Below are 110,923 nucleotides of genomic sequence, written 5' to 3' on the forward strand. Positions count from 1 at the left end.
TCGGCCAGCACGGTCGGCGTGAAGGCAAGCTGCACGCCATATTGTTTGAACTCGATGCTGTTGCCCTGCGTGCCGTTGCTGACCGTGTAGGGATATTCACCACCCGCCAGGAAGCTCGCCGTCTCACCCGACAGCGCGGTCAGGTTCGGCTGGGCCAGCGCGGTGGCAAGGCCGCTCGATTCGGCAAGGTCCAGCGCGCCCGCGACATCCATGCCGAGCAATTTGGCTACGAAGCCGAGCGACGTGGTGCCATCGATCGGGCTGTTGAACGTCCATTGACGAGTGATATCGCCATTGGGAAGGCCCGGCACGAAACTACCTGAAGTCGCGAAGCCACGATCGGACCGGTTCATGTAGCCGCTGAAGTTGCCTGATCCCGTCCCAAGACCCCTCAGATTCACGCCGATCTGATGCCCTATGTCGCGGCTGACTTCCGCGATCTTGACCTGAAGATTGACCTGAAGCGGCGTCGCGGTGCGCAGGCGGCTGACCACGGTCACTTCCTTGCCCACAAAGGCCTGCGTCAGCCGTTCGGCCTCCGCTGCATCTTCTGGCGCGGCGACGGTGCCGGTCAGCAGGACCATGCCGTTCATCTTATTGACGGCGATGGCGGCCTCGGGCATCGCGAGCTTCAGCATTTCGTCGATATTCGACAGGTTGTTGCCGACCCGGACGGTGCCGGAAAACAGCACCTTGCCGTTGGTCGCGGTGGCGAAGACGGTGGTTTCACCGGCTGCCTTCGCGATCAAATAGAGCTGGTTCTGGGCACGGACATGGACGTCGACCACATTGGGGTCGCCGATCACCACGTCCGACATCTTCGCGCCCAGGTTGATGACCTTGCTGCCGCCCACCGACATCAGGATCGCATTGTCCTGCATCGATGAAGGCGCGGCGTTGAGTGCGGTGGTCGGCGTGGCGGCCATGGCGGCGGCGAGGCCGAGAGCGATCGCGGGGCCGATGAGCGGTTTCACCGCCTTCTTGCCCGCATCAATGTTGATACGCTTCATCTTATTTCCCCCCGACCGGAACGACGGTCACATTGGTGCCGCGAGCGATGCGGATCACAGGTCCGCTGATGCCGCCCGCGCTGGCCGGTGCGCCGCCCCCTGCGGGCACTTCGACACCGGCGGTCTGCACTGGCTTGGCGGGGACGGAACTGCGCTGGTAGCGAGACACGTCGGCGCCGGTGGAATAGGTGCCGCCCTTGTCGACCGGACGGGCCGCAAGCTTGGCTATGATCTTCTTTTCCGCGTTCGGATTGGCACCATCGGGCAGATCGACGTCGGCGCCAGCTATGGCGGCGTCGAGGTCCGACGCATTGTCGGCGATCGAACGGAGTGTCAGCGACAGCGAACCGATGGTTTGCGCCACCGCGATCTTTTCCGCGATCTTGGGCGTCACTTCGATGGTGACGTTGGAATAGGTTTGTACGACCGGCTTGCCGTCCGCGCCCAGCGCATCCATGCGCTGATCGGTGGCGAGTACGCGGAGGTTACGCAGGATAGTCTCGGAAACCTTCAGCGGGTCACCGTCGCCGCCGCCCGCCACGCTCTGCGTCAGCATCAGGTCGACGCGGTCGCCCGGAAAGACGAAGCCCGCGACCGAATTCTGCGCCGACACCGGCACGGTGACAGCACGCATGCCCGGCCCGAGCGCTGCGGCAAGGAAACCGCGCTCACCCGGCTTGATCACCGAACCCACGGTCATCGGCTGACCGGCCGAGATGGCGGTGCGCACGACGCTGCCTGCCAGCTTGGCGGGATCGGTCTGGCCCTGAATGTAATAGGCCTGCTCGACCAGATCTTTCGGCCATGGCTGGAAGCGGAAGCTTTCCGCGTCGAGGATGGTGCCCACTGGGAGCGCCTTGGTCGCGACCAGCACATGAGGCTGATCCGCTTCCACCGGCATGGATGAAGCACTAGCCTGGGGCGCGCTAGACGAACTCAGCATGTTGCGCGCGAGAAGAGCTGTTGTGACCGCTATGATAAGCGCCCCCGCCAGCAGCACGATTTTCTTGCCGTCCATGATGAAATTCGCCTCCCTCAGTCAGGCAAGTGTCGCCCGAGCCCCGAATTTTACGCAAAATGGTTAAGATATCGTTCGCCAATCAACCAAAGGGCTGCGACCGATATTGCGATACCGTAAGGAATCTGGGGCTGGCCCAGCCGTCGGGTCGTCCGGTGGTGGACCACGGTGACGATCGTCACCACGCCCCCGACCATGGCCATGACCATCAACATCGACAGCACGGCTTCCCACGGGAACCACAGCGCCAGCGCGCCCAGCAGTTTGACATCGCCCCCGCCCATGCATCCCATGGCGAAGAGCGCGGCGAAAAGCGCGAACACGGTCAGTGCCAGTGCGACCTGCAACAGCATGCCCGGCCAGACCGGCATGCCATTGGCGATCCACCACAGCGGAGCGAGCGCAGCGATGACCAGGTTCAGCCGGTTGGATATGATCCGGGACCGCAAATCCGTCACCGATGCGATGACCAGCAGCACGCCAAGGGCGCACAGCAGCGCCGTCGTGAAATATTCCCCCGTCATGAATCTAAACCCTAGACCGAATGGCTTACCAAACCGTAACCATGCGCCCCATGGATTCGCCCGTGTCTGTTCCCCCGGCCTTTGACCGTCGCGCATGGCCGATGGATGGGCGGCTCGATTACTGGACCGCGCCCGATGGCTGGCCGTTGCGCCGCTATCGGCTGGGCGAGGGACAGCGCGGTCGATTGCTGATGCTCGGCGGGCGCGGCGACATGATCGAGAAATATCTCGAAGTCATCCACCACTGGGCGGACCGGGGCTGGGCGGTCACCGCCTTCGACTGGCGCGGGCAGGGCGGCTCGGGCAGGCTGAGCAGCGACCCGCTCTGCGGCCATATCGACGATTTCGCGCTATGGGTTGCGGACCTGGAGGCTTTCGTCGCCGATTGGCGGGCGCAGGGGACAGGGCCATGCGTGATCGTAGCGCACAGCATGGGCGGGCATCTGCTGCTGCGCGCGCTGGCCGAGGGCATGGCCCCGCCCGACGCTGCGGTCGCCGTCGCGCCAATGATGGGCGTCCATACCGCCCCGCTCCCACGCTGGCTGGCGGTGCTCATCGCCCGGACCATGTGCGCGCTCGGCTTTTCCCATCGGCAGGCCTGGACCCAGAAGGAAGATTCGGAGCGGCAGCGGGCAATGCGGCAGAAGCGGCTGACGCATGATCCCGAACGCTATGCCGATGAACTCTGGTGGCGCGATCATAGCCGGGACGTGGCGCTTGGCGCGCCCAGTTGGCGCTGGGTGGTGGAGGCGCTGCAATCGACCTTCGCGCTGGAGAAGGGCGGGAAGCTGGAGCGCATCGCCGTGCCGTTGCTGATCCTTGCCACCAGTGCCGACCGGCTGGTGTCCACGCCCGCCATCCGCCGCATCGCCGCGCGCATTCGCCGCGCGCGCATGCATGTCTATGGGCCAGAGGCGGCGCATGAGATCTTGCGCGAAATCGACCCGGTACGGCTGGATGCCCTGCGGCGGATCGATGCCTTTCTGGATGAGAACGCGCCAGCATGAGCCGTTTCGACATCGTGATCGTCGGCGGCGGCATAGCAGGTGCCAGTCTGGGCGCGGAACTGGCGGGTCAGGCATCCGTGCTGATTCTGGAACAGGAGGAAAGCGCTGGCTATCACGCCACCGGCCGCTCCGTCGCTTTCTGGGAGGAAACCTATGGCGGGCGGCAGGTGCAGCCGCTCACCACGGCTTCCGGGCCGCTGTTGCAATCGCCCGATCCGGCCTTCGCAAGCCGATCCTTCCTAACGCCCCGGCAGACGCTGTTCGTCGGGCGGGAGTCCGATAGGGCAGAGCGCGACCAATTGATGCGGGAATTTTCGGGCTGTGTCGAACTGCGCCCTGTTGATCCCGCCGCGCTGGTAACGGGGCTGCGACCCCATTGGACGATCGGCCTGCTGGAACCGGGCGTGTGCGACATCGACGTCGCCGCGCTGCACCAGGCGTATCTGCGGCGCTTCCACGCGAAGGGTGGCAAATTGCGGCTGGGCACTGTTTTCGAGCAGGCGACCGCAACGCCGGGCGGCTGGCGCATTCAGACGAACGGCGGCGTCATCGATTGCGGCATCATCGTGAACGCCGCTGGCGCATGGGCCGATGATGTCGCACGGCGCAGCGGCGTCGCGCCCATCGGCATAGCCCCGCTTCGCCGCACCGTCGTGCAATTGCGCGTGGCCGCCATGCCGTCACCCGACCTGCCACTGGTCATGGACCTTGGCTCCAGCTTCTATTTCAAGCCGGAGGGGGAGGGGCGCATCTGGCTGACCCCGCATGATGAAGAACCTTCGCCACCCTGTGACGCCGCGCCCGAAGAACTCGCGGTGGCGCAGGCGATCGCCCGTTTCGAAGATGTCGTGGCCTGGCCGGTCGAGGCGGTGGAACGCAAATGGGCTGGGCTGCGCAGCTTCGCGCCGGATCGCGCGCCTGTCTATGGCTTTGACATCGATGCACCGGCTTTCTTCTGGTTCGCGGGGCAGGGCGGTTTCGGCATCCAGACCGCACCCGCAGCAGCGTTGCTGGGATCGGCGCTGGTGACCGGCGGATCGATGTCCGAAGCGGTGAGCGGGATCGATCCCGCCGCTTATTCTCCCGCCCGTTTCAAGTAAACTAAGGCCGGGGTACGGCTATTCGGAACGAAGAGGCGGCCATCACGTTGGGTCAATGGCCGCGCCCATATAGATGGGATACAATAAAGATGCGGCCGATCCTAAAGCATTTTCGAAGCGGATGGGATCATCTGCTGGGTAAGAAAATGCGGAAAACAAAAGACAATTAGAGCATGATCCAATTCAGTCTGATCGGCTCATGCTCTAGGAGTAGGAGAATGCCGTGATGAGAAAGTCGATATTATCAGGGTCGGTCCTGATCCTGTCAGGACTGTTTATGGCAAGTAGCAGCACCAGCTTTGCTCAGCCAACAGAGGAAATTATCGTGACGGGTCGCTATAGCGACGCCCGATCCCTTTCACAGAATGTCAGTTATGCCGATCTCGACCTCAGCACAAAGGCCGGGAAGGACGAACTGCGCCACCGTGTCGCGCTGACCGCCCGCTATCTGTGCGACAAGCTGGGCGAATCGGGTTCCTCGTCAGCCGTCGTGCCCAGTTGTCGGGATGCCGCGGTGAAGGACGCGATGGGACGGGTCGGCACGGTCGAAGAGGGCTTTGCGCCGCGTGGGACGACATGGGTCGCCGGTACGCGCTGGCAACCGCCTTATCCTGCGGACTGGACAGCAAAATATCCCTGAGCCCTGTCGGGGGAGCGGCGTTTCGCTCCCCCGTTCAGATGCGGAAGAGTTCGGCGGCCGCGCAGGCGAGTTGATCGGCGCGCTCATTTTCAGGGTGACCGGCATGGCCCTTCACCCACTGCCAACTGACCTTGTGCGGCGCGGCTGCTGCCAGCAGCGCCTGCCATAGCTCGGCATTCTTGACCGGCTTGCGATCGGCGGTCTTCCAACCGTTCTTCTGCCAGCCGAACACCCATTTGGTGATGCCGTCCATCACATATTTGCTGTCGGTGTAGAGCGTCACCTGACAGGGCCGCTTGAGCGCATTCAGCGCTTCGATGGCGGCCGTCATTTCCATGCGGTTATTGGTCGTTTGCGCCTCTCCGCCGGAAATTTCCTTTTCCGTGGCCCCAGAGCGCATCACCGCGCCCCAGCCGCCTGGGCCGGGATTGCCCTTGCACGCGCCGTCGGTGAAGATTTCGACCTGCGACAGCGCGTTCACGCTCGCAGCAACTCGGCCGGGGCGGTCTGCGCATAGAAATCCAGCCGCCGCAGATAGGCCAGCGGGTCCTTGCGCGTCACCAGCGCGTCGGCGGGCGTGTTGATCCAGTCATAGGCTCGCGTCAGCAGGAAGCGGAGCGCCGCGCCCCGGCACAGGATCGGGAAGGCGGCCTGCTCGGCATCCGAAAGTCCATGCGCCGCCTGATAGCCAGCGAGCATTGCGGCCGACCGATCGGCAAAGAAGTGCGCGCCATCATTGCTGAAAACCCATGCGCTGTGCGTGACGGCCAGGTCATAGGCGCGGATATCGGTGCAGCTGAAGTAGAAGTCGATGAGGCCCGTCACCTCATCGCCCAGCATCAGCACATTGTCGGGGAAAAGGTCCGCATGAATGACGGCGCGTGGCAGCTCGGCGGGCCAGTGCGCGTCGAGATAGGCAAGTTCATCCGTGACCCGCTGGCCAAGGCCGGGCGCGATATCATCGAAATGATCGCCGCACTTTGCCGCCAGATCGTGCCAGCCAGCGATGTCGAGCGCATTGCGGCGTTCGCCCGCAAAGCCTTCCGCCGCGCGATGCAACTGGCCCAGCGCCGCGCCTGCGGCTTTCGCCTGTCCGGCGGTAGGCTCGGTGACGGATATGCCGGTCAGGAACTCGATCAGGCAGGCGGGTCGTCCGCCGAGCTGTTGCAGGCGCTTGCCCTCTCGGTCCGCGATAAAGCGCGGCACCAGACAGCCGCGCGCGCCGAGATGATCGAGCAGGTCCATGAAGAAGGGCAGATCCGCTTCATCCACCCGCTTCTCGTAGAGAGTTAGGATATAGCGGTGGCCATTGCCGTCCGCGCCGGTGGTTTCCAGCAGATAGTTGCTGTTTTCCACCCCCTCGGCGATCCCCTTGGCGGAGACCAGCCGTCCCGCGTCATAGCGAGTCAGGAAGGCGTCGATTTCCTCGGCCGGGACATGGGTATAGACCGCCATAGTCTTATGCCGCTCCCAATTCGCGGGGAAGTTTGAACGAGATGGTTTCGCGTGCCGTCTCCACCTGCTCCTCCGTCACGTCGAATCGGGCGGCGAGCCGGTCCACGACTTCGCGCACCAATATTTCGGGGGCGGAGGCGCCTGCGGTCAGGCCGAGGGTCGCTACATTCTCCAACCATGCAAAATCGATGTCGTCCGCGCGCTGGATCAGCCGGGCCGGCGTGCCCTCGCGTTCGGCCACCTCGACCAGGCGCAGCGAGTTGGAGCTGTTGGGCGCGCCGATCACATAGACCGCGTCGCAGGCCGCGGCGATGGCCTTCACGGCCGCCTGTCGGTTCGACGTCGCGTAGCAGATGTCCTCGCCCTTGGGCGCGTGGATCGACGGGAATCGGCGCTGAAGCGCTTCGACGATCGCCGCCGTGTCGTCCACCGACAGGGTGGTCTGGGTCAGGAAAGCAAGATTGTCGGGATTTTCGGGCGTAAAGCTCTCCGCATCCTCGACCGTTTCGATCAATGTCATGTTGCCTGCATCGACCTGCCCGAAGGTGCCGACGACTTCGGGATGTCCCTTGTGACCAATGAACAGGATATGGCGCCCTGCCTCGACCTGCCGTTCGGCCTGCCGGTGCACCTTGCTGACCAATGGGCAGGTGGCGTCGAGATAATCAAGGCCGCGTTCTTCCGCCTTTGCGGGCACCGCCTTGGGCACGCCGTGGGCGGAAAAAACCACGGGCACGCCGTCGGGCACCTGATCCAGTTCCTCGACGAAAATCGCGCCCTGTGCCCGCAGATTGTCCACGACATATTTATTATGGACGATCTCATGCCGGACATAGACGGGCGCGCCATATTTCTCGATCGCCTTTTCGACGATGATGATGGCGCGGTCCACGCCAGCGCAAAAGCCGCGAGGGGCGGCGATCAATAGCTTTAAGGGAAGACGGGCGGTCATGGCTGCCGCTTAGGCCAATGTCGCGCCGGAAGGAAGGGGTGAGGGGAGGCGCGTTCCTTTCGGTTGCGTGAGCGGCGGGGTGCGGATAAGAAGCCCCAGCCTGTTCCCAAGGGATTGCCTCGTGACCTTTTCTCGACTTGCGCTGACCGGAATGCTCGCCCTTGCCCTTGCGGGCTGCTCGCGCCGGGGAGAAATCGATGCCACGGGTGGCGTCGTCGCCGTCCGATCGGCCTGCCCGACCGCCGCGATCCCCGCCTATACGGGTGACGTGACGCTGTTCAATCCTGCTGGCAGCACCGACGCCCGCGCGATCGACGTGGTGGCGAACATCACCGACCTGCGCGCGACTTGTGCGGAAGGCGCGCAATTCTACAGCGAGGCGACCTTCACGGTGAACGCTCGCCGTTCCGATGCCACCGCCGCGCGGCAGGTGACGCTGCCCTTCTTCTCCGCCGTGGTGCGTGGCGGCAACGCCGTCGTCGCCAAGCGCGTCGGTCAGGTCGTGCTGGACTTCCCCGCGGGCCAGTATCGCGCCACCGCGACCGCGAAGGCAGGCTCCTATGTCGATAAGGCCGCAGCGACGCTGCCCGCCGACATTCAGGCGAAGATCACGCAGAAGCGCAAGGCGGGCGATGCCGACGCGGCCATCGATCCCTTCGCCCAGCCCGACGTCAAGGCGGCGCTGCAACGAACCAGTTTCGAGCTGCTCGTGGGCTTCAACCTGACCCAGGACCAGCTCCGATATAACGCGACACGTTAAGAGCGAACCCAATCTTCCGTTCGCCCTGAGCTTGTCGAAGGGCTCTACTTCTTGCAGGGAAGGATGAGGCTTCGATTTTAGCCCAGCCCGGACGGGTCTTGTGCTTTTCGAGGAAACACCCTTGTCTCTCTACATTCGTTTCACTGCCCATTTGAATGCCGTGCTGGACGCGCTGGAGGCGGACGGCACATTGCCCGCTGGCCTCAATCGCAAGCCGGTCACGGTCGAGCCGCCCCGCGATCCCAGCCATGGCGACCTCGCCACCAATGCGGCCATGGTCCTCGCCAAGCCCGCAGGCACCAACCCGCGCGCACTGGCGGAAAAGATCGTCGCTGGCCTTGAAAAGCTGGACGAGGTGGAAAGCGCCACCATCGCTGGCCCCGGCTTCATCAACCTGACGCTGACCGACGCCACCTGGCGCGCCGAACTGACGGCGATTCATGCCGAGGCTGCGGAATACGGCCGATCCGACACGGGCAAGGGCGTCACCGTCAACGTCGAATATGTTTCCGCCAACCCCACCGGCCCCATGCATATGGGCCATTGCCGGGGCGCGGTCGTCGGCGATGCGCTCGCGACCTTGCTCGAATATGCCGGGCACAAGGTCATCCGCGAATATTATATCAATGACGCAGGCGGCCAGGTCGATGTGCTCGCCCGCTCGGCCCATGTCCGCTATCGCGAAGCGCTGGGCGAAGATGTGGGCGCGATCCCGGAAGGCCTCTACCCCGGCGACTATCTCGTCCCAGTCGGCCAGGCGCTCGCCGCCGAATATGGCGACAAGTTCGTAGGCGCACCCGAAAGCGAATGGCTCGTCCCCTTCCGCACCAAAGCCGTCGCCGCAATGATGGTGATGATCCGCAGCGACCTCGCATTGCTTGGCATCCACCACGACATCTTCGCGTCCGAAGCCGAACTGCAAGCCGCCGGAAAGCCCGAAGCCGCCGAAAAATGGCTGCGCGACCACGACCTCGTTTATGATGGCGTCCTCGAAGCGCCCAAGGGCGAAACGCCTGAGGATTGGGAGCCGGTCGAGCTCCCGCTGTTCCGCTCCACCAAATTCGGCGACGATCAGGACCGCCCGATCAAGAAGTCGAACGGCGCCTGGACCTATTTCGGCGCGGACATGGCCTATCATTTCCAGAAGGCGCAGACTGCCGACCAGCTGATCGACATCTGGGGTGCCGACCATGCCGGAACCGTCAAGCGTATCCAGGCCGCCGTCGCCGCGCTGACCGAGGGCAAGGCGCGCTTCGACGTCAAGCTCATCCAGATGGTCCGCCTGCTGCGCGAGGGCGAGCCGGTGAAGATGTCCAAGCGCGCGGGCAATTTCGTGACGCTGGCCGATGTGGTTCGCGAAGTCGGCAAGGACGTCGTCCGCTTCACCATGCTGACGCGCAAGGCCGATGCCCAGATGGACTTCGACTTCGCCAAGGTGGTGGAGGCGTCGAAGGACAATCCTGTCTTCTACGTCCAATATGCCCACGCCCGCATTTCCTCGCTCGGTCGCCGCGCCGAAGAGGCACAAATCGCACTTCCCGCGCCCGACCTGTCCCGCCTTGGGACTGAAGAACTTAACCTTGTTAAGTTAGCGGCGCAGTTCCCACGGGTGGTCGAAGGGGCTGCATCGGCTCGCGAACCGCATAGAATCGCTTTTTATCTCAACGACTTGGCTTCTCAATTCCACAGCTGGTGGAATTTGGGGAACGACAATCCGCGCGCCCGCGTCATCCTGACGGACGATCCGGACGTAACTTCTGCGCGCCTTTTCTTAAGCCGTGGAATCGGGCAAATCATCCGTAATGGCCTTGCCCTGATGGGCGTGGCCGCGTTGACGGAAATGCAATAGCCAGGCGGAGGCACGGATAAATGGGCGACTTTGCGAGGGGGCGGCTCGATCTGGACGACGACGAGCGTCTGCCCTGGCTGGAGCCTGGTATCGAGGATGAGGAGGATGAGGGCCTGTCCCCCGTCCGCCTGCTCGGCTTCATCCTGGCTGCGCTCGTCCTGCTGGGTGGCGTGGTTGCGGGCGTCTGGCTGCTGAAGAACCGCTCGACCGGCGGCGGCGAAGGCAAGCTGATCGCCGCGCCTGCTGGCGACTACAAGGTTCCCGCGCGCGAGGCCGATGCGAAGAAGTTCGAGGGCGAGGGCGATGCCAGCTTCGCCGCCAGCGAAGGCGTCTTGCGCGACGGCCGGATCGATCCCAGCCGCGTGCCCGAAGCGCCGGTCACCGCCACGGGTCCTGCAAAGACACGGCAGGCCGTCCCCGGCAAGCCATCGCAGAGCGTGACCGCGCGCGTCGCCGACGAAACCAACGTCCGCCCCGCCGCCGCGCAGCCCGTGCACAAGGGCGGGGCCGTGATCCAGCTCGGCGCCTATGGCAGCCAGTCCGGCGCGCGCGATGCCTGGACCCGCCTCTCCAAACGCTTCGCCTATCTCGCCCCGCTCACCATGTCGGTCGAGCCTACGGAAGTCGGCGGCAGCACCCTCTACCGCCTCCGTGCGACGGCGGGCGCTCAGGCGAACACGCTGTGCGGCAAGCTGAAGGTTGCTGGTGAGAGTTGCATAGTTGTGAACTAAGCTGCCCCTAACTCCCTCTCCCCTTCAGGGGAGAGGGTGCCGAGCGTAGCGAAGGCGGGAGAGGGGAACGCCGTTGCGCGACCGAAAATCGCTAGGTTTTGCAAAGCAACTGCGATCCAGCTTAACGCCCGCCGAAGCTTGCCTCTGGTATCACCTGCGCGCGAAGCGCTTCGCTGGTGTCAAGTTCCGCCGCCAAAGTGTGATTGGGCCATTCATCGCCGATTTCACCTGTCGGGCGGCGATGCTGATCATCGAGATTGACGGCGATACGCACGGTTCAACTACTGAGTACGACGCAGATCGCACTGCCTATCTAAGCGAGCAAGGCTGGAGCGTCATTCGCTTCACCAACACAGACGTTATGCAGAATATCGAGGCCGTCCTGTCCATGATAGCGCAGCGCCTTCCCCTCTCCCCGACCCTCTCCCCTAAAGGGGAGAGGGAGTAAGTTCTCACTCTCTCTCGCTCTCTACTACTCCCACCCCCAACAACCCCTTCGACACGACGCTCCTTCGCCGCTACCATCCGCCCTCATGAAACCGGTAATTTTCGGCCTCTCCGGCGAGACGCTCACCTCTGACGAACGCGCCTTCTTCGCCGATGCGCAGCCTGCGGGCTACATCCTCTTCCGCCGCAACATCGCCGACCGCGCCCAATTACGCGCGCTGACGGACGACCTGCGCGCTCTCCACGGCCGCGACGACCTGCTGATCATGATCGATCAGGAAGGCGGCCGCGTCGCCCGCATGCAGGCGCCCGTCTGGCCCAGCTTCCCGCCCGGCGCTGTGTTCGATCGCCTCTATGACATCGCTCCGTCCAGCGCGATCGCAGCCGCCCGCGCCAATGCCCATGCCATCGCGGTGACGCTGGCCGAAGTGGGCATCACCGTCGATGCACTCCCCCTGCTCGACGTGCGGCAGGACGGGGCCAGCGACATCATGGGCGACCGCACCTTGGGCGCCGAGCCGATGCGGGTCGCCGCGCTTGGGCGCGCCACTCTCGAAGGATTGGCTAAGGGCGGGGTCGTCGGCATCATCAAACATATGCCAGGCCATGGCCGCGCGATGGTGGACAGCCATCATGAATTGCCGATCGTGACCGCGAGCGAGGAAGAACTCGCCACCGACCTCGCGCCCTTCCAGACATTGAAGGCCGCACCGATCGGCATGACCGCCCATGTCATCTATACCAATTGGGACCCGAACCTGCCCGCCAGCCTTTCCGCCTGGGTGATCGAAACGATCATTCGTCAGCGGATCGGCTTTGACGGCCTTCTCATGTCGGACGACCTCGACATGAAGGCTCTGAACGGCAGCATCCCCGAATTGGCGGCGGGCGTCGTCGCGGCGGGGTGTGACCTCGCGCTCAACTGCTGGGCGCGGATGGACGACATGATCGGCATCGCCAATAGTCTTCCCGATATCAGCACGCAGTCGAAGGCCCGGCTCGACCGCGCCATGGCGTCGGCGCAACTCGATCAGGCCAGCCCGCCCCTCGAGCAGCTTCTCGCCACGCGCGACAGCCTGCTCTCCGTAGTGGCTGCATGAGGGCGAGCGCCATCCGCCATCTTTCCGCGCCTCGGCGTGAAAAATCACTCTTCGCGCAGCCCACGCGCCAGAGAGCCGCCTGAACCATGGAAGACCTCTTCATACCTCCGCAGCAGCCGCGCGAAGACATGCTGAACGTCAGCTTCGAAAGCTGGGAAGGACCGCTCGATCTTCTTCTCGCGCTGGCCCGGTCGCAAAAGGTCGATCTGCGGGAAATCTCCATCCTCGCGCTGGTCGAACAATATCTGGCCCATATTGAGGGCGCGCGGAAGCTGAAGCTCGAGCTGGCGGCCGATTATCTGGTGATGGCGGCGTGGCTCGCCTACCTCAAATCCTCGCTGCTGCTGCCCAAGCAGGCCCAGCCTGATCCCAACCCCGACGAACTGGCGCTGCGCCTGCAATTGCGGCTCCAGCGGTTACAGGCCATGCGGGAAGCTGGTGCCCGCCTGATGGCGCGCGACCGCGTTGGCCGGGACGTTTTCGTTCGCCCCCGTCCGGAGGGACTACGCCTGGTGCGCAAGGCGAAATGGGCCGCCAGCCTCTACGATCTTCTGCAATGCTATGGGCAAGTGCGCGCGCGGACGCAGCCCGTCGTTCACATGGTCGTCGCCCGGCCGGTAATGACCCTGGACGAAGCCATTCAGCGTGTCGGCGCGCTGGTCGGGTCGGCGATCGACTGGACCGTGCTGGAATCCTTCCTGCCCGATGGTCAGGACGGGCCAATGGCGCGTTCGGCGCTCGCCAGCAGCTTTGTCGCGGCGCTGGAACTGGCGCGGCAGGGGCGGCTGGAAATCCAGCAGGACGGCATTTTCGAGCCCATTTACCTGCGCGCCGCGCTACCGGAACAAAGTGGGGGACGTTTGTTGTAATGCAGGAACCGGACGATTTCATGCGCGCGGTGGAGGCCGCCCTGTTCGTTGCTGAACATCCGTTGACCACCGTCGAATTGCGGCAGCATGTGGGGGATGTCGGGGACATCGCCGCCGTGCTTGCCGCGCTGTCGGATCATTATGCCGGGCGTGGCATCAATCTGGTCGAACGGGGCGGGCGCTGGCATTTTCAGACGGCGGCGGATCTTGCCCATATATTGCGGCGGGAAAAGGATGAGACTCGCAAACTGTCCCGCGCCGCGATGGAGACGCTGGCCATCATCGCCTATCATGAACCCGTCAGCCGCGCGGAGGTCGAGGCCATTCGCGGCGTGCAGGTGGCCAAGGGAACGTTGGACGTGCTGATGGAAGCAGGCTGGGTCCGGCCAGCGGGCAGGCGGGAAGTGCCGGGCCGTCCACTGATTTACGCCACCACGCACGAATTTCTGTCACATTTCGGGCTTAGCAGCCGCCGGGATCTGCCGGGCATGGATGATCTGCGCGCTGCCGGATTGCTCGATCCCGTCGATCTCGCGCTGGAGGGCCTGGGGGCTCAATCCGTTCTGGAAAATGATGAGGAAGAAGCCTAGAAAGGGCTTACTGTCAGGAGAAAGTTAAAATGGGTTCCTTTTCGTTGATGCACTGGGTCATCGTTCTCCTGGTGGTCATGCTGTTGTTTGGCGGCGGCCGTATCTCCGGGTTGATGGGTGACGTTGCCAAGGGCATCAAGAGCTTCAAGAAGGGTATGGCCGACGATGACGACGACATCGCGCCCGCCAAGCCCGCTACGCGGATCGAAGGACATCGTGTTCCTGAACAGGACGCACCGACCGCCACGTCCGAAGAAAAGACCAAGGCCTGATTTTCATTTCACGCCCAAGCGGTAGGCGCGCATGTTCGATATCGGTTCGACCGAACTTCTGCTGATCGTGATCGTCGCGGTGGTCGTGATCGGTCCAAAGGATTTGCCGCGTGCCCTGTACAAGGTGGGCCAGATCGTCGGCAAGGCGCGCGGAATGGCGCGCCATTTCCGCACCGGCATCGATGCCATGGTGCGGGAAGTCGAGATGGAAGAACTGGAAAAGAAGTGGGCCGATCAGAACCGGCGGATCATGCAGGAACATCCGGCCGACGCTTCAGCAGTTCCCGCGATCGAGCCATTGCCGGGCTCTGTGGACAATCCCGCACCCGCCGCCACCACGCCTCCGCCGCCCTTCGTGGCGCAATCGGCGCCCGTTGTTCCGGCTCCTGCTGCCGACGGCCCACCCTATATCGCGGCGCAGTCCGCTCCGGCCGGTAAGGGCGACGCGCAGGCATGAAGGACATCGATGATTCCAAGGCGCCGCTGCTCGACCATCTGATCGAACTACGCGGGCGCCTGCTGAAATGCGTATGGGCGTTGTTCATCACCGGCGCGGTCTGCTTCTATTTTTCAGACAAGCTATTCGCCTTTCTGGTGCATCCTTTGAAGGAAGCCTTTGGCGACGCGGGCGGGCGACTGGTCTATACCAAGCTGTACGAGGCCTTTTTCGTGCAGGTGAAGGTGGCGATCTTCGGGGCTTTCTGCATCTCCTTCCCGATCATCGCGAACCAGCTCTGGGCCTTCATCGCTCCGGGCCTTTATGCCAAGGAAAAGAAGGCGTTACTGCCATTCCTGGTGATGACCCCGGTCCTGTTCCTGATGGGCGCCAGCCTCGCTTATTATATCGTCATGCCGACCGCGTTCCATTTTTTCCTTGGATTCCAAGGAAAAAGCAGCGGTCTCCAGGTAGAGGCGCTCCCCAGCGCCGATGCCTACCTTACGTTAGTTATGCAGTTCATCCTTGCATTCGGCATCAGCTTCCTGATGCCCGTCCTGCTGATGCTGCTCAATCGCGCCGGTTTCGTCACCCGCGCCCAATTGATCGGCCTGCGCCGCTACATGATCGTCGGCGCCTTCATCCTCGCCGCCGTACTGACCCCACCCGACGTCGTGTCGCAGCTGATGCTCGCCATTCCCCTATTGCTGCTTTACGAAATCACGATCGTGGCGATCTGGTTCACCGATCGCAAGCAGGCCCGCGAAGCCGCAGCCGCAGCCACGGACGGAGCCGACGCTTCCACCAGCTAAAAAAAAGGCCCGCCATTGGGCGGGCCGCAAGGGTGGGAGCCTGTTTACGCTGCTTACTTCGCCGCGTCTTCCACGGCCGCGCCAGCGCTCTGCACGTCTTTGCCAGCGCCTTCGACGGTGTTGCATGCAGCCACCATCAGCGAACCGGTAAGCAGCAGAGCGGCAAGGATCTTCTTGGTCATGGTCGTCTCCTAGGAAAAACTCGAGCCGGACAGCCTCGCTATCCAGCGGCTGAGGAGGAGAACCCACGGCCGCGAAATACGTTCCGCATCCGGAAATATCTGATTTTGAACGGAAAAGGCCCAAAAAATCAGAGCCCGGAACGCGTCGGGGGGGGGGAGATGCGTTCCGGGCTCATGTTTTTTTGGATAGCAAGAGCGGGGGGCAAAAGATTTGCTATCCGGTATGCAGAACCCTCCATCGCGAGATTTGGTTCCGCTGTTTTTTCATTCTCGGAATATTTTTATTGTCCAGCAAAATCAGGTAATTGGAGAATGCGTGGAAAATTTTCTGACGCTGGCTCCTTCAGATGAGCGGCCGTCCGCTATTTCTATATTCGGGCCGGATGGTGGACGGCGGAAGTGTGTCCTGAGGCGCTGGGGGCGGAACGATAATAGGTGCTGTCACATGGGCACCGACGGGCTCGGCGTAACGCTCAGCGATGCGTGGACTTGTCGGCCAAGCGCGAACAGAAGGGCCGGACTGCCATTCCCGGCCGGGATAGGGGGTGCGAAACGCCGCCTCCGTACCGTGAAACCCAGGCATCTGATAGAAGATGTGCGCGCCGATCACAGCAACGGCGCGCTTCGACGCAGCCCATCCTGGGCGGACTGCCAGCGTGTGGTAGAAGGTCGCGAGCCCCACCGGGGCATAGACACGACCCGCAAGCGCCTGTTCCGCTATGCGGCGGGCGCGCGTCCAGCTTTGCACATGGTTGGCCCGGCCCATGGATCCGTCGCAGCTGAAAGTGAATTGGCACAGGGAGTCGGTGCGTTCGGACCCCTGATAGACGACGCCGCAGACGCTATGGGGCCAGAGCGGATTGCGAACGCGGTTGAGAACAACCTGAGCGACGGCGCGCTGGCCTTCTTCGGGTTCGTTGCCAGCCTCATAATAGATGGCGGAAGTCAGGCAGTTGATTGCCCGGTAGCTGTCCAGCGGCGTTTGACCGCGAAAGGCAGCGGCGGGAGCGGCATCGACCGTGTCGAGCTTGAGGACATGCTGGCTGTTGCCAGGAGAAGCGGGCAGATCCTGAAAGACGCCGTCAACGAAGAAGTAGGCGGAACCGGGGAAATTTTCGCCCGGCCTCTCCGCGACAGCATCGCGCGCCGCCGCGTCGGCAAGCATATCGAGCGGAGCGGCCGTGATCAGGCGCGGCAAGGCAAGCGCGATCAGCGCCAAGGCGGCCAATGCCATATGCCATAATCGCGCGCGCGCCATGTCTGAAGCCGTCTGCTTTCACAAATTCATCGCGGCGGAGTGCCGCATGACCTGTCATTAGTGCAAAAGCCTTGCCACTTTCTTCCCGCCCGATGCGATCTTTGCGTGGCAATGAAAACGGCTCTTTGGGTGGATGAGCATTCCCTTGCTTGGCAAGCGTGCATCCGCTCCGCTATGCGGGGAACATGCTGGTTCAGAATGATAGCCTCGCCCTGATTGGCAACACGCCGCTGGTACGCCTTACCGGTCCATCGGAAGAGACGGGCTGCGACATCTTCGCCAAGTGCGAATTCGCCAACCCCGGCGCGTCGGTAAAGGACCGCGCAGCGCTCTTCATCGTCAATGATGCGGAGGAAAAGGGGCTGTTGCAGCCGGGCGGCACGATCGTCGAGGGGACGGCGGGCAATACCGGCATCGGGCTTGCGCTGGTAGCCAATGCGAAGGGCTATAAGACGATCATCGTCATGCCCGAGACCCAGAGCCGGGAGAAGATGGACACGCTGCGCGCACTGGGCGCGGAACTGGTGACCGTGCCTGCGGCGGCCTATTCCAACCCCGGCCATTTCGTCCACACGTCGCGCCGGATCGCCGAGGAGACGGAGAATGCGGTCTGGGCCAATCAGTTCGACAATATCGCGAATCGCAAGGCGCATATCGTCGGTACGGCCGAGGAAATCTGGCAACAGCTGGAGGGGCAGATCGACGGCTTCACTTGTGCAGCGGGCACTGGTGGCACGATCGCTGGTGTCGGGCTCGGCCTCAAGGCGCATGACGAGAATATCACCATCGCGCTGACCGACCCCTATGGCGCGGCGCTCTATAATTATTATGCCCATGGCGAGTTGAAGGCGGAAGGGTCGTCGGTGGCCGAGGGCATCGGGCAGGGCCGTATTACCGCCAATCTGGAAGGCGCGCCGATCGACACGCAGTTCCGCATTTCCGATGAGGAAGGGCTGCACTGGGTCGAGCGATTGCTGGCGGAGGAAGGGCTTTGTCTTGGCCTGTCCTCAGGGATCAACGTCGCAGGCGCGGTGGCGCTGGCGAAAGAGCTGGGGCCGGGCAAGCGGATCGTCACCATCCTGTGCGACACAGGCTTCCGTTATCTGTCCACCCTCTACAATCGTGAGTGGCTGGAAGCGAAGGGCTTGACGGTCTTCCCCTGGCTCGCGCACAATCGCTGATCGCCGACAAGGGTCGCGGCGACAAGATAAAGAGCGCTTAATGGCTGAACATCCCCGCCGACAGGAAGGGTTGCAGCGTGTCCAGATCGGCCTGACGGGGCTGGCGGGCGTGGTGCTCCTCGTGGGTCTGGCGAATATCGTGATCGACAAGGCGCGGATCGATGATCCGGCAGTGCCGCCGCCGACCGTGCCGACCCTGGACGTCAATGCAGTCGCGCCCAAGGAACCTTTGGCGGAGCTGGGCGTGCAGCCCGCGCCGGAACAGCAGCCGATCGTCCCGGATCTTCAGCCGGACCCCAATCTGAGCAAGCCGATGGATCGCGACCCACAGCCATCCGGCCGTTGAAGGTCCGGGCTGCGCCGCGCATTGCTTGAAGGCGGCGCTCCGCACATTCGTGATGCTTTGGCTGGGATCGGCGCTGGTCCTGGCCGTTGGCCTGTCGCCATTGCTGCGGACGGGCAGCTTGATGCGCGAAACTGGATGTGGCTAGCGTCGAATCTTATTTCCTTCGCTCTTTCACTCAGCGCCGATCGCTTCCGTCATTGGGGAGGGATTTTCTGGGCAATGTCGGGATGTGTCGCTTTGTAGCGGCATGCGGCGTCGGCTGAGCTGCGTAAGTCCGGTTCAAAACGCCGTCTGGTGGTCTAAATCAACCTTAGAACCAGAACAAAACGGGATTTCCCAAAATCTCCCGACTTTTCCCTTTTCTTGTGGCCTGGCCCTTGGTATCTAATTCGCATAGGGGTTTGTCAGGCTTTGCTAGTCCTGCGCACCGGGCCGCAATGACGCGGGTTGGTGAGCGGCTGCCTGCGCCCTTGCGAACAGAGGGGCAGCAGTCCGCACGTGCCGGAAATCATTCTCTTTACAGGCAACGCGTTCAGCGTAGCGGACGGCAAGGGCCGTTTCGTGCTGCCTCTGGAGATGCGTCGGCAGGTCAAGCTGTCCAGCGCTGGGGAAACGCGACTTTATCTTTCCGTCCATGGCGACAACCCCTGCGCCACGGGCTTTGGAGAATCGCATCGCCGTTTCCTGTTCACCGAAGTCGAGGAACTGGCCCGCGAGGCACGGGCGCACGGCCGCGACTATAATGCCGACCTGGAGCTGGAACGCCGACTCGGCACGATCGAGGAAGTGAATTTCGACGACGGCGGCCGCTTCGCCATGCATCCGGACATCAAGGATGAATATGGCATCACCGATGCTGTCTTCTTCTATGGCGTGGGCCGTTACATCCAGATCTGGAAGCCGGAAACGCTGGTCGACAGCAAGGATCGTCCGGAATTGATCCGCAACAAGGTGCGCCGCTGGCTGGACCAGCGGACGGCGGGGGACGGCAAGTGACCGCTCCTGCCGATCTGGATCGTCACATCCCGGTTCTGCTTAATGAAGTGCTGCATGCCCTCGCCATCAACCCCGGCGAGATTCATGTTGATGGCACGTTCGGCGCGGGCGGATATTCCAGTGCGATGGCGGCGCAGGGCGCGAAGGTTTTTGCCTTCGACCGCGATCCCGATGCCATCCGGGAAGGCGAGGCACTGGCGGCGGAGAAGGGTATCACCCTGATCGCCGGAGAATTTTCCCGCATGGAGCAGTTGCTGGGCGATCGTGGCATCAGTTCGGTATCGGGCGTGACGCTCGACATCGGCGTGTCTTCGATGCAGCTCGACCGCCCGGAGCGCGGCTTTTCCTTTCAGGCGGACGGCCCCCTCACCATGACGATGAGCCAGGATGGGATGAGCGCCGCCGATTTCCTGAACAATGCCCCTGAGCAGGAGATTGCCGACGTCCTCTATCGCTATGGCGAAGAGCCGCGCTCGCGCCGGGTGGCCCGCGCGATCGTGGAGGCCCGCCCGTTGGAGCGCACCGGTCAACTCGCAAGCGTTGTTCGCCGGGCGCTGGGCCACAAGCCACACGACAAGAAGGACCCGGCAACCCGCACCTTCCAGGCGATCCGCATCCATGTGAATCGCGAGCTGGAAGAATTGGAGCGTGGGCTGGAAGCGGCGGAAGCGATGCTGGAAGAGGGGGGTCGATTGGCCGTGGTGACTTTCCACAGCTTGGAAGACCGTATCGTCAAGCAGTTCTTGCGCCAGCGCAGTGGCGGAGAAGGCGCGGGATCGCGCCACCTGCCGGAACGCAAGGCCGCAGCTGAGCCTACCTTCCATAAGCCAGCCAAAGCGATACGTCCCGGCGAGGCGGAGTTAGCCCGCAACCCGCGCGCGCGCTCCGCGACCCTGCGCAGCGCCGTTCGTACATCAGCGTCCGTTTCTCAGCCAAGTTCTTCCAGGAGCGCCCGCCCATGATCGCGGTGAAGAGGTTGCAGAGCCTGATCTGGATCCTGCTAGTCGCGCTGGGTGCGCTTGGCGCCTATCTGGTATCGCTGAAAGTCGCGACCGAGCGTAATGAACTGATGAAGGTGCAGACGCAGATCGCGCGGGCGCGGGCGGACATCCGTTATCTGGAAACGGAATTCAGCGCGCGAGCGAGCATGCGGCAGCTGGAGCGCTGGAATCAGGATGATTTCATGTACGCGACGCCGACCGCGCAGCAATATCTGGGCGGTGAGCGGGCGCTGGCGAACCTGGATGGCATCCAGCCCAACGGCCCCGACTATGTCGCGCCGCCTGTGATGGTGGCGATGGTCGAAAGCCCTGCCGACCTGCCATCTGCGCCGCAGGCCGCCCCGGCGAGTCCCGCAGCCACCCAAATCCGCAGCGATATCGCCGTGATCCGTGAAGCGCATGCGGCTGACAATGTCGAAAAGATTGCTAAGCCCGCCGCCAAGACCGCTGCCGAAAAGGCGAAGGACGATGCGGACGTGTCGAAGCCCAATCCGGTGGCTCGCCATGCGGAACGGATGGCGATGCTGGATGCCAAGCTGCTTGACGACAGCACCATCGGCGACATCAGCGCCAAGGCGGCGCGCGAACGCAAGAAAGGCGCGCGCTGATGGCAACAATCATCGTTCAGCCGGGCGGCGCCAGGGCAGGCAAGCAGCGGGTTGATCTGACGGCGGTTGCCCACAACCGGCTGATGTTGCTGCTGATCCTGTTCATGGCGATCACGGCGGTGGTGATTCTACGGCTCACCTGGGTGGGCATCTTCGCGCATGGCGCAAGCGGCGATGGCGCCGTTTCGGGCCTGCTTCCCGCCCGCGCTGACATTGTCGATCGCAATGGCGTGCCACTCGCCCGCACGATGGACGCCTATTCCATTGCGGTGCGCCCGTCGAAGCTGATCGGCGAGCCCGCCGAACTTGCGCGCAAGCTGCACGAGATTTTTCCCGATGAGCCTGAGGCGGCGTTCTACAAGAAGCTGACCGGCAAGGGTTGGGCCTATCTGCGCCGCCGTGCGCTGCCCGAGGAAGTGGCGGCGGTGAATGCGCTGGGCGAGATCGGCATCGAATTTCCCCGTGAGAAGGAACGCCTGTATCCCCAGCGCAGCCTGGCGGCGCATGTCCTCGGCTTTGCGCCCAATGCCGACGGGCAGGGTGGCATGGGGGTCGAGGCGGCGTTCAATGACCGGCTGACCGATCCGGCGCTGCGTGGTCAGCCTTTTGCCATTTCGATCGACAGCCGGGTGCAGGGCGCGCTGGAGAGCGAGCTTTACGCGCAGATGGTGGCGCAAAATGCCAAGGGCGCAGGCGGCATCATCATGGACGCGAACACCGGGGAAGTGATTGCGATGGCGTCGATCCCCGTGTTCGACCCCAACAAGCTTCAGAATTACGCGGGCAAGAAATGCAGCGAATCGCCACTCTGCAACCATATGGTTCAGGCGCGCTACGAACTCGGTTCGACGTTCAAGCCATTGTCGATCGGCGAGGCGATGGATCGCGGTGTCGTCACTTCGATGGCGAAGCGCTACGACGCGACCGCCCCGCTCGCGGTGGCCGGGTTCAAGATCAAGGACGACCATGCGCTCGGCCGTTGGATCAATGTGCCGGAAATACTGGTACACAGCTCCAACATCGGAACGGCACGGATCGCCGATGAAATGGGCGCCGCGCCCATGCAGCAGTTGTTCCGCAACCTGCAGTTCGACCAGCGCGCGCCGATCGAGCTGAAAGAACGCGCCAAGAGCATTTGGCCCTATAATTGGGGCCGCATAACGACGATGACTGTGTCCTATGGTCATGGCATCGCCGTGACGCCGCTGCACCTTGCCGCCGCCTATGCGGCATTGGTCAATGGCGGCATCTGGCGGCCTGCCACCTTGCGCAAGCTGCACGCCAATGAAGTGCCTGAAGGCCACCGCGTCTTTTCGGCCGCTACCAGCGCGCGGATGCGGCAGCTGTTGCGGATGATCGTTGCGGCAGGTACAGGTCGCAGCGCCGACGCCAAGGGATTCCGGGTGGGCGGCAAGACGGGTTCCGCCGAGAAGCCTGAAGAAGGCCGGTACAACAAGAGTTCACTGGTGACGACTTTCGCGTCCGCATTTCCGATGGATAATCCCCGCTACGTCGTGCTGACGATGATGGACGAGCCCAAGGGCAACGCGCAGACTTTCGGCCTGCGCACGGCTGCCTGGACGGCCGCGCCGGTGGTCAAGCGCGTGATCGAACGTACCGCCCCGATGCTGGGTGTGTTGCCCGACGAACGGCGGGACGTCGATATTTCCGACCTCATGCCCCTGCTTGGGCAGGACAAGGACAAGGATTGAGATGCGCCTCGGGTCGCTTATCGAGGGGCTGGATGTGAAGCTCGACACTGGGGCGCCGCTGGACGCTTCGGTGTCGGGCTTCGCGATCGATAACCGGAAGGTTGCGCCGGGCACGGTCTTTGGCGCCTTCCAGGGACTGCGGGTGAATGGCGAGGATTTTATTGCCGACGCCGTGCGCGCGGGCGCTGTTGCGGTCGTCGCGCGGCCGGAGGCGAAGGTGGAGGGGGCGGTCCATATCGCCCATGACAATCCCCGCCGTCTTTTCGCCTTGCTCGCCGCCCGATATTTCGCGCCGTTCCCCGAAGTGACCGTTGCTGTCACCGGCACCAACGGAAAGACGTCGACCGTTGAGCTGGCCCGCCAGCTATGGCGGATGCTGGGCCATCATTCCGCTTCGATCGGCACACTGGGCGTCACCACTTCCGTCGATCAGGTGTCGACGGGGCTGACGACGCCGGACATCGTCACCTTTCTATCCAACATGTCGGGCCTGAAGCGCGAGGGCATTACCCACGCAGCGTTCGAAGCGTCGAGCCATGGTCTTGCGCAATATCGGACGGAAGGACTGCCGGTGTCCGCGGCCGCCTTCACCAACCTGTCGCGCGACCATCTCGATTATCATGGCGACATGGACAGCTATTTCGACGCCAAGATGCGGCTGTTCGATGAGGTGGTCGCGCCCGACGGCGCGGCCGTCGTCTGGGCCGATGACGCATGGTCCGACAAGGTCATCCAGCGAGCTACGAAGCGGGGGCTTCGTGTGCTGAGCGTCGGGGTGCAGGGGCAGGCTTTGCGCCTTGCCAACCGCACCCCGACCCAGTTGGGCCAGACGCTGGAGGTCGAGGCTGGGGGCAATCTCTACAAGGTCAATCTGCCGCTGATCGGTGCCTATCAAGCGGCGAATGCACTTACCGCCGCCGGGCTCGTCATTGCAGGCGGGGAGGATGTGGCCAAGGTTTTGGAGCTGTTGAGCCGGGTCCAGCCGGTGCGCGGCCGTCTGGAACGGGCAGTGATCACCAAGGCGGGCGCGCCCGTCTATGTCGATTATGCGCATACGCCCGATGGACTGCGCGCCGCGATCGAAGCGCTGCGCCCCCATACGCGCGGTAAACTGATCGCGCTGTTCGGCGCTGGCGGCGACCGGGACGCTGGCAAGCGCCCGCAAATGGGCAAAGTTGCCGCAGAGTTGGCTGATCATGTCATCGTCACCGATGATAATCCCCGTTCGGAAGATCCTTCCGCCATTCGCGCCGCCGTCATGGCGGGGGCGTCGGGCGCGGAGGAAATCGGTGGTCGCCGCGCCGCGATCGCCGCAGCCATTGCGCGGGCCGGTGGGGATGATATCGTGCTGCTCGCGGGCAAGGGGCATGAACAGGGGCAGATCATCGGCGATCGGGTGTTGCCGTTCGACGATGTCACTGTTGCCCGGGAGTGCGCTGGGTGAGCGAGCTTTGGACTTCCGAGGAAATAGCGCAGGCTACAGGGGGTGCCGCTTCGGCACCCTTCGCCGTTTCGGGCGTCGCCTTCGATAGCCGTGAAGTGACCCATGGTGACCTGTTTGTCGCGATGAAGGGCGAGACGACGGACGGCCATCATTTCATCGACAAGGCTTTCGGTCAGGGCGCGGCTGGGGCGATCGTCAGCGAACCTGTTCCTCAACCTCATATATTGGTCCCCGACAGTGCCGCTGCGCTGGAGGCGCTGGGCCGCGCTTCCCGCGCGCGCATGCAGGGCAAGGTGATCGGGGTCACGGGGTCAGTCGGCAAGACGGGCACCAAGGAAGCCTTGTTCCAGGCGCTGGACCGCATCTGCCCGGGTCAGGTGCATCGGTCGGTCAAGAGTTACAATAATCATGTCGGCGTGCCGCTCAGCCTGTCGCGCATGCCCCGTGCGTCGGCCTTTGGCGTGTTCGAAATGGGCATGAACCATGCCGGTGAACTGGCGCAGCTGACGCGGCAGGTGCGGCCGCATGTCGCCATCGTGACCGCAATCGCCCCGGCGCACATCGAATTTTTCGGTACCGAAGAGAAGATTGCGCAGGCCAAGGCGGAGATATTCGAAGGGCTTGAGCCCGACGGCACGGCGGTCATCCCCTACGACAGCCCGCATGTCGCGACGCTCTACGCAAAGGCAGAGCAGCATGCCTCCCGCATCCTGACCTTCGGTTTTGACGAAGAGGCCGATGTACGCGCGCGTGACATGGTTCCGGCGGCGAGCGGCGGCACATTGGTAACGGCCACGCTGCCCAGCGCCGAACTCTGCTTCACCGTGGGTGCGCCCGGCGAACATTGGGTGTCGAACGCGCTGGCCGTGCTGGCGGCGGTCGAAGCCTTGGGCGGCGATTTGGCGGCTGCGGGTCTGGCGCTCGCCGAAATGCCGGGTCTGCCGGGCCGTGGCGAGCGGCGGTCTGTCGCGGTCGCTGGCGGCGAAGCGCTGCTGATCGATGAAAGCTACAATGCCAATCCGCTAAGCATGGCCGCTACGCTCAAGCAGTTGGGCAGGGAAAATGCGAGCCGCCGCATCGCCGTGTTGGGCGGCATGCGGGAATTGGGCGATCGCAGCCACGAACTCCATGCCGGACTTGCCGAGCCGCTTGCCGCCGGTCAGGTCGACTACGCCATTCTGGTGGGCGATGAAATGAAACCGCTGGCCGAGGCGCTGCACGGTCAGCAGTTGGCCTTTGATCATGTGCCGGATACGGCGGCGGCCACCAATCTCATTCGGACGGAAATGCGCGCTGGCGACGCCATATTGGTCAAGGGCTCGAACGGCATCGGCCTGTCGCGCCTGGTCGCCGCGCTTGGGGAACATAAGAACTGATGCTCTACTGGCTCGCCCAGACCATGGATTTCGCGGGGGTTTTCAACCTCGTCCGCTATCTTAGCTTCCGCGCGGGCGCGACGATCGCGACGGCCTTCGTCATCGGTCTTGTGCTGGGTCCGCGCTTCATCGGCTGGTTGCGGGTGCGGCAGGGCAAGGGGCAGCCGATCCGTGATGATGGTCCGCAGACCCATCTGGCAAAGCGCGGCACGCCGACCATGGGCGGCCTCATGATCCTCACCTCCATGATCACATCGGTGCTGCTCTGGATGGATCTGTCGTCCATCTATGTCTGGGCATGCCTGTTCGTAACGCTGGGTTTTGGCGCGATCGGTTTTCTGGACGATTATGACAAGGTGACGAAGGCCAGCCACAAGGGGCTGTCGGGCAAGATGCGTCTGGCGTTCGAATTCCTGATTGCGGGCATAGCGGCCTGGTTGATCGTCAACCAGCACGGGAATACGGCGCTCTACCTGCCCTTCTACAATGGCCCGGCGATCGAGCTTGGCCCCTTCTACTTCCTCTTCGCCGCCTTCGTGATCGTGGCGTTCGGCAACGCTGTGAACCTGACCGATGGTCTCGATGGCCTGGCGACCATGCCGGTGATCATCGCCTGCATGGCGTTCATGGCGATCGTCTATCTGGTCGGCCGCGCGGACTTTGCGGCCTATCTTGGCATCCCGCATGTGCCGGGCGCGGGCAATCTCACCATATTATGCGGTGCGATCATTGGGGCAGGCCTGGCCTTCCTCTGGTTCAACGCTCCTCCAGCCGCCGTATTCATGGGTGATACGGGCAGCCTGGCGCTTGGCGGCACGATCGGCGTCATCGCTGTGACGGCGCATCATGAAATCGTGCTGGGCGTGATTGGCGGCCTGTTTGTGGTCGAGGCGATGAGCGTGATCATCCAGGTCTTCTTCTACAAGCGCACCGGCAAACGTGTGTTCAAGATGGCGCCGATCCACCATCATTTCGAGCAGTTGGGCTGGGCCGAACCGACGGTCGTGATCCGCTTCTGGATCATCTCCTTCGTGCTGGCACTTGCTGGTCTCGCTACGCTGAAGCTGCGGTGAGCGCGATGACCCTTACCTCCTCCGCCTTTGCTGGCAAAACCTATGCGGTTCTTGGCCTAGCCCGGTCTGGACTGGCAACTGTAGAGGCGCTTGTGGCCAGCGGTGCGCGCGTCGTCGCCTGGGACAATCGGGACGAAGCGCGCGCGGCCGTCGCGGACAAGGCCGAACTGGCCGACCCGCTGGAAATTGATCTGGCTGGCTTTGACGGCGTTGTCGTTTCTCCCGGCGTGCCTCTCAACAAGCATCCGATTGCCATGCATGCCAAGCTCGCGGGCGTCCCCGTCATCGGCGACATCGAGCTGTTTGCGCTCGCCCGTCCAACACTTCCCGCACATCGGGTGGTCGGTATTACTGGCACCAACGGCAAGTCGACCACAACGGCGCTGGTTCACCACATCATAGAGACAGCAGGCATCTCGACCCGCATGGGCGGCAATATAGGCCTGCCGATTTTAGGGCAGGAGCCGTTGCCGGAGGGCGGCATCTATGTGTTGGAACTGTCGAGCTATCAGATTGACCTGACGCAGAGCCTGGACTGCGATGTTGCCGTGCTGCTCAATATCACGCCGGATCATCTCGATCGCTATAATGGCTTTGAAGGCTATGTCGCGTCCAAGGCGCGATTGTTCGCGATGCAGTCGCCCGACCATGTCGCGGTGATCGCGACGGAGGATGAACCGAGCCGATCCATCGCGGCTCAGCCGGGCGCTCGGCGGGTAGAGGTGAAGGCTGGGGACATCGATCCCGCCGCGCAGGCGAACTGGCCGTCGCTCCAGGGGCCGCACAACGCGCAGAACGCAGCGATAGCCCTCGCCGTCGCGCGCGCGCTGGGCATCGATGAAGCGACGATCGAGGCTGCCCTCACCAGCTATGCCAGCCTGCCCCACCGGATGCAGCGCGTGAAGGAACTGAACGGCGTACTCTACGTCAACGACAGCAAGGCGACCAACCCCGCCTCGACGGCGCCCGCGCTCGCAGCCTATCCGCCCCTCGATGGCCGCCCGCGGCTGCACTGGATTGTCGGAGGTCTGGCAAAGACAGACAATCTGGACGAATGCGCGCCATGGTTCGGCAATGTCGCTGCCGCTTACACGATCGGCGAAGCGGGTCATATGTTCGCCGATCTGCTCAAAGATCATATGGCGGTGGATGATAGCGAGATGCTATCGGCCGCCGTTCGCCGCGCGGCGCGTGTAGCACAGCCGGGCGACGTCGTGCTGCTTTCGCCAGCCTGTGCCAGTTTCGACCAATTCCGGGATTTCGAGGCGAGAGGCGATGCCTTCGTCGCGGCCGTCGCGGCGCTGGAAGAAGGGGGCCTGGACGGCTAAGGGCGGCGCAGGGGCGCAGAAGGGGCGATTACAATGTTCAGGGCAGGCGAACTGGTGAAGGGGTTCAAGAACCGCACCGTTCCGCGCGAGCGCACGGCCCTGGCCATCTGGTTCTGGGAGATCGATCGCGTTCTCCTCTCGCTGATCGTCGCGTTGATGGCGATCGGTCTGGTTGCCGTCGCGGCCGCGTCGCCCGTGGCGGCGATCGACCGTTCGACCAGCAGCGTATCCGTCACGCCGCTCATCTATTTCTATCGGCAGCTTATGTGGGTCTTCATCGGCCTGCCGATCATGCTCGTCATATCGATGCTGCCCCGTCAGCAGGCCCGGCGGTTGGCCATGTTCATGACGGCCTTCTTCATCGTGATGTTGCTGTGCGTGCCGATCCTGGGGTCGAGCGTAAACGGCGCGCGGCGCTGGATCGACCTGCCCGGATTTCGCTTTCAGCCCTCGGAATTCCTGAAGCCTGTCTATGTCGTCTCCATGGCCTGGTTGCTTTCGCTGCGGGGCAAGGACATGTCCTTGCCGGTCATTCCGCTGACCGGCGTGTTGACGCTGTTGATCGCGGCGATCCTGATGAAGCAGCCCGACTTCGGCCAGACGGTCATTTTCCTTGCCTGCTGGGGATGCCTGTTGCTGCTGTCCGGTGTGTCGATGCGGTTCATCGGCATGATGGTTGGCGTGGCGCTGGCTGGCCTGATCGCCATGTACATGTTCTACGAAAATGGCCGTCAGCGCATCAATGACTTCCTTGGCATCGGCGTCGCGCAGGATACGGGGCCGGACCAGACGGAGTTGGCGTTCCGCACGATCACCCATGGTGGATTCACGGGAGTGGGACCGGGAGGCGGCCAGGAGAAATTCCGCCTGCCCGAAGCGCACACCGACTATATCTTTTCCGTGATCGGTGAAGAGTTCGGGCTGCTCGCCTGCATCGGCATCGCCTGCGTCTATCTGGCGATCGTTGTCCGTGTGCTGCTGCGCATGCTGGACGAGGATGATAATTTCACGATCCTGGCGGCAGCGGGCCTTACCACGCAGTTCGGGTTGCAGGCGATCATCAACATGGGCGTCAATGCCCAGATATTTCCTTCGAAGGGCATGACGCTGCCCTTTATCAGCTATGGCGGCTCCTCTATGCTGGCCCTTTGTATCGGGGTCGGCCTGCTGCTTGCGTTCACACGGCGCAATCCCTTCATGGGGCGGCATACCGTCGTCAAATGGAGTGGTCGATGAGCATTTCCCGTCACTTCGTCCTCGCCGCGGGTGGGACGGGCGGTCACATGATTCCGGCGCATGCTGTGGCCGAAGAGTTGATGGCGCGCGGCCACCATGTCGCTTTGGTCACGGATGAGCGCGGCGCCAAGATCCCGGGCATCTTCGATCGCGCGCAGGTCCATGTCCTGCCTGCTGGCCGCATGACGAAGAACCCGAAAAGCTGGATGGGCGCGCTTAAGGCCATCCTTGCAGGCCGCGCCATGGCCCGCCGGCTCAACGAGACCTTCCGCCCCACCGCTGTCGTCGGGTTTGGCGGCTATCCCGCCATGCCTGCGCTGTTGGGCGCGCTGGCGGATGGCATCCCGACCGCCATCCACGAACAGAATGCCGTGCTAGGCCGCGTAAACCGTTTCCTCGCCCGCCGCGTCGATGCGATTGCTACGGCTTACCCGAAGGTGGAGCGCCTGCGCGACAAATATGCGGGCAAGGTCCATTTGGTCGGAAATCCGGTTCGCGAGGAAGTGAAGGCGCTGCGGGACGAGGAGTTTCCGGCGCTGACGGACGAGAGCGTATTCCGCGTGCTCGTGATTGGCGGCAGTCAGGGCGCCAGCATCCTTTCGTCGGTCGTCCCGGACGGCCTTGGCATGTTGCCGCTCAGCCTGCGCCGCCGATTGCAGGTGACGCAGCAATGCCGGGCCGAGGATATCGAGCGGGTCCGCCGCTTCTACGCCGACCTGGAAATTCCCGCTGACCTGGCGACCTATTTCAACGATGTGCCGGAAAAGCTCAGCTGGTCGCATCTGGTGATCGCTCGCGCGGGAGCATCGACGCTGGCGGAACTTACCTGCGCGGGGCGCCCGGCGATCCTTGTCCCGCTGCCGAGCGCGATGGATGATCATCAGACGGTCAACGCGCGCGAGATGACCGAGGCGGGCGGTGCGCGGACTATCCCGCAGTCGCGCTTCACCGCCGTGGAGCTCGCCAAGCAGATGCAAAAGATGGCGATGGAGCCCGGCGCGCTTCAGAACGCAGCCAAGCGCGCTCGTGCCTGCGGCCGTCCCCATGCGGCGCGTGACATGGCCGACCTGCTGGAAAGCATCGGCCCCGCGCCGATCATGAACGATCCTTTGAAGGTCGGGCCGATCCCGACCAGCCTGAATTTGCAGGGCGTCCCTGCATGAATATGAACCCCCTTTGTCATCCCGGCTCGCGCGGGAATGACGGAGTTTTCCCGGAGATTAAGGCATGAAGGGTGTCGGCACCGACATCGGCACGATCCATTTCATCGGCATTGGCGGCATCGGCATGTCCGGTATCGCCGAGGTGATGCACAATCTGGGTTACAAGGTTCAAGGGTCCGACGTGGCCGAGGGCTATGTCGTCGAAGGTTTGCGCAAGAAGGGCATCGACGTGATGATCGGCCACAAGGCTGAAAATCTGGGCGATGCCGCCGTGGTCGTGACTTCGACCGCGATCAAGAAGGGCAATCCCGAAGTTGATCTGGCGCTGGAAAAGCGTGTCCCCGTCATTCGCCGTGCAGAAATGCTGGCGGAGCTGATGCGGCTCAAATCCACCGTCGCGGTCGCGGGCACGCATGGCAAGACCACGACCACCTCAATGGTCGCGGCACTGCTCGACGCTGGCGGGGTGGACCCGACCGTCATCAACGGGGGCATCATCAACAGCTATGGCTCCAACGCTCGCCTCGGCAAGAGCGACTGGATGGTTGTCGAGGCCGACGAAAGCGACGGCAGCTTCCTGCGCCTCGACGGCACGCTGGCAGTCGTCACCAACATCGATCCCGAGCATCTCGACCATTATGGCAGCTTCGACAAGGTGAAGGACGCCTTCGTCGAGTTCGTCGAAAATGTGCCCTTCTATGGTGCCGCGATGCTCTGCCTCGATCATCCAGAGGTGCAAGCGATCCTGCCGCGCGTGCAGGACCGTCGCATCGTCACCTATGGTTTCTCGGCGCAGGCCGATATTCGCGGCGAGAATGTGCAGCCGATCCCCGGCGGCAACCGCTTCGATGTGCAAATCCGCGAGCGCGACGGTTCGCTCCGCCGGATCGAAGGGATCGAAATGCCGATGCCCGGCCGCCACAACGTGCTGAACGCCATGGCGGCGATCGGTGTGGCGCTGCAAATGGGCATTGATGATGCGACGATCCAGACGGGCTTTGCGAAGTTTGGCGGGGTGAAGCGTCGTTTCACTAAGGTCGGAGAGATTCCGACGGGACAGGGGGTCGCGACCGTCATCGACGATTATGGCCACCACCCGGTCGAGATAAAGGCCGTGCTGGCGGCCGCGCGCGAGGGTGCCAAGGGCCGCGTTATCGCGGTGGTACAGCCGCACCGCTATACCCGCCTTCGCGACCTGATGGATGAATTTCAGCAGGCGTTCAACGACGCCGACATCGTCTATGCGGCCCCGGTCTATCCGGCGGGCGAGCAGCCGATCGAAGGCGTGGATAGCGCTGAGTTGGTCGCGGGTCTGAAGCGTCGGGGGCATCGCCACGCTGCGACGGTCGAGGGCGCGGACGATCTGGCCCGCGTAATCGCTGACGATCTTCAGGCTGACGACATGATCATCTGCCTTGGCGCGGGTGACATCACCAAATGGGCCGCAGGTCTGGCACCGGCCGTCGCGGCGAAAGAAGCCGCCTGATGCGAGTTCAAACCGTCCTTCTGGGGGCATTGGGTTGACCACGACAGTGGCGCCCCTTCCTCCGGTTCGCGGGTCGCTGAAGGCTGACGCCCCGCTGGCTCCGCTCGTCTGGTTCAAGGCGGGCGGCGTCGCGCAGTGGCTGTTCGAGCCCAAGGATGCTGAGGATTTGGCGGACTTTCTCGCCCATCTCGATCCAGCCGTCCCGGTGATGGCGCTTGGCCTTGGCTCCAACCTGATCGTGCGTGACGGAGGCGTTCCGGGCGTCGTCGTGCGTCTGGGCAAACCCTTCGCGAAGGTTGAGCAGATCGACGCCACCTCGCTCCGCTGTGGGGGAGGGGCGTCCGGTATCCTCGTATCCTCGACCGCGCGGGATGCGGGCATTGCGGGGCTTGAGTTTCTGCGTTCGATCCCCGGCACGGTGGGCGGTTTCGTGCGAATGAATGGCGGCGCATACGGCCGTGAAACCTGCGACATTCTGGTCGAGTGCGACGTAGTTCTGCGCTCCGGCGATCGTGTGACGCTGCCGCTTGACGCCTTGGGCTATACCTATCGTCACAGTAACCTGCCTGAAGGCGCGGTGGTGGTAAGCGCCGTGTTCCGGGGTGTTCCTGGCGAACCCGCCGCGATCCAGACCGAAATGGACCGCATCGCCGCAGCGCGCGAAGAAAGCCAGCCGCTCCGCAGCAAGACCGGCGGATCAACCTTCAAGAATCCGGACGGTCACAAGGCCTGGGCTCTGGTCGATGAGGCGGGCTGCCGAGGACTGCAATTGGGTGGCGCTCAGGTTTCGGATAAGCATACCAACTTCCTCCTCAACCTTGGCGATGCCACCAGCGCGGACATCGAGGCGCTGGGGGAGGAAGTGCGCCGCCGGGTGAAGGCAAAGAGCGGCGTCGAGCTTGAATGGGAAATCCAGCGCGTGGGAGTGAAGAAGTGATCCGCCCCACCCGCCCGTCATCCCAGCGAAAGCTGGGATCTCCTTCCTCCTTCCCAGCTTTCGCTGAGATGACGAATATTTCTGTTCTGGAGTTCTACAAATGACCCGTGGCCCCTGGCACATCGCCGTCCTCATGGGAGGCTGGTCCGCCGAGCGCCCAGTGTCGCTGATGAGCGGCGAGGGCGTCGCAAAGGCGCTGGAATCGCGCGGGCATAAGGTCACGCGGATCGACATGGACCACAATGTCGCCGCCCGTCTCGCCGAAGCCAAAGCAGATGTCGTGTTCAACGCGCTTCACGGCGTGCCGGGCGAGGATGGCACGGTGCAAGGCATGATGGACCTGATGGGCCTCACCTACACCCATTCGGGCCTCGCCACCTCTGTGATCGCCATCGACAAGCAACTGACCAAGCAGGCGCTGGTCCCTCAGGGCATCCCAATGCCCGGCGGCCACATCGTCGACAGCGTCAGCCTGTTCGAAGCCGATCCCCTGCCGCGCCCCTATGTGGTGAAGCCGGTCAACGAAGGCAGCTCCGTCGGTGTCGCCATCGTAACGCAGGACGGCAATTACGGGTCGCCCATCGGCCGCGATGTGGAAGGCCCCTGGCAGCATTTCGACCAGCTGCTCGCGGAACCCTATATCCGGGGCCGGGAACTGACCACCGCCGTCCTGGGCGATGAGGCGCTGCTCGTGACCGAACTGCGTCCCAAGAGCGGCTTTTATGATTTCGACGCCAAATATACCGATGGCATGACCGAACATGTCTGCCCGGCCGAAATTCCGAACGACATCGGCGAAGCGTGCAAGGCCATCGCCCTGCGCGCGCATCAACTGCTGGGCTGCAAGGGCGCTTCGCGATCCGATTTCCGCTGGGACGATACGCAAGGGGTAGAGGGGCTCTACCTTCTGGAGGTGAACACCCAGCCCGGCATGACGCCGCTCAGCCTTGTGCCAGAACAGGCGGCGAAACTGGGCATTGACTATGCCGAGCTGGTCGAGCGTATTGTCGAGGATGCGCTGATGCAGAAACAGGGCGCTAAGGGGGCAGGGCATGGCTGAAGCACGCATCCGGCGGGGAGGCACGGCGCGTCTGACGGGTGCGGGTGGACCTCGCGGCCGTAATGGATCGGGCCGGGGCAAGCCGGGCAAACGCCGTTCCTGGTTTGGTCGCATGCTTCATGCACTTCCAGTCAGCGAAGACACGCTGCAACGCATAGCGAGCTGGACCATAGTTGGCATCGTCGTCGCCGCCGTCGGTGGCATCGCCATGCTGCTGGGCGTGCCAGCGATGGCCGGACAGAAGGCGGCGGAGGTTGCAGCCAATGCCGGTTTCGAGGTTCAGAAGGTCGAAGTGCGCGGCGTCGAACGAATGGACGAGCTGCCGGTCTATAATATCGCGCTGGGCCAGGTGGACCGCTCCATGCTGTCGCTCGACCTGCCCAAGGTCCGTGACGAAATGCTGAAGCTCGGCTGGGTCAAGGACGCGCGCATTTCGCGGCGCCTGCCGGACACGCTGGTGGTCGATATCGTGGAGCGCGATCCGGTCGCTGTGTGGCAGCATGATGGGCAGTTGCACCTGATCGACGTCCAGGGCGTGGTGCTTCAATCGGTGTCTACGGATGCGATGCCCGATTTGCCGCTGGTTGTCGGCCCCGATGCCAATCGCCAGACTGCGGGCCTCAACAAGCTTATGGAAAATGCGCCTGCGCTCAAGCCCATGCTGGCCGGTGCGACCTGGGTCGGGAACCGCCGCTGGGATTTGCGTTTTCAGTCCGGCGAAACCCTTTCGCTGCCGGAAGGAGACAGGGCCTCTGCGACCGCGCTCGTCAATTTCGCGCGCATGGACGGCGTCAACCGCCTGCTGGGTCGAGGCATCGTGAAGTTCGACATGCGCGACCCGGATCGCTTCATCCTGCGTCTGCCGCAGAACCAGGTGAGCGATAAAGCCGAAGTCAATGCTCCCGCCGCGCCTCAGGGCGAGGAAGGCTGACGCGCATGGCCCAGCCCAAGGTCGATAAACTCGTCACCGCGATCGACATCGGATCGTGGAAAGTTTCCGCGCTTATTGCTGGCCGGACCGAAACGGGTGAACTCGCGATATTGGGCACGGGCCAACGGGAAAGCCGTGGCGTCCGCCGGGGCTTCATCGCCGACATGGAGCGCACCGAACTGGCAGTGCGCGAAACGGTCGAGCAGGCGGAGCGCGTCGCTGGCACCAATATCGAGGATGTGTGGGTCAGCTTCTCTGGCGGGAGCCTCGTTAGCGACGTTGTGACGGTCGAGCGCGACATGGGCGGTTATCGCGTCGAGCAGCCCGACATCGACGATCTGCTTGCGACAGGCCAGCAGGGCATCGATCCCGATGGGCGCGTGGTGCTTCATGCCCAGCCCACCTGCTTCACCATCAATGGCAAGGTGCCGGTGAAAAAGCCGCTCGGCATGCATGCCGACCTGCTGGGCGTCGATATCCACGTCGTGCTGGCGGACGGCGCGCCGCTCGCCAATCTCGACCTGTGCGTGCGCGGGGCCTATCTCAACGTCAATTCGATTGTCGCTTCGCCAATCGCGACAGGCCTTGCCTGCCTTTCCGAGGAGGAAAGGGACTTGGGCGTCGCGCTGGTGGAACTGGGCGCGGGCGTGACCAATGTCTCGCTCTATGCAGGCGGCATGCTGGTGGGCCTGCACAGCATCCCGATCGGCGCTTCGGACATTACCGATGATATCGCCTCCGCCTTCGGCATTCGCCGCAGCCAGGCCGAGCGGATCAAATGTTTCTACGGTTCGGCGATGCAGAACCGCCGTGATTTCCGCGAGATGATTGAGATCGCGGCGCCCCACGGTGATGTCGCCGTGCCGGGGCAGAGCGCTGGTCCCAATGCGGACGGCGGTAAGATCACGCGGGCCGCGCTGGTCGCCGTCATCTGCGAACGGCTGAACCAGTTGATGACGGAGGTCAACGCGGGGCTCGCGGGCATGGGCTTCAATACGCCGACGGGACGCCAGGTCGTGCTGACCGGCGGCGGCGCGGAAATGAAGGGCATTGCCGACTATGCTCAAGGTGCGCTGGGCCGGGCCGTCCGGATCGGCAGGCCTCGTGGATTGGCTGCGTTGCCGGAGGCGCATAGCGGCCCTGCCTTCGCTACGCTCGCCGGTCTGGCGCTTTACGGCGCATCAAACCCGGTTGATCTTAGAACGATAGCGCCTGCGCCCCAGACCGTTCATCGTATCAATGCGCCGCAATGGTGGCAGCGGATGGTGCGGGCGATGAAGACAAACTATTGAATAAATCTAAAGCCAGACGAACTTTGCTAGTGAAATACGCTGTTTTCTGTTGCATTAACTTTCGATGACAGTTTCGCTCATGTCGCCGAAGCTGGAGGGAGCTAGAATTTATGAGCATTGAGATCAGCCCACCGCATGTGGACGAGTTGAAGCCTCGCATCGCGGTGATCGGCGTAGGCGGCGCGGGCGGTAATGCCATCGCGAACATGATCGCCGCGTCGGTTGAGGGCGTGGATTTCATCGTCGCCAACACCGACGCGCAGGCGCTGAACGCCTCGCCCGCCGAGCGCCGCATTCAGCTTGGCCCGCAGATCACCGAGGGTCTGGGCGCAGGTTCGCGTCCGGAAATCGGCAAAGCGGCTGCTGAGGAAACCATCGTCTCGGTCGAAGAGGCGCTGAACGGCGCGCATATGTGCTTTATCGCCGCTGGCATGGGCGGCGGCACCGGAACCGGCGCTGCGCCCGTCATCGCCAAGGCGGCGCGCGACAAGGGCATCCTGACCGTCGGCGTGGTGACCAAGCCCTTCACCTTCGAGGGCAATCGCCGCATGAAGTCGGCCGAGAGCGGCATCGAGGAACTGCAAAAGCATGTCGATACCCTCATCGTCATTCCGAACCAGAATCTGTTCCTGATCGCGAACCCGAACACCACCTTCAAGGAAGCCTTCCAGATGGCTGACGAGGTGTTGCAGCAGGGCGTTCGCGGCATCACCGACCTCATGGTCATGCCGGGCCTCATCAACCTCGACTTTGCCGACGTCCGTTCGGTGATGGGCGAGATGGGCAAGGCGATGATGGGTACTGGCGAAGCCGAAGGCGACGGCCGTGCACTTCAGGCGGCGGAGAAGGCGATCGCCAACCCGCTGCTCGACGGCGTGTCGATGCGGGGCGCGAAGGGCGTCATTGTTTCCATCGTGGGTGGCGACGACATGCGCCTGATGGAAGTCGACGAAGCCGCCAACCACATTCGCGAACTGGTTGATCCCGACGCAAACATCATCTGGGGCTCGGCCTTCAATGACGGCCTCAACGGCAAGATTCGCGTTTCGGTTGTCGCCACCGGCATCGATAGCGAGGCTACTGGTGGCGCGGCGCCGCTGACCCAGCCGTTCAGCTTTGCCAGCCGCCCCGCCGTTGCGGTTCCCGCCGCAGCATCGCGTCCGGCCCCGCAGCCTGCTCCGGCTTCAGCCCCCGAATCCGAGCCCGAAACGCTCGAACTCGATGTGCCTGCCGCCCCCGAACCCGCGCCGATTGTAGCCCCGGTCGAGGAACGGGCCGCCGCAGCGCCCCGGCCCACCCCGGCGGCTGCCTCCGCGCGTCCTGCTGCCGTGTTTTCGGATGAGGACCCGACGCAGGATGAACTGCTGCTCGGCGCAGAGGAAGTTGAAGCACAGCCTGCACCGGCTCCCGCTCCCGCGCCTCAGGCTGCGCCGCGCGCCGCTTCTGGTGGGACCCTGTTTGAACGTATGGCCGGTCTCACGCGAGGTTCCGACAAGAATGCCGGAGTGAGCGACGATGCCGGATCGACGCCCGACATACCGCGGTTCCTCAACCGTCAAAGCAATCAATAAGACGGCGATCCACAGGCTGTTTTATGTTTTAGAGCGCGCCATCGACTGCATCGGGCGGCCGGGCGCGCTTTATCTTGCGGTAAATTTCCCATTCACGCATCGATCCGGTAAAGGGCTAGTGTGAAACGCTCAGCTTTATGGATCCTTGGTGGCCTGCTCCTGACAGGAACCGCCCAGGCACAGCCCGCTCAGATCCAGTCGATCAGGCCGTCAGGCGCTGAAAATCTCAGCCGGAACCTGTCTCGCCTCGCGTCCAATCCGCGCGACGTCGATGCGCTGGTCGGAGCGGGTGATGCTGCGATCGAGATGGATGACATGCGGGCGGCGGCTGGCTTCTTCTCGCGTGCCGATGCGATCCAGCCCAACAATGGGCGAGTGAAGGCCGGGCTTGGCCGGGTCGCGCTCAAGGCGCAAAATCCTGCCGAGGCCTTGCGCTTGTTCGATCAGGCTACCCGTCTCGGCTACGGCGAGGCAACGCTGTTGGCGGACCGTGGCCTTGCGCGGGACATGACCGGAGATCAGGCCGGTGCGCAGCGGGATTATCAAGCGGCCCTCAAGCGCGCGCCGGATGATGCCGAACTAACCTATCGCTATGCCGCGTCGCTGGGGATTTCGGGTCAGGTCGATGCGGCCGAAAAGGCGCTCCAGCCCCTCCTGTACAAGAGTGATCGCGCCGCTTGGCGATACCGCGCGTTCATTCTGGCGATGAACAACAAGCAGGCCGAGGCGCGAAAGATCGCCAGCCAAACCTTGCCCGCGCAACTTGCCGCAGCCTTGGCGCCCTATATGGAGAAAATGCCCTATCTCACCCCGGCGCAGAAAGCGGCGGCGGTGCATTTCGGTCACTTCCCGACCAATGTGGGGACGTCGCTGGCGGCTGCGACGCCCAGGCCTTCAGCGCCGACGGTGGCCTCGGCTCCAGTTCAGGCAGCACCCCCGGCCCCCGCGCAGCCCGCCATTCCGGCGGCGCGCGCGCAACTGCCACAGCCAAGCCGACCTTCGCCAGCGCCCACGCCAACGCCGCCCGCTCGTCCAGTTCTTGCCAGCCCCGCGCCCTCTACGTTCGCGCAGACGTCGACTGAAACGCGCCCTGCACAGGTACAGGGGCCGCCCGCTTCAATTCAGGATCCCGCCCCGCGTCCGGCCGCTCCGCTACCCGCGTCTCACGGCCAGCCCAGCGCCCCAGCACCAGCAGCTGTTCCAGCGTCGCAGCAGCCCGCTGCCGCTCCCATCCAGCGCCAGCAGCCCGATCCGCAAGCGACCCGGACATTGGCCGACATCATACACGCCATCGACGTCCCGGACTCCGAACGCCAGGCGAGCGTAGCCGCTGTCGACCTGTCCGAGATCGAAGCGCTTCAGGCCGCCCGCCGCGCCGAACGGCAGGCAGCCGCCGACAAGGCGAAGAAGGCAGCCACGACGGCCAAGGAAAAGGCCGACGCAGCAGCCAAGGTCAAAGCGAAAGCCGAAGCTGACGCCAAGGCGAAGAAAGCCGCCGAGGAAAAGGCGCGGCTCGCCGCCAATCCGTCGCGCAACTGGGTGCAGATCGGCACGGGTGCCAACCGCAATGCACTGGGCTTCACGCTCAAAGCTCTTCGCCGGAAATATGATGCTGTTGCGCCGCAGGACGGATGGGTCGCCAGCTGGGGCCGTACCAACCGCCTGCTGATCGGTCCCTTCGCCAGCTTCACGCGCGCCAAGACGGTGGAAGCGAAGCTGAAGTCCGCCGGTGCCGATGCCTTCGCCTGGCAAAGCGACGCGGGCGAGGTGGTCGAACAGCTCGGAGGCAAGTAAGAGCGTTCGGATGACGACGCTCGCCCCCTACGCCTCGCACCCCGCCCGAAGCCGTGGCCGCCTGCATCCCGAAGCGGGAGGCGAGACGCGTGGTCCCCGTGACATCTTCCAGCGCGACCGCGATCGCATCATCCATTCCATCGCCTTCCGCAGGTTGCGGCACAAGACCCAGGTATTTGTGTCCCCCGATGGCGATCATTTCCGCGTTCGCCTGACCCACAGTCTGGAGGTGGCGCAGATCGGCCGCACCACGGCACGCACCCTGGGCCTTAATGAAGATCTGACCGAGGCACTCTGTCTCGCTCACGACATCGGCCACCCACCCTTCGGCCATGCTGGCGAAGACGCGCTGGAAGCGGCGCTGGATGATCATGGTGGATTCGATCACAACGCGCACACCCTGCGCACGCTCATGCTGCTTGAATCGCCCTATCCCTGTTTCCAGGGGCTTAATCTCAGCTGGGAGATGCTGGAGGGCCTTGCCAAGCATAATGGTCCCGTCGACCATCCAGGCTGGGCAATGCGGGAAGTCGATGCGCTCTTCCCGCTGGAGCTGTCCTCTCATGCCTCGCTGGAGGCGCAACTGGCGGCGATCGCCGACGATATCGCTTATGACAATCACGACATTGACGATGGCCTGCGCGCTGGGTTGCTGACGCTGGATCAGCTGCTTGCCGTGCCCGTCGTCAAACATTGCTGGGACCGGGTGCGCGCCCGTTATCCGGACATCCCGCAGGATCGCCTGCTTCGCGAACTGGTGCGGGAACAGATTGGCCTCATGGCGAACGATCTCATCGCTTCCACCCGGCGGAACATCGCTGAGACCCGCGTAGAAACGGTTGAGGATGTGCGATCCGCCGGACGCCCTCTGGTCTGCTTCTCGCCTGAACTCGCGGCGCAGGAACGCGACCTGAAGCGCTTCATGTATGCGTCGCTCTATCACCATCCATCGCAACTCGCCGCGGCGAACCGTGCGCGGATCATCGTGCGCGACCTGTTCCGGGCCTATCAGCAGCAGCCGGAACTCATGCCGTCCGAATGGCAGGACGATCGCCTGCTGAATGAGCCGGGCCGCAGCAGGCATATCGGCGACTTCATCGCGGGCATGACCGATCGCTATGCGGAAAAGCGCCACGCGGAAATCTTCGGAGAGATGGCTCTCGCCTGAAGCGACGGTTGCGCTCGCCCTGAACGCGCCCTAGCCTTCGCCCAACATGGCCCTTCACCCACAAATCGCCGCGCTAGCCGCCGGGTTGGAAGACCTCGCCGTATTCCTGCGCGGCCGGGGTGATCGCAAATGGTCGGGCCGGGTGGAGCTATGCGCCCATCTCGTGGCTGATTCCAACTTCACCGGGGTCGAGCATTTCCTGCGCCTGTTCGAGGGGGAGGAGAGTCTTGGCCAGCTCATTCTGGGGGATCCTGCGGCCGATGCCCGGCTGGATGAACTGCGCAAGATGACGCGCACCCTCGCCGATCGGTTGGTGAGGGAAGAACGGGCAACCGATTGAGCAATTGACGCCGCCTCCCATTTCCCGCAATGCGAGAGGGTCACCGGCGCCCGATAGATTCGGGTCCGGACATGATGCGGGAGAGCATGGGAAGCCTTTCAGGCCACCCCGTCGCCGAAGGAGCAACCGCCCCGGAATCTCTCAGGCCAAAGGACCGCATCATGGGCAGGCACTCTGGAAAGCGGACGGGTCATTCCGTCCCACCGAAGGGGTAAGCCATCCGGTCGCTGGACCGGTGGTCAAAGCTCTCAGGTTCCGTGACAGAGGGGGTGGCAGACGCCGGGATTCCGACTCCGGATCATTATGTCTGTCGCCATGAACCCTGCCACGAAAGGCCGCTCTCATGTCCGGCAATGACGACATCGCCCATATCGAAGAAGAACTGCCGCTGCAGGACTTGCCGCTCGACGCCTGGCATCGTGCCAAGGGCGCGCGCATGGTCGGCTTTGCGGGCTACCATATGCCCATCCAATATGAAGGCATCATGGCCGAACATGCCTGGACCCGCGAGCATGCCGGGCTGTTCGATGTCAGCCATATGGGGCAGCTCACCTTTTCCGGTGAAGGCGTTGATGAGGCGCTGGAGCATTTGCTGCCAAGCGACATCAAGGGGCTGAAGCCCTTTTGCCAGCGTTACTCGATGCTGCTTGATCAAGAGGGCGGCATCCTCGACGATCTCATGGTCTCGCGCCTTGGTGCGGGGGCGTTTGACGGCGCGGACATCTATATGGTCGTCAATGGCGCGACCAAATATGACGATATGGGCTGGATGATCGAACATCTGCCTGATGAGGTCGTCATGAACCATATGGACGAGCAGGCGCTGCTCGCCCTGCAAGGTCCTGAAGCGGGCGAGGCGCTGGCCAGCCTGATCCCTGACACCGCCGACCTCCTTTTCATGCAGTCGGGCCTTTTCACCTGGCGCGGCGTTCCGCTGTGGGTGAGCCGTTCCGGTTATACCGGCGAAGACGGGTTCGAAATCAGCATATCCGCCGCTGACGTTGCGCTGCTGGCCGATGCGCTATGCGCCTTGCCCCAGGTAAAGCCGATCGGGCTGGGCGCGCGCGATTCGCTTCGGCTTGAGGCTGGACTTCCTCTTTACGGCCACGACCTGACGCCCGCTGTCAGCACCATCGGCGCGGATCTTGGCTTTGCCATCCAGAAGCGCCGTCGGGAGGAGGGCGGCTTCATCGGTCATGCGCGGGTTATGAAGGAACTGGCCGACGGGCCGGGGGCCAAGCGCGTGGGCCTGAAGATCGAAGGCCGCCTGCCCGCCCGCGAAGGGGCGCCCACCTTCGCCGATGGTATCAAGGTGGGAGAGGTGACATCGGGCGGCTTTGCGCCAACCGTGGGCGCTCCCATCGCCATGGGCTGGGTCAGCTTGCCGCACAGCGCCATCGACACCGCGCTGGAAATTGAAGTGCGCGGCAAGCGCATCGCCGCCACCGTCGCGCCCATGCCGTTCGTGCCGCACCGTTACCGCCGCAAGGCCTGAATTTCCTGATTTTTTGTTGGTCGTGATTTTCAACTAAATCACTCCGAGGGGAGCAGTAAAATGAGCCGTTATTTCACCGACGAACATGAATGGATCGACGTAGAGGGCGAGATCGCCACTGTCGGCATCACCGATTATGCGCAGGAGCAGTTGGGCGACATCGTGTTCGTCGAATTGCCTGCCGAGGGCGTTAGCTTCGAAAAGGGGGATGACGCCGCCGTCGTTGAATCCGTCAAGGCGGCTTCGGACGTCTATGCGCCGATTTCCGGCGAGGTCGTCGAAGCAAATGGCGCGCTGGAGGAAGAGCCCGCCCTTGTGAACAGCGATGCCGAAGAGGATGGCTGGTTCTTCAAGCTGCGCATCGCCGACGCGAGCGAGCTGGAAGGGCTGATGAACGAAGCCGCTTACAAGAAGTTCGTGGCCTCGCTTTAAAATTAAGCCCCTCCCTTTCAAGGGAGGGGGAAGGGGTGGGTCGCGACCGAAGGGAGCGTCCGCCCTCACGTCACGGAGCAGCGCTCGCTGCGCTCGCGACCCACCCCCGACCCCTCCCGCCTGCGGGAGGGGGGAGATAAGTGAAATGCGCTACCTACCCCTTACCGACACCGACCGGCAGGACATGCTGTCCGTCATCGGCGCGTCGTCGGTGGACGACCTGTTCGTCGACGTCCCCGCCGAAGCCCGTCTTTCCGACAAGATCGCCGGTTTGCCCGATCATGCCAGCGAACTGGCGGTGGAGCGCCACATGGCGGCTCTCGCGCGGAAGAATCTGTCGGCAGGGGAGGCGCCTTTCTTCCTCGGCGCGGGCGCTTACCGCCACCATGTGCCTGCCAGCGTCGATCATCTGATCCAGCGCGGTGAGTTCCTGACCGCCTACACGCCATACCAGCCCGAAATCGCGCAGGGCACATTGCAGGTGCTGTTCGAATTCCAGACGCAGGTCGCGCGTCTGCTGGGTTGCGACGTTGCCAACGCGTCCATGTATGACGGCTCGACCGCCTGCTGGGAGGCGATCGGCATGGCCCGCCGCATCACCAAGCGTGGCAAGGCGATCCTGTCCTCCGGTCTGCACCCGCATTATGTTTCCGTCGCCAACACAATGGCGAAGTTCACCGGCGACGCGCTGGCGCATGAAGCGCCGACCCTAAACGCTGCCACCGATATCGATGCGCTGATCGCCGGGATTGACAAGGATACGAGCTGCGTCGTCGTCCAGTATCCCGACATTCTCGGCCGCATCACTGACCTGACCCCGCTCGCCGATGCCGCTCATGAAGCAGGCGCGCTGCTGGTCGCGGTCGTGACCGAACCGGTCGCGCTGGGCGCGATCAAGGCGCCGGGTCATATGGGCGCGGACATCGTCGTGGGCGAAGGCCAGTCGATCGGCGTCGGCCTCCAGTTCGGCGGTCCTTATCTCGGCCTCTTCGCGTGCAAGCAGAAATATGTCCGCCAGATGCCCGGCCGCCTCTGTGGCGAGACGGTGGATGCGGCGGGCAAGCGCGGCTTCGTGCTGACCCTCTCCACCCGCGAGCAGCATATCCGCCGTGAGAAGGCGACGTCGAACATCTGCACCAATTCGGGCCTCTGCGCGCTGGCGTTCAGCATCCACATGACGTTGCTGGGTGAAAAGGGCCTGCGGGACCTCGCGACGCTGAACCATGGTCTCGCCGTTCAGGCAGCCGAGCGTCTGGCCCAGGTGCCGGGCGTCAAGCTGCTCAACGACAGCTTCTTCAATGAGTTCACGCTGGTCCTGTCGAAGGATGCCCGTGATGTCGTCCGCAACCTCGCCGACAAGGGCGTTCTTGGCGGCGTGTCGCTTGGCCGCCTGTTCCCGGATGCGGCGGAGATCGGCAACGGCCTGGTTGTCGCCGTCACAGAGACCGTGACCTCGGAGGATATCGAAGCCTTTGCGAAGGCGCTTGAGGAGGAACTGGCATGACCATGCTCAAGGAAGGCCGCCCCACCGCGCCGCAAGCCATCACCGGAGCTGATAGCGCCCCCGTAACCGCCACGGGCAACCGCGCGCTGATGCTGGAAGAAGCGCTGATCTTCGAGATCGGCTCGACCCAAACCACCGGCGTTGACTTCGCCGAGGCGCCCAAGGTCGCCAGCCGCCTCGGGAATCTCGCTCGCACCGAAAGCATCGGTCTGCCCGGCCTGTCCGAGCAGGAGACGGTGCGCCACTATACCCGCCTCAGCCGCCAGAATTACGCCATCGACCTTGGCCTGTTCCCGCTCGGCAGCTGCACGATGAAGCACAACCCGCGTCTCAACGAGAAAGTCGCGCGGATGCCGGGTTTCGCGGACCTCCACCCGCTTAGCCCCCAATCGACGGTTCAGGGCGCGCTGGCGGTGATCCATGAACTTGCCGAATGGTTGATCAAGCTGACCGGCATGCACTCGGTAGCGATGAGCCCCAAGGCGGGCGCGCATGGCGAACTGTGCGGCCTGCTGGCAATCCGCGCCGCGCTCGAAGCCCGTGGCGACGCGCGCAGTGTCATCCTCGTCCCGGAAAGCGCCCACGGCACCAACCCGGCGACCGCGGCCTTCTGCGGTTACAAGGTCGAGGATATTCCCGCGACCCCCGATGGCCGCGTCGATCTGGCGGCTCTCAAGGCGCGCCTCGGCACGGACGTCGCGGCCGTGATGATTACCAACCCCAACACCTGCGGCCTGTTCGAGCGCGAGATGAAAACCATCTCTGACGCGGTTCACGCCGCCGGGGCCTTTGTCTATTGCGATGGCGCGAACTTCAACGCCATCGTCGGCCGGGTCCGCCCCGGCGACCTGGGCGTCGATGCGATGCACATCAACCTGCACAAGACTTTCTCCACCCCCCATGGCGGCGGCGGTCCCGGCTCCGGCCCGGTGGTGCTCAGCCAGGCGCTCACCCCCTTCGCGCCGCTGCCCTTCGTCGAAAAGCAGGGCGACAAGTTCATACTGATCGAGGAAGAGACGGCGGACGAACATCACGCCAGCAGCTTCGGCCGCATGGTCGCCTTCCATGGCCAGATGGGCATGTTCACCCGCGCGCTGACCTATATCCTCAGCCACGGCGCCGATGGCCTGCGTCAGGTCGCGAGTGACGCGGTGCTGAACGCCAACTACATCCTGCGCAGCCTGGACGATGTGCTGGACGCACCCTTCGGGCAGAGTGGCCCCTGCATGCATGAGGCGCTGTTCAGCGACAAGGGGCTCGCCGAAGGCTTCACCACGCTCGACATCGCCAAGGGCCTGATCGACGAAGGCTTCCACCCGATGACCATGTATTTCCCGTTGGTCGTCCACGGTGCGATGCTGGTCGAACCCACCGAAACGGAAAGCAAGGCAGCGCTCGACCAGTTCATCATGGCGCTGCGTAGCCTGGCTGAACGTGCCAAAACCGGTGACGAAGCGCTGAAGGGCGCGCCCTATTTCGCGCCCCGCCGCCGCCTCGACGAAACGCTCGCCGCGCGCAAGCCTGTCCTTAGCTGGAGCGATCCAGCTCTAGCGGAAGCGGCCGAATGACGGACAGACCGGAGCCGTGGGAACCCGGCTCCGGTCCCGTGGCGTCGGGCAAGCGCCATGCGCCCGCGACGCAGCGCAACCGCGACGCCATCCTCGCGATATTGCGTGAGGCGCTCCCGCCTGTCGGCCTGGTTCTGGAGGTGGCGAGCGGCAGCGGCGAACATGTCCGCTATTTCGCGGCGGCGCTGCCCACCCTCGAATGGCAGCCGAGCGACCCCGATCCCGTTGCGCTGGCATCAATTGAGGCATGGCGCGCCGAGGCACTGCTACCGAATCTTCGCGTGCCCATCAGACTTGATGCCGCCGCCGCATGGCCGGTCACAAAAGCTGACGCGATCCTTTGCATCAACATGACCCATATTAGCCCATGGGCGGCGACCCTTGGCCTGATGGCGGGGGCGGGGAGGGCGCTGCCGCCGGGTGGATTGCTCTACCTCTATGGGCCATTCATCCGCGATGATGTCGAAACCGCGCCCAGCAATCTTGCCTTCGACGCTTCGCTAAAGGCGCGCGATCCGCAATGGGGATTGCGCCGCGTCGAGGATGTTGTCGCCGCCGCAGCGGCGAGCGGGCTGGCGTTGGACCGGCTTGTGGAGATGCCCGCCAACAATCTGTCGCTGCTGTTCCGAATGGCTTCTTCCTGAAAGCCGACCCGCGCTGACCCTTCGACAAGTTCAGGGTGAATGCGTATGGGAAGCGCAATGCCCAATCAATTACTGCCCCTTGTGACCGCCGAACTCACCGCGCCCGCCGATCCGCGCGCGGCGGCGATGGGGGGTGCGTTGGCGGCGCAATATCCGCATGCCGCCCGCGCTGTGCTCTTTTACGGCTCCTGTCTGCGGGAGCAGAATCTCGACGGGCTGATGCTCGATTTTTACCTCATCGTGTCGGATTATCGCACGGCCTATGGAAAGCGCTGGCTCGCTACGGCTAACCGCCTGATCCCGCCCAATGTCTTTCCGTTCGAACATAATGGCCTGATGGCGAAATATGCCGTGCTGTCGGAAGCGGACTTCGCGCGCCTCAACAGCCCAGCCGCTGACAATGTCTCTGTGTGGGCGCGCTTTGCCCAACCTTCCCGGCTGTTGTGGGCAGCGGACGACCTCGCCCGTCAGCGAGCGATCAGCGCAGTTGCGGGCGCCGCGCCCACCTTGTTGTCGCTCGCCCTTCCCATGACGGATGCGCAGGACGCGCTATCGCTCTGGAAAACTGGCTTCACGCTTACTTATAATGCCGAATTGCGGGCGGAGAAGAAGGGGCGTTCGGTTTCGATCGTCGATGCCGACCCCGATCGCTATCGCCGCTTCGGAGAAGCGGCCCTGGCACAGGGCTTGCCGCCATCGCCGCCGGAACCCGCCAAGCATTGGCGCGCGCTGCAACGACGCGGCAAATATCTGTCCGTCATCCGCCTTGCCAAGGCCAGCTTCACCTATGCGGGCGGCATCGATTATCTGGCGTGGAAGATAAACCGCCATGCCGGAACCGCCATCCAGATAAAGCCCTGGCAGCGTCGTTGGCCCCTGATCGGCGCGCTTACTCTGCTGCCGCGGCTGTTCCGGAGTGGTGCGATCCGCTAAGCGCGTTGGACAGTGCGTGTGACAGGCCCTTCAGTGTGTAAGGCTTGCGCAGCACCTCATGCCCGCCAAAGTCAGCGCCCTCCGCAATGTCCCCCGCATACCCGGTGACGAACAACACCGGCAGGCTGGCATAGGCGGCGGGTAGGGTGCGGACCATTTCCGGGCCGGTCATTTCCGGCATCAGCACGTCGCTTATGATCAGGCCGATATCGCGATGACTGGTCAGCAGCTTCGCCGCTTTCGACGGATGATCGCAGGCGACGGGCAAATGGCCCAGTTCCGCGAGCGCCGCCATCGTCTGGTTCAGCACGCGGGGATCATCTTCCACCACCAATATGCGTGTCGGCGGATGCAGTACCGGCTCGCGTTCGGGCTGCGACGGGTCCGTTTGTAGCGCGCCGTCCGCCACTGCCTTGCGCGGCAGATATATGGAAACGCAGGTGCCTTCACCGACCTGGGATTCGATACGGATTTCACCCTGGCTCTGCCGAACGAAGCCGAAAATCTGGCTGAGCCCCAGGCCTGTTCCCTTGCCGACCGGCTTGGTGGTGAAGAAAGGCTCGAACACCCGGGCCAGCACATCAGGCGTCATGCCACAGCCATCGTCCTTGACGCTCAGCGTGACATAATCTCCCTCGGCACATTCGCCGATCTCGTGGTCCGCCAGATGCACCTGGCCCGTACCGATCACCAGCCGCCCGCGTCCATCCATTGCGTCTCGCGCATTGACGCACAGGTTCAGAATGGCATTTTCCATCTGATGCTGATCGACGAAGATGCGCCAGCCCTTCGCCTGGTTCTCGATCGCGACGGTAATCTGATCGCCGATCGACCGGTCGATCAACTCTACCATGCCGCTGACCAGAGCGTCGGGGTCCACGGCGCTGGGCAGCAGCGGTTCGGACCGCGCAAAAGCGAGCAGACGGCGGGTCAGGGCGGCGGCCCGATTGGCGCCTTCCATCGCATTGTCCAGGTGCCGCGCAGCCTCCTGCGGCTTCAGCCGCAGTCTGCGCTTGGCCAGTTCCAGCCCGCCGACGACCACCGCCAGCATATTGTTGAAGTCATGGGCAATGCCGCCGGTCAGCTGGCCGACGGCATCCATCTTCTGCATCTGGCGCAGCGTTTCTTCGGCCGCCGCGCGCTCGGACGTTTCCTTCTTCAATTGTTCATAGGCATCGGACAGTTCGGCCGTGCGCGCCGTTACCGCTTCCTCCAGCCGATCGGCGCGTTCAGCCTCCATCTCGGCCATGCGCCGCGCGTTTCGCCGCTCTGTATAGGCAGCGTTGGCGACCCACAGGGCGAACAGGACGCATACGAACAGCACCAACCCGAACAGCCGCGACGTGCGGTCCACAAATTGCGTGCGGTTGCCTGCCAGACTCACCGCAAGGCTACGCTCGCGCAGGCGGGCATTTTCCGCCTGTATGACGCGGTCGAGCAACGCGGTGATGTGTTTCAGGTCTTCCGACCGCCCCGCTTTGTGGAATTGAGCGAGCGCTGCCATCTTCTGGTCATAGGTCGTGCGCAGCCCTATTTCGTTTAGCGTCTTGCCGCGTTGGATGAATGCTTCCTGCAACTCCCGGACATTGGCGCGCTGCCATCCTGATCGACGGGTGGCGTAGTTCAACAGCTTGAGCTGGCTGGACGCGGTGCGCCACTGATCCTGGAAAAGACGGCCGACATCGGGGTCTAGGCTGATCACATATCGCGCCAGCGTAACTTCCGCGCGCGCCGTCTTGGCTTCGAAAGCTCTTGCAAGGGCGATGATTTCGAAACTGCGGCGTTGTTCCTGCAACGCCCGTTCATGGTCGCGGGATGCATTGCTGGCGCTGTAAAGCAGGGTGCCCAGCGCCCCCACCAGCAGTATCACGAGGACCAGCGGAAGAAAGCGCCGTACCGCAGCCCGCCAGCCAGAATCCTGGTCGTCCATGTAATAGCTGTCTGCCATCAACCCCAGATCTTAGTCGAACAGCATTACAGGCGGAATATCAAGGAATAAAAGGTTCCAAGGGGCACTAACGCCTCATCTGCTCCTTATCTCCCCGTATCGCGGCGATGGTGAGCCGCGCGATCAACCGATTGCGCCGGTTGCCTTCCCCGCCGCCTCGAACATGCCGATAATCTGGCCAACCTGTTCGTCGCTATGCTCGGCGCAAAGCGAGCAACGCAGGAGGAAAGTCCCCGCCGGTGTGGCGGGCGGGCGCGCCATATTTACGTAGAGCCCCAACTCCAGCAGCGCTTGCCACATGGCGACCGCCTGCGTCTGATCCGTCAGGATCACGGCAATGATCGCTGATTGCGGCGTTTCCGTCCCCAGCTTGAAGCCAAGATCGGTGAGGCCCTTGTGCAGCCGCTGGCTGTTCTTCCACAGATGCGCGCGCTTTTCGCCCGCGTGCATCAGCTTGCGGATGGACGTTGCGGCTGTCGCGACGACGCTTGGCGGCAGCGAAGCGGTGAAGACATAGGGGCGGCAGACAAGGCGCAGCACCTCGAACTTGGGGTGGTTCGATACGCAGAAGCCGCCAACCGTGCCGACCGACTTGGAGAAGGTGCCGACGACGAAGTCCACATCCTTCTCGACGCCTTGCTCCTCATAGACGCCGCGGCCATTGGCGCCGAAAAAGCCCATGCCGTGGGCTTCGTCGACCAGGATCATGCAATTGGGATGCTTACGCACCGCCGCCACCATCTCGGGCAGGGGGGCGACGTCGCCCAACATGGAGTAGACGCCTTCCAGCACGACCAGCTTCTGCGCGTCGGCGGGCAGGCGGCCAAGGCGCTTGTCCAGATCCTCGACGCTGTTGTGGCGGAAGCGGACGATTTCCGCATCGCCCAGGAAACAGCCGTCATAAATGGACGCATGGCTGTCGGCATCCAGCACGACATAGTCGCCCCGGCCCGCCAGCGTGGAAATCATGCCGAGGTTCGCCTGATAGCCGGTCGAAAACACCATGGCACCCGAAGTGCCATAGAAGTCCATCAGCGCGTCCTCGACTTCCTTATGCCCCTGATAGGTGCCGTTGAGTACGCGGCTGCCGGTTGTGCCCGCCCCGAACTCGTCCAACGCCTTCTTGCCTGCCGCGACGACGTCCGGGTCGAAAGTCATGCCCATATAGTTATAGGTGCCCAGCAGGATCGTGTCCTTGCCCTTGATTACCGCCTGGGTGGGGGACTTCACCTCGTCCATCACGATCGCGAAGGGATCACGTACGCCCGTCGCCAGCAGCGCCTCGCGCTCGGCGATCAGCGGATCGAATTTGGAGAAGAGGTCGCGCGCGCCAGCCACTTCGGCAGGCGTGTGGGCGTCGGTGGCGGTTTCAGCAGCGTCGGTCATCGCATATATCCGTTCGGTTCGAGCAGCATCGAGCATGTCGAGATGCGTCAGGCGAGAAGTTTTCCCGTCATCTCGACCATCGGTCCTCGGCAAAGGCGGACCGGCTCGATGCGAACGGGGAAGGCTAGATTAGCCCTTCAACTTTGCTACAGCGTCCACAAGCTGGCCGATATTCTCGATCTCAGCCTGCATGTTCATCGTGATGATGATATCGAACTCATCCTCGATCGCCGCGACGAAGTCCATGACGGTCAGGCTGTCCCACTCCAGGTCGCCCGCAAAGCTGGTTGCCTCGCTCAGTTCGACGCCCTTCTTGTTGAAAGGAGCGATCTGCGCGGCGATGCTGTCGAAAATCTGCTGGCGATCCGTCATTATCTGTTCAAAGCTTTCCCATGAAAGGGCGACTTTTGCCCCCAAGTCCCGCCTTTTGGCAAGGGAATAAGGCGGCAATCGGGCAGCATCGCGCCCGATTATGAGCCGTCCCGACCGTGTTTTTAGCGGAAATTGTCGGCGTAGGCCTGGATCTTCAGCGTCTTGGGCGGCGTCGGGATGAAAGCGTAGCCGATCTCATACTTGTCGGCATAGGCGCGCGCCGCGTCCAGCGAGGGGAAGGTCAGCTTGACCTGGCTCTGCGTATCACCCGATCCGGCCCAGCCGGTCAGCGGGTCCGGCTTCTTCGCCTCGCTCGGCGCAAATTCCAGAACCCATTTGTCAGTCCGCGCCTTGCCGGACTGAAGGGCGTTCTTCTGAATCTGATAGATGCGCGCAGCCATCGTGGCGTCAAACTCCTGGGAAGGGCGATGCGTCCGTTGCACCAGCGGGCGGGCGGAAGTCAAGGCTTGCCACGGGCATCGGCGCGTTTCGTGCGCAGCGTGGCGGCGGCGGCAGCCGGGTCGTCGGGCCAGGGATGCCGGGGATAGCGCCCGCGCATCTCCTTTGCGACCGCGCCCCAGCTTCCCGACCAGAAACCCGGCAAGTCCCGCGTAGTCTGGATCGGCCGCCCGGCGGGAGAGGTGAGAGACAGGACCAGCGGAATACGCCCGCTGCCGACCACCGGATGCTCGGCAAGCCCAAACAGCGCTTGTACGCGAAGCTCCACGCGCGGCCCGCCCTCGGCCGCATAGTCGATCTCATGACTGCTCCCGGCGGGCGACTGAAATGCCGGAGGAGCCAGCCTGTCGAGCTGCTGTTTGCCATCCCAGCCGATAATACCCTCCAGAACGCCGGACAATTGCGATCGGTCAATGTCGGACAGTCGCCGCTTGCCCGCGAGCAGGGGCGCGAGCCAATCGTCGAGCGTCGCCAGCAACGAAGCATCCGACAGCGCCTCTATCCCTGCAAAAGCCCCCCGAACCCGCAAAGACCGCGCGGCATCGGACCAAGGCAGCAGCTCGAGACCACCCTGTCTGACTCCGTCCAGCAGAGCCGAGACGACAGCATCCGGGTCCGGCCTGTCATCCGATCCCGACGACAGCCGTACCGCGCCCAGCCGCCTTTCCCGCAGCGCCTCGATGCCGCCCGTCTCGGCCCGGAACCGCACCGTCCGATGTTCCTTCACCCGCCCGCCGAACAGGCGCAGCACTTCGATCTCGCTGATCGGCGCGGCGGAGAGGATACGCGCCCCAGCCGCGCTTCCCTGCACTGCCCCTACCGCGAGCCATTCCTCACGCGCCAGCGGGCTCAGCGGATCGATCCGAAACCCACGCCCGCCAACGCTGGCCCATTCCGCACCATCGGCGGAGCGCCGCTTGGCCACCCGATCAGGAAAGGCCAGCGCAAGACATAGCCCCGCATCATGCTCGCCCGACGCTGCCTTCTGCCCGGAGCCGACCAGCTTCGCCCAGCGCCTCGCCATCGCGCGCGCGGCATCAGCCCGCTTCCCGCTTTCCCGCCGCCAGCGCGTCCGCCGTTGCGACAGATCGACATCCTGCCCGCCAACCCCGCGCTCTCCCAGCAGCACGGCCACCTCTGCCGCGACTTCCGCCAGCCCCAGCTCGCCCGCGCGCGCCAGCATATGCCCGATCCGTGGCTCCACCGGCAACCGCGCTAGTGCTTTGCCATGCGCCGTGATCCGCCCGTCATCGTCCAGCGCTTCCAGCACCGTCAGCCGCTTGCGCGCCTCATCCAGCGCGGCGGACGGCGGCGGATCGAGCCATCGCAAGCTCGCCGGATCGTTCACCCCCCAAAGCGCGCAATCGAGCAGCAGGCTGGAAAGGTCGCTCTCCAATATCTCGGGCGGATCGAAGGGCGGCATGCCCGCAGTCGCCGCCGCTTCCCACAGCCGATAGGCGACGCCCGGCCGCTGCCTTGCGGCACGCCCCGCGCGCTGGGTCGCCGCCGCCTGGCTCGCCCGCTCCGTGACGAGCCGCGTCACCCCCGCCGCCCGGTCATAACGCGGCCGCCGCGCAAGCCCGGAGTCGATCACGATCCGCACCCCATCAATCGTAAGGCTGGTTTCCGCGATCGAGGTCGCAAGGATCACCTTCCGCCGTCCCTCCCGCGAAGGACGAATAGCGGCCCGCTGCGCCGCCGGGTCCAGACTGCCGTGCAGCCGATGCACCTCGACGCCAAGGCCCTCCAGCCGCTCCGCCGTCCGCTCAATTTCGGCCACGCCGGGCAGGAAGGCGAGCAGGTCGCCCTCCGCCTCTTCCGCCAGCGCTCTTCGCACGGCCCCGGCCATCTCATCCTCGATCCGCTTTTCCGCCGCCCGGCCGATATGCCGCAACTCCAGCGGCTGTATCCGCCCTTCGCTTTCCAGCACCGGCGCATCGTCCAGCAACGCCGCAAAGCGCGCCCCATCCAGCGTCGCCGACATCGGCACGATGCGCAGGTCCGGCCGCAATGCCGCCTGTGCATCCAGCGCCAGCGCCAGCCCAAAGTCGCTGTCCAAACTCCGCTCATGCACTTCATCGAACAGGACCGCCGATACGCCCGTAAGCTCCGGATCATCCTGAATGCGGCGGACGAAAATGCCCTCCGTCAGGACCAGCAGGCGCGTGGCGGCCGACTGCCTGCTGTCCATCCGCGTCGCATAGCCGACGATCCCGCCCGGAACGCTGCCCATCAGTTCGGCAATGCGCTCTGCCGCCGCGCGAGCCGCCAGCCTGCGGGGGGACAGCAGCAGCACCTGCCCCGTGCACCATGGCTCATCCAGCAGCGCGGGCGCCACCGCCGTCGTCTTGCCTGCTCCCGGCGGCGCGACCAGAACGGCGCTATTCCCCCGCCGCAAGGCGTCCAGCAGCCGGGGAAGAATATCATGGATCGGCAGCGCGGCACTCATGTCTGTCCCTCTCGCGCCAATCGGCATTCGGTGCAATCCCACTGTGCGAAGCGAAAGGCAGCACCGAAAAGAAAGAGCTTATCCGAATAACAGCTTGTGCATCGGGTTTCCCGGATCGAGCAGCATCTTCGTCGTCAGCCCCAGAGACATGATGATCAGCAGGGGCCGTATCAGCTTGCTGCCGAACCGCATGGCCAGCCGCGATCCGATCTGGCTGCCGGTGATGCTGCCGACGGCCATGGTCAGTCCCGCAATCCACATGACATGGCCGCCCAGCATCATCGTCAACAGGCCTGCCACATTGCTAGCCAAATTGGCGGCCTTTGTCTGAGCCGTCGCGCGGACTAGGCCTAGGCCTCCCAGCGCGAGGAAAATGGTCGCGTAAAATGCTCCGGCACCAGGGCCGAAGAAGCCATCGTAAAAGCCGATAGCGCCGATCAACAGGCTTAGTGCCGCCAGTCCCACCCGGCTGTGCCGGTCCATTTCGCTGATTCGGGGGGAGAAGGTGAAATAGCCCGCCAGCGCGATCAGCAGCGCGGGCATCAATCCCGCCAAAATGGCTGGGTCCACCCGCTGGATCAGCCAGGCGCCACCCACTGACCCTATAAATGCCGCAACAATGGGCCAGCGATAGGCTCTCAAGTCCATGTGCCCGGCGCGCGCATAAGCGACGCAGGCGCCAAAGGTGCCTAGTGATGATTGCAGCTTGTTGGTGCCCACCGCGGCAACCGGCGGCACGCCCGCCGCCAGCAATGCGGGCAGGGAGATCAGGCCGCCGCCTCCGGCCATGGCATCGATGCACCCGGATATCAAAGCCGCAGCCATCAGGAAGGCCAGCGTTTCAGGAGAAAGGATTATGTCCAACGGCGCCTCACCTCAGCTATCCGCCGCGCCACTTGGCGTCGATGCGTGCCGAGCCTGCCGCCGCTGGAGCAGGAGGCGGCGTGGCTCAATAAGCGCGGGCGATAGCGAACTCGACGGCTTCGGTCAGCGCTGCCTTCGCCTTGCCCGTATCGAACCGGCCCAGCGCATCGATGGCCCGCTGGCCATAGAGGCGCGCCCGTGCGAGCGTATCGTCAATGGCGCCGGTCTTGCGAAGCAGCTGCGTCGCATGCGCCAGATCCTCGTCGCTCACCCTATTGCCTGCGATCGCCTGCTTCCAGAAAGCGCGATCCTCTTCCGATCCACGCGCATAGGCCAGGATCACCGGCAGCGTCACCTTGCCGTCGCGGAAATCGTCGCCCGCGTCCTTCCCCATGGTCGCGCCGTCCGATTCATAATCGATGGCATCATCGATCAGCTGGAATGCGATGCCCAGGTTCCGGCCATAGACGTCCAGCGCCTTTTCCTCGGCCTCGTCCCGATCCGCGACCACGGCGGATATGCGGCAGGCGGCCGCGAACAGGGCAGCAGTCTTCGCGCCGATAATGTCCAGATATTGCTCTTCGCTCGTGTCGATACGACGCTGGGCGGTCAACTGATTGACCTCGCCCTCGGCGATCACCGCCGATGCGTTGGACAGGATCTTCAGGATCTTGAGCGACTCGGCCTCGACCATCAGCTCAAAAGCGCGAGAGAACAGGAAGTCGCCTACCAATACGCTGGCGCTGTTGCCCCAGATGATGTTCGCTGTCTTGCGGCCCCGGCGCAGCCCCGATCCATCAACCACATCGTCATGCAGCAGCGTTGCGGTGTGGATGAACTCGACTGCCGCCGCCAGCTTGTAATGGCGGCTGCCCGCATAGCCGACCAATTGCGCGCAGGCGAGGGTGAGCATCGGGCGCATCCGCTTGCCGCCGCCCGCGATCAGGTGGCCTGCCAATTCGGGGATCAGCGGAATGCGCGACTGCATCCGGTCCAGGATCACCGCATTGACCTGGTTCATGCCGTCGGCAACCAGCGCCATCATGGGGGTGAGCGACGGCGCGCCATTGGCGCGGCCGATGGGGTGGACGTTGCCGGAGATGGGGCCGGAGGAGGGGCCGGAGGCGGGTGCGGTCATGACCCGGCCCATGTGGCGGTGCAAAATGCAGATGGCAAGCGGGAATAGCTTGCACGGAGCGACGGATGGAGCAAAAAGCGCGCGGATATTTGGAGGATGAGCGTGGACGACACTTTGAAGCGGTATCGCGAGAGCATCGACAACATCGACGCCGCCCTCGTGTTCATGCTCGCCGAGCGCTTCAAGATCACGCAGGCTGTCGGCGAATTCAAGGCGACGCATGCCCTGCCGCCCGCCGATCCGGGCCGGGAAGAACGGCAGATCAGCCGCCTGCGCCAGCTTGCGACGGACGCCAATCTCGACCCCGACTTTACCGAGAAATTCCTGCGCTTCATCATCGATGAGGTGATCCGCCACCATGAGCGGCTTCGGGACGCCTGAGGAAGTTATTTTCTCCCCGTTCGCCCTGAGCTTGTCGAGCCGGAGGCCGGCGAAGCCAACGGCCTTACTTCTCTTCGGGAGCAAGCAAGGCCCTCATGCCGAATGCAAGGGGCTCCGTTGGAACCTCACTGTTGATCCCATGCCCAAAAGGCGCCGTGCCTCAAGCCGGTTCGCTAACCGTTTCCCGCTTGCCCTGCGACCGCCCCAGCAGCACCCCCGTCAGCGCCAGCGCAAAGCCCGCCAACTGAACCGGCACCAGCTTTTCGCCGAACAGCAGCCAGGCCTCCACCGCAGCAAGCGGCGGGACCAGCAGCAACAGCATCGACATCCGCGTCGGACCTTGCGTCCGCACCAGCCAAACCAGCAGCGTCAGGCCGCCTGCCGACAGGCCCAGCACTGACCAGGCCAAGCCCAGCCATAATATGGGCGCGCCATCCCAACGGACCTCTCCGACCATCAGCGCCGCCGTGATCGCGACCATCGCGCCGCCTGCATTCTGCACCGCGCCGGAAATCCAGATGCCGTCACCCGCTATGGAGCCCCGTTGCACCAGCGTACCCGCCGCCATGGCGACCACCGCAAGCAATCCAGCGATCGCAGGCAAAACCGGCACCGCTCCCGCGCCAGACCGCTCTATGGCAGGCAACAGCACGCAAACCACCCCCGCAATGGCGATCGCCAGTCCCGCCCATCCCCGCGCCAGCAGCCGATCGCCGAGCAGGAATGCGCCCGCCACCGCCACCATCAACGGTTGCAGCGCGCCGAGCAGCGACATGATGCCAGCAGGCATGCCATTATACACCGCCCACCAGCTGACGGTCAGGTAAACGCCATGCAACATCGCGCCCGCCGCCAGATGCAGCATTAGCCGCTTGCCCCGTGGCAGCCTTTGACCCGCCCGCCAGGCAACGAACCCCAACAGCAGCGCCGTCAGCGTCATGCGCACGCTCAGGATCAGTTCCGGTGCGCCATGGGGCACCGTCCCGCGCGCAACGATGAACCCTGTCGACCAGATCAGGACGAACAGCAACGAAGCGCCGAAACCAATCATTCCCGCCCGGCCCGTATCGCCGCGCCCGCCGCAAAGGGCGTGATCGCTACCAGCAGCAGCGACGCGGCCCCCAGGAACTTGAGCGCCGCCCCACTCCCATCGCCCAGCGTGCCCGCGCCAAATATCAGCAACGGCACCGCCAACGGCAGCGCCAGCAGCCCGGCCAGCGCCCCGCTCGACCGCAGCCCCGCCGTCAAACTCGCCACCAGCAGCCCGAGCGCCGCTAGCGCGGGCGTGCCGATCAGCAGCCCCAGTTCCAGCATCCCGACCGTAGCGCCATCCAGCTTCAACAGCGCGCTGGCGGGCAACGTCGCGATCATCAGCGCGGGACCAAAGCCGAGCCAGTGCGCAATCAGCCGCGCCAGCATCACCATTTCATCGCCAACGCCGCGCAAAGCAATCTGGTCAAGCACCCCCGCATCCCGATCCGGCGCGACCAGCCGGTCCACCGGCAACAAGCTCGCCAACAGCGCCGCGATCCACAGCATCCCGCCACCCGACCGCCGCAGCAGCGCAGCATCCGGCCCAACCGCAAAAGGATACAGGCTCGCCACCAGCAGCAGGAAAGCCACCGGCAGCCACAAGCCCGCCGACTGCCACGCCTGCCTCAAATCCCGCGTGACCAGCAGCGCCATCACCCTCACGCCGCTTCCTCCGCGACATAAGCGCTAAGGTCGATCACCACGGGCGAAGCCATCGGCAGCGGCTGATGGGACGCGGCAACCACGATCCCGCCTCCCGCCAGATGCGCCGCCACCGCAGCGCCAAGCAGTTCGAGCGACGCATCGTCCAGCCCATTGCCCGGCTCGTCCAGCAGCCACAGCCCAGCGCCACTCGCAATCACCCGCGCCAGCGCCGCCCGCTTGCGCTGCCCGGTCGACAGCATCCGCACCGGAATCCCGCCAAGCGGCCCCAGCGCCATCGCCTCCAATGCCCCATCCAGCGCCTCCCCATCCGCGCCATCCAGCCGCGCCCAAAAGCCCAGCGCCTCACGCAAAGGCTCTTCCAGATCCAGCGCCAGCCGCTCATCGGCCAGCGCGATCCTCCCCAGCCGCTCGATCGTCCCCGCCATTGGCCGCAGCAGCCCCGCGCAAATACGCATCAGGCTCGACTTGCCGATCCCGTTCGGCCCACGCAGCAGGGCGCTACCCCCCGGCTCCAGCGCCAGGTCGACGCCACGGAACAGCAGCCGCCCGCCACGCGCGCAGGCGATGCCCGACAGGCGCAGCGCCGCGTCGCTCATGGCGCGACCATGTCCTCCAACACGTGCATATCGATGTCGGAAAGGCCGAAATGATGGCCGATCTCATGCACCACCACATGGGTGATCAGCGCGTCGAGCGGCACGCCCGTTTCCACCCATTCATCCAGCAACGGCCGCCGGAAAAGATGCACCATCGGCGGGCCGTCGCCAGTCTGATCGGGCTCTCCCACCGGCCGCCCGGTATAAAGGCCGGTCAGACCGAACGGGTCGCCAATCTCCATCTCCTTCAATATCCGTTCGTCGGCAAAATCCTCGACGAACAGGACCACGTTGGACAGATGGGACCGGAAAGGATCGGGCAATCGCCCCAGCGCCTCAAGCGCCAGTCGTTCAATCTGCGCTACGGTTGGCGCGAAAAGAGGGGGTTGACCGGCGTCTGACATGGCTGCGACATAGGCGAAACAATATTGTGAGGATAGAGCCATGATTGGTAAACTGTCCGGCGACGAACGGGCGCAGGAGCTTGCTTCTCTTGCCGATTGGACGCTGGTGAACGACCCTGAAGGCATCCAGCGGCGCTTCACCTTCGCGGACTTCAACGCCGCGTTCGGTTTCATGACCCGCGTCGCGCTTCTGGCTGAGCAGGCGAACCACCATCCCGAATGGTTCAACGTCTATAACCGGGTGGACATTACCCTGACGACGCATGACGCCGACGGCCTGTCGCGGCGTGACATAGATCTCGCAAAGGCGATCGACGCGCTGCTCACCGCCTAAGCGGACGGCTCGATCAGGGTTGCGCTTCGATGCGATCCTCATAACCATGCAGCGCAGCGGTCACTGCCGGGTCACGAGCATAGCGGCGGCGCAGCATGGCGAGCTTCGCATCGGTCCCGGTGCATAGTTCGGCGATGCTTTCCATCAGGAACACGCGCCTTTCCCCATCATAGGGTTCCTCGCCCCGGAAATGGTCGCAACTGTCGCGATCGACCATGAAGCTGGTGACTTCTTGCGGGAAGGGCGTCGCCAGCGCAGCGTCGGGAGAGGGAGGGAGATCCAGCGATCCACGCGGTGCGGGCTGCGCCTGCACGGTTACCTCGGCCGAAGGGCGCTGCGGCGCCGCGACCACCTCGATCGGCTCACCCTCGATAGCGTTGGCGGAAAGCACGGGCTCTGGGGCAGTCGCATTGTCCGCAGACGCGGCATCGCCAGACGCGTCACGGCAAGCCGCGGTCAGCGCCAGAATCATCACCAATGGAACCAGCCCCACCCGTGCGCCCACCGATTTCCTCCCGCAAAATGGCAATGAGATCAGCGACATGCGGCAGTCGCTGTTCCTCCTCATCGAGAATCGCCATGAATGCGGCTTGCCTATAATCGCGCACGCGTTCTTCCGAAAGGCGGCTTGCCGCGGGTAATGCGGAAATTACGATATCCAGCAGCCGTTCGACACCATGAAGGCGTCCCCACAAATAGTCATTCTCCCGATAGGCTCTGCTGAAAAATGCACCGAAATTATTGAATTCAATACCTTTTAACGTGGCTTCGGCCCCGCCTGACCGAATAGCGCTGCAATCCTCCGGGGAAATCCGGTCCACCTTCACCGGATCATATTCTTCCATGGCGTGACCCTGGAGCAACGGTAGGGTGGCGATGTCGTAAAAGGGAAAGCCCAGATAGGAGAGCAGCATGATCCGCCGCTCCGCCTTGGGAAGTCCCGCGAGCGCGTCGGCCAGCATCATCTCCGCCACATCATCCCGGGCCTTCAGGTCGCGTACCTGTGCGATCGCGTCCAGCGCCGCCGCCGGGTCGGAGGGCACCTGCTTGGCTGCGGCGCGGATCGCGCCATTATAGAAATCGGTGCCTTCGCATTCTGTATAATGCGCCATCGATTCATAGATGGCGTCGTGCATCTTCTGGATCGCGCCGTTGCCTGCCTCAGAATCGATTTCCAGCGTGTCGGCCAGCCGCCGAGCCAGAAAGCGCAGGCGGCGGATGCGAAAACTCAGGTCATGGGTGCGGAAGAAGGCGACCGGCGGCGATCCTGGCCCGACATCCTCTATCAGCTTGTCCGCACCGATCGTCCGGACATGCGACCACAGCGCCTGCCGGAAATTTTCCCGCATCAGCGGGCTGTCCTCATCACTCAGGCGGAACAGCAAACCGGCCAGATCCTCGACGATGCCCGAAAGCTTCAGATGACCATAGGCCGGAAAGGCGAAGCCTGCCGAGTTCGCGGCCCGCAGCTGCGCCTTCGCACGCCAGGCGGACAGCCGCGCGGGCGTCGGACGGTCCAGGAACAGCATGCCGCCAATCGTGTTTTCGACCTCCGCCTCAATCCCCGGCCTCAGGGCATTCAGAATGCGTACCATCCGGCGAATGCGCGAAGAATGGCGATCGATCGCTTCCAGATTGTCGCGGATCGGCTGCTCGCGCGGAATGTCGCTGAGCGCGCCGAAAATGGTGCGGAAGAAACCGGGCAGTTGAGCCTTGTCCTCGGGCGTCGCGTCTTCCTGCTCGCCCTCCCGGTTCAGCCGGATCGATCGACGGCCCGGCTTCGGATCAATATAGACGAAGCGCCGATCGACCTCGCGCCGCGACGGACGGTTGCGGAGAGCGCCGATCGCCTGTGCGAAGGGTGCGTTCGCCAGCACCGATCCGTCGATCAGTATCGCGTCCTCCGCGTTGCCGCGCGCCCAATGGCGCGGCAGGGCATGGGCCAGAAACGCGTCCCGGGTCGGCCATGCGCGGTGCCGCTGTTTCAGCACGCGGTCCAGTTCGCGCACCGTGAAGGGGGGGAATGCGCCGGGGAAGCTCGCCGTCGCCCGCGCGGCGAATACCAACTCGGCCGGGTCGGCGAACAGCCGGTCGCCACGCCCCCGCGCGTGGAAACCGATGGAAAGGCGATGTTCGGTTTCCACCACCTGGGGCGGGCTGTTGAGGTTTAGGCTTTGCGGATGGCCTTCGAAATCCGTGACCGTGACGAACAGGTCCAACGGGTGCCCCTCGGGCAACAGCGGTGGCCCGCGCTCGGCCGCTTCCATCGCATCGAAGGCGTCAAGCATCATCGCCGTGAAGATTTCACCGCCAAAGGGCGGTTCGAACCATCTGGACCGGATGAAATTCGACAGCTTGTGCCGCACCTCCTCGCGCGTATCGGGTGCGACGGTTCTCTCCACTGTGTCGCCGGGTCGCCGCGCGGCCATCCACACCAGCGGCGTTGCCCAGAATTTGCTGATCCGCCGCGCTGGACGCGCATCCGGGTCCAGCAACTGCTCCACATCGGCATTTTCCAGCCACAGATCGGTCAATGGCTCGAGCGACTGGCCGGTTTCGATCGCCTGCGCCAGAAATATGCCGTTGATGCCGCCCGCGCTCGCCCCGGCGATGATGTCGGGCATTACGCGCAACCGGATGCCGCTTGCCGCTTCCAAGTCTTCCAGCAGCTTCCTGTAAACCGCTTCGCTGCCCTTGCTGCTCGGGGTGCCGTCATGGAAACCCCGGCTTGCCCGCGCCAACCGCCAGATTTCCTTGGTGATACCGTGCATATAGACGGCCAGACTGATCCCCCCATAGCAGACCAGCGCCAGTCGAAGTTCGCGCTCCTTCATACGGCGCGCCTCCCAGCCGCCGGACCATAATCTGCCCCGATCAGCCCCAAACCTCTCCCCCGTTCGCCCTGAGCCTGTCGAAGCCTGTCCTGAGCGCCTGCTGCAAGCAGGCAGTCGAAGGGGGCTTCACTTGTCCTTGATACCACAGGCAAAGGCTTCGTCAGGTCCAGTCCGAACGAAAACACCGAACTCACAACCGAAACTCCGCCCAGATTGGCAAATGATCCGAAGCCTTGCGCGACGCCGCACTGTCATGCACGCCGCTGTCCACCAGCTTCAATTGCCCGCAATGCATGATCCGGTCGAGATGCGCCACGGGCCGCCGCGCGTGAAAGCTCCGTCCGCAAGGCGCGAAACTATAATGGCGCGCAAAGTCCGCCAGACACCCCCGATTGGCGCTCCATTCGTTGAGATCGCCCATCAGCACGGTCGGCATAGCGTCGCGTTGCGCCGCCGCGTGTATGACCGCCGCCGCCTGCTTGCGTCGCCACAGGCCCGACAGGTCGAGATGCATGCCAAATACGCGCAGCTTCGCCTTGCCCAGTTCAACCTCCGCCATCGTCGCGCCACGCGGTTCCAGGCAGGGCAGGTGCAGCACGTCATGGGTGCGGATATCCGCCTCCTTCCGCACCAATATCGCGTTGCCATGCCAGCCCATCGAATCAACATGCACGTTCAACGGCACCGGCTTATATTGGCTCATCGATTCCAGCAGCCACGGCGGAATGGCGGCCGATCGAACGCCAAATCGGCGATCCGCTTCCTGCAGCGCGATCACGTCCGCGTCCAACTCTCCCAGCACCTCCAGCACTCGTTCGGGGCTGCGGCGGCGGTCGGTGCCAATGGCTTTGCGGATATTATAGCTGGCAACGCGTAACGACTTCATGGCGAGACAATGCGCCACATCCGCATGAGTTTCCAGCGCTCTTGGACGGTCTCCAAACTTCTTCGTCTTAAGGCGGGAGGGACGAGGGGGCCGATCCATCCGTTCTTTGTTCTTGAAACGTTCACCGTGGCAAGTCATAGCTCCCGCATGGCCAAGGCAAAGCGCAAATTCGTCTGTCAGCAGTGCGGCACGCTCTCTTCTCGCTGGCAGGGGCAATGCGATGACTGCGGCGAATGGAACAGCATTGTCGAGGAAGCGTCCGAGACCATCTTTTCCGCGCGCCATGATTTGCAAAGCGGCGGGCGCGCCCTGACCCTCGTAGGCCTGAACAGTCAGGTTGAACTGCCCCAGCGCACCAGCACCGGCATCGCGGAGTTTGACCGTGCACTGGGTGGCGGCATCGTTCCGGGTTCCGCCACGTTGATCGGCGGCGATCCGGGGATCGGCAAGTCCACCCTGTTGCTTCAGGCCGCTGCCCGCATTGCCGCGCGCGGCCTTTCCGTTGCTTACATCAGCGGTGAAGAAGCGGCGGATCAGGTTCGCTTGCGGGCGCAGCGCCTCGGCCTTGGCGACGCGCCCGTGCAACTCGCCAGCGCAACCTCCGTCCGCGACATCCTGACCACGCTGGGGGAGGGGGAGCCGCCCGCGCTGCTCGTCATCGACTCCATCCAGACGATGCACAGCGACCTTATCGAAGGCGCGCCGGGCACCGTCAGCCAGGTTCGCGCGTCCAGCCAGGAACTCATCCGCTTCGCCAAGCAGCGCGGCACCGCTGTCATCCTCGTCGGCCATGTCACCAAGGACGGCAGCATCGCCGGGCCGCGCGTTCTTGAGCATATGGTCGACACGGTCCTCAGCTTCGAAGGCGAGCGCAGCCATCAATATCGCATCCTGCGCGCGATCAAGAACCGCTTCGGCGGCACCGACGAGATCGGCGTCTTCGCGATGGTCGCGGAGGGGCTGGAGGAAGTCTCCAATCCCTCCGCTCTGTTCCTCACCCATCGTGACGAAACCGTTACGGGCGCGACCGTCTTTCCGGCGTTGGAAGGCACGCGCCCAGTGCTGGTGGAGATACAGGCGCTCGTCGTCCGCCTCTCCAGCGGCGCCACACCTCGGCGCGCGGTGGTGGGGTGGGATAGCGGCCGTCTCGCCATGGTCCTCGCCGTGCTGGAAGCGCGCTGCGGCCTCAGCTTCTCCACCTGCGAAGTCTATCTGAACGTCGCTGGCGGCTATCGCCTGTCCGATCCCGCCGCCGACTTGGCGGTTGCCGCCGCGCTCATATCGGCGCTCGCGGAAAGGCCGGTGCCCGCGGATCTGGTCCTGTTCGGTGAAATCGCGCTTTCGGGGGAAATTCGTCCCGTCGCCCATGCTCCGCTGCGCCTGCGCGAATCGGCCAAGCTCGGCTTTGAACGCGCCTATGTTCCCTCAGCGGTCGCCGACGGGGTGAAGGGAATAGCGGTCAGCGGCTACCGCGCGTTAAGCCAACTGGTTGACCAGATGCTCGGCCGCGGATAGCCCGGCGCTCATGAACGCCGTCGATATCCTCGTCCTTCTCGCCATCGGCGGGTGCGCCGTATTGGGCTTGCTTCGTGGTTTCGTTCTTGAAACCCTTTCGTTGATCGCCTGGGTCCTCGGCATCTTCGCCATTCGCCTCTTCCACCCCTCCGCCACCGAACTCCTCACCCCCCTGGTCGGAACCACCGGAGGCGCGTCAATTCTCGCATTCCTTCTTGTTTTCGGCGTCACCTTCGGCGCAGGAAAACTCCTCGCCCACGCCATCGGCCGCCGCACCCGTCAGTCGATTCTTGGCCCCATCGACCGCGTCCTCGGCGGCGGCTTCGGCGCCATCAAGGGATTGATCGGCGCAACGCTGGTCTTCCTCGCATTCAGCCTGACCTACGACACCTTCTACGGCAGCGGAGAGCGCCGCCCTGATTGGTTGTCCGACGCCCGCACCTATCCGCTGCTCAACGCCAGCGGCCAGGCGATCAGCGAATTCGTGGCCGAACGCCGCGCCAGAAAGCCGGACGCCGAAAGCGATTGATCGCTATAGCCAGCCCTTTGCGCGGTAAGCGTCCGCCGTTGCTTTCAATCCCGCTTCGGTGGCAACTTCGGGCACCCACAATTTTTTGGGAGGTTGCTTGCGCTTCGTGACCACCCAATCGGGATGGCAGAAATAGCTGACCCTATCTTGCGTGAGCTTCGCCGCCTTGCCCCGCAGCATGCGATCCAGCCGCGCGCCGAGGCCCAGTGCCCAGTTGGGCGTGGCAAAAGTCCTCACGGGCCTTCCGACCGCGCGCCCGATCGCCTGTCCAAAGTCCAGATGGTCCCACCCGCCCGGCGTGCCGTCGTCCGCCTCATAACTGTGAGCAAGGCTCATTTCCGTCTCGCCAGCAAGCCGCAGGAGCAACCGGCCAAGGTCGCTTACCTCGATCAGGGACAGCCGCCCACTCGGGGGCAGTAGCATAATGCCTCGCTTGGCCATCCGGAACAGCTCCAGCATCTCCCGATCACCCGGCCCATAGATCGCAGGCGGGCGCACGATCGTCCAATCCAGTCCGCTCGCCTTGACGTGACGTTCGGCGAGCGCTTTGGACCAGCCATAGTCGGAAAGTTTCGGTTCCCGCGCAGCCAGCGATGACGCATGGACCAATCGCCGGACGCCACGCTGCCGCATGGCATCGATGACCGCCATCGTCCCACGCGCGTTCCCGGCCTCGAACCCGTCGCGATCGGCCGCGTTTACGACGCCTGCAATATGGACCACCACGTCGGCGTCGCGTATCAGTGTGTTCAGCGCCGCACGGTCCTCAAGCGATCCGGGCACCCACTTTAGCCGGGCGCGAGGCGGCTGCGCCTTTCGGGTGATGGCTGTCACATGATGCCCAGCGTCCAAAGCCTGATTGAGCGTTTCGGCGCCGACAAAACCTGTCGCGCCGGTCATGGCAATGCGTAATTTCATGGGGATCAGACCATGGCCATCTGGTCGCGATGAACGAGTACGGATCGGGGCAGGTGGCCCAGCAAAGCCGCAATATCCTCACTGCGTTTGCCTGCGACCCTCGCCGCTTCCTCGCTGTCATACTCGCTTAGCCCACGCGCGATCACTCGGCCATCCGGCGCGACGATATCAACGACATCACCTCGCACGAATGCGCCTTCTATCTTCGCCACACCCGCAGGCAGCAAGCTGTTCCCGCGTCCCAAAGCCTTTTCAGCACCCGCGTCGACGATGATGCGCCCGCGAACGGTCAAACGCCCCGCAAGCCATCCCTTGCGCGCCCGCTTGGCAGGGGCCGCGAGGAAGATCGATCCCTTGCCACCATTGATCCAATGTGACAGCGGAGCATCGACCTTGCCGGAAATGATGGCGAGATGCGCTCCGGCCCCTGTCGCGATCCGCGCCGCCTCGATCTTGGAGGTCATGCCTCCCGATCCCATTCCAGAGGCGGATCCACTGTCCGCCATATTTGCGATCCGCGCGTCAATGCGCTCGATTGTGTCTATCAGCATGGCGCTCGCATCGACATGCGGGTTGGCGGTGTAAAGCCCATCGACGTCGGAAAGCAGCACCACCGCGTCGGCCCGTGCTGCCTGTCCGATACGTGCCGCCAGCCGATCGTTATCGCCAAAACGGATCTCCGCTGTGGCGACGCTGTCATTCTCATTTACCACCGGCACCACATTGAGTGTGATCAGGCGTTCCAAAGTCGCAGACGCATTCAGATAGCGCCGCCGATGCTCAAGATCGTCCAGAGTCACCAGCATCTGCGCGGCGGTGATCTCCTTGTCCTGCAACAACCGAGCCCAACATTGCGACAGTGCGATCTGTCCCGTTGCCGCTGCGGCCTGAGCGTCTTCCAGACTGCCACGCCCACCCTTCGGCAGCTTCAATCGCCGTGCGCCCAGCGCAATTGCGCCTGATGAAACGATAATGATCTGCTGCCCGGCTGCCTTGCGGTCAGCGACATCTTGGACCAAGGTTCGGAGCCACGCTTCGCGAACCTCGCCATTCCCATCGACCAGCAGGGCTGAGCCGATCTTGATGACCAGTCGCCGAACTTGAGAGGGGGGGAAGCCTGAAAGAGAGGAAGTCACGGGATCAGTTCCGTCCGCCTGGAACGTGAAGTATAAGTGGAGAGTGAGGAGTGTTCAGATCGGCGACCATGAAGCGTCGCCTTCGTCACTGGCCTCTTCCTCCATCGGCCTGCCGTCCGCAAGCAATGGCAGGACAGCATCCAGCAGCGGTTGCACACCTTCGCCAGTCGCGCCCGAGATGATGAATATCTTCTCCACGCCAGCCTCCCGCCGGAGCTGGGCGGCGATGTCTTCCATCAATTCCGGCCCGAGCAGGTCGCCCTTGTTAAGCGCGACGATCTGCGGCTTGTCGGCGAGCCCCTCGCCATAGGCTTCCAGTTCATCCTGCACGATCCGGAACTGTTCGACCGGATCGTCCCCAGTGGCATCAACGAGGTGCAGCAGCACGCGGCAGCGCTCGATATGACCAAGGAATCGGTCGCCGATGCCAGCACCTTCGGCTGCACCCTCGATCAAGCCGGGAATGTCTGCCAGGACGAATTCCTTGTCACGGTGCGTGACGACGCCGAGCTGCGGTTTGGTGGTAGTAAAGGCATAGGCCCCCACCTTGGCCTTGGTATTGGTCACCTGATTGATGAAGGTCGACTTGCCAGCGTTCGGCATACCGACCAAACCGACGTCGGCGAGCAATTTCAGCCGCAGCCAGACCCACATTTCCTGTCCCGGCCAGCCCGTTCCATGCTGTCGCGGCGCACGGTTCGTGCTTGTCTTGTAAGACAGGTTGCCCCGGCCGCCATCGCCGCCGCGCAACAGGACCAAGCGTTGCCCTACCTCTGTGAAGTCGGCGAGAAGCTCCTGATCTTCATAGTCGGGATAACCATCCTCGTCCTCGGTGCCCTCGATAGGCTGGGGATCGGACAGGATCTGCGTTCCCACGGGCACCTTGACGACGAGGTCGTTTCCGCCTGCGCCGTAACGATTCTTTCCCGCACCCGGCATCCCACGCTGCGCCTTGAAATGCTGGGTGTAGCGGAAGTCGATGAGGGTATTGAGGCCAGCTACGGCTTCGAAGATGATATCTCCGCCCTTGCCGCCATTGCCGCCATCAGGGCCGCCATATTCGACATATTTTTCACGCCGGAAACTGACCGCGCCGGGGCCGCCCCAGCCGGACTTTATGTATATCTTCGCCTGATCCAGAAAATGCATGGGCTGGCCCATAGCCGCTTATGAAGCGGAATTAAACCTTGCCGTCTGCTATCGCTCGAAACTCACCTTTTCCATGCGGGACGGCGTCTGCTGGCGCAGTCCCTTTTCGTTCAGGCCGCGAGTGCGGGCATGGCGTCGTGATAAAGGTCCATTGCAGGATCAATCATCATGCGCCCGGGCACGCCTTCTTCAAAAATCAGGCATTCAGCCGTATTTCCACGCGCCGGACTGTAACGTTGCTCCACCCGGCCGGTGTAACGAAAGCCGATTTTCCGAAGCACATTGCCTGACGCCGGATTGTCAGCGAAATGCGCTGCGCGAATCCCGCTGACGCCAGCTGCTCGGGCCATGCCGTACACCGCGCTGGCGGCCTCCGTCGCAAAGCCCAGCCCCCAATAGGGACGCGCTATCCAATAGCCGAGTTCAGGCGTGCCATCCTCGGTCAAATGGATGCCGCACCCGCCGACCAGGCGCGGAGCACCGCGAGTGCGGGAAAAAGCCAGAAGACGTGGCAGGCGTGTATCCTGCGGAAGGGCAAGGAAGCTGCGCGCGTCATCAATGTCATAGGGCGCCGACACGCGGACAAGGTTGCGCAGGACCGCCGGATCGCCAATCGCTTCGGCCAGCGCGGATGCGTCTTCCATCCAGCCGGGTCTCAGAAGCAGGCGGGGGGTACGGGCGAACATTTGAAAATCTCTCCTCTGATCGACACGCCAATGGCCGTAAAAAGTTACGGCTTGACGACTTCTTTCCTCTGGCTGTGCCCCGCCCGCATGACGCGTGAGAAGGCTCAGGGTTCCAGAGGTTTGAGGGAAAATGAGGGGAGGTGTCGCCGAACGGAAAAAGGGGCGCTCCCGGATGGGGCGCCCCTTTTTCCCTCGGATTATCAGAGATGGTCCAAGACCATCTTCCGGAAGGATCGCCCCAATAATGAGGGACGATCCGTCATTGATCGTCCGTTATTCGGCTGCTTCAGCCATGGCATCGACCGACACATATTTACGGCCGAGCTTGCCAGTGTGGAATACCACGCGACCTTCGCCCAGGGCGAATAGGGTGTGGTCCTTACCCATGCCAACATTGCGGCCGGGATATACGCGCGTGCCGCGCTGGCGAATGATGATGTTGCCGCCGATCACTTCCTGACCGCCGAACTTCTTCACGCCAAGGCGCTTCGATTCCGAATCGCGACCGTTACGCGATGAACCGCCAGCTTTCTTATGTGCCATGACTCAAACTCCTCGAAACTGGACTGCGGCTCAGGCGATCGACACGATCTTCAGGATCGTGTGGTTCTGGCGATGGCCGTTCTTGCGACGGTAATTGTGACGACGGCGCTTCTTGAAAACGATAACCTTTTCGCCCTTCGCCTGCGCGATGATTTCGGCGGCGACGGTCAGCTTGCTGGCGTCCTTCACGTCGCTGCCTTCGCCGGCGAACAGGACGTCATCCAGCGTCACCTTGTCACCAGCCTCACCGGCCAGCTTCTCGACGACGATCTTGTCTCCGGCGGCGACGCGATACTGCTTGCCGCCCGTGCGCACGACTGCGAACATGGCTCTTCTCTTCTTGTTCAAATCTGCTTTACGCAAATCGCCGAGGACATGACATCCTGTTGACCCGCGCGGGAATGTGGCCCGGTAGTGGACTGACTCGCTTATGTCAACCGGGAAGCCCCCTTCTTAAGGGTGGTTTTTGCGCAGGTCAGTGCCTATCTTCCCGTCTCGAAGGGAACCCGACGCGCATGATGCCGACATCGTATAGTACTGGCAGCATGAGAGGCAGGCTTCTCTTCATGCTGACCCTGTGGATGGCGATCGGTGTTGCGTTATTAAGTGCCCTGACGCCATTGGGGCCGCCGTCCAGCATAGCAACGGGCTCGGCGTTCAATCCCGCCACCACAGGCGTGGTGCTGAAGGCCCGGACCCAATCGGCACCGGCCGACTACCGCCTGACCCAGCCCGATGGTTCGGGCGACAACCCCTTGTTATCGCCATTGATGCCATGGTTGGTATCTGTAGCGGGCCTGTTGGCCGTCGTGGGGTGGTCGCGATCTAATCCCTCATATGTCCGCACCCGCCCCTCGCTCTTGCGCGGGGGTATTTCACACGCCTTTCACGCTCGCGCTCCGCCTGCCCTGACTTAACGCCCACTCCGTTAATCGTCAGGCAGGAGAGATCCATGACCCGCAGACAGTCACGCCGCAGCAACCGACGGCCGCCATGGTGGTTCATACCCGCCGTGTTCACTGGGCTGGGTGCTGCCGTCAGCCGCTATGCTAGCGGTCGCAGAATGAAAATATGATAGGCTGCCGGTGAAGGTTCAGAGGGCCGCACCGGCAGACAGGGAAGGACGTCCATGCCTCATCACACGCCCCTGATCGGAACAATCGTCGCGGGCCTCGTTGTTGCTTTCATAATGGGTGCCATTGCCCATCGTCTCAAACTTTCGCCGCTTGTCGGTTACCTTATCGCGGGGATCATGGTTGGTCCTTTCACCCCAGGCTTTGTCGCCAACACCAGTCTGGCCAACGAATTGGCCGAAATCGGTGTCATTCTGCTGATGTTCGGGGTGGGACTTCATTTTTCGCTGCGTGACTTGCTGTCGGTGAAGAATATCGCCGTACCCGGCGCCATTGGGCAGATCGCGGTGGCAACGCTGCTCGGCATGGGACTGTCGCACTATATGGGCTGGCCAGTGATGGGCGGCATTGTGTTCGGCCTCGCTCTTTCGGTCGCGAGTACGGTCGTCTTGCTGCGCGCCTTGCAGGGGGCGGATCTTGTGGAGACGCGGCGGGGGCGCATAGCTGTTGGCTGGCTGATCGTCGAGGATCTGGTGATGGTGCTGGCGTTGGTACTGCTACCCGCGTTGGCGAAGGTTATGAACAATGCAGACGCATCGGCCGGGATGGGTGACCTGCTGGCACCGCTGCTGAGTACCCTGCTGAAGGTGGCCGGTTTTGTCGCCCTGATGCTTGTGGTGGGCCGACGGGTCATTCCTTGGGCGTTGCACTGGGTAGTTCACACCGGATCGCGGGAGTTGTTTCGCCTGGCTGTGCTTGCCATCGCCCTTGGCGTGGCTTTCGGCGCGGCCGTGGCGTTCGATGTGTCATTTGCCTTGGGCGCCTTCTTCGCGGGCATGATCCTGGGCGAGACGCCGCTTAGCCGCCGCGCGACGGAGGAAACGCTGCCGCTGCGCGACGCATTCGCTGTGTTGTTCTTCGTGTCGGTGGGCATGTTGTTCAATCCGTCAGTGCTCGTCGAACAGCCGTTACCATTGCTGGCCACTGTAGCGATCATCATCGTCGGTAAGTCTATCGCCGCGTTCGCGATCGTGCGCGCCTTCGGCCATCCGGGAGATACTGCGCTGACGATCGCGGCGAGCCTGGCGCAGATCGGCGAGTTTTCCTTCATCCTCGCCACATTGGGCACTGGCTTGGGCGTGCTGCCTGCGGAAGGACGCGACTTGATCCTTGCGGGCGCGATTGTGTCGATCTTTTTGAATCCGTTCATCTTCTCGATGATCGTGCGGGCGCATAAGAAGGAGGAGATTGAGGAAGAAGCAGAAGCGGAAAAGGCGCGCCAGCGTCCGCACATCGGACATGTGATCCTGGTCGGATATGGCCGGGTCGGCAAGATGATTGCGGAGCGCCTGTCCGAACGCAATGCCCATTTCGTTGTGCTGGAGACGGACCCGGAACGAGCAGAGGAGGCCGCGGAGGCGGGCCATCCGGTAGTGCGGGGAAGTGCACTGGAGGACCGTTATTTGATGGCTGCTGGCATTTGCGAGGCTCGACGGTTGCTGATCGCGGTGCCGGAAGGGTTTGAAGGTGGTGCGATCCATGAGCATGCGCGTCACCTCAATCCCAACCTGCAGGTGATTGCGCGAGCGCATAGTGATGCAGAGGTCGCGCATCTGGAAGGGATTGGCGTGCCCCATGTCGTCATGGGAGAGCGTGAGCTGGCAGCGCGGATGCTTCAGTTATCCGGCGCGGGCTGAACGTCGGTTGAGGCTGTCTCAGTCAACAATGTGCTCCTGTAAAGCCAGGAGCACATTGTTTTGGGAGCGGTGTCTTATCCGCGTGGCTTGCGAGGCGGGCCTTTGCGGGGGCCGCCCTTGAAAGGCCGGGCGCCATAAGCTGGCTTCGGACCACGACCTTCATTCGGGCGGCCCTTGCCACGTGGCGGCCCTTCGCGGCGGTTCTCGCGCGCTGTGTCCCGAGGTGTTCCCTCAATCTGTTCGAACTGGACTTCAGCGCCCTCGTCGCTCGCCTCGCCCGTCCGCTTCACCGAGCCGACGAAGCGGGATACGATGGCGCTGGGGATTTCGAACAGCGTCTCGTTGGCGGCGATCCGGATCGCGCCGATGTCCTGGCGTGACACATGGCCTCGGCGGCAGATCAGCGGCAGGATCCAACGCGGGTCGGCATTGTGACGGCGGCCGATGTCCATGCGGAACCAGACGGTATCCTCAAAGCCCGGACGAGGCCCATCGCGGCGCGGCGGGGCTTCGCTGGCGTCGAGCAGTTCTTCGGGCGCGGGGAGGGCGGCGCGGGCGCTTTTCACCAGCATCGCCGCGATCTCCTTGGCGGACTTGGTTTCCAGCAACTCGGCGCCCAGTGTCCAATCCAGCTCGTCCAGCTCGGCGCGCTCCATCAGCTTTTCGCGCAGGCGAGAATTGTCCTGCTCCTGGATCGCTTCCTTGCTCGGCGGAGTGCCCCATTCGACCGGGATTTTGGCGCCACGCAGCATGGATTCGACACGGCGGCGGCGGGGGTAGGGGACGATGAGGACAGCCGTGCCCTTCTTGCCTGCGCGCCCGGTGCGGCCGGAACGGTGCTGCATCGTTTCTGCATCGCGCGGGATTTCGACGTGCACGACGAGGCTGAGGTTGGGAAGGTCGATACCGCGCGCTGCGACGTCGGTGGCCACGCACACACGAGCGCGGCGGTCGCGGAGGGCTTGCAGCGCATGATTGCGCTCATTCTGGCTATGCTCACCCGACAGCGCCACGGCGGCGAAACCGCGTTCAGTGAGGCTGGCATGGAGGTGGCGGACATTGTCGCGGGTGGCGCAGAAGAGGATCGCGGTTTCTGCCTCATGATAGCGCAGCAGATTGACCACCGCGTTCTCGATGTCGGCGGGGGCGACCGTCACGGCCTGATAGGTGATATCGCCATGGCCGCGTTCGTCGCTGACAGTGGAGATGCGCAGCGCGTCCTGCTGGTAGCGCTTGGCGAGCGCAACGATCGGCTTCGGCATGGTGGCGGAGAAGAGGAGGGTGCGGCGGCCTTCGGGCGTGCCGTCGAGGATCTCTTCCAGATCTTCGCGGAAGCCCATGTCGAGCATTTCGTCAGCTTCATCGAGGACGACGGTCTTGAGTCCCGACAGGTCCAGTGCGCCGCGTTCGAGATGGTCGCGCAGGCGGCCGGGGGTGCCGACGACGATGTGTGCGCCGTGGGAAAGTGCACGCCGTTCCTTGGCGGCGTCCATACCGCCGACGCAGGTAGCGATGCGGGCGCGGGCTTCGCCGTAGAGCCACTCCAGTTCGCGGCTGACTTGCAGTGCCAGTTCGCGGGTGGGGGCGATAGCGAGGGCGAGCGGTTTTCCTGCTACGGGCAGGCGCATCTCTTCGCCCAGCAATTCGCCCGCCATGGCAAGGCCAAAAGCGACTGTCTTGCCCGAGCCGGTCTGTGCCGAGACGATGAGGTCGCGGCCTTCCGCTTCGGGCTGGGTGACTTCGGCCTGAACGGGGGTCAGGCTTTCATAGCCTTTTCGCGTCAGGGCGTCCGAGAGGAGGGGCGGGAGATGTTCAAAAGACATTATATTTTCCGTCGGTAAAGCGACCCGCCATTCCCGACGGATACATGATGACCTGATGTGCTTCGGCCGCTGCCGGAGCCCGGGATGCAAGGTCACACACCCCGAAGTTCACACCGTCCCTGAGGGACTTCTGCTCAAGGCAGAAATGGGTGCCGGAAGGCACCCAAATAAGAAGGCCGCCTTCCCCCGCAAAGAGGGAAGGCGGCCCCTATATTAACTATTGCGAGGGATCAGACCGAAGCGACTTCCGCCACATCGACCTTCACGCCCGGACCCATCGACGACGACAGGGCGATCTTGCGGACGTACTTGCCCTTCGAACCCGACGGCTTCGCCTTGACGATGGCGTCAACGAAAGCGTCGAAATTCTTGCGCAGGTCTTCGGCCGAGAAGCTCGCCTTGCCGAGACCGGCGTGGATGATGCCAGCCTTTTCGACGCGGAATTCGATCTGACCACCCTTGGCGGCCTTCACGGCTTCGGCGACGTTCGGGGTGACGGTGCCGAGCTTCGGGTTCGGCATCAGGCCCTTGGGACCCAGAACCTTACCGAGACGACCGACCAGACCCATCATGTCAGGCGTGGCGATCACGCGCTGGAAGTCGATGTTGCCAGCCTGGATGCTGTCCAGCAGGTCTTCGGCGCCCACGATGTCGGCGCCAGCGGCGGTCGCGGCTTCAGCCTTGTCGCCACGGGCGAACACGGCGACGCGAACGTCCTTGCCGGTGCCCGCGGGCAGGGTGACGACGCCACGGACCATCTGGTCGGCGTGACGCGGATCGACGCCCAGATTGATCGCGATTTCGACGCTTTCGTCGAACTTGGCGGTCGCGTGGGTCTTGATCAGGCCCAGCGCTTCGTCAACGCCGTGCAGCTTTTCGCGGTCAACCGCGGTGGCGAGAGCCTTCGCCTTCTTCGTCAGCTTTGCCATGGTCTTAGCCCTCCACCACTTCGAGGCCCATCGCGCGAGCGGAGCCTTCGATGATCTTCGTCGCTGCGTCGATGTCGTTCGCGTTCAGGTCAACCATCTTGGCCTGGGCGATTTCGGCGAGCTGGGCGCGGGTGATCTTGCCAGCGACAACCTTGCCCGGTTCCTTGGAACCCGACTTCAGGTTGACGGCCTTCTTGATCAGGTAGGTGGCGGGCGGCTGCTTCGTGACGAAGCTGAACGAACGGTCCGCATAGACGGTGATGATGGTCGGCAGCGGGGTGCCCTTGTCCATCTTTTCCGTCGAGGCGTTGAACGCCTTGCAGAATTCCATGATGTTCACACCGCGCTGACCCAGTGCCGGACCGATCGGCGGCGAGGGGTTGGCGGCTCCAGCGGGCACCTGGAGCTTGATATAGCCCGTAATCTTCTTGGCCATTTTCACTCACTCTGTTGCTGGGAGGATCGCAAGCGATCCGCCCGGTTCAAGTTTAGCGGTCAAGCAGTTCCCAAAGAGAACCTCCCGCACTGCATTATCCTCGCCCCTTCAGGGGAGAGGATACCGTAGCTTGCCAGTTTGCTGGCTAGCGTAGGTTGGAGAGGGGGCTGTGCCCTCTCCAGCTGCGACTAGGCGGCAAAGCCGCCAAGTCTCGCTGCCCTCTCCCGCTTGCGGGAGAGGGAAATTGTTACTTCGAAAGTTCGACCTGTTCGAAGTCCAGTTCGACCGGCGTGGCGCGGCCGAAGATCGACACGGACACCTTGACGCGGTTCTTTTCGAAATCCAGTTCCTCGACGGTGCCGTTGAAGCTGGCGAAGGGGCCGTCCAGAACCTTGACGCTGTCGCCGATTTCGTAATCAACACTGACCTTGTGCTTGGGCGCGGCTTCGGCGGCCTTCTGCGCACCGAAATAGCGGGCGGCTTCGCCTTCGCTGATCGCCTGCGGCTTACCCGACGAACCGAGGAATCCGGTGACCTTCGGCGTGTTCTTGACGAGGTGGTAAATGTCGTCGTTCATCGCGAGCTTCGCAAGCACGTAGCCCGGCATGAACTTGCGTTCGACCTGCACCTTCTTGCCGCGTTTCACTTCGGTTACGGTCTCGGTGGGGACTTCCACCTGTTCGACCAGCTGGGAGAGGCCCATGCGCTCGGCTTCGGACAGGATCGATTCCTTGACCTTGTTTTCGAAGCCCGAATAGGCGTGGATGATGTACCAGCGCGCCATGTTACCGTCTCAAACTCCTACCAGGCGATTTACTGGGAAATCGCGGTAATCCAAAACTTCAAGCCCGTCCGGCGGCGAACGCCAGCAGCCAGCGAACGATCGTCCCGAAAAAGGTGTCGATGCCGAAGAAGAAGAGGCCGAGCAGCGTGGTCATGATACCGACCATCACCGCAGTCATGACCGTTTCGCGGCCGGTGGGCCACACGATCTTAGACGCTTCGGTCTTCACCTGATTGACGAATTCGCCCGGAGAAACCTTCGCCATCACTGCCTCAACAACTTTCGAACAAACACCAAAGCGCGAAGCAACAGTCCGCCCTCCGGACCCCGCCATGTCGGCGTCCCGGGGTGCGGCCGCTGGCTCCGCGACCCATCTTCGCTGGGGCAACTAACCGCGAACCTTTGAAAAATCAAGGATCAGCGCTCAGCGACCTGGCAGGAGTGGAGGGACTCGAACCCCCGGCATTCGGTTTTGGAGACCGACGCTCTACCAGCTGAGCTACACTCCTGTACCGGCGAAGGAGGGCGCTTTAGCGTGGCCTGCGGGGGAGAGCAAGCAGGAAACTTTAGAGGAAAATGCCGCCCTTCATCACGCGGCGGGTGCGGCCCTGTACCGGCATCCGGTCGAAGGGCGTGTTGCCCGCCTGCGCCGCCATTTTCGTAGAATCTATGATCCATGGCGCATCGGGATCGATGAAGATGAGGTCGGCGGCGCCACCGGCGGCGAAGCTTCCTGCATCGACCCCCAATATGCGGGCCGGATTGGCGCTGAGCAGCATCATCAGGCGCGTCATCGACAGATGGCCTTCGCGCACGAGATTCAACGACAGGGCTAGCAACGTCTCGGCTCCAGCCATGCCGGGAGAAGCGTCGGCGAAGGGTAACCTCTTATCCTCGGGGCCACGGGGATCATGACTGGAGGTGATCACATCCACCGTCCCGTCGGCGACCGCGACGATCGAGGCCCTGCGGTCATCCTCCGACCTTAGCGGAGGCGACAGGCGCGCGAAGGTGCGGAAGTTGGTGACGGCATTGTCGGCAAGGTAAAGATAGGCAGGGCTGATCCCGCAGGTGACCTTTACGCCTTCGGCCTTTGCCGCGCGTATCAGATCGAAGCCCGCCTTCGTCGTCACGAGCCGGAAGTGGATGGCGGCGCCCGTTTCCTTCGCCAGCATGAGGTCGCGCGCGATCGCGATTGCTTCGGCGCATGCAGGTGCGTGGGGCAGGCCCAACCGGGTCGCCGTTTCGCCGCTGGTTGCGACTGCCTTGCCTGCGAGGCCGCTGTCCTCGGCATGCGTGATGACGGTCAGGCCAAGGCCGGAGGCATAGGCGAGTACCCGCATCATCACGCCTGAATCCGCGATCCATTGGCGTCCGGTAGCCACAGCCTTGGCGCCCGCTGCCTGCATCATGCCGATTTCCGCCAGCTCGCCCCCTTTGAGGCCCCGTGTGGCGGCAGCGATTGGATGCACCCAGAAATCGGGCTTTCCCGCGCGCGCGGCCTGACGGATGAGGCCAGCCTCATCCAGCGGGGAGGACTGGTCGGGCATCAGGGCGGCCCGCGTGATCCCGCCGAAGTGGAAGGCGGGCTTGTCGGTAGCGAACACGCCCAGATCGATGAGGCCCGGAGCCACCACCAGCCCGGCGGCGTCGATCGTTTCGGCGTCGTCCGGCACATCGACATTGCCCGAGGCGATGATCTGATCGCCTTCGATCAGGATCGCGCCAGTGCGGACGTCGCGGGCAGCGGGGTCGGCCAGCTTCGCGTTGATGATGGCAAGCTTGCTCATGCCCAACCCTCCACGCCGCGCGCGCCACGGGTCAGCACATCCAGACAAGCCATGCGGATGGCTACGCCCATTTCCACCTGTTCCGTGATGGCGGAGCGATCGGGATCATCCGCCACCACGCTCGATATCTCGACGCCGCGGTTCATGGGACCAGGGTGCATGACCAATGCGTCCGGCTTGGCAATGGCAAGCCGTTCGGGCGTCAGGCCGTAAAGCATGTGATATTCGCGAGGCGAGGGGATGAAGGCGCCGTCCATCCGTTCATTCTGAAGGCGCAGCATCATCACGACATCGGCGCCATCCAGCCCTTCGTCCATTCGATTATAGGGCGTGGCGCCCAGCATCTCCACCTCGGGCGGCATCAAAGTCGGTGGCGCCACGGCGCGAACCTGTGCGCCCAAAGCCGCGAGGCAGAGCATGTTCGATCGCGCGACGCGGCTATGCAGCACATCCCCGCAAATCGCGACGACAAGGCCCTCAAACCCTCCCTTGCGGCGGCGGATGGTGAGGGCGTCAAGCAGGGCCTGGGTCGGATGTTGGTGCCAGCCGTCCCCAGCATTGAGGACCGGGCAGTCCACCATGTCCGAGATCAGGGCAACGGCGCCCGAACTCGCATGACGAATGACGATCACGTCGGCGGCCATCGCGTTGAGAGTCATGGCGGTGTCGATCAGGGTCTCCCCCTTCTTCACGCTCGACTGCCCGGCATGCATGTTCACGACGTCGGCGCCCAGACGTTTGCCCGCGATTTCGAACGACAGCAGGGTGCGGGTGCTGTTTTCGAAGAAGGCATTGATTTGCGTCATTCCGGCTAGGCGGTCGTCATGCTTGCGCGCATTGTCCCGGTTGGTCCGCGCCCAATGTTCTGCCTCATCCAGCAGGAAACGGATTTCCCAAGGCTTCAGGTCGGCGATGGAGAGAAGATGCCGATGCGGAAACAACGCCCGGCCGGTCAGGTCGGACGAGGTGGGGGGAACGGTTATGTCGGGCATGAACGGACCCTTTAGGCGAGGGCAGGAAAGAGGGCAAGACGGGATGCTTGGAAGTTCCGTCCGCTTTCCTATCTGCTTGGGATGCGGATTTTCACGATCGGGTATGAAGGGGCTACGCAGGGCGAGCTGATAGCGGCGTTGCAGAAGGCAGGCGTCAAGCTGCTGGCGGACATCAGGGCGGTTCCGCTTTCGCGGCGGCCGGGATTTTCCAAGAACATTCTGGCGGCGGGGCTGAAGGAGGCCGGGATCGACTATGTCGGGCTGAAGGCGCTGGGCACGCCCGCCGAGGGTCGGGAGGCGGCTCGCAAGGGCAATCATGCGAAACTTCGGGAGATTTATTCGCGGCAACTCGACCTGCCGGAAGCTATCGTCCAGGCGGAAGAATTGCGCGACATGGCGCGGGAGCGGCCCACGGCTTTGCTGTGTTTTGAGCGGGAGGCGGACGGATGCCATCGCTCTTTGTTGCTGGAGTATCTTTTCCCGGATGACGAGCGTGTGGACCTGAAGCCCTGAATCGTCAGAAGCGCCGCGCGACGGCTCCGGCGGTCCAACCCATGCTCACCGCCAGCAAAATGGCCGTAAGGCCGTATAAAAAGGACCATCGTTCGGCCGCGACCGCCATGAAGCGTTCGAACCCCGACTTGCGGATGGTGATGTCGCGGACGGCGGCGGCAACGACCCGCCCATCCTGCACGAGGAAGGTTTCCGCTGTATAATCGCCGACGATGACGCGCGCGGGGAGCGGGATGCGTGCCCGGTATAACACTCCATCGGTGATCTCCACGGAGCCGGGCCGTTCGGCGAACAATCCCGATCGTTCGCGCAGATCGATCAACCCGGCCTGGAAGCGATCAAGCTCGGCGCTGTCATTGAGAGAGGACGGGGACAGTTGCAGCTTGTCCACGCCCAGTTCGTAGATCGCGGCCGTCCGTTCATCGACGACGTTGGCGATCGGACGGGAAGAGGCGACCGCATAAAAGCTGGGTGCGGAGCGGAAGCGGGCGCTGTCCGCATTGACCCAGATGCCGGCGACCTTTTGTTTCTCGCGCATGGTGATGGACTGATCGGGGCCTTTCAGCACAACCAATATGTCCGCAGGTTTGCTGGGCCGACGACCGTCGGGATAGACGATCGCTCCAAACAGCAGGAGGTCGGCGCCGGTGAAGCTGTACTGGATTTCCACTTCCCGTTGCGAGACGTCGGGAACGAGCATCGGCTCCCCTGCCGCGCCGAGCAGTGTCGAGAGGGGGAGGAGCAGTGCGAGACGGGCGCGCAGGTTCAACGCACTTCCACCGTGTAAATCTCATCCGGGCGGAAACCGAGACCCAACGCCATGCGCGCGGCGACCAGCAGCACGATCACCGACAATAATATGCGCAGATATTCAGGGCGAACGGTCATTGAGATGCGGGTGCCGATCTGTGCCCCTGTCACGCTGCCGATCAGAAGCAGCATTGCGAGGACGAGATCGACCGCCTTTGTAGTCATGGCGTGCATCATCGTTGTTGCCATGGTGACGAACAATATCTGAAACAGCGAAGTGCCCACCACCGACTGGGTGGTCATGCCAAGCAGGTAAAGCATGGCGGGCACAAGGATGAAGCCGCCGCCGACGCCCAGCAGGGTTGTCAGTATTCCCGTCGCAACACCGAGCAGCAACGGCGCGAGGGGAGAGATATAGAGCCCCGAGCGATAGAAGCGCCACCGCATCGGCAGCGCGGCGACCAAGGGGTGATGACGGCGCTTGCGGGCCTGCATGCGTTTGCCCGTTTTCAACAGGATCAGCGCCTGGACCGACTCCTTCGCCATCAACATGCCGATGCCGCCGAGCATCAGGACATAAAGGATGCCGATAGCCGTATCGATCTGCCCGATGGACTGGAGCAGCCGGAACAACAGCACGCCGATGCCTGCTCCAATGATGCCGCCGCCGATCAGGACGCCGCCCATCCGGAAATCGACGGTACCCCTCGCCATGTGGGTAACGACGCCCGATACGCTGGCGCCGGTGACCTGGGACGCGGCGGACGCGGCCGCCACGGTGGGTGGAATGCCGTAGAAGATCAGCAGGGGCGTGGTCAGGAAGCCGCCGCCGACGCCGAACATGCCGGAGAGCAGGCCGACCACACCGCCCAGGGCAATGATCACCAGCGCGTTCACCGACAGATTGGCGATGGGCAGGTAGAGATCCATGTGCGTACAGGGTTAGGCCGAATGGATGGCAAGATAAAGGCGCTGCGCGTCCGCCCCGCGTTAAAAATCCGCGCCGAGGGTAAGAGTGAGGCCGGATGAGGGCGATGCCTCTCCCGCTATGCGCTGCCGCCATTCGATGCTGAGCCGCGATGCGACGCGGGGGAGTGGCAGGCGGACCTGAACCTCCGGCCCGATGTCAACGCGCTCCACCTGCGGTTGCGCGCCTCCCGATACGCTGAAGCCGGTGCGTACAGGCGTCCCCGATATGGGCGTGAGCAGGGAAAGCTTGCCGTCAGCGAACAGGTCGTGCCGGTTGAACCCGACCAGGCCGGCCTGTCCATAAGCCTCCGCTTCCAATTTGCCCAGAACTGGAGTGGGGCCGAAGCCGCCCACGGCAAACAGCGCGTTGGCATTGCGTGCGCCATTTCCCAGAGAGATCCGGCGCTCCGCCGCGATGGAGATCGGAATTGATCGGGCAGGTTGCCAGGCTATCCCGGCGGCAGCCTCAGGTGAAGCGGGGCGATTGAAGGCGCGGCTCACGCGGCCATAGAGGGCGGCGCGGCCGGTGCTGGCTGGCGTCAGATCATAATCGAGCCGGAGTCCCGCTTGCGACCCGCCGAGCCTGCCGCCTGTGACAAGATCCTGCGGATTTGCGCTACCGTCGCGCCAGAGGAGCCACGCGCTGCCGCGCCAGCGGCGTACTTTGGCGCCGTCTGAGGGCGTTGGCGGCCAAGCGGGCGGGGCGGGCTGGGCAAAGTTGGATGGTCTGCTGGCCTGAGCGGCTTCTTCGATTTTCCGATCGAAGGGCGCCTGGCCGTCCTCGGATTTGCCCATGGCACTTTGAAACGAAGTGTTAAAGGCTGGGGTAATCCCCCTTCTCGGCTCCGCAGCGCGTATCCTGCTCATCGGCCAATTGGCGACGAGCAGTGGGGTTGGCGTGGCCGGAATCGGTACGGTCTTTTGCGGAGAAGGCGCGGTCAGGCGGGCGGCTGCAACCGGGATCGGTCGTGGCGGCAAGGGCGCGACGGTACCTCCAAACATGGCGCTCGCGACCCGAATGATCACCCAGCCGGTCATAAGCACAAGGAAAAAGCGGACAGGCCGTCCGCTGGCGCTGTTGGTCATGTTGATCTTTAAAGCTGGGGGAAGCGATGCTGTGTCTTGTCCCAGACCAGCGGCTTTCCGAACAGGGAGTGAAGGTAGAGGAAGACCGCGCGGCGGGCCGCAAGCATCGCAATCAGATTGGCGAGAATGGAACGGGGGATCGCGCCGATCCCATAAATCCATCCGTAGCTGCGGCCGACAAAAATGGCCCGCATCGCGGCGCGCCAGGTCATGAAGGCAAAGTTCAGCCAGAGCAGCAGTTCGACGAACGGGGATGGCTGGTGAGCGGCTTCGAGGCCGAACCAGCTTGCCATGAGTAGCAGGCCCCAAAGCAGAAAGGCGACGTAAGCAGCGAAGAGAACGAAGGCGGCAATGGCCGCGCGCCGGTCACGGATGCGCATCCACCATTCGGTGGGGCCGCCCTGCCATCCCATGCGGTCCCAACCAGCAAGCGAGATTCCGACCATCCAGCGTGCTTTCTGGCGGACGGCGCCGTCCAGGCTGTCCGGAAAATATTCACGCGTAGCGACAAGCTCGCCTGCGGCATCGCGCATCCGCACGAAAACGCCACGCCCGCCCATATTCTTGATCCGGAGACCAACTTCATAATCTTCCGTGAGGGAAGCGGGGTCGAACGGACCCCCGTTCGCCGGATTGACGAGCCGTTCGAGTGTCAGTCGTTCGAATGCGCAGGCAACTCCGGCGGACGGAACCGACGCACCCACAGCTTCGCGGATCGTCAAATATTTCCCATGGCTCTCGGCAAATTCGTCGCAATAATGATTGGCGATGGAGCGTGCCCACCAGCCGCCTTCTCCGGTGAGTGGAAGAACCGGCAACTGAACCAGTTGGAAGCGATCGATCATCACATCGAATAGCCGGACTTCGTCGGCGTGGACGACATCTTCGGCGTCGTGCAAGACTACGGCCTTGAACATTCTGCCGGTGCGCGCCTCCTCTTCCTGCATGGCGCGCCAGAGGAGGTTGAGACAGTCCGCCTTGGTCGTGGGACCCGGCCGGTCGTTGATACAGACTACGAGACGGTCGTCCTGATCCGCGATCGGGTTGACGGCCGCCAAAGTGGCAAGGTCATTGGGATAGACGCCGACGAAAATGCGATAGTCGCCGACGGACCATTGGTTGAGTGCATTGCGCAACATCGGGCCGATCACATCGGCTTCACCCCAGGCGGGAACGAAGACGCCTATCTTGCCAGGCTTTGAAGAGGCGGGCAGCGTCGCCGTCGTCATGCGCCTATGGCGAGAATAGACCGCGATGTTTCGCCACCAGCGGCGGCCCAGGAACATGACATCCACGAGAAAATCGTCGATCCCGCCAATGGCCAGCCCCACCACGGCGAACAACAGAATTTCATGATAAATGATCGCCAGAACCGCGGTCAGCGATTGCGCCATGTTGAATGCCCCCTGCAAGCCGAGGCGCATTGGCAAATTACTTTGGGATTTCATAGCCCTCGCGCATATTTTTTGCACAGGGCGAAAATCTTTGATTATTTCACCGAAGGCTCCGACCGGGCGCGATTTCCGTCAAGTTGCTCCAGTAGCGCGTTGGATGGAATGGCCTCATTGATGCGGCAGTGCTAACGTCTCCACTGCCGGAAAGACGACTCGTCTAAAGAGTTGCGGCACCCCAACCAGTCTCATCAGCGATAGGTAGGAGGGCGTGAATGACCGGAGAGATGGATGTCAATTACCTACTGCACAGGCAGCAGGTGTCGTTGATACGAGCGCAGATGAGCCATTCCAAAAAAGGGCGTGCTGCTTATGAGGGGTTGGCTCGTGGATATGGTGATCAGATCGATGCATATCGTGAGGAAAATGTGCGGTTAGTGAATTCCGCACACTGATGGTGGGCGTCCGTTACCGCCGCTGGATCAACCGCTCTATTGACCGGTGGTGACTTTCCTCGCTGTCATATTCCCTTTCCAGCATAGCTTTCAGACGTTCAAGATCGGTTTCGGTCAGATGTTCGATGCCGATGAATTCGTTTCGGGCATCGGTGACGGCGCGGATGAGTTCGTCAAGCTTTGCCTGGATCGCTGACCCGTCGCGATTCTGAGCGTTCTGGATCAGGAAGACCATGAGAAAGGTCACGATCGTCGTGCCCGTGTTGATGATGAGCTGCCAGGTGTCGGAATAATGGAAGATCGGCCCGGTCAATATCCAGCCGATGATCGTGGCCGACGCCAATATGAACGCCAGGGGCTGCCCGGACCAGCTGGCGACGCGATGCGCGAAGGCTCCGAAAATTTTGTCCATGTCTTGTCCCCGTGGCGGCCCATTTACCCTGTGTTCAGGCTCTGATTGCCATGAAGCGCGCATGACGACCATATCCATTCGCGCCTTTGCGCTCGCTTTGCCTGCCGCTGCTTTGCTGCTGTCCTCCTGCGCGACGGTGTCACCCGAATCGAAAGTGCGGGCGGGGCTGATTGAAGCGGGGCTTTCGCCGCGGATGGCGGGGTGCATGGCGGAGCGGATGGTGGATCGGCTGAGCCTGATCCAGCTGCGGCGGCTCCAGTCGCTGGCGTCGCTCCGCAAGTCGCACATGGGGGAGATAACGGTGGATCGATTCCTCTACAAGGTGCGGGCGCTGGAGGATCCGGAGATATTCATGGTGACGAGCAAGGCGGCGATCGTCTGCGCGATTGAATGAAGGAAGTGGTGAATTGAACGCGATTCCGGGAAATGATTTTGCAATTTTGCAAAGTTGATTTGCGGAACGAGACTGGCGTCCCCCGCGTCCCTGTGCTTTAGCCCCGTCAACAGCTTTTCAGGCGAAAGGACGGGCCAGGCCCATGAACATTCACGAATATCAGGCGAAGGAACTGCTGGCGAAATATGGCGCGCCGATCGCCGCCGGTTACGCCGCTTTTTCGGTCGATGAAGCCGTCGAAGCCGCCAAGAAGCTGCCCGGGCCGCTCTATGTCGTGAAGTCGCAGATCCACGCTGGTGGCCGTGGCAAGGGCAAGTTCAAGGAACTGGCCCCTGAAGCGAAGGGCGGCGTCCGCCTGGCCTTCAACCTCGATGAAGTGAAGGCCCACGCTACCGACATGCTCGGCAACACGCTGGTCACCATCCAGACCGGCGAAGCGGGCAAGCAGGTTAACCGCCTCTACATCACCGACGGCGCCGACATCGCGAAGGAATTCTACCTCGCGCTGCTGGTCGATCGTGGCAGCAGCCGCATCGCGTTCGTCGTGTCGACCGAAGGCGGCATGGACATTGAAGAGGTCGCCCATTCGACCCCCGAAAAGATCCACACCTTCACCGTCGATCCCGCAGCCGGTTTCCAGCCGCACCACGGCCGTTCCATCGCTGCGGCTCTGGGCCTGACCGGTGATCAGGCGAAGCAGGCCGCCCAGGTCGCCTCCTCGCTCTACGCCGCGTTCCTCGACACCGACGCCGAGCAGATCGAAGTTAACCCGCTGGCGCTGACCGAGCAGGGCAACCTGCTGGTGCTGGACGCCAAGGTCGGTTTCGACGGCAACGCCATGTTCCGTCACAAGGACATCGCGGAACTGCGCGACCTGACCGAGGAAGACCCGGCGGAAGTCGAAGCGAGCGAATATGATCTCGCCTACATCAAGCTGGACGGCAATATCGGCTGCATGGTGAACGGCGCGGGCCTGGCCATGGCGACGATGGACATCATCAAGCTGAACGGCGAATTCCCCGCCAACTTCCTGGACGTCGGCGGCGGCGCCAACAAGGAAAAGGTGACCGCGGCCTTCAAGATCATCCTGAAGGACCCGGCGGTGAAGGGCATTCTCGTCAACATCTTCGGTGGCATCATGAAGTGCGACATCATTGCCGAGGGCATCGTCGCCGCTGCCAAGGAAGTTGACCTGTCGGTTCCTCTGGTCGTTCGCCTGGAAGGCACGAACGTCCAGCAGGGCAAGGACATTCTGGCCTCGTCCGGCCTGGCCATCGTCCCTGCGGACGACCTGGGCGACGCGGCCAAGAAGATCGTGGCGGAAGTGAGGAAGGCAGCCTGAGGCACTTTCCAGCCATTTGAACAGACACCATGGGGCGCAGGCGGTCTTTTAGGATCGCCTGCGTCCTTGTCCGCATATGCGGGCTGTGGCGTGAAACGAAAGGATGTTGCGATGAAGATCCTTGTGCCCGTGAAGCGGGTCATTGACTATAATGTGAAGCCGCGTGTGAAGGCGGATGGAACGGGCGTTGATCTGGCGAACGTCAAGATGAGCATGAACCCGTTTGACGAGATCGCGGTCGAGGAAGCCATCCGCCTGAAGGAAAAGGGCGTGGCGACCGAGGTCGTGGCGGTGTCGATCGGCGTTGCGAAGGCGCAAGAGACGCTGCGTACAGCGCTTGCCATGGGCGCGGATCGCGCGATCCTGATCCAGACGGATGACGAAGTCGAACCGCTGGGCGTCGCCAAGCTGCTCGCCAAGGTTCAGGAAGAGGAAGGCGCTGGCCTGATCATCCTGGGCAAGCAGGCGATCGACGATGACAGCAACCAGACCGGCCAGATGCTGGCCGCGCTGCTTAATCTGCCGCAGGGCACCTTTGCGTCGAAGGTCGAGGTTGAGGGCGACAAGGTCAGCGTGACCCGCGAAGTCGATGGCGGCCTGGAGACGGTGAAGCTCAACGTCCCTGCGATCGTCACCACCGACCTGCGTTTGAACGAGCCGCGCTATGCTTCGCTGCCCAACATCATGAAGGCGAAGAGCAAGCCGCTCGCGACCAAGACGCCTGCTGACTATGGCGTGGACATCTCGCCGCGTCTGGAGACGCTGAAGGTCACCGAGCCCGCCAAGCGTTCGGCTGGCGTCAAGGTTGCCGATGTCGATGAACTGGTCGCGAAGCTGAAAGCTTTGGGCGTCGCTGCCTGACCATCATTCCAAGCCGTTCGGGCTGAGCTTGTCGAAGCCTGCTTCCTTCTTTGAAGAGAAGAAAGGTCCTTCGACAGGCTCAGGGCGAACGGGGATAGAGGATCGAGATTATGAAGACTCTGGTATGGGTTGAACATGAGGGCGGCGCCGTGAAGGACGCGACCCTTTCCGCCGTCACCGCTGCTGCGAAGCTGGGTGAAGTGCATCTGCTGGTCGCTGGCGCTGGCGTTGGCGGCGTGGGTGAAGCTGCCGCGAAGATCGCGGGCGTGGGCAAGGTCCATGTCGCCGACGACGCGGCATTTGGTCATGCGCTGGCCGAGAATGTCGCGCCGCTGGTCGTTGAACTGATGGGCAGCCATGACGCGTTCGTCGCGCCTGCCACCAGCAACGGCAAGAATATCGCGCCGCGCGTCGCGGCTCTGCTGGACGTGATGCAGATCAGCGACATCCTGTCGGTTGAGAGCGAAGACACGTTCACGCGTCCGATTTATGCGGGCAACGCGATCGCGACGGTCAAGTCGAAGGATGCGAAGAAGGTCATCACCGTGCGTGGCACCGCTTTTGAGAAGGCTGCGCGTGAGGGTGGTTCAGGCGTGGTGGAAGCTGTGGCCTCGACCGGCGACAAGGGGCTATCGAGCTTTGTCGGCGCCGAGATCGCCAAGCAGGAGCGTCCGGAACTGACCTCGGCCAAGATCATCGTGTCGGGTGGCCGTGCGCTGAAGGATGGGCCGACCTTTGAAGAGGTCATTTATCCGCTCGCGGACAAGCTGGGTGCGGCGGTTGGTGCTTCGCGCGCCGCTGTTGATGCTGGCTATGTGCCGAACGATTATCAGGTTGGGCAGACTGGCAAGATCGTGGCGCCGGAAGTCTATATTGCCGTGGGTATCTCCGGCGCGATCCAGCATCTGGCAGGCATGAAGGACAGCAAGACCATCATCGCCATCAATAAGGATGAGGATGCGCCGATCTTCCAGGTCGCGGACATCGGCCTGGTGGGCGACCTGTTCAAGGTCGTGCCGGAGCTTACTGGCAAGCTGTAAGCAACTTCCCGTGAGGGTAGTGAAGAGGGCGCGGCCGAGGTCGCGCCCTTTTTTCTTATTCGCAGCGGACGCTGCTGCGATCGATCGCGTTGCCGGCGATTGCGCCGCCGCCTGCGCCGAGGATGGTGCCGAGCGTCTTTGAGCCGCCGGGGGCGATGATATTGCCCAGGACGCCGCCCGCGATTGCGCCGACTATCGTGCCAGTGGTGCCGTCGTTGCGCTTGCAATAATAGCGGCCGTCATTGTCGCGGTAGATATAGTCGTCGTCGGTGATCACCCGGCCGGAATAGCTTCCTGCGGGGTGGTTATAGCCATAGCGGTCGCCATAGCGATCCGTGGTGCAGGCCGCCAGCGGCAGGGCCAGCAAGGCGGCGGCGATTATCGGGGTGCGCATCAGTCACTCTCCTATTCTTTGGCCCCCGGCTGCGTAACAACCCTTCAAATCCGGGTAAGTTGCGTGGGCGGAACGGCTTTATGGGGAGAGGGACAGGCGGACATTAGTCCACCCGCCACGGCGCCGCGAAAGGGGGGGAACGCGGGCCGGGCGGGCGGTGGCCAGCGGCCAGAGGGATAAGCCGCCGGAATGGGTATTTTTAAAGTGTCAGCCGCGTGTCAGCTGGCGAGGGTTGAACCCGGCGCTGTATGGCGCGGTTGGGTGGGCGTGATCGCCGGGGACATGTTGCTGCCGCCGAGGGTGCTGCTGGTAGAGCTGCCCGTGCGGTTCGAGATGTCGTCACGGGCCTTGTTGTAGCGGGTGACGAGGTCTTCCTTGAACTCGGTCAGCTTGCCTTCGTCGTACAGTTTCTTGCCGACATAACCTGCGATGGCGCCGAAAATCAGAGTGCGGATCATTGCGTCTAGCTCCTTACCGGATGTTCCTGTCAGGGTCGCGGAGATAACCGGTCAGGAGGCGTCGGGTTCCGGACGCTTTGGAGTATTCGACAAGATGAGCGGCTGTGGCGATGTGCCGGAGCGGCGGGCCGTCGGGGAGGTGTCGTTACACCGCAGAGCCGCAGGAAGCGGCGCGCTTTTTCTCGGAGCGTATTTCCCGGCCTGGTCGATCGATCGCCTCGGCGGGTGGCATGACCGGGTGTCCCGGCCAGCAATGCTTCAGGCGTTGACGGCGCTGCTTTGTGCGAGCGCGGCGGCTGAGGCAGCTTCGCGGCGGGCGCGGTTGCGGTCGGCGAGGTCCTGGCGTTCGGCCATGGCGAGGAAGGTCGCTTCCGAACGGAGGCAGCGGTCGCGGACGTTGGTGAGGGTGGCGGCCTGGGCTTCGTTGCGAGCCTGGGCGGCGAGGGCGCGATAGTCGGGGTGCGTCATATGCGCTCCTTTTTCAGATAGTGCCCGGGCGCCATGAAAACGGCGCCCGGACGGTCAGCATGGCTTATTCAGCGTGCTGAAGATTTACGGCCGCCATCTTGCCGCGACGATCCTGTTCCAGATCATAGGTCACGCGGTCCTTTTCGCGCAGCGTGGCCAGGCCAGCGCGCTCGACAGCGGTGATGTGGACGAACGCGTCGGGGGTGCCGTCGTCAGGGGCGATGAAGCCATAGCCCTTGTCGGCGTTGAAGAATTTGACGGTTCCGGTGATGCTCATGGTAGTTCCTTCGTTCGTACGGTCTGTCCAGCGTGGACGGACCGGTCGCTAGAGGGGCAGGGAAAGAAGGAAGTTTGGTGCCGCAAAGCGCCGAAAGACCGTCGATTTGCGACTGTAGCCTGTCCTATATAGGGGACGGGGGCAGAAATAGCAAATCGGCCGCCCAAATGAGGCCGTCATCACCCCGCCTTTTCCAGCGCCGCGAAGCCGAAAAAGGCGTCGCGGGCCAATGCGGCGGCGGCTTCGTAGGGGCGGCGCTGGGCTTCTTCCAGCGCGGCCAAGGCTTCGCTTTCCTGAGGGGTCAGGTCGCGCTCATAACCGTCTATGTCGTAGATGTCGCCGCTCTCTTCGCCGTTGAAGCCGGGCGGGGCGGGATAGTCGGTGCGCCAGGCTTCCCGCTCCTCATCCCACCATGCGCCGCGCAGGCGGGCGGCGGCTTCTTCGGGCGGAAGGGTGGCGCGATCGACCAGTGGGGGGCGAAGTTCACACCGTTCATGGAGGGGGTGGGAATCGGCCTTTTTGCCCTCATGCAGCGCCATGCGGGCGGCGATGAAGAGGGCGGCGGAGGCTCCGGGGGAGAGAGCGGTGGCGGTGGCTTCGATGCTGGCGGGGAGGGTGGGATCGGACGGGTCTGCGGCGGGCGGGGCGGCTTCGTTGCTGTCCGGGGTGAGGGCGGGGTGGTTTTCCGCTGTTGGGGCTTGGGCGGGCGCGGCTTCCTTTGGCGCTTGTTCCTGCGGGCAGAGCATGTCGAGATAGGCGGCGAAATCCTGCGCGACGACGCGGGCGAGGGCGGCGTCACTGCCTTCGGGCGGGTTGTCGGCCATGCGGTCGAGGCGGGAGAGCATCGACATCGCTAGGCGGTTGTCGTGGCGGTGGCGGGTGATTTCGCCTGCTTCGGCGTCCTTGCGGATCACTTCCTCATGGCCGTTGAGGGCGCGGGCGAGCAGATCGTCGGCGAGGCGCGCGCGGGCGATGAGGATGGCTGCGTCCCAGCCGAGGCGAAAGGCCGCGCCGTCGCGGCGGATGCGCAAGGCATAGGCGGCGCGGGCTGAGATGTGGACGGCGTCGCAGGCCGTGGTGATGACGCCGGTGGCGGCGAGGGTTTCAAGGAAGTGCCGCTGCCGCGCGGGGCTCCAGCCGTCGACGCGGCTTTGCTGCGCGGGGGTGGGGAGGGAGGGGAAGTGGTAGGACATGGCAAAGCTCCTTTTTATGGGAGGGTTTGCCGGGACGGTATAACAGGTTGGGGGTTGTAGGACAGAACAAAATGGGAACAAGGTTGGCGTCAGGGATATTGCTGGCGGGTGTGCTTGACGGTCAGCACTTCTATGACGTCGGCTCCGACACGGTAGACGAGCATGTAGTTGGGGGTAACGAGGGCTTCCCGCGTCTCTGGGACACGACCGGCGCGATACATGTAAGGATGATCGGCCAAGCGAGTGGCGGTATATTCCAGCAATTCTGCAAGGCGAGCAGCGGCGGCGGGATTGCGATCAGAGATATAGTCGACGATGCGCCGAGCATCCTCGCGCGCGATCGGGCGCCAAATAACGTGCGGCATCAGGCGTGCTTGGCTTTCTTCGCCTCAATGATTGCACGCAGTTCCGCCATGACCTGATCGTGCGGGATGCCGGGCCGGGGATCGGCCAAGGACGCCTCCACCTGCGCGCGGAACCAGGCGTCGTAAGCCTCGGCTTCCTCGGTCGTCGCGAACTCGGACTCGATGGGGGTGAGTTTGGTCATCTGCGTTAGGATATCAGCGATGTGAGGCGGTGCCAATTGTGATGTCGGATCAGCATGGTCTGAATATTCGTTGAGAGCCCGGCCGGTTTCGTTCCGACCGGGCGATCCACAGTCTAATTTCAATCGGGTGCTTTATCAGATTTTGCGTCCTGCCCATCCTCCGCAACATCCGTATCAGGGGGGAGGAATTCTTGCGTTAGATGTCGAATGACATGTTCATTAAATTGAGCGAGAATTTCACCAATCGAAGAGTTAATTTTATTTTTATCAGATATCTCCGTAATACTCGCCTTCCACCCCGAAAAAGAGGCTTTCTTTGTCTCATCCCAGCCAACATAGCGAAAGTGACAAAAGCCACTAAAAATAGCCAATTTATTTCGAGAAACTATCGGGCAAATATAGCAGCTTTCAGGCGCTAGGCTGAGTTCATTTGGTTCTAAATGGATCTCAATGTGCTTGTAAGGTAAATCTGCCGTTATCTCATATCCGACAACTTCATTCTTCCTATCGTCAACCCACTTGTAATCGTCATCCGAATTTCTGCCAAGAAGACTAAGATTAATTCCAGCAAACAGGGGATTTTTTAAGACCCTCTTCTGATATGTCTTCCATTCCTTCTTTGGCTGAGCGAAGTACGTGTTCTTCGCCTGCAATTCATTAATCCACTTTCCAATACCTAAGGGGTTTTCCGGATAGCCATCATGCTCTATAACTGTTATCTTAAAGAGTGAAGAAATCTCAGCAGAGAACTTATGCTGACGGGCGAAAAGCGGAATTTTCTCGTAATTCTGATCAGCAACTTCTTTCGTGCAATACGTGCTCGACGCCGATTTCACTGCTTCTACTAAGGTTTGGGAAGGTGCAGGATCAGATTTACCCTCTGTTGAGGTCGTGATAGAATTTAAGAATGGCAGGATTGCTTCTTTGACGGCTTTATTAACTTCGCAGAATACCTCAGTGCAATCCGCCTGAGTGATAAAATAAGGGTTCTGCCTTGTGGAACCGCTGAAGCTATCCGAGATAGAAGAAATAATATCTGTGTAACGAATCTTTGAGGATTGATGTGTATATATGGAATGAAGAAACGACTCCGTGAAATCGCTTATGTGACTATCTTGGTATGACGATTGCTGCTGCTGTGACGACAGCATAAAATATATTTTGCTAAATTGAGAATTGGATTTTACGTATTCCTCAAATTCTTCACGGCCTTTGATATAGTTTACGCCGGACTGGCATGCATCTACAATCTTGATAAATAAGTTTGGCGTTAGGCCCCTCGCCAGCGAGTCCAATTCCGTATTTGATAGTGATGTAGAATTTTGTTTAGATCTCGTAAAATCTCCTAAGAGAAACCGAAACTCATCGCTTAAGAATGCTCCGTGTCCGGAGTAGTAGAATAAAAGTTCGTCGATTGCCTTGCCTTTGAGGCTATCGACGAAATCTGATATTTGTTCCTTTACAACCGCACTGCTATGCCCGTCTGCGATGTGCAAGATGTTGCTGTCGAATTTTCCAGTCGCCTTGACCAAATTATGGATTGCGGCACTGTCGTTCGTACACCCCGGCAGTGGAGACAGTTCTCCAGAATAATTGCTCACCGTGAGTATGATCGCTGCGTTTTCCAAATTGCCCCCTCTGGTCAATGCTGCATGTAGCTATTCCGCTGCCACCGCTTCCATTCCCAACAGTGGCGCCAGATAACGTCCCGTAAAGCTACGAGAATTTTTCGCAACTTTTTCCGGCGTGCCTTCGGCGACGACTTCACCGCCTTTCACGCCGCCCTCCGGCCCCATGTCGATGATCCAGTCGGCGGTCTTGATGACGTCGAGGTTATGTTCGATCACGACCACGCTGTTGCCCTGTTCGACCAGGGCGTGGAGGACTTCGAGGAGTTTGCGGACGTCTTCGAAATGGAGGCCGGTGGTGGGTTCGTCCAAAATGTAGAGGGTCTGGCCGGTGGCTCTGCGGGCGAGTTCCTTGGCGAGTTTGACGCGCTGGGCTTCGCCGCCGGAGAGGGTCGTGGCTTGCTGGCCGACCTTTATGTAGCCGAGGCCGACTTCGGCGAGCATGGCCATCTTGTCGCGGATCGGCGGGACGGCCTTGAAGAATTCCACCGCATCCTCGACGGTCATGTCGAGCACGTCGGCGATGCTGTGGCCCTTGAACTTTACCTCCAGGGTTTCGCGATTGTAGCGCGCGCCGTGGCAGACGTCGCAGGTGACGTAGACGTCCGGGAGGAAGTGCATTTCAATCTTGAGCAGGCCGTCGCCGGTGCAGGCTTCGCAGCGGCCCCCCTTCACATTGAAGCTGAAGCGACCGGGTTTGTAGCCGCGCGCCTGGCTTTCGGGGAGGCCCGCGAACCAGTCGCGGATGTTGGTGAAGGCCCCGGTATAGGTGGCCGGGTTGGATCGGGGGGTGCGACCGATGGGCGACTGGTCGATGTCGATCACCTTGTCGCAATGTTCAAGGCCGGTGACCTTGTCGTGGGGGCCAGCGACGATGCGCGCGCCGTTCAGGGTGCGGGCGGACGCGGCGTAGAGGGTGTCGATGGTGAAGCTGGACTTGCCCGATCCCGATACGCCGGTGATGCAGGTGAAGGTGCCGAGCGGGATCGACGCGGTGACATTTTGCAGATTGTTGGCGCGGGCGTTGTGGACGGTGAGCCTCTTGCCATTGCCCTTGCGGCGCTTTGGCGGGACTTCGATGCGGCGGGTGCCGTTGAGATAGTCCGCGGTCAGGCTGTCGCGGTGGGCTAGCAGTTCGTTGAGCGTGCCTTGGGCGACGATGGTGCCGCCGTGGACGCCTGCGCCCGGCCCCATGTCCACGATATAGTCGGCCATGCGGATCGCGTCCTCGTCATGCTCCACGACGATGACGGTGTTGCCGAGGTCGCGCAGGCGTTTCAAGGTGATGAGCAGGCGGTCATTGTCGCGCTGATGCAGGCCGATGCTGGGTTCGTCGAGGACGTAGAGGACGCCCGACAGGCCGCTGCCGATCTGGCTGGCGAGGCGGATGCGCTGGGACTCGCCGCCCGACAGGGTGCCGCTGGTGCGGTCGAGGTTCAGATAGTCGAGGCCGACATTGTTGAGGAAGCCGAGGCGCTCGACAATTTCCTTGAGGATGGCTTTGGCGATCTGGTTCTGCTGGTCGGTGAGGTGCGCGGGGAGGGTGGAGAAGAAGCCGAGCGCGTCCACCACCGAGCGGCGGGTGGACATGGAGATGTCCTCACCCGCGATCTTGACCGCGCGGGCTTCGGGTTTGAGGCGGGCGCCGTGGCAGGTCTCGCACGGCATGGCGGTTTGATATTTGCTCAGTTCCTCGCGCATCCAGGCGGAGTCGGTCTGGAGGAGGCGGCGGTTGAGGTTGCCGATGACGCCTTCGAAGGGTTTTTTGACCTCGTAGGATTTTTTGCCGTCGACGAAGCGCAGGGTGACGGGCTTGCCTGCGGTGCCGTGGAGGATGATGATTTTTACCTCCGGGGGGAGGTCGATCCACGGGGTTTCCAGGTTGAAGCCGAATTCCTTGGCGAGGGAGCCGAGGACTTGCATGTAGTAGGGGCTGGGCGGGTTGGATTTGGCCCAGGGGACGATGGCGCCCTTTTTGAGGGTCAGGTGTTCGTTGGGGACGACGAGTTCGGGGTCGAATTCCTGGCGTTCTCCGAGGCCGTCGCAGGCGGGGCAGGCGCCTTGGGGGGCGTTGAAGGAGAAGAGGCGGGGTTCGATTTCCGGGATGGTGAAGCCGCTGACGGGGCAGGCGAATTTTTCAGAGAAGACTATGCGGTTGTCCGGGATGCCGGCGTTTTTCATTTTTCCGGGTGTTGCTCCCCTCTCCCCTGAAGGGGAGAGGGAGTCGATGGTGCCGTCAGCCAAATCCACATAGGCTAGGCCGTCGGCGAGCTTTAGGGCCTGTTCGAAGCTGTCAGCTAGGCGGGTGGACATGTCCGGGTCCACGGCTAGGCGATCGACCACGACTTCGATGTCATGCTTGTATTTCTTGTCGAGGGCGGGGGCGTCTTCGATCAGGACCATTTCGCCGTCGATGCGGACGCGGGTGTAGCCTGCCTTCTGCCATTCCAGCAGCTCTTTCTTATACTCGCCCTTGCGGCTGCGGACGACGGGGGCGAGGAGGTAGAAGCGGGTGCCCTCCGGCAATTGCATGACGCGGTCGACCATCTGGCTGACGGTCTGGGCGCTGATCGGTTCTCCGGTCGCGGGGGAGTAGGGGACGCCGACGCGCGCCCAGAGGAGGCGCATATAGTCGTAGATTTCGGTGACCGTGGCGACGGTGGAGCGCGGGTTGCGGCTGGTCGTCTTCTGTTCGATCGAAATGGCGGGGGAGAGGCCGTCAATATGCTCGACATCGGGTTTCTGCATCATCTCAAGGAACTGGCGGGCGTAGGCGGAGAGGGATTCCACATAGCGGCGCTGACCCTCTGCATAGATGGTGTCGAAGGCTAGGGAGGATTTGCCTGAGCCGGACAGGCCGGTGATGACGATCAGGCTGTCGCGGGGTAGATCGACGTCCACGCCCTTGAGGTTGTGCTCACGCGCGCCGCGTACGGAAATTGTGGTCAGACTCATGGGGCGTGTTGTTCCAGATTTGTTCTTTGGGGGCAAGGCCGTTGCCGGGCTATGGGCGCGGATATGGGATAGCAGGCGGCGGCTCGCAAGCGGCCCATGCTTTCCAGCGCGAGCAGGCGGCGGGTCACCGAAAGGTAGAGCGATATTAACCGATCAGGTGTATAAGGGCCGCGACGGGAAAGCTGCGGCGGTGGCGTCTCGACTTCTGTAGATATGAGAGATCCCGGATAGCCCGACAGCATCCCGGATACGCCCCCGGCCGTCCCTTGCGCCGGGGGCGTTTTCTTGTTCGGTCAATTTCGACGAATGATGTTTTACGCTACGTCAACAAGGCTTTTTGGGATCGACAGAGGCAGCTGGCCTGTTTAAATCTGCGCCCTGCCGGAAGGACTGACGGGTCCCAGCCTTCGCGGCTTTATCGCGGACCAGGTCGCCTGAAGAGCGACGAGTCCCAAGCAGTTCAATCGAAGGGGGACCATCATGACATTTTTTATCAATCGCACCGGCGGTGCCATGCTGGCGGCACTGTCTGCCACCGTGTTGATGGGCGCGGCGGCGCAGGCGAGCGTTATTCCGTTTGAATCCAACGGCCGTACGATCGATGTGCGCTATGACGATCTGGACCTGTCGAAGAAGTCGGGTCAGCAGGAATTGAATGCCCGCATCCGCCGTGCTGCGGTGAAGGTGTGTCCGGGCCGGACCATGCAGGATTTGCGGTCGTGCCAGATCGCGGCGGTGGATCATGTCCGTGAGCCGGTCGCCATCGCGATCGCCAAGGCGCAGGGTCAGGATGCGAGCCGCTTTGCCGAGGTGGGCAAGGATAAGGTGCCTGGCGCGGGGAATTGAGGCTTTGCGTTTGAGGGGGGAGGAGTGATCGGCTCTTCATCGCTGGCGTTGCGCTGGCCCACCCCCTAACCCTTCAAACGAGTCACGTGCCTCGTTTGAACGCTTGCGGGAGGGGGGACATTGAGCGCTGGAGGATGCTCTGGGAACCGGCCATCGGGACTGGCCGTTGATCCTGCGTGGCGCGCGAAGGCCGCGCCGAGGAGAGCAAGATGAGCGACAAGACCGATATTCGTCCCAATAGCCGTGAAGAAGCGCATGATGAGCGTCCCACGGATGCGCAGGACCATGCCGTCACCCCCGAGGAGCAGCTGGAGGAAGGGTTGATGGACAGTATGGATGCGTCCGATCCGCCGTCGGCCACCAAGCCGGGCGACCATGGCGATCCGGTTCCTTCGTCGGGATTTCACGAAGAAGAAGATGAGGATGAGAAGGCTGGGCGATAGACGGCGGCGATATTGGTGATATGATCCATGGGCGAGGCGAACCGGATCGGCGGTGGCCGGGCGGTTCGCCAAGCGCACGACGCTGCAAGGTGAGAGGAGCCTTATTGATGCCGACTTCCGCTACTCCCGCGATCGAACGCATTGCCCGGGTGCTGGCCGGACGCCAGCTGAGCCTGAATGGCGAGGGCGATGATCCCCATGCGGCGGGCGCGGTGGATGCGAGTTGGCAAAACTATCTGGATGATGCCTATGCTATCCTGCACACGCTGCGGGAGCCCGATGAGCAGATGGCGCAGGCGGGTGATGTCGCGGTGTGGCGCAGCATGATTGGCGCTGTGTTGGAGCGGCGAGCCTGACGCAGCGATTGGCGGGGCGGCCTGCCCATGCCATAATGGGCGGATGAGCGGCCCTGCACTGAAGATCAAGATACAGCTTTATTGTGGTGACGAGATCGCCATGGGGCCGGGCAAGGCCGACCTGCTGGATGCGATCGCCAGCGAGGGGTCGATTTCGGCGGCTGGGCGGAAGCTGAAGATGAGCTATCGGCGCTGCTGGATGCTGGTGGACGTGATGAACCGATGCTGGTCCGCGCCGCTGGTGGCGACGTCGAGTGAGGGCGCGGTGCTGACGGAGCTGGGGCTTGGCGTGCTTGCCCAATATCGCGGGTTGCAGAAGGCGGCGGCGAGTGCGGCGGGGCGGTCGCATTGGCCTGACCTTGCGCGCGAGTTGCGGGGCGAGCCGTTGCCGGTTCAGTCGGAGGAGTGAGGAGGATGCGTCGGCACTTGGGCATTGCGTAGGATGCCGGGGGTGGCGTGGTTTCGCGGGTTCTCAACGGGATGTTGCTTAAGGTTTTGCGTTTTGGGGCGTGGCTGGTGGCCGCGCCCTATTTTGGTTCACGCGGAGGCGCGGAGGGGTCAGGCGTCAGCTTTGTCCTTGAGGCGAGGCTTGGGAGCTGGATAGAGGTTAAGTCTGGGGCGCTCGCTTCGCCTTCTGATTGTGCTTCCGTATCGCTGCCGTTCCGCGTGATATATTTTCACGCGGAGAACGCAGAAGGCGCAGAGGGAGGGTTTGCGGCTTGCCGTTGCTTGAGGACCCGATGCTCTTTGGTAAGGGGGCTTTGCTGCCTCCTTTTATCGCTTTCACAAAAATTACATGTTGCGACGCACAAGGAAAAGTGATTCCCTGTAGTTGTCGGCAGAACCGGCGCTTAAGCTTACAGTAACCATGTTGGGCGCATGTTCTGCTGATCGACTTGAAGTCGGAGGGCAAGAGCATGGGCACCAATGCAAGACCGGCTGACGGGGCAATCACCCTGGCTGAATTGCGCGAATTCGCCAGTTTCCCGTCTGCCACGCAGCGCTATATCCGCCGGTCGCTGGACATCGGCCTCCACCGCCGCGACGCCATGAAGCTATGGTCGCGCGACATGGTGGAGGAAGCGAGCATCCGCGCGCAGGCCCGCATTTACGGGCGGCTGGATGAGATCAAGGCGCGGGTGCCCGACGACAGCGGGCTGGACCAGATGGAGCCGTTCATGGCGCCTTTGGTGACGATTTCGGCTTTCGATTTGGGGCAGGACAGGCTGAGCAGCTTTTCGGCCTACCGGTTTTTGTATGAACGGCTGTTGGGGGCGGGGGCCAGGCCGTGGTTGCCGGGCGCGTTCTGCGCGGCGGCGAGCTTGCCGCATCTGCATCCTGAGAAGCGGCGGGCGCTGTTGCAGTCGATCAGCGAGGCGGCGGCGACGGCGGTGGGGTGGTCTAACCGGGAGCCGACCTTCTATCCGGAGTGGGTGGAGAAGGTGGATATGAGCAAGGCGAATTGAGCTTTTGCTGGCGTTCCTCCGGGGGAGGGGCGATATGATTGAAGCGAGGCGGTGGCGGCCGTGAGGATTGCCGCACCTTTGAAATGTTATGCTTCGATCGCCGCTTGACCGCAGAGGCGAATGCCATAGCTTTGCACCGGCTTTTTTTGAGGGTCTGCGATGTCCTACGCTCTGTCCGCCCGGATGACCTTCGACAACATGCTCGGCAGCCTCGATCACCTTGTCGGGAAAGCTATCGATTCTGGGATGACGGATGATGTGCTCGCGGCGAGACTGACCGACGACATGTTTCCGCTGGAGATGCAGTTTCGCGTGGCTCTGAACCAAGTACTGCTGGCACTGAATCAAGTCGCCGGGCAGAGCGTCCCACTCGAAGTTGTATCGTATAAATCACTCGCGGAGGTTGCCGAACGCATTGCGGTGGTTCGATCGCTAAACGATCAAGCAGTCCCCGCTGGTTGGGCAGACGCCGACACAGTCGTCGATCTCACATTGCCCAATGGCATCCGCTTCCTTATGTCGTCGGAGGAGGATATTCGCGACTGGATCATGCCGAACTTCTACTTTCACGTAACAATGGCATATGCATTGCTGCGCAACGCGGGATTGGACATCGGCAAGATGGATTTTCTGCCGCATATGGAGCGCCATAAAGCTTTGCCTGCGTAGCAGAAGCGGTTCCTCTGGCGGTTCAGCTGACTCTCGACGGATTCTGGACCAGTTATCCATTCACGATCGTACCGCCGTTGGGGTGGAGGACCTGGCCGGACATGTAGCTGCCGTCCTCGCACGCCAGGAAGAGGAATGCGGGGGCTACTTCGTTGGGTTGGCCGGGGCGGCCCATGGGGACTGACTCGCCGAAATGTTCGAGCTTTTCCGGGCTCGCGCCGCCCGAGGGGTTGAGCGGGGTCCAGATCGGGCCGGGGGCTACGGCGTTGACGCGGATGCCGTCTTTTACGAGATTTTCCGACAGGCTACGGGTGAAGGCGGTGATGGCGCCTTTCGTGCTGGAATAGTCGAGCAGTTCCGACGAGCCCTGATACATGGTGACGCTGGTGCAGTTGACGATGGCGGCGCCTTTTTGGAGGTACGGGCGTGCTGCTTGCGTCAGGAAGAACATGCCGAAGATGTTGGTCTGGAAAGTGCGGCGCAGCTGTTCCTCGGTGATATCGGTGATGTCCTGATCGGGATGTTGTTCGCCCGCGTTATTGACCAGGATGTCGAGGCGGCCGAAGCGGTCGATTACCTGTTTGACGGCGTCGTCGCAGAAGGATTTTTCGCCAATGTCCCCGGCGATGGTGAGGGCCTGTTGGCCTTCGGCCTCGACGATCTGGGCAGTCTTCTTCGCGTCGTCATGTTCGCAGAGGTAGAGGATGGCGACGTCGGCGCCTTCGCGGGCGTAGAGGGCGGCGACGGCGCGGCCGATGCCGCTATCCGCGCCAGTGATGAGGGCGACTTTTCCGGCGAGGCGGCCTGAGCCGGGGTAGCGGGGTTCCCATTCGGGCTTGGGTTCGAGCTTGCTTTCGTGGCCGGGCAAGCCGTCTTCGTGGATCATCTCTTCATGATTGTCGGATTGGGTGTCGGACATGGCGCATCTCCTTTCCTCGGCCAACACTTGGGTTGGGGGATGGTTCATGCGCTTGCGGCAGGGCGGGTCGCCTAGCCCGTGCTGCGATTTTCCCAGATGGCGATAGGGGCGTCCGCGCCCGGCATTTCCATGCGGACTTCACGCAGGGTGACGGCGAGCACGCAGGCGGGCCGCTGTTCGACCCCGAGCGGCTGGGCGCAGTGGACGGGGCCGTTTCCGGGCACGCGTTCAATGCGGCCGATAAGCCGGAGCCTCAGCCCGCGTGAGGGGGTAAAATCTTCAGGCGCGAGGCGCAGTACTTTTTCGAAGGGGCGGCCGTGGCGCCACAGATCGTTGCCGTCATTCTGGCCGAATTGGGCGAGGGCCAGGCTTTGGTCGGGCGTGGGCGCGGTTCCGTCCGGTTCGGGCGCGGTGGCTTTTGCAGGGGCGGGGCATTCGTCGTTGGTGGACCAGGGGCGCAGCATCCAGAAGCCCTCGGCATCATGGCCGTCCCCTTGCGCGGGGAGTCCGAGATCGGCGGCTTTCCACGAAATCGGCCTGACATGGACGCGGAGCACGCCGGCCGCTTCATCATAGCGCCAGCGCATGGGGGCGCCACTGTCCTTTTCCGCAGCGCCCGAGCAGCCGAAGGCGAGTGAGAGATCGAACCGCTGACCCACGGTCCCGGCGATGTCGTCCGGCAGCGGCTTGCCCGATGACAGGGCGTCGGCGGCGCGGCGGGCGAGGTCGGCTATCTCTGCGCGGCCCCAGAGGCGCGGCAATTGCGGCTGTACCGGGATGGGCGGGGGGATGACGGTGACGGGGGCAGGCGCGGGCGGCGGAGCCTTGGGCGCTGTGCCGCGTCCAAGAAGGAAACCGCCCGCCCCGACCGCGATAAAAGCTGCAAGCCCTGCGGCTATGGCGAGCCGACTGGTCCTGGCACTGGGTTCACGCATAAGCCATTGATAGCAAATCGAGCATCATCCTCCAGAAGATAATCATCTTTTTTCCGCCTTGCTGCGTTGACAGGGGCGGCGGCAGGCACGAGGCAGGGGGCGCATGACGATTGACCAAGTTCTGACGCTGCTGGTGCTGGCCGCTGTCGTCGCTGCGCTGATCTGGGACAAGGTGCGCGCCGATGTCGTCGCGCTGTCCGGGGCGGCGGTGCTGTTGATGACGGGCGTCGTGCGGCCGGTCGATGTGCAGGGTGCCTTTGCAAGTCCCGCGATTATCGCGCTCGCGTCGCTGTTCGTCATTGCTTATGCGCTGGAGCTGTCGGGGCTGCTCGACCGGGCGATTGCGATGGCGGTGGCGATGTGCAGGCGGATGGGCGCGACCGGCATGTGGCTGCTGCTGTCGATGATCGGCGCGGCGTCCTGCTTCCTCAATTCGACGCCGATCGTGGTGTTGGGCGCGCCGGTCGTGCGCGACGTCGCCAATACGTTGGGCCTTTCGCCCAAGCGGTTCCTGATGCCGTTGTCCTATATCACAATCCTGACCGGCTGCTGCACGTTGATCGGGACATCGACCAACCTGCTGGTGGACGACATGGCGAGCGTGGCGGGGCAGCCGCGCTTCGGCATTTTCGAGATTACGCCGGTGGGGTTGCCGATGGCGCTGGCGGGTGGGCTATACCTGTTCCTGTTCAGCAAGAAGCTGCTGGGCGGGCGTCATGAGGCGGATGAGCGGGAAGGCGAGGCGGCGCCGATCGATGCCATGCATGTGTACAGCGCGCAGGTGGGCGACCCGGCGGTCTTCGCCGAGCCCCGGCCGCTGAAGCCCGCCAAGGCGGCGATCGCGCTGGGTGTTTTTGCGGCGGCGGTGGGGCTGGCGGCGATCGATGTTGCGCCGATCGCGGCGAGCGCCTTTGCCGGGGCGGTTGTGCTGATCCTGCTGCGGGTGATCAGCGCGGATGAGGCCTATAGCGGGCTGCGGCCGCAGATATTGATCCTGATCGCGGGCATGGTGGTGATCGGCATCGCGATGGAGCAGAGCGGGCTGGCGGCGGACGCCTCGCGGATGCTGATCGGCAGCGTGCATGGGTTGAGCCCGCTGATCGCGCTGGTCGTGCTGTATCTGGTGACGATGGTGCTGACGGAGTTGCTGTCGAACGCGACGGTGGCGGTGCTGCTGACGCCGGTCGCGGTGGCGCTGGCGGACAGTCTGGCGGTCAGTCCACGGCCGTTTCTGGTCGCGGTGATGATGGCGGCGAGCGCGGCTTTTGCGACGCCCTTTGGCTACCAGACCAATGTCATCGTCTATCAGATGGGCGGCTATCGCTACATGGATTTCGTGCGGGTGGGGTTGCCCTTGAACCTGATTACCTGCGTGGTCGGGGTGGCGGCGATCAGTATGTTTTTTCCGTTCTGATCAGGCCGGGCGCCAGCCGCAGGATAAGGAAACCGGCGGTGGCGGAGGCGAGTGAGCCGAGCAGGATGCCGAGCTTTGCCGCATCGCCTGTATCCGGATGGGGTGCGAAGGCGAGGCCGCCGATGAAGAGGCTCATGGTGAAGCCGATGCCGCAGAGGAGCGCCACGCCATAGACTTGCGCCCATGTGGAATGGGCCGGGCGGCTGGCCCAGCCGAGGCGGGACAGGAGCCACACGGTGCCGAATATGCCGAGCTGCTTGCCTGCGAAGAGGCCGAGCGCGATGCCGAACGGGACTGGCTGAGCCAGGTCGGATGGTGCGACCCCGCTTAAGGACACGCCCGCATTGGCGAAGCCGAACAGCGGCACGATAGCGTAGGCGACCCAGGGGTGGAGGCCATGTTCGAGGCGGGACAAAGGCGAATGCTGGTCGTCGGGCGCGGCTGGGGTCTTTCGCAAGGGGATGGTCATTGCGACGGCCACCCCGGCCAGCGTGGCGTGGATGCCGGATTGCAGCACGCAGAACCAGACGAAGACGCCGATCAGTATATAGGGCCAGAGGCTGTTGACCCCCGCGCGATTGCAGAGCGCGAGGCAGGCGAGACCTGCGACGGCCAGGGCGAGGGGCAGCAGGTTGAGCTGTCCGCTGTAGAAGAGGGCGATGATGAGGACGGCGATCAGATCGTCGATGATCGCCACGGCCGCGAGGAATATCTTGAGCGATGCCGGTACGCGCGGGCCGAGGAGGGCGAGCACGCCTAGAGCAAAGGCGATGTCGGTGGCGGCGGGGATCGCCCAGCCGCGAAGGCCGATGGCGTCTCCCCGGTTGATGGCGACATAGATAAGGGCGGGCATGACCACGCCCGCCGCTGCTGCCAGGCCGGGCAACAGGCGGTCGGGCCATCGGGCGAGTTGCCCGTCCAGCACCTCCCGCTTTATTTCCAAGCCCACGATAAGGAAGAACAGCGCCATGAGGCCGTCGTTGATCCAGTGGAGCAGGCTGAGCCCCGCCAGGTCGATGTGGAGCGTGTGGAAATAGTCGGCCGACAGGGCGGAGTTGGCGACGAGCATTCCCAGAGCCGCAGCCGCGATCAGGATGATACCGCCCGCCGCTTCCGCAGCGAGGAAGGCGCGCATCATTGAGACGGGGCGGGTGATCAGGGGAGGAACGGTCATCCCGCTGTTCTAACGGCCAATTCGGCGCAGGGCCACTGCTTCCGGTCGGTCGATCAGTGCGTTTCCGTGCGGAGCCGGTCGGTGAGTTGCTCGATTTCGAAGGGTTCGAGAATCCAGGTGCGGGTCTTGCGCCCCGCCCGGTGGATGGGCTGCGTCAGGAGGACGCGCGCCTGTTCGCGGGCGTGCGGCTTGAAGACCGCGAAATGCTGGGCGCAGTCACGGATCGTGCCGATGACCGGGGCGCGGCCTTCAAGGTCGATCAGGGTAGCGGGCTGATCCCAGGGGATTGCGGATGTCGGATGATCGTTCATTCACTTGCGCCTGTAACGGAAATACCAGACCTCATGGCCGAGGCGGCGGGCCTTTGCCTCATAGCGGGTTTCGGGCCAGCCGCCGGGGCGGGTGAGGAAGTCCTTGGGTTCGCTCGCCAGCCAATCGAAGTCGGGGTGGCCGTTCATCACCATCATCGCCCAGCGGAGATAGACGGGGTGATCGGTGCCGAAGCGGAACTCGCCGCCGGGCTTCAGCTTGCGGGCGATCATTTCGACCGGGCCGGGGTTCATCATGCGGCGCTTGGCGTGGCGGGCCTTGGGCCAAGGGTCGGGATGGAGGAGGTAGACGAAGCTCAATGCGCCATCGGGGATGCGGGCGAGGGCCTGAAGCGCGTCGCCCATGTGGAGGCGGATGTTGCCGAGCGCCTGATCGCGGACATGGCCGAGCGCGGTGACGACGCCGTTCAGGAAAGGCTCGCAGCCGATGAAGCCATGGTCGGGCAGCATATCGGCGCGATAGGCGAGATGTTCGCCGCCGCCAAAGCCGATTTCGAAATGCAGGGGGCGGTCGTAACCGAAGAGGTTGGCGGCGGTGATCTCCCCTTCTTCCGGGATGGAGAGGGCGGGCAGGAGCGTGTCGACCAGCTCCTGCTGACCGGCGCGGAGCTTGTGGCCCGACTGACGGCCATAGAGGCGGTTGAGCGTGGTGGGGTCGCCGGATTTGTGCGCGGTCATGGGCGGGGGCTTAGCCGCGTGGCGCAGCGGGGGCAAGCGGGTAGCTGTTGTGCCTCCCGCACCCGTGGTGAGGAGCGGTACGGGGCGGGAGGCACAGTAGGGTGTGTGGGGGTTCAGCCCATGACGGGCTGCAAATGGCGACTTTCTGCGCTTCCGGTGCTCACGTACTGAAGTACGCTGCGCGCCAGTTCTCGAAATTCACCATTTTCGCCGCGTCCTGAACTGAATCCCCACACACCCTAGGCCACGGCCGGGTCCTGCGGCCGGCCTTTGGTTTGCCGGGAGAAAGAGGAGAAAAGACCGGAAGCCGGTCCTTCAGCTCAGTGGCATTTCATGAAGCGGCCCTTGGCGTCCTTGCACGGGCCTTTTTTGGCGACCGGCTTGGGCGGGCATTTGATGAATTTGCCTTTCGCGTCCTTGCAGGGGGCGGCGAGCGCGGGGGTGGCGCTGGCGCCCAGGAGCGCGAGGCAGGCAAGAGCGGAGGTCAAAAACCGGGTCATCGCCTGTTCTCCTTGGGAGGAGGGGTTGCCGGACCCGACAGGGGGCCAAGTCCGGCAAGGCATGTATGTGCCGGGATTGGGCGGAAACCTAGTGAACTTTTCGTCATGTTGCGCCCATGAAAAAGCGGCGCGTAAGGCCTTTGCCCGCGCGCCGCTCTTTCATCTGTGGCGGGGTAAAGCGCTTAGAGCGCGGCCTTCAGCTTTTCGACCAGATCGGTGCGTTCCCAAGGGAAGAAGTCGCCTTCCGCCTTGCGGCCGAAATGGCCGTAGGCGGCGGTGGGGCGATAGATGGGCTTGTTGAGGCCGAGATGGGTGCGGATCCCGCGCGGGGTGAGGCCGCCCAGTTCCTTGATCGACTTGATCGCTTCCTCGATCTTTGCATCATCGACGCTGCCGGTGCCGTGGGTGTCGACATAGAGCGAGAGCGGCTCGGACACGCCGATGGCGTAGGCGAGCTGGATCGTGCAGCGGCGGGCGAGGCCAGCGGCGACGATGTTCTTCGCCAGATAGCGGGTGATGTAGGCGGCCGAGCGATCGACCTTGGTCGGGTCCTTGCCCGAGAAGGCGCCGCCGCCATGGGGCGATGCGCCGCCATAGGTGTCGACGATGATCTTGCGGCCGGTGAGGCCCGCGTCGCCATCAGGGCCGCCGATTTCGAAGCTGCCTGTGGGGTTGATGTGGTAGACGGTTTCGTTCGAAAGCAGATCGCCGGGCAGGACTTCGGCGATGACGCCCTTCACATATTCCTTCAGTTCCGCTTCGTTGGCGCCTTCGTCATAGCCCTTGGCATGCTGGGTCGAGACGACGATGGCGGTCGCGGCGGCGGGCTTGCCATTTTCGAAGCGCAGCGTGACCTGGCTCTTGGCGTCCGGTTCAAGGAAGGGTGCGCGGCCGGAGTGGCGGTCTGCGGCCATCTTGGCGAGGATCTTGTGGCTGTAGTCCAGCGTGGCGGGCATGAGGTCGGGCGTTTCGTCGCAGGCGAAGCCGAACATGATGCCCTGGTCGCCAGCGCCTTCGTCCTTGTTACCGGCGGCGTCGACGCCCTGCGCGATGTGCGCGGATTGGGCGTGGAGGTTATTTTCGAAGCGGAAGCTTTCCCAGTGGAAGCCTTCCTGCTCATAGCCGATGCGCTTTACGGTTTCGCGGACGGCGCGTTCGATCTCTTCCTGTGCGCCGGGAGCCCACTGGTCATTTTCATAGACGCCCTTGCAGCGGATTTCGCCAGCCAGCACCACGAGCTGGGTCGTGGTCAGCGTTTCGCAGGCGATGCGGGCTTCGGGGTCCTTGGACAGGAACAGATCGACGATGGCGTCGGAAATCTGGTCCGCGACCTTGTCGGGATGGCCTTCGGACACGGATTCCGAGGTGAAGAGATAGTTGCTGCGCATGGGACTCCCGTAAGCCAAGCTGGCGTGAAAGCGACATAAAGAAAAGTTTATGTGCCCCTATTAGCCCTTCACCCTACGGATGGCAATGGCCAGTCCGGCCAGCAGAGCCATGAACAGGAGGGATGCCCAATTACCTAAATGGGCAAAGAGCGTGGGCGGCAGCGCGGGGGGCAGCGCGCCGTCGAGATAGCCGGCGCGGTGGAGGCCGAGGGCGCGCAGAACGTGGCCGCGCGCGTCGATCACCGCTGACACGCCGGTGGGGGTGGAGCGGATGATGGGTATGCCTTCCTCGATCGCGCGCAGGCGGGCTTGTGCGAGATGCTGGACCGGCCCCCAGCTGCCGAACCAGGCGTCGTTGGAGGGGTTGAAGAGGAAGGCGGGGCGGTTGTTCGCGTCGATCACATGGCCGGAGAAGATGATTTCGTAGCAGATCTGGACGCCCATCTTGAGCTCCGGGCGACCGAGGGTGGCGGGGAGGGTGAGGCTTTGCGGGCCGGGGCCGGGCCAGAAGTCAGCGTCTCCGGGGACGAGGCGGGACAGGCCGATCGGCTGGAGGAGGGCGCGCATGGGGAGATATTCGCCATAGGGGACGAGATGCGCTTTGTCATAGCGACCGAGCAGCTTGGCTTGGGGCGAGACGATGAAGAGGCTGTTGTTGGCTCCGGCGAGGGCGTCGGTGGTGATGCCTTCTTTCTGAACCTGCTTGAAATAGACTTTGGTTGCGCCGGTCATCAGCAGGTCGCCGGGGCCGAGCAGCGCGGCGAGGCGCGCGCGCCATTGCGGTTCCATGTCGAGATAGGCGGGGATGGCGGCTTCGGGCCAGAAGATGAGGCGTGGGGCGGGGCGGGGTTTGCCGGAGAGGGTGGCTAGAGTGCGGAAGTGGGCTTCTTCCAGTGCTGGCGAGTATTTTTCGTCCTGGCCTATGTTGGGTTGGACGACGCGGATGCGGGGCGCGCCTGCGGGGGTTTGCGGCGCAGGTGTGAGGAGGCCCCAGAGGGCTAGGGCGGCGAGGGGTGCGGCGATGGCGGCAGCGGGGCGGAACTGACGCTTGGCGGTGAGCAGGATGGCTCCGGCGGCGAGGATGGTGAGGCCGCCTACGCCATAGGTGCCGATCAGGGTGGCGGCTATGGGGATGCCGGTGGGGAGCAGGGTGACGCCCAAGGGGTTCCAGGCGAAGCCGGTGAAGGCTGTGGCGCGGAGATATTCTGAGGCTATCCAGCAGGCGGCGAAGAGGAGGATGAGGGCGGCGCTGCTGCCCACCCCGCTGCGACTAGGCGGCAGAGCCGCCAAGTCTCGCTGCCCCTCCCGCTTGCGGGAGGGGCAGTTATGGGCGAGCCACCATGTGCCGAGCGTTGCCAAGCCGGGATAAACCGCGAGGTAAAGGGACAGGAGAACGACAGCGCCATAGCCGAACCAGTGGGGCATGGCGTCCTGGAAGGTGAAGGCGTGGGCGATCCAGTTGAGGCCGAGGGTGAAGTGGCCGAGGCCGAACAGCCAGCCGCGCGTGAAGGCCGCGCGGCGGGTGGGGGCGGTTTCGATGAGCCAGAGGAGTAGCGCGAAGCAGGCGAGGGTGACGGGCCAGAGCTTGAGCGGTTCAAATCCGGTGGCGGCGATGAAACCGGCGAGCAGGGCGGTGAGCTTTGGGAAGCGGGCGGGGAACTGGATCATTGGGTAGGGATCAGCGGATGGTGGCCATGGTGGCGTGGCTGCACTTATCGTTCTTGTGCCCGCCGCCTGAAAGCATCGAGGCCGCGATGAAGCCGCCGACCACAAGGACCAAGAAGCCCGCAGAGAGGAGGCCCAGATATTTCTCGATGAACGCCTTTATCGGGCGGCCGAATTTCCAGAAGAGGAAGCCGACCAGCATGAACTGGAAGGCGCGGGACAGGATGCTGGCCCAGAGGAAAGTGAAGAGCGACAGGCCGATGAAGCCTGCCGTGATGGTGATGAGCTTGAAGGGGATGGGCGTTGCGCCCTTCACCAATATGATTTCCGCGCCATAGACCCGCAGATAGCATGCCGCGACGGGGAATTTGGCGGCGAGGCCGAGGGCGTGGAGGATTTGTTGTCCGACCGCTTCATAGAGGAAATGGCCGATCGCATAGCCGAGCATGCCGCCCAATACCGAGGCGATGGTGCAGATGATGCCGAAGCGGATCGCCCGTTCCGGCCGGGCAAGGCACATAAGGCCAAGCAGCGGGTGCGGGGGGATTGGGAAGAAGCTGCTCTCCATGAAGGAGATGACGAAGAGCCAGCGTTCGGCATGGGCGTGGGCGGCTTTGGCCAGCGTCCATTGATAAAGCTTGGTGAGCATCGGAGGCGGGCCTAGCGGAGATTACCGGGGACGGCCAGCGCTTTCATCCCATTACGGAGTTGCAACATCGTGAAGGCGTTGACGCGGTGAGAACGGCTCGGCATCACCCTCTTCTCCGTATCAGCAGCCCGGCCGGTTTTTTGTGACGATTTCCAACCCATCATGGTCGAAAGTGCGCGAGCGTGGTGGGGGATTGATCTTTGCGCTGGGGCTGAACGCGCTGCTGGTGCTGGCCTTGTTGACATTGGCGCCGGGTCTTGATCCCCAGAAGGTTGATCCGCGCAATCCGGTGACGTTCGAAATGGCCGCTGCGCCTGAACCTCAAGCCGAGAAAAGCCCCGAGCGGGCTGAAAAGAAAGAAAAAGCGGCGGCGCCGGAGAAGAAGGAAAAGGAACCCGACAAGCCGCGCAAGCCGGTCGAGAAACCCGTCGTGACGCCGGTCGAAAAGCCGATCGTGACTTTGCCGCCGACCAAGCAGCCGTTCCTGCAACTGGACAGCGCGCAGATGGCGACGGCGGACATCGGCAAGATGCCCAAGACGGATGACAGCCAGAGCGCGGGCACAGCCGGGCAAGGGAATAGCCGCATGGCGGCGGGGCCAGGCGAAGGGCCAGGGGGCGTCCAGCTGTTCGAGGCGGAATGGTATCGGCGGCCAACGCCTGCGGAACTGGGCGGCTATATGCCCGCCAATGCGCCCGCCGGTGGATGGGGGCTGGTGGCGTGCAAGACGGTGGAGAATTTCCGGGTCGAAAATTGTCAGGCGCTGGGGGAATCGCCGCAGGGGTCGGGCTTTGCGCGGGCCGTTCGGCTGGCGGCATGGCAGTTCCTGGTGCGCCCGCCGCGCGTCAATGGGAAGGCGATGGTCGGAAGCTGGGTGCGGATCAGGATCGACTATAGCCGAGCACCTGCCAACAGCGGCGGGGCGGGCATGTGAATTTAGGTTGCATTTCGATACCTATATGAGATGAGGTGTCCCGTC

The 110,923-nt window shown here is 63.2% G+C and carries 118 protein-coding genes, 1 tRNA gene and 1 riboswitch (1 of these 120 only partly in view); of the genes, 60 read left to right on the forward strand and 59 right to left on the reverse strand.

Annotated features, from left to right (window positions below; genetic code table 11):
• The 3 genes in view from ACYU81_RS10275 to ACYU81_RS10285 are tightly spaced (at most 50 nt apart) and all read right to left on the reverse strand, a layout consistent with a single transcriptional unit that may run on beyond the window.
• Positions 1-1,010 carry the 5' portion of a type II and III secretion system protein family protein gene (locus ACYU81_RS10275; protein WP_460987542.1) on the reverse strand. Its footprint begins 511 nt before the window's first position, so 1,010 of the gene's 1,521 nt are visible here — the first part of the coding sequence; its start codon is at positions 1,008-1,010; the stop codon falls past the left edge of the window.
• A 1-nt stretch (position 1,011) separates the two neighbouring features.
• Complete coding sequence (gene cpaB, locus ACYU81_RS10280; protein ID WP_449471303.1) at positions 1,012-2,028, reverse strand: Flp pilus assembly protein CpaB; 1,017 nt, start codon at positions 2,026-2,028, stop codon at positions 1,012-1,014.
• Positions 2,029-2,078: 50 nt separating this feature from the next.
• Complete coding sequence (locus ACYU81_RS10285; protein ID WP_460987543.1) at positions 2,079-2,552, reverse strand: A24 family peptidase; 474 nt, start codon at positions 2,550-2,552, stop codon at positions 2,079-2,081.
• 41 nt (positions 2,553-2,593) lie between these two features.
• Between ACYU81_RS10285 and ACYU81_RS10290 the strand changes: the two genes are divergently transcribed.
• The 3 genes from ACYU81_RS10290 to ACYU81_RS10300 all read left to right on the forward strand — a co-directional run bounded on the left by ACYU81_RS10290 (position 2,594) and on the right by ACYU81_RS10300 (position 5,299).
• Positions 2,594-3,559 carry an alpha/beta hydrolase gene (locus ACYU81_RS10290; protein WP_460987544.1) on the forward strand — a complete coding sequence of 322 codons (966 nt, stop codon included), beginning with the start codon at positions 2,594-2,596 and terminating at the stop codon, positions 3,557-3,559.
• On the forward strand, positions 3,556-4,659 hold the full coding sequence (locus tag ACYU81_RS10295) for an NAD(P)/FAD-dependent oxidoreductase (RefSeq protein ID WP_460987545.1): 1,104 nt from the start codon (positions 3,556-3,558) through the stop codon (positions 4,657-4,659). Before ACYU81_RS10290 ends, ACYU81_RS10295 begins: the two co-directional genes overlap by 4 nt.
• 277 nt (positions 4,660-4,936) lie before the next feature.
• Positions 4,937-5,299: a UrcA family protein gene (locus ACYU81_RS10300; protein ID WP_460987546.1), complete on the forward strand. Its 363-nt coding sequence runs from the start codon at positions 4,937-4,939 to the stop codon at positions 5,297-5,299.
• Between the two features lie 34 nt (positions 5,300-5,333).
• Here the strand turns inward: ACYU81_RS10300 and rnhA are convergent, their stop codons facing one another.
• From rnhA to ispH, 3 genes are read right to left on the reverse strand one after another with little or no spacing between them, the layout of a single operon-like run.
• Positions 5,334-5,780: a ribonuclease HI gene (gene rnhA, locus ACYU81_RS10305; RefSeq protein WP_460987547.1), complete on the reverse strand. Its 447-nt coding sequence runs from the start codon at positions 5,778-5,780 to the stop codon at positions 5,334-5,336.
• Positions 5,777-6,754 (reverse strand): homoserine kinase, encoded by a 978-nt coding sequence (gene thrB, locus ACYU81_RS10310; RefSeq protein WP_460987548.1) that lies wholly within the window; start codon positions 6,752-6,754, stop codon positions 5,777-5,779. The genes rnhA and thrB overlap by 4 nt, the downstream gene beginning before the upstream one ends.
• A 4-nt stretch (positions 6,755-6,758) precedes the next feature.
• On the reverse strand, positions 6,759-7,706 hold the full coding sequence (gene ispH / locus ACYU81_RS10315; RefSeq protein WP_460987549.1) for a 4-hydroxy-3-methylbut-2-enyl diphosphate reductase: 948 nt from the start codon (positions 7,704-7,706) through the stop codon (positions 6,759-6,761).
• A 151-nt stretch (positions 7,707-7,857) separates the two neighbouring features.
• Between ispH and ACYU81_RS10320 the strand changes: the two genes are divergently transcribed.
• From ACYU81_RS10320 to tatC, 10 genes are all read left to right on the forward strand, one after another.
• A complete protein-coding gene (locus tag ACYU81_RS10320) occupies positions 7,858-8,466 on the forward strand; it encodes a hypothetical protein (protein ID WP_460988165.1) in 609 nt (202 codons plus the stop codon).
• Between the two features lie 121 nt (positions 8,467-8,587).
• Positions 8,588-10,315: an arginine--tRNA ligase gene (argS, locus tag ACYU81_RS10325; protein ID WP_460987550.1), complete on the forward strand. Its 1,728-nt coding sequence runs from the start codon at positions 8,588-8,590 to the stop codon at positions 10,313-10,315.
• Positions 10,316-10,335: 20 nt separating this feature from the next.
• Positions 10,336-11,046 (forward strand): SPOR domain-containing protein, encoded by a 711-nt coding sequence (locus ACYU81_RS10330; RefSeq protein WP_460987551.1) that lies wholly within the window; start codon positions 10,336-10,338, stop codon positions 11,044-11,046.
• A gap of 73 nt (positions 11,047-11,119) precedes the next feature.
• Positions 11,120-11,494 (forward strand): endonuclease domain-containing protein, encoded by a 375-nt coding sequence (locus ACYU81_RS10335; RefSeq protein ID WP_460987552.1) that lies wholly within the window; start codon positions 11,120-11,122, stop codon positions 11,492-11,494.
• 85 nt (positions 11,495-11,579) lie between these two features.
• A complete protein-coding gene (nagZ, locus tag ACYU81_RS10340) occupies positions 11,580-12,593 on the forward strand; it encodes a beta-N-acetylhexosaminidase (protein ID WP_460987553.1) in 1,014 nt (337 codons plus the stop codon).
• A gap of 86 nt (positions 12,594-12,679) precedes the next feature.
• The gene (locus tag ACYU81_RS10345; RefSeq protein WP_460987554.1) at positions 12,680-13,462 is read left to right on the forward strand and encodes a segregation and condensation protein A; all 783 of its coding nucleotides are present in this window, start codon (positions 12,680-12,682) and stop codon (positions 13,460-13,462) included.
• On the forward strand, positions 13,462-14,052 hold the full coding sequence (scpB, locus tag ACYU81_RS10350) for an SMC-Scp complex subunit ScpB (protein WP_460987555.1): 591 nt from the start codon (positions 13,462-13,464) through the stop codon (positions 14,050-14,052). Before ACYU81_RS10345 ends, scpB begins: the two co-directional genes overlap by 1 nt.
• Before the next feature lie 29 nt (positions 14,053-14,081).
• Positions 14,082-14,324 (forward strand): twin-arginine translocase TatA/TatE family subunit, encoded by a 243-nt coding sequence (locus tag ACYU81_RS10355; RefSeq protein ID WP_196225436.1) that lies wholly within the window; start codon positions 14,082-14,084, stop codon positions 14,322-14,324.
• A gap of 31 nt (positions 14,325-14,355) precedes the next feature.
• Positions 14,356-14,781, forward strand: coding sequence for a Sec-independent protein translocase protein TatB (gene tatB / locus ACYU81_RS10360; RefSeq protein ID WP_460987556.1), 426 nt, complete (start codon positions 14,356-14,358; stop codon positions 14,779-14,781).
• Positions 14,778-15,572 (forward strand): twin-arginine translocase subunit TatC, encoded by a 795-nt coding sequence (gene tatC / locus ACYU81_RS10365; protein WP_460987557.1) that lies wholly within the window; start codon positions 14,778-14,780, stop codon positions 15,570-15,572. The genes tatB and tatC overlap by 4 nt, the downstream gene beginning before the upstream one ends.
• 53 nt (positions 15,573-15,625) lie before the next feature.
• Here the strand turns inward: tatC and ACYU81_RS10370 are convergent, their stop codons facing one another.
• Complete coding sequence (locus ACYU81_RS10370) at positions 15,626-15,754, reverse strand: entericidin A/B family lipoprotein (RefSeq protein ID WP_196225439.1); 129 nt, start codon at positions 15,752-15,754, stop codon at positions 15,626-15,628.
• A 343-nt stretch (positions 15,755-16,097) separates the two neighbouring features.
• Positions 16,098-17,012: a cell wall hydrolase gene (locus tag ACYU81_RS10375; RefSeq protein WP_460987558.1), complete on the reverse strand. Its 915-nt coding sequence runs from the start codon at positions 17,010-17,012 to the stop codon at positions 16,098-16,100.
• Between the two features lie 185 nt (positions 17,013-17,197).
• On the opposite strand from ACYU81_RS10375, the gene ACYU81_RS10380 reads away from it, so the two are divergent.
• The 27 genes from ACYU81_RS10380 (at position 17,198) to ACYU81_RS10510 (ending at position 47,631) form a co-directional block, all read left to right on the forward strand.
• Positions 17,198-18,193, forward strand: a complete 996-nt coding sequence (locus ACYU81_RS10380; protein ID WP_460987559.1) for a cysteine synthase A — start codon at positions 17,198-17,200, stop codon at positions 18,191-18,193.
• A gap of 40 nt (positions 18,194-18,233) precedes the next feature.
• Positions 18,234-18,539, forward strand: coding sequence for a hypothetical protein (locus tag ACYU81_RS10385; RefSeq protein WP_449471330.1), 306 nt, complete (start codon positions 18,234-18,236; stop codon positions 18,537-18,539).
• A 498-nt stretch (positions 18,540-19,037) separates the two neighbouring features.
• Complete coding sequence (locus ACYU81_RS10390; RefSeq protein WP_460987560.1) at positions 19,038-19,535, forward strand: division/cell wall cluster transcriptional repressor MraZ; 498 nt, start codon at positions 19,038-19,040, stop codon at positions 19,533-19,535.
• Positions 19,532-20,497, forward strand: coding sequence for a 16S rRNA (cytosine(1402)-N(4))-methyltransferase RsmH (rsmH, locus tag ACYU81_RS10395; RefSeq protein ID WP_460987561.1), 966 nt, complete (start codon positions 19,532-19,534; stop codon positions 20,495-20,497). The genes ACYU81_RS10390 and rsmH overlap by 4 nt, the downstream gene beginning before the upstream one ends.
• Positions 20,494-21,144: a colicin transporter gene (locus ACYU81_RS10400; protein ID WP_460987562.1), complete on the forward strand. Its 651-nt coding sequence runs from the start codon at positions 20,494-20,496 to the stop codon at positions 21,142-21,144. The genes rsmH and ACYU81_RS10400 overlap by 4 nt, the downstream gene beginning before the upstream one ends.
• The gene (locus tag ACYU81_RS10405) at positions 21,144-22,856 is read left to right on the forward strand and encodes a peptidoglycan D,D-transpeptidase FtsI family protein (RefSeq protein WP_196225446.1); all 1,713 of its coding nucleotides are present in this window, start codon (positions 21,144-21,146) and stop codon (positions 22,854-22,856) included. The genes ACYU81_RS10400 and ACYU81_RS10405 overlap by 1 nt, the downstream gene beginning before the upstream one ends.
• A 1-nt stretch (position 22,857) precedes the next feature.
• Positions 22,858-24,300, forward strand: coding sequence for a UDP-N-acetylmuramoyl-L-alanyl-D-glutamate--2,6-diaminopimelate ligase (locus ACYU81_RS10410; protein WP_460987563.1), 1,443 nt, complete (start codon positions 22,858-22,860; stop codon positions 24,298-24,300).
• Positions 24,297-25,676, forward strand: coding sequence for a UDP-N-acetylmuramoyl-tripeptide--D-alanyl-D-alanine ligase (locus ACYU81_RS10415; RefSeq protein WP_460987564.1), 1,380 nt, complete (start codon positions 24,297-24,299; stop codon positions 25,674-25,676). The genes ACYU81_RS10410 and ACYU81_RS10415 overlap by 4 nt, the downstream gene beginning before the upstream one ends.
• Positions 25,676-26,749: a phospho-N-acetylmuramoyl-pentapeptide-transferase gene (gene mraY, locus ACYU81_RS10420; RefSeq protein WP_460987565.1), complete on the forward strand. Its 1,074-nt coding sequence runs from the start codon at positions 25,676-25,678 to the stop codon at positions 26,747-26,749. The genes ACYU81_RS10415 and mraY overlap by 1 nt, the downstream gene beginning before the upstream one ends.
• Before the next feature lie 5 nt (positions 26,750-26,754).
• Entirely contained in the window at positions 26,755-28,077 is a 1,323-nt protein-coding gene (gene murD, locus ACYU81_RS10425; RefSeq protein ID WP_460987566.1) for a UDP-N-acetylmuramoyl-L-alanine--D-glutamate ligase, read from the forward strand.
• A gap of 33 nt (positions 28,078-28,110) precedes the next feature.
• Positions 28,111-29,313 (forward strand): putative lipid II flippase FtsW, encoded by a 1,203-nt coding sequence (gene ftsW, locus ACYU81_RS10430; protein ID WP_460987567.1) that lies wholly within the window; start codon positions 28,111-28,113, stop codon positions 29,311-29,313.
• Positions 29,310-30,476, forward strand: a complete 1,167-nt coding sequence (gene murG / locus ACYU81_RS10435; protein ID WP_460987568.1) for an undecaprenyldiphospho-muramoylpentapeptide beta-N-acetylglucosaminyltransferase — start codon at positions 29,310-29,312, stop codon at positions 30,474-30,476. The genes ftsW and murG overlap by 4 nt, the downstream gene beginning before the upstream one ends.
• A 64-nt stretch (positions 30,477-30,540) precedes the next feature.
• Positions 30,541-31,962 carry a UDP-N-acetylmuramate--L-alanine ligase gene (gene murC / locus ACYU81_RS10440; protein WP_460987569.1) on the forward strand — a complete coding sequence of 474 codons (1,422 nt, stop codon included), beginning with the start codon at positions 30,541-30,543 and terminating at the stop codon, positions 31,960-31,962.
• Between the two features lie 46 nt (positions 31,963-32,008).
• Positions 32,009-32,899 carry a UDP-N-acetylmuramate dehydrogenase gene (gene murB, locus ACYU81_RS10445; protein WP_460988166.1) on the forward strand — a complete coding sequence of 297 codons (891 nt, stop codon included), beginning with the start codon at positions 32,009-32,011 and terminating at the stop codon, positions 32,897-32,899.
• 100 nt (positions 32,900-32,999) lie between these two features.
• Positions 33,000-33,959 carry a D-alanine--D-alanine ligase gene (locus ACYU81_RS10450; protein WP_460987570.1) on the forward strand — a complete coding sequence of 320 codons (960 nt, stop codon included), beginning with the start codon at positions 33,000-33,002 and terminating at the stop codon, positions 33,957-33,959.
• Positions 33,952-34,890: a cell division protein FtsQ/DivIB gene (locus ACYU81_RS10455; protein WP_460987571.1), complete on the forward strand. Its 939-nt coding sequence runs from the start codon at positions 33,952-33,954 to the stop codon at positions 34,888-34,890. The genes ACYU81_RS10450 and ACYU81_RS10455 overlap by 8 nt, the downstream gene beginning before the upstream one ends.
• Before the next feature lie 5 nt (positions 34,891-34,895).
• Positions 34,896-36,182: a cell division protein FtsA gene (gene ftsA, locus ACYU81_RS10460; protein WP_460987572.1), complete on the forward strand. Its 1,287-nt coding sequence runs from the start codon at positions 34,896-34,898 to the stop codon at positions 36,180-36,182.
• A gap of 110 nt (positions 36,183-36,292) precedes the next feature.
• Complete coding sequence (ftsZ, locus tag ACYU81_RS10465; RefSeq protein WP_460987573.1) at positions 36,293-37,753, forward strand: cell division protein FtsZ; 1,461 nt, start codon at positions 36,293-36,295, stop codon at positions 37,751-37,753.
• Positions 37,754-37,873: 120 nt separating this feature from the next.
• Positions 37,874-39,547: a tetratricopeptide repeat protein gene (locus ACYU81_RS10470; RefSeq protein WP_460987574.1), complete on the forward strand. Its 1,674-nt coding sequence runs from the start codon at positions 37,874-37,876 to the stop codon at positions 39,545-39,547.
• 10 nt (positions 39,548-39,557) lie between these two features.
• Positions 39,558-40,715 carry a deoxyguanosinetriphosphate triphosphohydrolase gene (locus ACYU81_RS10475; protein WP_460987575.1) on the forward strand — a complete coding sequence of 386 codons (1,158 nt, stop codon included), beginning with the start codon at positions 39,558-39,560 and terminating at the stop codon, positions 40,713-40,715.
• A gap of 46 nt (positions 40,716-40,761) precedes the next feature.
• Positions 40,762-41,055, forward strand: coding sequence for a hypothetical protein (locus ACYU81_RS10480; RefSeq protein WP_460987576.1), 294 nt, complete (start codon positions 40,762-40,764; stop codon positions 41,053-41,055).
• Between the two features lie 67 nt (positions 41,056-41,122).
• Positions 41,123-41,222: riboswitch (glycine riboswitch) on the forward strand.
• Between the two features lie 176 nt (positions 41,223-41,398).
• Positions 41,399-42,550, forward strand: a complete 1,152-nt coding sequence (gene gcvT / locus ACYU81_RS10485; protein WP_460987577.1) for a glycine cleavage system aminomethyltransferase GcvT — start codon at positions 41,399-41,401, stop codon at positions 42,548-42,550.
• Between the two features lie 60 nt (positions 42,551-42,610).
• Positions 42,611-42,982 carry a glycine cleavage system protein GcvH gene (gene gcvH / locus ACYU81_RS10490; protein ID WP_449471362.1) on the forward strand — a complete coding sequence of 124 codons (372 nt, stop codon included), beginning with the start codon at positions 42,611-42,613 and terminating at the stop codon, positions 42,980-42,982.
• A gap of 145 nt (positions 42,983-43,127) precedes the next feature.
• On the forward strand, positions 43,128-44,486 hold the full coding sequence (gene gcvPA / locus ACYU81_RS10495) for an aminomethyl-transferring glycine dehydrogenase subunit GcvPA (RefSeq protein WP_460987578.1): 1,359 nt from the start codon (positions 43,128-43,130) through the stop codon (positions 44,484-44,486).
• Complete coding sequence (gcvPB, locus tag ACYU81_RS10500) at positions 44,483-46,054, forward strand: aminomethyl-transferring glycine dehydrogenase subunit GcvPB (RefSeq protein ID WP_460987579.1); 1,572 nt, start codon at positions 44,483-44,485, stop codon at positions 46,052-46,054. Before gcvPA ends, gcvPB begins: the two co-directional genes overlap by 4 nt.
• Positions 46,051-46,698, forward strand: a complete 648-nt coding sequence (locus ACYU81_RS10505; protein ID WP_460987580.1) for a DUF938 domain-containing protein — start codon at positions 46,051-46,053, stop codon at positions 46,696-46,698. Before gcvPB ends, ACYU81_RS10505 begins: the two co-directional genes overlap by 4 nt.
• A 57-nt stretch (positions 46,699-46,755) precedes the next feature.
• Positions 46,756-47,631, forward strand: coding sequence for a hypothetical protein (locus ACYU81_RS10510; protein WP_460987581.1), 876 nt, complete (start codon positions 46,756-46,758; stop codon positions 47,629-47,631).
• Here the strand turns inward: ACYU81_RS10510 and ACYU81_RS10515 are convergent.
• The 7 genes from ACYU81_RS10515 to ACYU81_RS10545 all read right to left on the reverse strand — a co-directional run bounded on the left by ACYU81_RS10515 (position 47,588) and on the right by ACYU81_RS10545 (position 56,259).
• The gene (locus ACYU81_RS10515) at positions 47,588-49,561 is read right to left on the reverse strand and encodes an ATP-binding protein (protein WP_460988167.1); all 1,974 of its coding nucleotides are present in this window, start codon (positions 49,559-49,561) and stop codon (positions 47,588-47,590) included. The genes ACYU81_RS10510 and ACYU81_RS10515 overlap by 44 nt on opposite strands.
• 141 nt (positions 49,562-49,702) lie before the next feature.
• Complete coding sequence (gene spt, locus ACYU81_RS10520) at positions 49,703-50,965, reverse strand: serine palmitoyltransferase (RefSeq protein ID WP_460987582.1); 1,263 nt, start codon at positions 50,963-50,965, stop codon at positions 49,703-49,705.
• A 129-nt stretch (positions 50,966-51,094) separates the two neighbouring features.
• The gene (locus ACYU81_RS10525) at positions 51,095-51,337 is read right to left on the reverse strand and encodes an acyl carrier protein (protein ID WP_449471372.1); all 243 of its coding nucleotides are present in this window, start codon (positions 51,335-51,337) and stop codon (positions 51,095-51,097) included.
• A gap of 122 nt (positions 51,338-51,459) precedes the next feature.
• Complete coding sequence (locus ACYU81_RS10530; protein WP_460987583.1) at positions 51,460-51,738, reverse strand: ETC complex I subunit; 279 nt, start codon at positions 51,736-51,738, stop codon at positions 51,460-51,462.
• A gap of 59 nt (positions 51,739-51,797) precedes the next feature.
• Entirely contained in the window at positions 51,798-54,245 is a 2,448-nt protein-coding gene (gene hrpB / locus ACYU81_RS10535) for an ATP-dependent helicase HrpB (RefSeq protein ID WP_460987584.1), read from the reverse strand.
• A gap of 78 nt (positions 54,246-54,323) precedes the next feature.
• Positions 54,324-55,103: a TSUP family transporter gene (locus tag ACYU81_RS10540; protein WP_460988168.1), complete on the reverse strand. Its 780-nt coding sequence runs from the start codon at positions 55,101-55,103 to the stop codon at positions 54,324-54,326.
• A 91-nt stretch (positions 55,104-55,194) separates the two neighbouring features.
• Complete coding sequence (locus tag ACYU81_RS10545) at positions 55,195-56,259, reverse strand: polyprenyl synthetase family protein (protein ID WP_460988169.1); 1,065 nt, start codon at positions 56,257-56,259, stop codon at positions 55,195-55,197.
• A 90-nt stretch (positions 56,260-56,349) separates the two neighbouring features.
• Between ACYU81_RS10545 and ACYU81_RS10550 the strand changes: the two genes are divergently transcribed.
• The gene (locus tag ACYU81_RS10550) at positions 56,350-56,628 is read left to right on the forward strand and encodes a chorismate mutase (RefSeq protein WP_460987585.1); all 279 of its coding nucleotides are present in this window, start codon (positions 56,350-56,352) and stop codon (positions 56,626-56,628) included.
• A 160-nt stretch (positions 56,629-56,788) separates the two neighbouring features.
• On the opposite strand, the gene ACYU81_RS10555 is transcribed toward ACYU81_RS10550, so the two are convergent.
• The 4 genes from ACYU81_RS10555 to ACYU81_RS10570 are packed head-to-tail and all read right to left on the reverse strand — an operon-like array spanning position 56,789 to position 59,326.
• The gene (locus ACYU81_RS10555; protein ID WP_460987586.1) at positions 56,789-57,679 is read right to left on the reverse strand and encodes a DMT family transporter; all 891 of its coding nucleotides are present in this window, start codon (positions 57,677-57,679) and stop codon (positions 56,789-56,791) included.
• A complete protein-coding gene (locus ACYU81_RS10560; RefSeq protein WP_460988170.1) occupies positions 57,676-58,314 on the reverse strand; it encodes a heme exporter protein CcmB in 639 nt (212 codons plus the stop codon). The genes ACYU81_RS10555 and ACYU81_RS10560 overlap by 4 nt, the downstream gene beginning before the upstream one ends.
• Positions 58,315-58,319: 5 nt before the next feature.
• Positions 58,320-58,922: a heme ABC exporter ATP-binding protein CcmA gene (gene ccmA, locus ACYU81_RS10565; protein WP_460987587.1), complete on the reverse strand. Its 603-nt coding sequence runs from the start codon at positions 58,920-58,922 to the stop codon at positions 58,320-58,322.
• On the reverse strand, positions 58,919-59,326 hold the full coding sequence (locus ACYU81_RS10570; protein ID WP_460988171.1) for a metallopeptidase family protein: 408 nt from the start codon (positions 59,324-59,326) through the stop codon (positions 58,919-58,921). The genes ccmA and ACYU81_RS10570 overlap by 4 nt, the downstream gene beginning before the upstream one ends.
• A gap of 40 nt (positions 59,327-59,366) precedes the next feature.
• Here ACYU81_RS10570 and ACYU81_RS10575 point away from each other — a divergent pair, with 40 nt between their 5' ends.
• A complete protein-coding gene (locus ACYU81_RS10575) occupies positions 59,367-59,660 on the forward strand; it encodes a 4a-hydroxytetrahydrobiopterin dehydratase (RefSeq protein ID WP_460987588.1) in 294 nt (97 codons plus the stop codon).
• Positions 59,661-59,673: 13 nt separating this feature from the next.
• Here ACYU81_RS10575 and ACYU81_RS10580 read toward each other — a convergent pair whose 3' ends face one another.
• From ACYU81_RS10580 to ACYU81_RS10590, 3 genes are all read right to left on the reverse strand, one after another.
• Positions 59,674-60,153, reverse strand: a complete 480-nt coding sequence (locus ACYU81_RS10580) for a hypothetical protein (protein ID WP_460987589.1) — start codon at positions 60,151-60,153, stop codon at positions 59,674-59,676.
• Positions 60,101-62,494 (reverse strand): patatin-like protein, encoded by a 2,394-nt coding sequence (locus ACYU81_RS10585; protein ID WP_460987590.1) that lies wholly within the window; start codon positions 62,492-62,494, stop codon positions 60,101-60,103. The genes ACYU81_RS10580 and ACYU81_RS10585 overlap by 53 nt, the downstream gene beginning before the upstream one ends.
• 190 nt (positions 62,495-62,684) lie before the next feature.
• Positions 62,685-63,380 (reverse strand): endonuclease/exonuclease/phosphatase family protein, encoded by a 696-nt coding sequence (locus tag ACYU81_RS10590; RefSeq protein ID WP_196225479.1) that lies wholly within the window; start codon positions 63,378-63,380, stop codon positions 62,685-62,687.
• A gap of 147 nt (positions 63,381-63,527) precedes the next feature.
• On the opposite strand from ACYU81_RS10590, the gene radA reads away from it, so the two are divergent.
• Both radA and ACYU81_RS10600 read left to right on the forward strand, forming a co-directional pair.
• Positions 63,528-64,895 (forward strand): DNA repair protein RadA, encoded by a 1,368-nt coding sequence (radA, locus tag ACYU81_RS10595; RefSeq protein ID WP_460987591.1) that lies wholly within the window; start codon positions 63,528-63,530, stop codon positions 64,893-64,895.
• Positions 64,896-64,905: 10 nt separating this feature from the next.
• A complete protein-coding gene (locus ACYU81_RS10600; RefSeq protein WP_460987592.1) occupies positions 64,906-65,424 on the forward strand; it encodes a CvpA family protein in 519 nt (172 codons plus the stop codon).
• Between the two features lie 3 nt (positions 65,425-65,427).
• On the opposite strand, the gene ACYU81_RS10605 is transcribed toward ACYU81_RS10600, so the two are convergent.
• The 6 genes from ACYU81_RS10605 to rplU all read right to left on the reverse strand — a co-directional run bounded on the left by ACYU81_RS10605 (position 65,428) and on the right by rplU (position 70,183).
• On the reverse strand, positions 65,428-66,342 hold the full coding sequence (locus ACYU81_RS10605; protein WP_460987593.1) for an NAD-dependent epimerase/dehydratase family protein: 915 nt from the start codon (positions 66,340-66,342) through the stop codon (positions 65,428-65,430).
• 5 nt (positions 66,343-66,347) lie between these two features.
• On the reverse strand, positions 66,348-67,478 hold the full coding sequence (proB, locus tag ACYU81_RS10610; protein ID WP_460987594.1) for a glutamate 5-kinase: 1,131 nt from the start codon (positions 67,476-67,478) through the stop codon (positions 66,348-66,350).
• A gap of 54 nt (positions 67,479-67,532) precedes the next feature.
• Positions 67,533-68,627: a GTPase ObgE gene (obgE, locus tag ACYU81_RS10615; RefSeq protein ID WP_460987595.1), complete on the reverse strand. Its 1,095-nt coding sequence runs from the start codon at positions 68,625-68,627 to the stop codon at positions 67,533-67,535.
• Positions 68,628-68,737: 110 nt separating this feature from the next.
• Entirely contained in the window at positions 68,738-69,313 is a 576-nt protein-coding gene (locus ACYU81_RS10620; RefSeq protein WP_460987596.1) for a GNAT family N-acetyltransferase, read from the reverse strand.
• Positions 69,314-69,586: 273 nt separating this feature from the next.
• On the reverse strand, positions 69,587-69,856 hold the full coding sequence (gene rpmA, locus ACYU81_RS10625; protein WP_007683600.1) for a 50S ribosomal protein L27: 270 nt from the start codon (positions 69,854-69,856) through the stop codon (positions 69,587-69,589).
• Between the two features lie 30 nt (positions 69,857-69,886).
• Positions 69,887-70,183 (reverse strand): 50S ribosomal protein L21, encoded by a 297-nt coding sequence (rplU, locus tag ACYU81_RS10630; protein ID WP_340265563.1) that lies wholly within the window; start codon positions 70,181-70,183, stop codon positions 69,887-69,889.
• 239 nt (positions 70,184-70,422) lie between these two features.
• Here rplU and ACYU81_RS10635 point away from each other — a divergent pair, with 239 nt between their 5' ends.
• Both ACYU81_RS10635 and ybaL read left to right on the forward strand, forming a co-directional pair.
• The gene (locus ACYU81_RS10635; RefSeq protein ID WP_460987597.1) at positions 70,423-70,773 is read left to right on the forward strand and encodes a hypothetical protein; all 351 of its coding nucleotides are present in this window, start codon (positions 70,423-70,425) and stop codon (positions 70,771-70,773) included.
• A gap of 212 nt (positions 70,774-70,985) precedes the next feature.
• Positions 70,986-72,626 (forward strand): YbaL family putative K(+) efflux transporter, encoded by a 1,641-nt coding sequence (gene ybaL / locus ACYU81_RS10640; RefSeq protein ID WP_460987598.1) that lies wholly within the window; start codon positions 70,986-70,988, stop codon positions 72,624-72,626.
• 74 nt (positions 72,627-72,700) lie between these two features.
• On the opposite strand, the gene ACYU81_RS10645 is transcribed toward ybaL, so the two are convergent.
• The 8 genes from ACYU81_RS10645 to ACYU81_RS10680 all read right to left on the reverse strand — a co-directional run bounded on the left by ACYU81_RS10645 (position 72,701) and on the right by ACYU81_RS10680 (position 79,380).
• Positions 72,701-74,449, reverse strand: a complete 1,749-nt coding sequence (locus ACYU81_RS10645; protein ID WP_460987599.1) for a DEAD/DEAH box helicase — start codon at positions 74,447-74,449, stop codon at positions 72,701-72,703.
• A 230-nt stretch (positions 74,450-74,679) separates the two neighbouring features.
• Positions 74,680-75,378, reverse strand: coding sequence for a 50S ribosomal protein L1 (gene rplA / locus ACYU81_RS10650; protein WP_196225489.1), 699 nt, complete (start codon positions 75,376-75,378; stop codon positions 74,680-74,682).
• 4 nt (positions 75,379-75,382) lie between these two features.
• Entirely contained in the window at positions 75,383-75,814 is a 432-nt protein-coding gene (gene rplK / locus ACYU81_RS10655) for a 50S ribosomal protein L11 (protein WP_037464038.1), read from the reverse strand.
• 247 nt (positions 75,815-76,061) lie between these two features.
• Entirely contained in the window at positions 76,062-76,598 is a 537-nt protein-coding gene (gene nusG, locus ACYU81_RS10660) for a transcription termination/antitermination protein NusG (RefSeq protein WP_449471400.1), read from the reverse strand.
• A gap of 58 nt (positions 76,599-76,656) precedes the next feature.
• Positions 76,657-76,863 (reverse strand): preprotein translocase subunit SecE, encoded by a 207-nt coding sequence (gene secE, locus ACYU81_RS10665; RefSeq protein ID WP_460987600.1) that lies wholly within the window; start codon positions 76,861-76,863, stop codon positions 76,657-76,659.
• 168 nt (positions 76,864-77,031) lie between these two features.
• Positions 77,032-77,107: transfer RNA gene (locus tag ACYU81_RS10670), tRNA-Trp, on the reverse strand.
• 57 nt (positions 77,108-77,164) lie between these two features.
• Complete coding sequence (locus tag ACYU81_RS10675) at positions 77,165-78,388, reverse strand: dihydroorotase (RefSeq protein ID WP_460987601.1); 1,224 nt, start codon at positions 78,386-78,388, stop codon at positions 77,165-77,167.
• Complete coding sequence (locus ACYU81_RS10680; RefSeq protein WP_460987602.1) at positions 78,385-79,380, reverse strand: aspartate carbamoyltransferase catalytic subunit; 996 nt, start codon at positions 79,378-79,380, stop codon at positions 78,385-78,387. Before ACYU81_RS10680 ends, ACYU81_RS10675 begins: the two co-directional genes overlap by 4 nt.
• Before the next feature lie 81 nt (positions 79,381-79,461).
• Here ACYU81_RS10680 and ACYU81_RS10685 point away from each other — a divergent pair, with 81 nt between their 5' ends.
• Positions 79,462-79,893 carry a DUF488 domain-containing protein gene (locus ACYU81_RS10685; RefSeq protein ID WP_460987603.1) on the forward strand — a complete coding sequence of 144 codons (432 nt, stop codon included), beginning with the start codon at positions 79,462-79,464 and terminating at the stop codon, positions 79,891-79,893.
• A gap of 4 nt (positions 79,894-79,897) precedes the next feature.
• On the opposite strand, the gene ACYU81_RS10690 is transcribed toward ACYU81_RS10685, so the two are convergent.
• From ACYU81_RS10690 to ACYU81_RS10705, 4 genes are all read right to left on the reverse strand, one after another.
• Positions 79,898-80,656: a TIGR02186 family protein gene (locus ACYU81_RS10690; RefSeq protein WP_460988172.1), complete on the reverse strand. Its 759-nt coding sequence runs from the start codon at positions 80,654-80,656 to the stop codon at positions 79,898-79,900.
• Positions 80,657-80,658: 2 nt separating this feature from the next.
• The gene (locus tag ACYU81_RS10695) at positions 80,659-81,573 is read right to left on the reverse strand and encodes a sulfite exporter TauE/SafE family protein (RefSeq protein ID WP_449471406.1); all 915 of its coding nucleotides are present in this window, start codon (positions 81,571-81,573) and stop codon (positions 80,659-80,661) included.
• A gap of 60 nt (positions 81,574-81,633) precedes the next feature.
• Complete coding sequence (locus ACYU81_RS10700; RefSeq protein WP_460987604.1) at positions 81,634-82,407, reverse strand: hypothetical protein; 774 nt, start codon at positions 82,405-82,407, stop codon at positions 81,634-81,636.
• Between the two features lie 299 nt (positions 82,408-82,706).
• Positions 82,707-84,092, reverse strand: a complete 1,386-nt coding sequence (locus ACYU81_RS10705; RefSeq protein ID WP_460987605.1) for a glycosyl transferase family protein — start codon at positions 84,090-84,092, stop codon at positions 82,707-82,709.
• A gap of 272 nt (positions 84,093-84,364) precedes the next feature.
• Here ACYU81_RS10705 and ACYU81_RS10710 point away from each other — a divergent pair, with 272 nt between their 5' ends.
• Positions 84,365-84,544: a hypothetical protein gene (locus ACYU81_RS10710; protein WP_196225497.1), complete on the forward strand. Its 180-nt coding sequence runs from the start codon at positions 84,365-84,367 to the stop codon at positions 84,542-84,544.
• 13 nt (positions 84,545-84,557) lie between these two features.
• On the opposite strand, the gene ACYU81_RS10715 is transcribed toward ACYU81_RS10710, so the two are convergent.
• Complete coding sequence (locus ACYU81_RS10715; RefSeq protein ID WP_449471410.1) at positions 84,558-84,956, reverse strand: low affinity iron permease family protein; 399 nt, start codon at positions 84,954-84,956, stop codon at positions 84,558-84,560.
• Positions 84,957-85,017: 61 nt separating this feature from the next.
• Here ACYU81_RS10715 and ACYU81_RS10720 point away from each other — a divergent pair, with 61 nt between their 5' ends.
• The 4 genes from ACYU81_RS10720 (at position 85,018) to ACYU81_RS10735 (ending at position 88,593) form a co-directional block, all read left to right on the forward strand.
• The gene (locus tag ACYU81_RS10720; RefSeq protein WP_460987606.1) at positions 85,018-85,350 is read left to right on the forward strand and encodes a hypothetical protein; all 333 of its coding nucleotides are present in this window, start codon (positions 85,018-85,020) and stop codon (positions 85,348-85,350) included.
• A gap of 142 nt (positions 85,351-85,492) precedes the next feature.
• Positions 85,493-86,692, forward strand: a complete 1,200-nt coding sequence (gene sucC / locus ACYU81_RS10725; protein ID WP_460987607.1) for an ADP-forming succinate--CoA ligase subunit beta — start codon at positions 85,493-85,495, stop codon at positions 86,690-86,692.
• 111 nt (positions 86,693-86,803) lie between these two features.
• Positions 86,804-87,553 (forward strand): electron transfer flavoprotein subunit beta/FixA family protein, encoded by a 750-nt coding sequence (locus ACYU81_RS10730; RefSeq protein ID WP_460987608.1) that lies wholly within the window; start codon positions 86,804-86,806, stop codon positions 87,551-87,553.
• A 110-nt stretch (positions 87,554-87,663) separates the two neighbouring features.
• Positions 87,664-88,593 carry an electron transfer flavoprotein subunit alpha/FixB family protein gene (locus ACYU81_RS10735; RefSeq protein WP_460987609.1) on the forward strand — a complete coding sequence of 310 codons (930 nt, stop codon included), beginning with the start codon at positions 87,664-87,666 and terminating at the stop codon, positions 88,591-88,593.
• Positions 88,594-88,648: 55 nt separating this feature from the next.
• On the opposite strand, the gene ACYU81_RS10740 is transcribed toward ACYU81_RS10735, so the two are convergent.
• The 9 genes from ACYU81_RS10740 to uvrA all read right to left on the reverse strand — a co-directional run bounded on the left by ACYU81_RS10740 (position 88,649) and on the right by uvrA (position 96,513).
• Positions 88,649-88,987 (reverse strand): glycine zipper 2TM domain-containing protein, encoded by a 339-nt coding sequence (locus ACYU81_RS10740; RefSeq protein WP_460987610.1) that lies wholly within the window; start codon positions 88,985-88,987, stop codon positions 88,649-88,651.
• 218 nt (positions 88,988-89,205) lie between these two features.
• Positions 89,206-89,445, reverse strand: a complete 240-nt coding sequence (locus ACYU81_RS10745; protein WP_460987611.1) for a hypothetical protein — start codon at positions 89,443-89,445, stop codon at positions 89,206-89,208.
• A 258-nt stretch (positions 89,446-89,703) separates the two neighbouring features.
• A complete protein-coding gene (locus ACYU81_RS10750) occupies positions 89,704-89,913 on the reverse strand; it encodes a hypothetical protein (protein WP_449471420.1) in 210 nt (69 codons plus the stop codon).
• 64 nt (positions 89,914-89,977) lie between these two features.
• Entirely contained in the window at positions 89,978-90,190 is a 213-nt protein-coding gene (locus tag ACYU81_RS10755) for a cold-shock protein (RefSeq protein WP_449471421.1), read from the reverse strand.
• Between the two features lie 179 nt (positions 90,191-90,369).
• Positions 90,370-91,383, reverse strand: a complete 1,014-nt coding sequence (locus ACYU81_RS10760; RefSeq protein ID WP_460987612.1) for a hypothetical protein — start codon at positions 91,381-91,383, stop codon at positions 90,370-90,372.
• Positions 91,384-91,472: 89 nt separating this feature from the next.
• Positions 91,473-91,748, reverse strand: a complete 276-nt coding sequence (locus ACYU81_RS10765; protein ID WP_460987613.1) for a type II toxin-antitoxin system RelE/ParE family toxin — start codon at positions 91,746-91,748, stop codon at positions 91,473-91,475.
• On the reverse strand, positions 91,748-91,930 hold the full coding sequence (gene relB, locus ACYU81_RS10770) for a type II toxin-antitoxin system RelB family antitoxin (RefSeq protein ID WP_192666660.1): 183 nt from the start codon (positions 91,928-91,930) through the stop codon (positions 91,748-91,750). Before relB ends, ACYU81_RS10765 begins: the two co-directional genes overlap by 1 nt.
• A 119-nt stretch (positions 91,931-92,049) precedes the next feature.
• On the reverse strand, positions 92,050-93,558 hold the full coding sequence (locus ACYU81_RS10775) for a caspase family protein (protein ID WP_460987614.1): 1,509 nt from the start codon (positions 93,556-93,558) through the stop codon (positions 92,050-92,052).
• Between the two features lie 30 nt (positions 93,559-93,588).
• On the reverse strand, positions 93,589-96,513 hold the full coding sequence (gene uvrA / locus ACYU81_RS10780) for an excinuclease ABC subunit UvrA (RefSeq protein WP_460987615.1): 2,925 nt from the start codon (positions 96,511-96,513) through the stop codon (positions 93,589-93,591).
• A gap of 480 nt (positions 96,514-96,993) precedes the next feature.
• On the opposite strand from uvrA, the gene ACYU81_RS10785 reads away from it, so the two are divergent.
• The 6 genes from ACYU81_RS10785 to ACYU81_RS10810 all read left to right on the forward strand — a co-directional run bounded on the left by ACYU81_RS10785 (position 96,994) and on the right by ACYU81_RS10810 (position 100,293).
• Positions 96,994-97,359: a UrcA family protein gene (locus ACYU81_RS10785; RefSeq protein WP_460987616.1), complete on the forward strand. Its 366-nt coding sequence runs from the start codon at positions 96,994-96,996 to the stop codon at positions 97,357-97,359.
• A gap of 209 nt (positions 97,360-97,568) precedes the next feature.
• Positions 97,569-97,802: a hypothetical protein gene (locus tag ACYU81_RS10790; protein WP_449471427.1), complete on the forward strand. Its 234-nt coding sequence runs from the start codon at positions 97,569-97,571 to the stop codon at positions 97,800-97,802.
• A 107-nt stretch (positions 97,803-97,909) separates the two neighbouring features.
• Entirely contained in the window at positions 97,910-98,158 is a 249-nt protein-coding gene (locus ACYU81_RS10795; RefSeq protein WP_196225513.1) for a hypothetical protein, read from the forward strand.
• Between the two features lie 43 nt (positions 98,159-98,201).
• A complete protein-coding gene (locus tag ACYU81_RS10800; RefSeq protein WP_460987617.1) occupies positions 98,202-98,567 on the forward strand; it encodes a winged helix-turn-helix domain-containing protein in 366 nt (121 codons plus the stop codon).
• 508 nt (positions 98,568-99,075) lie between these two features.
• Positions 99,076-99,624, forward strand: coding sequence for a hypothetical protein (locus ACYU81_RS10805; protein ID WP_449471430.1), 549 nt, complete (start codon positions 99,076-99,078; stop codon positions 99,622-99,624).
• A 159-nt stretch (positions 99,625-99,783) separates the two neighbouring features.
• The gene (locus ACYU81_RS10810) at positions 99,784-100,293 is read left to right on the forward strand and encodes a DUF1993 family protein (protein ID WP_460987618.1); all 510 of its coding nucleotides are present in this window, start codon (positions 99,784-99,786) and stop codon (positions 100,291-100,293) included.
• A gap of 52 nt (positions 100,294-100,345) precedes the next feature.
• On the opposite strand, the gene ACYU81_RS10815 is transcribed toward ACYU81_RS10810, so the two are convergent.
• Positions 100,346-101,212, reverse strand: coding sequence for an SDR family oxidoreductase (locus ACYU81_RS10815; protein WP_460987619.1), 867 nt, complete (start codon positions 101,210-101,212; stop codon positions 100,346-100,348).
• 71 nt (positions 101,213-101,283) lie between these two features.
• On the reverse strand, positions 101,284-102,147 hold the full coding sequence (locus ACYU81_RS10820; protein WP_460987620.1) for a hypothetical protein: 864 nt from the start codon (positions 102,145-102,147) through the stop codon (positions 101,284-101,286).
• 103 nt (positions 102,148-102,250) lie between these two features.
• Here ACYU81_RS10820 and ACYU81_RS10825 point away from each other — a divergent pair, with 103 nt between their 5' ends.
• Entirely contained in the window at positions 102,251-103,561 is a 1,311-nt protein-coding gene (locus ACYU81_RS10825) for an SLC13 family permease (protein ID WP_460987621.1), read from the forward strand.
• Here the strand turns inward: ACYU81_RS10825 and nhaA are convergent.
• The 7 genes from nhaA to ACYU81_RS10860 all read right to left on the reverse strand — a co-directional run bounded on the left by nhaA (position 103,539) and on the right by ACYU81_RS10860 (position 109,944).
• Complete coding sequence (nhaA, locus tag ACYU81_RS10830; protein ID WP_460987622.1) at positions 103,539-104,735, reverse strand: Na+/H+ antiporter NhaA; 1,197 nt, start codon at positions 104,733-104,735, stop codon at positions 103,539-103,541. The genes ACYU81_RS10825 and nhaA overlap by 23 nt on opposite strands.
• Positions 104,736-104,788: 53 nt before the next feature.
• Positions 104,789-105,046, reverse strand: coding sequence for a hypothetical protein (locus tag ACYU81_RS10835; protein WP_460987623.1), 258 nt, complete (start codon positions 105,044-105,046; stop codon positions 104,789-104,791).
• The gene (gene trmB, locus ACYU81_RS10840) at positions 105,047-105,742 is read right to left on the reverse strand and encodes a tRNA (guanine(46)-N(7))-methyltransferase TrmB (protein ID WP_460987624.1); all 696 of its coding nucleotides are present in this window, start codon (positions 105,740-105,742) and stop codon (positions 105,047-105,049) included. It abuts the gene before it with no gap.
• Between the two features lie 320 nt (positions 105,743-106,062).
• Positions 106,063-106,242, reverse strand: a complete 180-nt coding sequence (locus ACYU81_RS10845; protein ID WP_449471440.1) for a hypothetical protein — start codon at positions 106,240-106,242, stop codon at positions 106,063-106,065.
• 182 nt (positions 106,243-106,424) lie between these two features.
• Entirely contained in the window at positions 106,425-107,630 is a 1,206-nt protein-coding gene (gene metK / locus ACYU81_RS10850; protein WP_460987625.1) for a methionine adenosyltransferase, read from the reverse strand.
• Between the two features lie 60 nt (positions 107,631-107,690).
• A complete protein-coding gene (lnt, locus tag ACYU81_RS10855; protein ID WP_460987626.1) occupies positions 107,691-109,298 on the reverse strand; it encodes an apolipoprotein N-acyltransferase in 1,608 nt (535 codons plus the stop codon).
• 10 nt (positions 109,299-109,308) lie between these two features.
• Positions 109,309-109,944, reverse strand: coding sequence for a YqaA family protein (locus tag ACYU81_RS10860; RefSeq protein ID WP_460987627.1), 636 nt, complete (start codon positions 109,942-109,944; stop codon positions 109,309-109,311).
• Positions 109,945-110,086: 142 nt separating this feature from the next.
• Here ACYU81_RS10860 and ACYU81_RS10865 point away from each other — a divergent pair, with 142 nt between their 5' ends.
• Positions 110,087-110,878: a hypothetical protein gene (locus ACYU81_RS10865; protein ID WP_460987628.1), complete on the forward strand. Its 792-nt coding sequence runs from the start codon at positions 110,087-110,089 to the stop codon at positions 110,876-110,878.
• Positions 110,879-110,923: the final 45 nt, after the last annotated feature.

Source organism: Sphingobium sp. TomTYG75 (assembly GCF_054771635.1).

Coding starts and splice junctions, on each gene's coding strand:
- ACYU81_RS10450 (WP_460987570.1), top strand. CDS start 33,000: ATGACCCGTGGCCCCTGGCACATCGCCGTCCTCATGGGAGGCTGGTCC.
- ACYU81_RS10825 (WP_460987621.1), top strand. CDS start 102,251: ATGACGATTGACCAAGTTCTGACGCTGCTGGTGCTGGCCGCTGTCGTC.
- ACYU81_RS10700 (WP_460987604.1), bottom strand. CDS start 82,407: ATGGGCAAATCCGAGGACGGCCAGGCGCCCTTCGATCGGAAAATCGAA.
- ACYU81_RS10685 (WP_460987603.1), top strand. CDS start 79,462: ATGCGGATTTTCACGATCGGGTATGAAGGGGCTACGCAGGGCGAGCTG.
- ACYU81_RS10755 (WP_449471421.1), bottom strand. CDS start 90,190: ATGAGCATCACCGGAACCGTCAAATTCTTCAACGCCGACAAGGGCTAT.
- rplK (WP_037464038.1), bottom strand. CDS start 75,814: ATGGCCAAGAAGATTACGGGCTATATCAAGCTCCAGGTGCCCGCTGGA.
- nusG (WP_449471400.1), bottom strand. CDS start 76,598: ATGGCGCGCTGGTACATCATCCACGCCTATTCGGGCTTCGAAAACAAG.
- ACYU81_RS10845 (WP_449471440.1), bottom strand. CDS start 106,242: ATGACCCGGTTTTTGACCTCCGCTCTTGCCTGCCTCGCGCTCCTGGGC.
- nagZ (WP_460987553.1), top strand. CDS start 11,580: ATGAAACCGGTAATTTTCGGCCTCTCCGGCGAGACGCTCACCTCTGAC.
- radA (WP_460987591.1), top strand. CDS start 63,528: ATGGCCAAGGCAAAGCGCAAATTCGTCTGTCAGCAGTGCGGCACGCTC.
- ACYU81_RS10600 (WP_460987592.1), top strand. CDS start 64,906: ATGAACGCCGTCGATATCCTCGTCCTTCTCGCCATCGGCGGGTGCGCC.
- rplA (WP_196225489.1), bottom strand. CDS start 75,378: ATGGCAAAGCTGACGAAGAAGGCGAAGGCTCTCGCCACCGCGGTTGAC.
- ACYU81_RS10810 (WP_460987618.1), top strand. CDS start 99,784: ATGTCCTACGCTCTGTCCGCCCGGATGACCTTCGACAACATGCTCGGC.
- ispH (WP_460987549.1), bottom strand. CDS start 7,706: ATGACCGCCCGTCTTCCCTTAAAGCTATTGATCGCCGCCCCTCGCGGC.
- ACYU81_RS10745 (WP_460987611.1), bottom strand. CDS start 89,445: ATGATCCGCACTCTGATTTTCGGCGCCATCGCAGGTTATGTCGGCAAG.
- ACYU81_RS10675 (WP_460987601.1), bottom strand. CDS start 78,388: ATGAGCAAGCTTGCCATCATCAACGCGAAGCTGGCCGACCCCGCTGCC.
- ACYU81_RS10605 (WP_460987593.1), bottom strand. CDS start 66,342: ATGAAATTACGCATTGCCATGACCGGCGCGACAGGTTTTGTCGGCGCC.
- ACYU81_RS10590 (WP_196225479.1), bottom strand. CDS start 63,380: ATGAAGTCGTTACGCGTTGCCAGCTATAATATCCGCAAAGCCATTGGC.
- sucC (WP_460987607.1), top strand. CDS start 85,493: ATGAACATTCACGAATATCAGGCGAAGGAACTGCTGGCGAAATATGGC.
- ACYU81_RS10575 (WP_460987588.1), top strand. CDS start 59,367: ATGATTGGTAAACTGTCCGGCGACGAACGGGCGCAGGAGCTTGCTTCT.
- ACYU81_RS10475 (WP_460987575.1), top strand. CDS start 39,558: ATGACGACGCTCGCCCCCTACGCCTCGCACCCCGCCCGAAGCCGTGGC.
- rplU (WP_340265563.1), bottom strand. CDS start 70,183: ATGTTCGCAGTCGTGCGCACGGGCGGCAAGCAGTATCGCGTCGCCGCC.
- ACYU81_RS10740 (WP_460987610.1), bottom strand. CDS start 88,987: ATGCGCACCCCGATAATCGCCGCCGCCTTGCTGGCCCTGCCGCTGGCG.
- murG (WP_460987568.1), top strand. CDS start 29,310: ATGAGCATTTCCCGTCACTTCGTCCTCGCCGCGGGTGGGACGGGCGGT.
- ACYU81_RS10525 (WP_449471372.1), bottom strand. CDS start 51,337: ATGACGGATCGCCAGCAGATTTTCGACAGCATCGCCGCGCAGATCGCT.
- scpB (WP_460987555.1), top strand. CDS start 13,462: ATGCAGGAACCGGACGATTTCATGCGCGCGGTGGAGGCCGCCCTGTTC.
- thrB (WP_460987548.1), bottom strand. CDS start 6,754: ATGGCGGTCTATACCCATGTCCCGGCCGAGGAAATCGACGCCTTCCTG.
- ACYU81_RS10785 (WP_460987616.1), top strand. CDS start 96,994: ATGACATTTTTTATCAATCGCACCGGCGGTGCCATGCTGGCGGCACTG.
- ybaL (WP_460987598.1), top strand. CDS start 70,986: ATGCCTCATCACACGCCCCTGATCGGAACAATCGTCGCGGGCCTCGTT.
- ftsZ (WP_460987573.1), top strand. CDS start 36,293: ATGAGCATTGAGATCAGCCCACCGCATGTGGACGAGTTGAAGCCTCGC.
- ACYU81_RS10695 (WP_449471406.1), bottom strand. CDS start 81,573: ATGGATCTCTACCTGCCCATCGCCAATCTGTCGGTGAACGCGCTGGTG.
- ACYU81_RS10400 (WP_460987562.1), top strand. CDS start 20,494: ATGATCGCGGTGAAGAGGTTGCAGAGCCTGATCTGGATCCTGCTAGTC.
- ACYU81_RS10765 (WP_460987613.1), bottom strand. CDS start 91,748: ATGCCGCACGTTATTTGGCGCCCGATCGCGCGCGAGGATGCTCGGCGC.
- ACYU81_RS10820 (WP_460987620.1), bottom strand. CDS start 102,147: ATGCGTGAACCCAGTGCCAGGACCAGTCGGCTCGCCATAGCCGCAGGG.
- ACYU81_RS10705 (WP_460987605.1), bottom strand. CDS start 84,092: ATGGCGCAATCGCTGACCGCGGTTCTGGCGATCATTTATCATGAAATT.
- ACYU81_RS10860 (WP_460987627.1), bottom strand. CDS start 109,944: ATGCTCACCAAGCTTTATCAATGGACGCTGGCCAAAGCCGCCCACGCC.
- ACYU81_RS10645 (WP_460987599.1), bottom strand. CDS start 74,449: ATGTCTTTTGAACATCTCCCGCCCCTCCTCTCGGACGCCCTGACGCGA.
- ACYU81_RS10710 (WP_196225497.1), top strand. CDS start 84,365: ATGACCGGAGAGATGGATGTCAATTACCTACTGCACAGGCAGCAGGTG.
- mraY (WP_460987565.1), top strand. CDS start 25,676: ATGCTCTACTGGCTCGCCCAGACCATGGATTTCGCGGGGGTTTTCAAC.
- rpmA (WP_007683600.1), bottom strand. CDS start 69,856: ATGGCACATAAGAAAGCTGGCGGTTCATCGCGTAACGGTCGCGATTCG.
- tatC (WP_460987557.1), top strand. CDS start 14,778: ATGAAGGACATCGATGATTCCAAGGCGCCGCTGCTCGACCATCTGATC.
- ACYU81_RS10585 (WP_460987590.1), bottom strand. CDS start 62,494: ATGAAGGAGCGCGAACTTCGACTGGCGCTGGTCTGCTATGGGGGGATC.
- ACYU81_RS10570 (WP_460988171.1), bottom strand. CDS start 59,326: ATGTCAGACGCCGGTCAACCCCCTCTTTTCGCGCCAACCGTAGCGCAG.
- ACYU81_RS10330 (WP_460987551.1), top strand. CDS start 10,336: ATGGGCGACTTTGCGAGGGGGCGGCTCGATCTGGACGACGACGAGCGT.
- gcvPA (WP_460987578.1), top strand. CDS start 43,128: ATGCGCTACCTACCCCTTACCGACACCGACCGGCAGGACATGCTGTCC.
- ACYU81_RS10455 (WP_460987571.1), top strand. CDS start 33,952: ATGGCTGAAGCACGCATCCGGCGGGGAGGCACGGCGCGTCTGACGGGT.
- relB (WP_192666660.1), bottom strand. CDS start 91,930: ATGACCAAACTCACCCCCATCGAGTCCGAGTTCGCGACGACCGAGGAA.
- lnt (WP_460987626.1), bottom strand. CDS start 109,298: ATGATCCAGTTCCCCGCCCGCTTCCCAAAGCTCACCGCCCTGCTCGCC.
- ACYU81_RS10730 (WP_460987608.1), top strand. CDS start 86,804: ATGAAGATCCTTGTGCCCGTGAAGCGGGTCATTGACTATAATGTGAAG.
- ACYU81_RS10370 (WP_196225439.1), bottom strand. CDS start 15,754: ATGACCAAGAAGATCCTTGCCGCTCTGCTGCTTACCGGTTCGCTGATG.
- ACYU81_RS10505 (WP_460987580.1), top strand. CDS start 46,051: ATGACGGACAGACCGGAGCCGTGGGAACCCGGCTCCGGTCCCGTGGCG.
- nhaA (WP_460987622.1), bottom strand. CDS start 104,735: ATGACCGTTCCTCCCCTGATCACCCGCCCCGTCTCAATGATGCGCGCC.
- ACYU81_RS10790 (WP_449471427.1), top strand. CDS start 97,569: ATGAGCGACAAGACCGATATTCGTCCCAATAGCCGTGAAGAAGCGCAT.
- ACYU81_RS10545 (WP_460988169.1), bottom strand. CDS start 56,259: ATGGGCCGGGTCATGACCGCACCCGCCTCCGGCCCCTCCTCCGGCCCC.
- ACYU81_RS10735 (WP_460987609.1), top strand. CDS start 87,664: ATGAAGACTCTGGTATGGGTTGAACATGAGGGCGGCGCCGTGAAGGAC.
- gcvH (WP_449471362.1), top strand. CDS start 42,611: ATGAGCCGTTATTTCACCGACGAACATGAATGGATCGACGTAGAGGGC.
- ACYU81_RS10290 (WP_460987544.1), top strand. CDS start 2,594: ATGCGCCCCATGGATTCGCCCGTGTCTGTTCCCCCGGCCTTTGACCGT.
- cpaB (WP_449471303.1), bottom strand. CDS start 2,028: ATGGACGGCAAGAAAATCGTGCTGCTGGCGGGGGCGCTTATCATAGCG.
- ACYU81_RS10320 (WP_460988165.1), top strand. CDS start 7,858: ATGCTCGCCCTTGCCCTTGCGGGCTGCTCGCGCCGGGGAGAAATCGAT.
- ACYU81_RS10555 (WP_460987586.1), bottom strand. CDS start 57,679: ATGATTGGTTTCGGCGCTTCGTTGCTGTTCGTCCTGATCTGGTCGACA.
- obgE (WP_460987595.1), bottom strand. CDS start 68,627: ATGCATTTTCTGGATCAGGCGAAGATATACATAAAGTCCGGCTGGGGC.
- ACYU81_RS10480 (WP_460987576.1), top strand. CDS start 40,762: ATGGCCCTTCACCCACAAATCGCCGCGCTAGCCGCCGGGTTGGAAGAC.
- ACYU81_RS10835 (WP_460987623.1), bottom strand. CDS start 105,046: ATGAACGATCATCCGACATCCGCAATCCCCTGGGATCAGCCCGCTACC.
- ACYU81_RS10515 (WP_460988167.1), bottom strand. CDS start 49,561: ATGGACGACCAGGATTCTGGCTGGCGGGCTGCGGTACGGCGCTTTCTT.
- ACYU81_RS10805 (WP_449471430.1), top strand. CDS start 99,076: ATGGGCACCAATGCAAGACCGGCTGACGGGGCAATCACCCTGGCTGAA.
- murC (WP_460987569.1), top strand. CDS start 30,541: ATGAAGGGTGTCGGCACCGACATCGGCACGATCCATTTCATCGGCATT.
- ACYU81_RS10295 (WP_460987545.1), top strand. CDS start 3,556: ATGAGCCGTTTCGACATCGTGATCGTCGGCGGCGGCATAGCAGGTGCC.
- ACYU81_RS10285 (WP_460987543.1), bottom strand. CDS start 2,552: ATGACGGGGGAATATTTCACGACGGCGCTGCTGTGCGCCCTTGGCGTG.
- ACYU81_RS10510 (WP_460987581.1), top strand. CDS start 46,756: ATGCCCAATCAATTACTGCCCCTTGTGACCGCCGAACTCACCGCGCCC.
- ACYU81_RS10620 (WP_460987596.1), bottom strand. CDS start 69,313: ATGTTCGCCCGTACCCCCCGCCTGCTTCTGAGACCCGGCTGGATGGAA.
- ACYU81_RS10355 (WP_196225436.1), top strand. CDS start 14,082: ATGGGTTCCTTTTCGTTGATGCACTGGGTCATCGTTCTCCTGGTGGTC.
- ACYU81_RS10795 (WP_196225513.1), top strand. CDS start 97,910: ATGCCGACTTCCGCTACTCCCGCGATCGAACGCATTGCCCGGGTGCTG.
- ftsA (WP_460987572.1), top strand. CDS start 34,896: ATGGCCCAGCCCAAGGTCGATAAACTCGTCACCGCGATCGACATCGGA.
- ACYU81_RS10405 (WP_196225446.1), top strand. CDS start 21,144: ATGGCAACAATCATCGTTCAGCCGGGCGGCGCCAGGGCAGGCAAGCAG.
- ACYU81_RS10410 (WP_460987563.1), top strand. CDS start 22,858: ATGCGCCTCGGGTCGCTTATCGAGGGGCTGGATGTGAAGCTCGACACT.
- secE (WP_460987600.1), bottom strand. CDS start 76,863: ATGGCGAAGGTTTCTCCGGGCGAATTCGTCAATCAGGTGAAGACCGAA.
- gcvPB (WP_460987579.1), top strand. CDS start 44,483: ATGACCATGCTCAAGGAAGGCCGCCCCACCGCGCCGCAAGCCATCACC.
- hrpB (WP_460987584.1), bottom strand. CDS start 54,245: ATGAGTGCCGCGCTGCCGATCCATGATATTCTTCCCCGGCTGCTGGAC.
- ACYU81_RS10380 (WP_460987559.1), top strand. CDS start 17,198: ATGCTGGTTCAGAATGATAGCCTCGCCCTGATTGGCAACACGCCGCTG.
- ACYU81_RS10560 (WP_460988170.1), bottom strand. CDS start 58,314: ATGGCGCTGCTGGTCACGCGGGATTTGAGGCAGGCGTGGCAGTCGGCG.
- ACYU81_RS10635 (WP_460987597.1), top strand. CDS start 70,423: ATGCTGACCCTGTGGATGGCGATCGGTGTTGCGTTATTAAGTGCCCTG.
- ACYU81_RS10530 (WP_460987583.1), bottom strand. CDS start 51,738: ATGGCTGCGCGCATCTATCAGATTCAGAAGAACGCCCTTCAGTCCGGC.
- ACYU81_RS10375 (WP_460987558.1), bottom strand. CDS start 17,012: ATGGCGCGCGCGCGATTATGGCATATGGCATTGGCCGCCTTGGCGCTG.
- murD (WP_460987566.1), top strand. CDS start 26,755: ATGACCCTTACCTCCTCCGCCTTTGCTGGCAAAACCTATGCGGTTCTT.
- ccmA (WP_460987587.1), bottom strand. CDS start 58,922: ATGAGCGACGCGGCGCTGCGCCTGTCGGGCATCGCCTGCGCGCGTGGC.
- ACYU81_RS10720 (WP_460987606.1), top strand. CDS start 85,018: ATGACGACCATATCCATTCGCGCCTTTGCGCTCGCTTTGCCTGCCGCT.
- trmB (WP_460987624.1), bottom strand. CDS start 105,742: ATGACCGCGCACAAATCCGGCGACCCCACCACGCTCAACCGCCTCTAT.
- ftsW (WP_460987567.1), top strand. CDS start 28,111: ATGTTCAGGGCAGGCGAACTGGTGAAGGGGTTCAAGAACCGCACCGTT.
- ACYU81_RS10300 (WP_460987546.1), top strand. CDS start 4,937: ATGGCAAGTAGCAGCACCAGCTTTGCTCAGCCAACAGAGGAAATTATC.
- ACYU81_RS10815 (WP_460987619.1), bottom strand. CDS start 101,212: ATGTCCGACACCCAATCCGACAATCATGAAGAGATGATCCACGAAGAC.
- uvrA (WP_460987615.1), bottom strand. CDS start 96,513: ATGAGTCTGACCACAATTTCCGTACGCGGCGCGCGTGAGCACAACCTC.
- spt (WP_460987582.1), bottom strand. CDS start 50,965: ATGACCGACGCTGCTGAAACCGCCACCGACGCCCACACGCCTGCCGAA.
- ACYU81_RS10385 (WP_449471330.1), top strand. CDS start 18,234: ATGGCTGAACATCCCCGCCGACAGGAAGGGTTGCAGCGTGTCCAGATC.
- metK (WP_460987625.1), bottom strand. CDS start 107,630: ATGCGCAGCAACTATCTCTTCACCTCGGAATCCGTGTCCGAAGGCCAT.
- ACYU81_RS10715 (WP_449471410.1), bottom strand. CDS start 84,956: ATGGACAAAATTTTCGGAGCCTTCGCGCATCGCGTCGCCAGCTGGTCC.
- ACYU81_RS10680 (WP_460987602.1), bottom strand. CDS start 79,380: ATGCCCGACATAACCGTTCCCCCCACCTCGTCCGACCTGACCGGCCGG.
- tatB (WP_460987556.1), top strand. CDS start 14,356: ATGTTCGATATCGGTTCGACCGAACTTCTGCTGATCGTGATCGTCGCG.
- ACYU81_RS10750 (WP_449471420.1), bottom strand. CDS start 89,913: ATGACGCACCCCGACTATCGCGCCCTCGCCGCCCAGGCTCGCAACGAA.
- ACYU81_RS10345 (WP_460987554.1), top strand. CDS start 12,680: ATGGAAGACCTCTTCATACCTCCGCAGCAGCCGCGCGAAGACATGCTG.
- ACYU81_RS10760 (WP_460987612.1), bottom strand. CDS start 91,383: ATGTCCTACCACTTCCCCTCCCTCCCCACCCCCGCGCAGCAAAGCCGC.
- gcvT (WP_460987577.1), top strand. CDS start 41,399: ATGTCCGGCAATGACGACATCGCCCATATCGAAGAAGAACTGCCGCTG.
- ACYU81_RS10800 (WP_460987617.1), top strand. CDS start 98,202: ATGAGCGGCCCTGCACTGAAGATCAAGATACAGCTTTATTGTGGTGAC.